The sequence below is a fragment of the Streptomyces pallidus (ex Mingjun et al. 2026) genome, assembly GCF_051550185.1.
Classification (GTDB): Bacteria; Actinomycetota; Actinomycetes; order Streptomycetales; family Streptomycetaceae; genus Streptomyces.
In genome coordinates this window covers 2,719,857-2,831,312 of sequence record NZ_CP196181.1, presented here as the reverse complement: position 1 = coordinate 2,831,312, position 111,456 = coordinate 2,719,857, and the positions used below count along the sequence as shown (strand labels likewise).

Genomic DNA, 111,456 nt, shown 5'->3' with positions numbered 1-111,456 from the left:
CCTGGACCTGCTCCGTGGAGAACGGAACCAGGCAGTACTTCTGCGTGGACTGCGCGCGCGAGAACCTCCGGGCGATCGAGGGCCGCCTCGACTCCTCCTGGTGGTGACTCCCGACCCGCTCCCGACCGCCCCCCGTCTCACTCCGCCGGTACGAACCCCGGCAGCCAGGACTCCAGTTCGCTGCGCAGCCGCACCGTCGCACCCAGCTGGCACAGCACCCCGATCGTGCTCAGCGTCACCCGGTGGATCAGCAGGTAAGCCGGCGGCAGGTTGATCTGCCGGCCCAACTGGTGCGCGGGGGAGCGGGGATCGGCTATCCGCGACGCCTGGCCGCGCAGCCACGACCGGGTGAAGGTGAACTCCTCGGCCTCGACGGGCTCGATGATCGGCTTCAGGTAGTCCAGCACCGCCTGCGGGTCCAGCTCGATGGACTCCTTCACGAACCCCTCGGCCGACAGGTGCCCGTACATCCCCTCGGCATCGTCCTCCAACGTCATCCGCAGCGAGGTGCCGATGGCCTTGGGCCAGCCCCCGGGCAGCCGGTCGACCGTGCCGAAGTCCAGTACGCCCAGGCGGGTCCGGCCGTCCGGCCCCGTCAGCAGCCGGAAGTTGCCCGGGTGCGGATCCGCGTGCAGCAGCCCGGTGCGCGCCGGCCCCGTGAACAGGAACCGGGCCAGCAACTGCCCCGCACGGTCCCGCTCTTCCTGCGTTCCGTCGGCTATCACCTCCGACAGCGGGGTCCCTTCCAGCCACTCCGTCACCAGTACCTGGTCGCCCTGGTGCACCACGTCCGGTACCACCACGTCCGGATCGCCCTCGAACGCGTCCGCATGGGTGCGCTGCGCCTCGGCCTCCAGCTCGTAGTCCAGCTCCTCCACGACCCGGTCGCGCATCTCCTGGATCAGCGGCTTGAGTTCCATGCCCGGGACCAGCGGTCCCAGCAGCCCGGCGAACCGGCCCAGTTGCCGCAGGTCCGACACCAGCGCCTCGCCGGCCCCCGGGTACTGGACCTTGACCGCCACCTGCCGGCCGTCGTGCCACACCGCCTTGTGCACCTGCCCGATCGAGGCCGCCGCCGCCGGCTTGTCCTCGAACTCCTCGAACAGGTCCCGCCAGTCGTCCCCCAGACGCTCCGCCAGCACTTGGTGCACCGTCTGCGCGGGCAGCGGCGGAGCCGCCTCCTGAAGTTTGGTCAGCGCCGCCCGGTACGGGCCGGCGAACTCCTCGGGAAGGGCCGACTCGAAGACCGAGAGCGCCTGCCCGAACTTCATGGCACCGCCCTTCAACTCTCCGAGCGTGCGGAACAGCTGCTCGGCGGTGCGCTGCTGGATCTCGCGCGCCACGATCTCCGCCGACTTGCCCCCGATCCGCTTCCCCAGCCCCCAGGTGGCCCGACCCGCGATGCCCAGCGGCAGCGCGGCCAGTTTGACGGTACGGGTGACCGCCTTCCGGGGAAGATCAGACATGCGCCCCTCCAATTCCCAGACAGCCGTGGCGCAAGCGGCGGTTCAGGGGTGCCCTCCCCGTGCCTGCGACCTCCAGGCATCCTGCCATGGCCCTTCCACGCCGTCCGGCGCGCACCGTCCGGCCCCGCCCGGGGCCGCAACCGCCCCGCCTCATGGCCGCATCTCCTCCTCCGCCGCCAGCGCGGCCGCCGCACACGGGCAGTCCGGGTGCGGTCGGACCCCGGTGCGCTCCCAGTGCAGCGCCGGCAGGGCGGCCTCCCAGCGGGAGGCGGTCGAGGCCGGCAGCTCCCCGTCGACGAACGACAGCGCATGCGCGGCCGCCAGCCCGGCCACCGCCGCGGACAGCCCCAGATCGCAGGCCGCCGCCGCCCGTCTACGGTGCGCCGAGCGCCACTGCACCAGCATCCGCGGCCAGGCCGGGTCCTGCTCGACCCGGTCCCGCTCCATACAGCCCGCGCAGGCCGTGGCCCCCGGCAGCACCAGCGGCCCGACGATCCCGGTGCCCTCCAGCACCCCCGCGTACAAGTGCGGGACGCCGGAGGCGATCCAGTCGGCCGCCACGGCCGGATCCGGCGCCCAGGCGGCGAGACCGTCCCGCGGCGCCACCACCACCAGGGCCGGCCCGGTCTCCGGACCCTCCCGCTCGGCCGCCCGCGGTGCCCGCCCCGGAGCCGAAGCGCGCACCAGCCCCGCGGCGGCCTCGGACCGCAGCCGACCGACGCTCTCGGCCCCGAGCCCGCCCGGCGCCACGTCCGCCGGCTCCACCCGCCCTCCGTCGAGCACCTCCACCCGGCCCACCCCGGCCCCCGCCAGGACCGCGGCGATCTGTGCGCCCACCCGGCCGCTGCCGCGCACCTGGATCCGTATCGCCCGCCGCGCCGCCACCCCCCGCAGGTCCCCGCCGGGCTCGCGGCGGACCAGCGAGAGCGAGCCCAGATCGGGTCCCAGCCGCTCCAGTGTCTCCGGCCGTCTGCGCACCGCCTGGGCCCGAGGACCGCCCGCCGTGGCGTCGTCGAGCAGCCCGGCCGCGGCCAGTCGGCGCACCAGCCCGTCGACCTGCCCGTCGGGCAGCCCCATGGCCGCGCCCTCCGTACGCAGCAGGTCCATGCCGCGGGTCCCGTCGATCCGGTCGATCAGCGCCCCCGTCGCCGTGTCCACCGGGCCGAGCACCACCGCATGCGCCGGCGTCACCCCGAACTGGACCGTCTGCAGGTCCCGCCACGCCCTGGCCAGCGCGGGCTTCACCTTCGGATACACGGCCTTCCCCCTCCTCGTCGGCGCACCGCCCGTGCGGACCGCCCTCGGTTTCCCGCCCTCGGATTTCCCGTCCCCGCCACAGTGCCCGCCCGCCGCAACCGACGCGCGAGTTTGTCCACAGGCACGACCTATTGGGCATATGAGATGGAGAAGGGGGGTGTATGCGGCACCCGCTGCGAATGGATCAGGTCCGAACACCGGAGCCGGGCTCCCCCGGCCGCGCCGAGCGGGTACGGTCTTGGGCGTGTCCGCCGACCCCGCGCAGCGCGCCGTCGAAGTCCGCCGGAGCGCGCGCCGCCGCAGGACCGTGTCCGCCTACCGCGAGGGCGACCGCACGGTCGTCCTCATCCCTGCCCGCATGTCCGAGGCCGAGGAGCGGCGCTGGGTGGGCGTCATGCTCGACCGGCTCGCCGCCCGGGAGACCAGGCGCACCCTCGGGGACGCGGAACTCGCCGAGCGCGCCGACCGTTTGTCCGAGCAGTACCTCGGCGCCCGCGCCCGCCCCCGCTCGGTCCGCTGGGTCACCAACCAGAACACCCGCTGGGGCTCGTGCACCCCGGCCGAGGGCAGCATCCGGCTCTCGCACCGCCTCCAGGGGATGCCCGAGTACGTGGTCGACTACGTGCTGCTGCACGAGCTGGCCCACCTCCTGGTCCCCGGCCACGGCCCGCGCTTCTGGGCGCTGCTGGAGGCCTACCCGCGCACGGAGCGGGCCCGCGGCTACCTGGAGGGCGTGGCCGCGGCCGAGCGCCTGCCCAAGGTCCCCGAGCCCCGCGACGACGGCGACTGACCCGGCGGGGCGTCCGCCGTCCGCGCCGGGTCCGCCCGGGACCCGGCGCCGTGTACCGGGTCGGTACCGAGATGTACCGGGTCGGTACCGACTTGGCCGGATGTCGTGGGATGCGGCTAGCCTGAGCGGCACGCATTTCACTGTCGGGATGGGGGACGGTCTTACGCATGGCCAGGGAATTCCAACGCGGTCACAAGGCCAAGATCAGCGATCTGACGGCGGGCACGGACCTGTACGTGGGCGTGCAGATCGCCGGGCCGGGACTCGCCTTCGACATCAGCTGCTTCGGGCTCGACGCCCACGAGCAGCTTTCGGACGACCGCTACTTCGTCTTCTACAACCAGCCGAAGTCGCCGGAGGAGTCCGTCCAGCAGCTCGGCGCGCAGGCCGGCGACACCGAGTCCTTCCGGGTGACGCTCGACCGCGTCCCGGCCCACATCCACAAGCTGTCCTTCACCGCCACCCTCGACGGCGACGGCCAGATGTCGCAGATCGGCCCCGGCTACATCCGGATCGTGGCCGGCGGCGAGGAGGTCGTCCGGTACTCGTTCACCGGCGCGGAGTTCAGCACCGAGCGCGCGCTGATGCTCGGCGACTTCTACCTCAAGGACGTGTGGCGCTTCGCCGCGGTCGGCCAGGGCTTCGACGGCGGGCTCGCCGCCCTCCTGAAGCACTTCGGCGGCGAGGTGGCCGAGGAGCAGGAGCAGCCCGCGCAGCAGGCTCCGGCCCAGCCCGCGCAGCAGGCTCCGGCGCCCGCGCCGTCCTTCGCCCCGCCGCAGGGGGCCGCGCCCGCGCCGTCCTTCGGCGCCCCGGTCCAGGCCCCGCAGCCGCCCCAGGCCCCCCAGGCCCCGGCCCCGCAGTACCAGCAGCCGGCCCCGCCCGCCCCGGTCCACTCGGCCCCCACCATGGTCGCGCCGATGGCCCCGCCGGCACCCCAAGCCCCCCAGGCCCCTCAGCCCCCGGCAACCCCCTACGGCCAACCGCCCCACCCGCCGCAGCAGCCCGGCCCCCCGTCCTACGGGCAGGTCCCGCAGCCCTCGTACGGCCAGGTCCCCGGCCAGCAGCCGCAGCCCGCCTACGGGCAGACGCCCGCCCCCTACGGCCAGCCGCAGCCCTCCTACGGCCAGGTCCCCGGCCAGCAGCCGTCCCCGTACGGCCAGATGCCCGGCCAGGGCGCCCCGCACGCCGTGCCCGCGGCGGCCGGACCCGGCCTCGGCGCAGCCCTGCAGCCGTACAAGGAGGTGCCCACCGGCGCCCGCTGGACCGCGCAGAACCAGCAGCTCATGCGGGTCGACCTGGCCATGGGCGGCCAGCCCGTCCTCGCCCGCCAGGGCAGCATGGTCCTGTACCAGGGCAAGGTCGACTTCAGCTACAAGGGGGCCGGCTTCGCCGGTCGCATCGTCGGCAACGCCACCGGCCAGGAGATGCAGCTGATGCGCTGCAGCGGCCGCGGCCAGGTCTTCCTCGCCGAGAACGGCGCGCACCTGCACGCCGTCGAGCTCCAGGGCGACGCCCTGTGCGTCTCCTCCGAGAACGTCCTCGCCTTCGACGAGTCCCTCCAGTACGAGGTGCGCCGCATCGAGGGCCACGGCATTCCCGGCGGGGCCCTGTTCACCATGCAGTTCCACGGCACCGGCACGGTGGTGGTCAAGACGCACGGCGCCCCCGTCGTCCTGCCCGTCACGCCGACCACCTTCGCGGACGCCAACGCCATCGTCGCGTGGTCCGCGGCCTCCCAGGTGATCGTTTCCAGCCAGGTCCGGCTGCGCCGCAACGCCTACCCCGGCCACAGCGGGGAGAGCGTGAACCTCCAGTTCCGCGGCGCCCCCGGCAACTTCATCGTCGTCCAGCCGTACGAGGTCTGAGGGAGCCCGTCATGAACGCAATGAACCAGCAGCTCGCGGGCTACGCCCCCACCCCCGTCACGGCCCGCATGGAGAACCACGGCCGCGCCATGCTCAAGGTCGCCATGCAGAGCGGCCAGGACCTCTTCGCCCGCACCGGATCGATGGTGGCGTACGAGGGCTTCATCCAGTACGAGCCCAACCCGCCGGCCATGCGCCAGATGGCCTCCCAGTGGCTCACCGGCGAGGGCGCCCCGCTGATGAAGTGCACCGGCGACGGACTGCTCTACCTCGCCGACTACGGTGCGGACGTCGTCGTGCTCAACCTCAACAACGACGCCCTCTCCGTCAACGGCACCAACCTGCTCGCCTTCGACGCCCACCTCCAGTGGGGCGTCGAGCGGGTCAAGGGCATGGCCAAGTTCGCCGGACAGGGCCTGTTCAACGTGCAGATCGCCGGCACCGGCTGGGTCGCCATCACCTCCCGCGGCACCCCGATCGTCGTCGACTGCGGCCGCGGCGACGACGAGACGTACGTCGACCCGGACGCGCTCGTCGCCTGGTCACCGAACCTCAAGGTGAAGGGCAAGCGCAGCTTCAAGGCCTCGTCGATGATCGGCCGGGGCAGCGGGGAGGCCTACCAGATGGCCTTCTCCGGCCAGGGCATCGTCGTCGTACAGCCCAGCGAGGACAGCACCGACCGGCTCCGGACGCGGGGCTGAGGGGGAGCGGACAGAACATGCAGAGCTCACTTTTCGGCTACGCCGAGCAGCAGTCCCAGGAGCGGTACGCCGTCCAGAACCCGCAGCTGCTGCGGGTCACCCTGGCCGGCTCCGACGACGTGCTCGCCCGCAAGGGCGCCATGGTCGCCTACCAGGGCATCGTCGACTTCGACGGCGAGTACCAGAACAGCAACCAGCGCGGTGCCCGCAGCCGCACCGGCGAGGGCCTCGACCTGATGCGCTGCTCCGGGCAGGGCACGGTCTACCTGGCCAACCTGGCCCAGTACGTGCACGTCGTGGACGTCGACCACGAGGGCCTCACGGTGGACAGCAGCTACGTCCTGGCCATGGACTCCAGCCTGCACGCCGAGGTCATCGCCGTGGACAGCCAGTACGGGATCTCCGGATCCGGCAAGTACCAGCTCAACATCACCGGCCGCGGCAAGGTCGCCCTCATGACCTCCGGTCAGCCGCTGATGATGCAGGTCACGCCCGACAAGTACGTCAACGTGGACGCCGACGCCATCGTCGCCTGGTCCACCTCGCTGCGCGTGCAGATGCAGGCCCAGACCCACTCCACCGGCGTCTGGCGCCGCCGCGGCAACACCGGCGAGGGCTGGGAACTGAGCTTCCTCGGCACCGGCTTCGCCCTGGTGCAGCCGAGCGAGGTGCTGCCGCCGCAGAACGCCCAGATCGGCCAGGGCCTCGCCGCCCAGTTCGGCGTGGGCCAGCACGGCGCCCACGCCCAGAACCAGAACAACGTCTGGAACTGACCCCGGGACCGAACGGGACCGAACGGGACGGAAAGGGGCGGCTCCTCGCGCACCGCGCGGGGAGCCGCCCCTCCGTCATGTCGTCCGTACGGGCGTCACAGGCGCGCCCGCACCGCCTCCACCAGTCGTACGACCGAGGTGTCGGCCACCGCCGGAACCTCCTCGTAAGCGAACCAGCGCAGGTCCAGCGACTCCTCGCTGATCTCCGCCACCGCATCCGCCGGGGCCAGCGCCGCGTACTGCACGTCCAGGTGCCAGTTGCACGGCGCCGGGATCGGATGCCGGTCGAGCCGCAGCGGCCCGCCGGGCAGCAGCGCCAGCCCGGAGCCGATGCCGGACTCCTCGACGGCCTCGCGCAGCGCGGCCCCCGCCAGCGTGGCGTCGCCCGGCTCGCAGTGACCACCCATCTGGAGCCACATGCCGAGCTTCTTGTGCAGCGTCAGCAGCACGCGGCCCCGCTCCGGGTCGACCACGAGCGCGCTGCCCGTCACGTGCCCCGCCTGGCAGGGCTTGTAGACCCCGTCCGGGTGCGCCGCGAGGTGCTCCAGGTAGACGTCCCGCAGCGCGGCCTGCTCGTCGTCCCGGCCCTCGTACTCCTTCAGGACGAGGACCGCGTCTTCGTGGAGGCTCACTGCTTCCCCTCGCCCTCGCCGTCGCCCTGACCGCCCTGGCCGCCCTGCTCGCGGCGCTCCGCCGCCTCGCCGAGCATCTTGTCGATCTCGGAGAAGTCCGGGTGCTCGCGGTGCACGAAGCCGTCCGGGTCGTCGAGGTCCGAGGCCGTCGGCAGCATGTCCGGGTGCGCCCACAGCCCGTCCCGGCCGTCCACACCGCGGGCGTCGGTCAGCGAGGCCCACAGCCGGGAGGCGTCCCGCAGCCGGCGCGGGCGCAGCTCCAGCCCGATCAGGGTCGCGAAGGTCTGCTCCGCCGGGCCGCCCGAGGCGCGGCGCCGCCGCATGGTCTCGCGCATGGCGTCCGCCGAGGTCAGCCGGGGCTTGGCCGCCTCGTGCACGACCGCGTCCACCCAGCCCTCGACCAGTGCGAGCGCCGTCTCCAGGCGGGCCAGGGCCGCCTTCTGCTCGGGGGTGTCCTGCGGCTGGAACATGCCGCCCTGGAGCGCCTCCTGGAGCTGCTCCGGATTGCTCGGGTCGATCTGGCCGACCACGTCCTCCAGCTTCGAGGTGTCGACCTTGATGCCGCGGGCGTAGCCCTCGACCGCGCCGAACAGGTGCGAGCGCAGCCACGGCACGTGCGCGAAGAGCCGGGCGTGGGCCGCCTCGCGCAGGGCCAGGTACAGCCGGACCTCCTCGGAGGGGACCCCGAGGTCCTTGCCGAGGCCCTCGATGTTCAGCGGCAGCAGCGCCGCCTTGCCCGCCGGGCCCAGCGGCAGGCCGATGTCGGTGGAGCCGACGACCTCGCCGGCGAGGACGCCCACGGCCTGCCCGATCTGCTGGCCGAACATCGCCCCGCCCATGGAGCGCATCATGCCGAGCAGCGGGCCCGCCATGGCCTGCATCTCCTCGGGCAGCACGCTGCCCATGGCCACGCCCACCCGCTCGGCGACCGGGTCGACGAGCTCCTTCCACACCGGGAGGGTCGCCTCGACCCACTCGGCGCGGCTCCACGCCACGGCCGTGGTGGCACCCGAGGGCAGCGAGGTGACGTCGTCCAGCCAGTGGTCGGCCAGCCGCACGGCCTCCTCCACCGCGGACTTCTCGGCGATGCCCACGCTGGTGTCCTTCACCCCGTCGGGCGTGCCCTGGGAGACGGTCCGGCGGGCGACGTCCTTGGCCATGTCCCAGTTCACGGGACCGCCCTCGTAGCTGAGCATCTGGCCGAGCTGCTGGAAGGCCGCGCCGAGGTCGGCGGGGTTCATCGAGCCGAACATCGCGGCGAACGGGTTGTCCGCGCCGCCCTGGTCGCCAGCGCCGCCGGGCAGGCCGAATCCGGCGAACCCGAACGGATTGGGGCCGCCCTGGCCGCCCTTCTTCTTGCCCTCGTCGCCGTTCTCCGGCTCCTCCGGCGGAAGGCCGAATCCGAATGGGGTGTCGCTCACGGGTTTCCTCGGCTCGTAGGGCCGCCGGCGGGGTGCCGGCGGGCAAGTGGTCCCACAACACCAACCAGCGTAGACACCGGACCCGGTTCCGGGCTCGATGCTCCGCCGACTCGTGGGCTGCGGCAGGATGGACATCACCTGGTGGGGACGCGTCACGGACACGGCCCTACTGAAGACAACCGCTGGAGACGCCTGGTGAGTTCCCCGGATCCGCAGTTTTCGGATAAGCACGGCCGCGCGCCGCACGACGACGAGGACCGCCCTGAGCACGCTGAGGGCGTTCGCCAGCCGCGTAACCAGGCCTCCGTGCGCCGGCCCAGCCCCGTGATCGCCGTCACCGGTGCCGCGTCCGGTGTCGGCGCGGCGCTCGTGCAGCGCCTGGCCGCGTCGGACGAGGTCAAGCAGGTCGTCGCGATCGACGAGCGGCGCGGCGACTGCGCCGCCGCCCAGTGGCACGTCCTGGACGTACGGGACCCCGCCATCGCGGAGAAGCTGCGCGGCGCGGACGTGGTGGTCCACCTCGCGCTGGACCTCGACCTCGAGACCGACCCCGCCGCCCGTACGGCGTACAACGTGCGGGGAACCCAGACCGTCCTGACGGCCGCCGCCGCGGCCGGGGTGCGCCGGGTCGTGCTGTGCACCTCGGCGATGGTGTACGGGGCCCTGCCGGACAACGACATCCCGCTGTCCGAGGACTCCGAGCTGCGGGCCACCGCCGAGGCCACCGGCGTCGGAGACCTGCTGGAGATCGAGCGGCTGGGCCGCCGGGCGCCGCGCGCCCACCCGGGACTGAACGTGACCGTGGTCCGCCCTGCCGTGCTGGTCGGCGGCACGGACACGGCGCTGACCCGCTACTTCGAGTCCCCGCGCCTGCTCGTGGTCGCCGGATCCCGCCCGACCTGGCAGTTCTGCCACGTCGAGGACCTGGTCAGCGCACTGGAGTACGCCGCCCTGGAGAAGGTCGAGGGCGAGCTGGCGGTGGGTTGCGAGGGCTGGCTGGAGCAGGAGGAGGTCGAGGAGCTGAGCGGCATCCGCCGCATGGAGCTGCCCTCCGCTGTGGCCCTGGGCGCGGCGGCCCGGCTGCACCGGATCGGCCTGACCCCGTCCCCGGCGGGCGACCTCGCGTACACCATGTACCCGTGGGTGGTCAGCGTCAGCGGGCTGCACGCGGCGGGCTGGCGGCCGCGCTGGACCAACGAGGAGGTGCTGGCCGAGCTGCTCCAGGAGGTCTCCGGCCGGCACACGGTCGCGGGCCGCAGGCTGGGCCGCAAGGACGCCACCGCCGCCGGCGCCGCAGGTGCGACGGTCGCGCTGCTGGGCGCCGCCGCGGTGGTCCGCCGGGCCCGCAGGCGGCGCGGCATCTGACGGGGGCCGCGGAACCACCGCGGCCGCGGATCCTGTAGGAGGCTCCATATCCCCGCCCCGTACAGCCGGTCGAATCGGCTCTACCGCGAGGGGAGAACGGTGGTGCACGATGGCTGCATGGCAGCGCACTTCGACCACCCCGGCGAGCAGGCCGCTCCGGACCCGATCCGGCTGCTCGCGATCCGCGAGACGCCGCTCTCGCTCGACGAGGTCTTCAGGGCCGTCGGCGACGACGCGGCGGGAGGCACGACGCTCTTCGTCGGCACGGTGCGCAACCACGACGGCGGCGCCGACGTCGACGCGCTCGGCTACTCCTGCCACCCGACGGCCGAGGCGGAGATGCGCCGCATAGCCGAGCGCGTGGTGGAGAAGTACCCGGTACGGGCCCTGGCGGCCGTGCACCGCATCGGGGCCCTGGCCGTCGGCGACGTGGCGGTGGTCGTGGCGGTGTCCTGCCCGCACCGCGGCGAGGCCTTCGAGGCCTGCCGGATGCTGATCGACGACCTGAAGCACGAGGTGCCGATCTGGAAGCACCAGACGTTCTCGGACGGCACCGAGGAGTGGGTCGGCGCCTGCTGACCCCCCGGCCGCGGCGCTGTCGGTGCGGGGGAGTACTGTCCCACCCGTTCGGCCGCGCAACACGCCCTCGATTTGCGTAACCCCCCCACGGGCAGGAGCGTTGAAGCCACAACGACACGCACCTTTCTACGGGGCTGGGAGGCACGTCCATGGCGTCACTGGCGTGGTTGCTGATTCCGCTGTTCGCCGCGATCGGGGCGGCGATATGGGGCGGCTGGGCCGCCCGCGACCGCACCCAGGGCGACATATCCGAGCTCGCGGGATACGCACGATTCCGCGAGGCCATGGACAAAGCCGACCCGAGCAGGGTGAAAGCGGCGGCACACTCCGGTTCCGACCCGGTCTGACGCTTCCCGGCGTCCCGCGGAACCTCCCCGCAGCGGGCCGTACGGCCCCCGCGGACCGGCCCCGGCGGCCGTCCGCCAGGCCCGTCCCGTACTGTCGATCCCATGCCACGCCGCACCGCGACGATGCTCGCCGCCACCCTCATGCTGTTCGGGCTGCTCTGCGCGGGGGTCTTCATCAAGGTCCCGTACTCGGAGATGAGCCCGGGTCCGACCTGGAACACGCTCGGCGACAACCGCGGTGAGTCCGTCATCAGCATCGGCGAGCACACCACGTACCCGACCACCGGGCACCTGAACATGACGACCGTCCGCGTCACGGGCGCGGACTACGACATGAACCTGCTCGAAGCGGTCTACGGCTGGCTGTCCGGCGACAACATCGTCGTCCCGCACGAGACGCTCTACCCCGACGGGAAGACCGAGGAGCAGTCGACGCAGGAGAACGCCGAGGAGTTCAGCCAGTCCCAGGAGAGCGCCAAGGTGGCGGCCCTGAAGCAGCTGGGCATCGACGTCCCCACCCGCGTCGTGGTGGCGTCCGTGGTCAAGGGCAGCCCGTCCGAGGGCAAGCTGCACGCCGGTGACGTGGTCAAGACGGTCGACGGCAACCCCGTCGGCGCCCCCGGGGACGTCGCGAAGCTCGTCACCAGGCACAAGGCCGGTGAGCCGGTCGAGTTCACGATCGTGCCCGCCGCCGAGGCGGCCGAGGCCCAGAAGGCGCACCGCGAGCCGGCCGCCGCGACCAAGGTGACGATCACCTCGGCGAAGGCGGAGGGCGACGGGCACGCCGTCGTCGGCATCCGGGCCGGCACCGCCCACACCTTCCCGTTCCCCATCGACATCCGGCTCGCCGACGTCGGCGGGCCGAGCGCGGGCCTGATGTTCTCGCTCGGCATCGTCGACAAGCTCACCCCGGGCGACCTGACCGGCGGGAAGTTCGTCGCGGGCACCGGCACCATCGACGACACCGGCAAGGTCGGCCCCATCGGCGGCATCCAGATGAAGACCATCGGCGCCCGCAAGGCCGGCGCCGAATTCTTCCTGACCCCCGCCGAGAACTGCGCCTCGGCCGTGAAGAACGTCCCGGACGGCCTGACCCTGATCAAGGTCGGCACCATCGGCGACGCCCGGCAGGCGCTGGAGAAGATCGGCAAGGGGGACACGGCCGGGCTGCCGCTGTGCGGCAAGCCCTGACCGTCCGCCCCGCCTCCCGGGTGGTGCGCCGCGGGGTCCTACTCGAAGGTCGCGGCGAGCGCGTCGGCGAGCCCCGGCACCAGGCTCGCGCCGGTGAGGACCTCGCTGGAGGAGTCCTTCTCGCGCAGCCGTACCGCCGACTCGCGCGACCCGTCGCGCAGCACGGCCACCGTCAGGCGCACCTCCTGGCGCTCGGGGTGCCCGGCGACCCACTTCGCGAGCTGCTTCTCGCTGAGCCCCTCGGGTACGGAGGCCTCCGCGGACGGCGGCAGCATCAGCCGCTCCACGGTCAGGGCACAGCCGACGACCGCGTCGGGCCAGGCGACGGTGCCCAGGAACTTGTCGAGGGCGGTTCCGGCGGGCAGCTCGTCCTGCTCGATCGGCGTCAGGGAGGACCGGCCGGCGTCGTCGGTGTCGACGCCGAGCTGCCGGGCGAGGCGGGGCTCCTGCCGGCGCAGCCGGGCCGTGTCGACCAGGGCGAACAGCCGGGCCGGGCGGTCCCAGCCGAGGCCGGCAGCGTACTCGTCGATCTCGAGGCAGGCGCGGGTCAGCGGGCTGGCCGCCATGGGGGTGCCGGGGGAAGGCGAAACGTTGGACATGGACAACATCCTGCCTCGTTTCCACCCGGCTACGGGAACTGGGCAAAGCCTCAGTAAGTTTCAAGAGTGGGCCCTACGATCGGGGCCCAGCTCGTGAAACGTAACCAGACTCAGCTTTCGAGGTGCGCACCTTGGCTTTCCAGATGCCGGACCGCGGCTCAGGCCCCTCGGGGCCACGGATGAGAGTCGGCCGCCCCTCCCGGCGATCCCGCACTCTCCTGATGACCTTGGGCGTGCTGGCCGTCCTGGGCATGGCGTTCGTCATGTTCGCGGGCTTCTGGACGGACTGGCTCTGGTTCCGCTCCGTGAAGTACTCCACCGTCTTCACCACCACCCTGTGGACCCGGGTCGGCCTCTTCGCCGTCTTCGGCCTGCTCATGGCGGGTGCGGTCGGGCTGAACATGTGGCTGGCCCACAGGCTCCGGCCGCCGCTCAGCGCGATGTCGATGGAGCAGCAGAGCCTCGACCGGTACCGGATGAGCATCGCGCCGTACAAGAAGTGGCTGCTGCTGGGCATCGCCGCGCTCGTCGGCATGATCGCGGGCGCCTCGGCGGCCGGCCAGTGGAAGACCTGGCTGATGTACGTGAACGGGGTGCCCTTCGGCAGGAAGGACCCCCAGTTCAAGCTGGACGTGTCCTTCTACACGTTCGACCTGCCCTGGTACCGCTTCCTGCTGGGCTTCGGCTTCGCCGCCGTCATCCTGTCGGTGATCGCCGCCGTCGTCGTCCACTACCTGTACGGCGGCCTGCGCGTGACCAGCCCGGGCGCCCGGGCCACGGCCGCGGCGACCGGGCACCTGTCCGTGCTGCTGGGCCTCTTCGTCACGCTGAAGGCCGTCGCGTACTGGCTCGACCGGTACGGCCTGGCCGTGAAGTCCAGCGACTTCAAGGCCGCCGACAACTGGACCGGCCTGCGGTACGTCGACGCGAACGCGTACCTGCCGGCCAAGACGATCCTCGTCGCCATCGCGGCGATCTGCGCCGTGCTCTTCTTCGCGACGCTGTGGCGGCGCACCTGGCAGCTGCCGGTGATCGGCTTCGGCCTGATGGTGCTCTCGGCGATCCTGATCGGCGGGCTCTACCCGGCGATCGTGCAGAAGTTCCAGGTCCAGCCCAACGAGCAGGCCAAGGAAGCGCCGTACGTCGAGAAGAACATCAAGGCCACCCGGGACGCCTACGGGATCGACGGGTCCGACGTGAAGGACTACCCCGGCGTGCCGCAGACCGACGACAAGGCGAAGCTGCGGCAGGCGGCCGGCACCACCGCCAGCATCCGCATCCTCGACCCGAACATCGTCTCCCCGGCCTTCCAGCAGCTCCAGCAGGTCAAGGGCTACTACGCCTTCCCGTCCACGCTGGCCGTGGACCGGTACAGCGCCCAGGACACCGTCATCGGCCTGCGCGAGCTGAACATCAGCGGCATCCCGAAGAACAACTGGATCAACGACCACTTCAAGTACACGCACGGCTACGGCGTGGTCGCGGCCAAGGGCACCAGCGTCGACAGCCAGGGCGCCCCCGACTTCACCCAGTCCGACCTCCCCTCGAAGGGGATGTTCGGCACGGACTTCGAGCAGCGCATCTACTACGGCGAGCGGACGACGCAGTACTCGATCGTCGGCGGACCGCAGAAGGAGCTCGACTACTCGGACGACAAGGGCGAGAAGGAGACCAGCTACCGGGGCGACTCCGGCGTCAGCCTCGACAACCCGGTGAACCGCGCCGCGTACGCGCTGGCCTTCAGCGAGCCGCAGATCCTCTACTCGGGCGCCATCGGCGACGGCTCGCGGATCCTCTACAACCGCACGCCCAAGGAGCGCGTCGAGGCCGTCGCACCCTGGCTGACCATCGACGGCGCCCCGTACCCGGCGGTCATCGACGGCCGCGTCAAGTGGATCGTCGACGCGTACACGACGACCAACGGCTACCCGTACGCCTCGCGCACCACGCTGGGCCAGAGCACCGCGGACTCGCTGACCAACAGCCAGCGCGCGGTGGTCGCCCAGGAGAACCAGGTCAACTACATCCGCAACTCGGTGAAGGCCACCGTCGACGCCTACGACGGCACGGTCAGCCTGTACCAGTGGGACGCCGAGGACCCGGTCCTGAAGACCTGGATGAAGGCGTTCCCCGGCACGGTCAAGGCCAGGAGCGAGATCTCCAAGCCGCTCATGGACCACCTGCGCTACCCGCAGGACCTGTTCAAGGTCCAGCGCGAGCTGCTGACCCGCTACCACGTCACCGACCCGCAGACCTTCCTCAGCGGCAGCGAGGCCTGGGCCGTCCCGGACGACCCGACTACCAAGGCCGGCACGGCGGTTCCGCCGTACTACCTGTCGATGAAGATGCCGGGCCAGACCGAGAAGGACCAGGTCTTCTCGCTCACGACGACGTTCACGCCGAACGAGCGGGACAACCTCAGCGCCTTCATGGCGGTCAACGCCGACCCGGGCACCCCGGACTACGGCAAGATCCGCATCCTGAAGCTGCCCACCAGCAAGCCGGTCGACGGCCCGAAGCAGGTGCAGAGCAAGTTCCAGTCGGAGCCGAAGATCGCCGAGTCGATCCGGCTGCTGCGCGGCGGCGACTCCGAGGTCGAGTACGGCAACCTGCTCGCGGTGCCGCTGGAAGGCGGGATGCTGTACGTGGAGCCGGTGTACGTGCGCAGTGCCGGCCTGAAGTACCCGCTGCTGCGCAAGGTGCTGGTGACCTACGGCGGTCAGACCGCCTTCGAGGACACCCTGGACAAGGCGCTGAACGTGGTCTTCGGGGCCGAGGCGCCGACGACGCCCGTGAACCCGCCGCCGGGCGAGGGGACCGTCACGCCGCCGACCGCCCAGGACCCGACGGTCAAGGCGGCCCTGGCGGACGCGCAGAAGGCCGTCGAGGAAGCCGACAAGGCGATGAAGGCCGGCGACTGGGCGGCCTACGGCAAGGCGCAGAGCGATCTGCAGGCGGCGCTGAAGCGGGCGATCGACGCGGAGGCGAAGCAGTCGGCCCCGAAGCCCGCGGGCTGAAACCGGTAATGGCTCGGTCCCGCGTCGTGATACTGTGGTCTCACCGACGCGGGGTGGAGCAGCTCGGTAGCTCGCTGGGCTCATAACCCAGAGGTCGCAGGTTCAAATCCTGTCCCCGCTACTGAAAACGAAGGCCCGGATCCTAGGATCCGGGCCTTCGTCATGTCCGGAATGGACACGTGGGGGCATGAGGTAGCTGAGGCGGGTGAGTTGGGGTGGGAGCGTGTTTGACTTGTCTCTCTGTGGGCATGTCGACAAAACGCTGAAGTGACCTCACAGGCTGCGACATACCAGGTGTACGCGGGTAGCAGGTGATGCGACGATGGGATATATGGGGGACAGGTCAACTCTGCTGGAGACAGGGCGGTTTGTGAGGGCGGCCGGAGCAGGGTCGGATGCAGCAGTCGAAGAGGAGGCTCAGGCCGTTAACGCGCAGACCCCACTGACCGATGTGGGTTTCGCGGAGGAGATGTTCGCCGAGGCCGACGCGGCCAGCGACACCGAGCTGGAGGCGCGGCACCGGGTCGCGGCCGACCGCGGCGACCCCGGAGCGATGAGCGTCCTCGGGGCCCTGCTGCTGCGCCGCGGCGACCTGGACGGGGCCGAGCCGTACCTGCGCGGCGCCACTGCGGAGGGGGACCGCGCCGCCGCCAACAACCTGGGCGTACTGCTGCTCCAGCGGGGCTACCCCGACGAGGCCGCCAACTGGTGGCGGGTCGCCGCCGTCGCCGGATCCGCCCCCGCGGCCCACGCCCTGGGCCGCCACTTCCGCGAGCGCGGGGACGAGCCCGCCGCCGAGTACTGGTTCCGGCAGGCGGCGGAATCCGGCCACGCGCTGGGCGCGTACGCCCTGGCCGACCTCCTGGAGCACCGCGGCGACAAGGGCATCGAGCGCTGGCTGCGGCAGGCCGCCGAGCAGGGCCACCGCGAGGCCGCCTACCGCCTGGCCCGCCACCTGCGCAAGGGTGACCCCGCCGAGGCCGAGCAGTGGTACCGGCAGGCCGCCGCCCGCGGGCACCGGCGCGCCGCCCTGCACCTGGGCACGCTGCTGGAGGCCCGCGGCGAGCTCAAGGAGGCCGGGCGCTGGTACCTGACCTCCGCCAAGCAGGGCGAGGCGCGGGCCGCCTGCGCCCTCGGCTTCCTGCTGCGCGACGCCGGGGACGAGGAGAGCGCGATCGCCTGGTGGAACCGGGCCGCGCAGGACGGCGACGGCAACGCCGCGAACGCGCTCGGCGCCCTGCACGCCGCCCGCGGGGAGACCGGGACCGCGGAGAAGTGGTACCGGGTCGCCATGGACGCGGGCGACCAGAACGGCGCGTACAACCTCGCCCTGCTCTGCGCCGCGCAGGACCGGACCGCGCAGGCCGAGCAGTTCTACCGGCGGGCGGCCTACGCCGGCCACCGCGAGGCGGCCAACGCCCTCGCCATCATGTTGCTCCAGGTCGGCGACGCGGCCGGGGCCGAGCCGTGGTTCTCCAAGGCGGCCGAGGCGGGCAGCGTGGACGCCGCGTTCAACCTCGGGATCCTCTTCGCCAGCCGCGACGACGACCGCACGGCGCTGAAGTGGTACGAGCGGGCTGCCTCGGCCGGCCACACCGATGCCGCCCTCCAGGTCGGCATCGCCCTGGTGCGCGACGGCGAGGAGCGGGCCGCCGAGCGGCACCTGCGCTGTGCGGCCGGCGGCGGCAGCGCGGAGGCGGCGTTCCGGCTGGCCGCGCTGCTGGAGTCGCTGGCCCCGCCGCCGGAGCCGCCGGCCCTGGGCGAGCCCCTCGGCGGCACGGCGCGCACCGAGAGCGAGGAGTGGTACGAGCGGGCCGCCCAGCTGGGCCATCGCCGCGCGCAGGTGCGCGTCGGGATGCTCGCCGCCGCCCGTGGCGACATGACCGTGGCGGCGCGCTGGTACCGGGAGGCGGCGGAGGCCGGCTCCCGCAACGGCGCGTTCAACCTCGGGCTGCTGCTGGCGCGTGAGGGCAACGAGCCGGAGGCCGCCCTGTGGTGGACCCGCGCGGCCGTGGCCGGGCACGGCCGCGCCGCGCTGCGGCTGGGGCTGCTCGCCGCCCGGCACGGGGACCTGGCCGAGGGGCAGAAGTGGTGCGTGCGCGCGATCGAGCTGGGGCCCGCCGAGGTCGCGGAGCGGGCCGCCCGGCTGCGCGACGCCCTCGCCGAGGAACTGTCCGTGTGACCCGGGCCCTGCCCCGTCCGTTAAGCGATTTGCATCTGCCGGGCGGCCTCGCGTAAAGTCGTGTTTACCGACGCGGGGTGGAGCAGCTCGGTAGCTCGCTGGGCTCATAACCCAGAGGTCGCAGGTTCAAATCCTGTCCCCGCTACTGAAGCCGAAGGCCCGGATCCTCAAGGATCCGGGCCTTCGGCGTTTCCGGACGCCGAAGGCGAGAAGTGGGACACGAAGGAGGGCCCGGGAGCATCGCTCCCGGGCCCTCCCGTCGTCTTCCGACTTCCGTCGTCCGCCCTCAGGCGCCCGCGCACTCCGGGCACACCCCGCGGTAGGTCACCTCGACCGCCGACACCACGAAGCCGAACCGCTCCGCGTCCGGCAGGTCGGCCAGCGGGTTGCCCGCCGGGTGCACGTCCCGGATCGCCCCGCACTGCGCGCACACCAGGTGCTGGTGGGGCTTGTGGGCGTTCGGGTCGTAGCGCTTGGCGCGCCGGTCCGTGGAAACCTCCAGGACCTCGCCGAGGGTCACGAGCTCACCGAGCGTGTTGTAGACCGTCGCCCGGGAGATCTCGGGCAGCTTGTCCACCGCGCGCGCGTGCACCTCGTCCGCCGTGAGGTGGACGTGGTCGCCGTCGAGCACCTCGGCCACGACGCGCCGCTGTGCGGTCATGCGCCATCCGCGGTCGCGAAGTCGTTCCAGCAGGTCACTCATGGACACCAGCCTAACAGCGAGGGACCGGGTGCAATTCCCGAGTCCGTACGGACTTGGATGCTTACTTGACTTAGACAAAGTCCATCGTAGGATCGAGTACGGCAAAGGCCAAGGACAGGCAGACAGGCAACGGGCCGGGTCAGGCACGGCAGCAATGACGCAGGAGGCGCACGTGACGCAGGGACCGCTCACCACGGAGGCCGGGGCTCCGGTCGCGGACAACCAGAACAGCGAGACGGCGGGCGTCGGCGGTCCGGTCCTGGTCCAGGACCAGCTGCTGCTGGAGAAGCTCGCCCACTTCAACCGCGAGCGCATACCGGAGCGCGTGGTGCACGCCCGCGGCGCCGGCGCCTACGGCACCTTCACCGTCACCGCCGACGTGACGGACTACACCCGTGCCGCGTTCCTTTCCGAGGTCGGCAAGCAGACCGAGGTCTTCCTGCGGTTCTCGACCGTGGCCGGCAACCTCGGTGCCGCCGACGCCGTGCGCGACCCCCGCGGCTGGGCGCTGAAGTTCTACACGGAAGAGGGCAACTACGACCTCGTCGGCAACAACACCCCGGTGTTCTTCATCAGGGACGCCATCAAGTTCCCCGACTTCATCCACACCCAGAAGCGCGACCCGTACACCGGCTCGACCGAGGCGGACAACGTCTGGGACTTCTGGAGCCTGTCCCCCGAGTCCACCCACCAGGTGACCTGGCTGTTCGGCGACCGCGGCATCCCGGCCTCGTACCGCCACATGAACGGCTACGGCTCGCACACCTTCCAGTGGAACAACGAGGCCGGCGAGGTCTTCTGGGTCAAGTACCACTTCAAGACCGACCAGGGGATCGAGAACCTCACCCAGGCCGAGGCCAACCGGCTGGCCGGCGAGGACCCGGACTCCCACCAGCGCGACCTGCGCGAGGCCATCGAGCGCGGCGAGTTCCCGACCTGGACCGTCCAGGTCCAGATCATGCCGGCGGCGGACGCGGCGACCTACCGCTTCAACCCGTTCGACCTCACCAAGGTGTGGCCGCACGAGGACTACCCGCCGGTCGAGATCGGCAAGCTGGAACTCAACCGCAACCCGGAGAACGTCTTCGCCGAGGTCGAGCAGAGCATCTTCAGCCCGGCCCACTTCGTGCCCGGCATCGGCCCCTCCCCGGACAAGATGCTCCAGGGCCGCCTCTTCGCCTACGGCGACGCCCACCGCTACCGCGTCGGCATCAACGCCGACCACCTGCCGGTGAACCGGCCGCACGCCACCGAGGCCCGCACCAACTCCCGTGACGGCTTCCTCTACGACGGCCGCCACAAGGGCGCGAAGAACTACGAGCCCAACTCCTTCGGCGGCCCGCACCAGATCGACCGGCCGCTGTGGCAGCCGATCCCGGTCGCCGGGGTCACCGGGGACCACGCGGCCCCGGTCCACTCCGAGGGCGACGACTTCGTCCAGGCCGGCAACCTCTACCGCCTGATGTCCGAGGACGAGAAGGGCCGTCTGGTCGAGAACCTGGCCGGCTTCATCGCCAAGGTCTCCCGTGACGACATCGTCGAGCGTGCGATCGACAACTTCCGTCGGGCGGACGGCGACTTCGGCAAGCGGCTGGAGGCCGCGGTCCAGGCCCTGCGCGGCTGAACCGACCGTCTGTCGTAGGGAGGCGGCGGGCCGGAAACCCCTTCTGGGTCCGGCCCGCCGCCGTTCGCTACGCCGCCACGGTGCTGCGCCGGGCCGGCGCCCAGCAGCGGACGATGTCGCGGACGGACACGATGCCGACGGGGCCGCCGCCCTCGACGACGATCAGGTGCCGGAAGCCGCCGTGGGCCATCGCCTCGGCGGCATCCTGCAGGGTCGTCTCCGGGGTGCAGAACACCACGTTGTTCGTGGTGTGCGCCCCCACGGACTCCCGGTCGGGGTCGTGGCCCGCGCCGATGGAGTTGAGGACGTCCCGTTCGGTCAGGATGCCGATGCCGCTGTGTTCGGGATCGAGGACGACCGCCGCGCCGACCCGGCGGCCGGACATCAGACAGGCCGCCTGGCGGATGGTGTGGGCGGGGCCGAGGGTGAGGATCACGGTGCTCATGGCGTCACGGACGAGCATGAAGAGAGCCACCTCCTGGGAGAGTCCCCCGCTTGAGAAGTCATTCACAAGTGCACAAGCGGGGGAGTCTCAGAGTCCCACGGACACGGAGGGTCATCAAGAGGGCGCACTCGGTTGTCCTGGCGCAGGGACGGCGCAGGTCCGGGCGCGCTCAGGCGCGGGGGCGCAGGTACCCGAGCATCTCCTCGTGCAGCAGGCCGTTGGAGGCCGCCGCGTTCCCGCCGTGCACGCCGTCCACCCCGTCCAGGCTGGTGAACCGTCCGCCCGCCTCCTGCACCACGGCCGCGATGGCCGCCATGTCCCACAGGTTCAACTCCGGCTCGGCGCACAGGTCGAGCGAGCCCTCCGCGACCATCATGTACGGCCAGAAGTCCCCGTAGCCGCGGGTCCGCCAGCACTGCCGGGTCAGCTCCAGGAACCCGTCGAGCCGGCCCTGCTCCTCCCAGCCGCTCAACGAGGAGTACGCGAACGAGGCGTCGCCCAGGGAGCCCACCTGCGACACCCCGATGCGCTGCGGCTCGCCGCCCAGCGCACCGCCCGCGTACGCGCCCCCGCCCTGCGCCGCCCACCAGCGCCGGCCCAGCGCGGGCGCCGAGACCACCCCGACGACGGGCCGGAACACCCCGTCGGAGCCCTCCTCCATCAGCGAGATCAGGGTCGCCCAGACGGGCACCCCGCGCACGTAGTTCTTCGTGCCGTCGATCGGGTCCACGACCCAGCGGCGCGGGCCGCCGCCCTTCAGGCCGTACTCCTCGCCCAGGATGGCGTCCGCGGGCCGCGCGGCCTCGATCCCCGCCCGGACCACTTCCTCGGCGGCCCGGTCCGCCTCGCTCACCGGGGTCATGTCCGGCTTGGTCTCGACCTTCAGGTCGAGGGCGCGGAAGCGCTCCATGGTGACGGCGTCCGCCGCGTCGGCGAGCTCCAGGGCGAGGCGCAGGTCATCTTCGTACTCGGGCATGCCCGAACAGTATCGGCAGCCGCAGGGGCGGGCGAGCGGCGTCCACGGAGCGGCCGGGCAGGCGCCCTTGACAGGATCTGGCGACCCGTCAACTCTGGCGGTGGAGTCGAGCGGGGAGGCGCGGATGCCGGCAGCCCGGGAGTCGTTGCTGGAGGCGGCGTCGGTGGCGCTCTTGGCGCGCCCCTGGCCGTCCGTGCGGATGGTCGACGTGGCGGCCGCCGCCGGGGTGTCCCGGCAGACCCTCTACAACGAGTTCGGCGGCAAGGCGGGCCTCGGCCGCGCCCTCGTGCGCCGCGAGGCCGACTGGTACCTCGACGGGGTCGACCGGGTGCTGCGCACCCCGGCCGCCAGCGGGGGCGACCGGCTCGCCTCGGTCGCGGAGTGGACCGTGCGGGCGGCCCGTGCGCGTCCCCTCGTACGGGCCCTGCTGACCGGGTCCTGGGACGGCAACCTGCCGGTGCCGCCCGGGCAGGGCTCCCGGCCCGGCGTGCCCGCGCCCGCACCCGGCGAGCTGGCCCGGGCGGTGCGGGAGCGGGCGGCGGCCGTGCTCGCGCCGGGCGACGGTGCGCAGCGGTGCGAACTGGCCGTACGGCTGGCGCTGTCGTACGTGGTGGCCCCGGCGCGGGAGCCGGGGCTCGGGGAACTGCTCGGGCTGCTGCGGCTGCTCAGTGAGCCGACCCGGACAGCTGGAGGCCGATGACCCCGAGGATGACCAGCGTGATCGAGACGATCTTGAGGGTGGACACCAGGTCGCCGAGGAAGACCATGCCGTAGATCGCGGTCCCGGCCGCGCCGATGCCGGTCCACACGGCGTACGCCGGCCCCACGTCCAGTTTCTTCAGGGCCAGCGTCAGCAGGCCGAAGCTGCCGAGCGCGAAGGAGGCGAAGGCGATCGTCGGCCACAGCCGGGTGAACCCGTGGGACAGCTTGAGGCAGACCGCGAACCCGGTCTCCAGGAGTCCGGCGACGACGACCAGCAGCCAGGCCATGGCGAATGCCTCCCCGCGTCACGTGACATCGCGTCACTCAATGCGGTTATGCATTTACCGGACCATGACCCCGGCAAACCCTGCTGAACCCCGGCAAACCCCGCCGAACGCCGCGGACCGGGCAGGGGCGGTCAGTCGCCCTCGCGCCGCTCCCGCGTCCGCAGCAGCCGCCGCAGCGAGTCCAGCCGGACCGGATCCGCATGCCCCTCCGCCACCCAGGCGTCCAGCGCGCAGTCCTGCTCGTCGTGGCTGCACGCGCGCGGGCACTCCTCCGTACCGGGCACCAGGTCCGGGAAGGCCAGGATCACCCGCGAGGGGTCCACGTGGTGCAGGCCGAACGACCGCACGCCCGGCGTGTCGATGACCCAGCCGTCACCCGACGGCAGCGGCAGCGCGAGCGCCGAGGTGGTGGTGTGCCGGCCGCGCCCGGTCACGGCGTTGACGTGGCCGGTCGCGCGCTGGCGGCCCGCGCCGACCAGCGAGTTCACCAGGGTGGTCTTGCCGACCCCCGAGTGGCCCACGAAGGCGGTGATCCGGCCGGCCAGCCGCTCGCGCACCCGTTCGGCGGCCTCGCCGGCCGCCAGTTCCTCGCGGTTGGTCACCACGTAGTCGACACCCAGCGTCGCGTAGATCTCCAGGATCTTGTCCGGGGACGTCAGGTCCGACTTGGTGAGCACCAGCAGGGGCTCCAGCCCGGCGTCGTACGCGGCGACCAGACAGCGGTCGATCATGCGCGGCCGCGGCTCGGGGTCGGCCAGCGCGGTGACGATCGCCAGCTGGTCGGCGTTGGCGACGACCACCCGCTCGTACGGGTCGTCGTCGTCCGCGGTGCGCCGCAGGACGGACCTGCGCTCCTCGATCCGCACGATCCGCGCGAGGGTGTCCTTCCTGCCGGACAGGTCACCGACGAGCCATACCCGGTCGCCGACCACCGCGGCCTTGCGGCCGAGCTCGCGCGCCTTCATGGCGATGACCGTGCGGTCCTCCACCAGGCAGGTCAGCCGGCCGCGGTCGACGGTGAGGACGAAGCCCTCCGCCGCGTCCTCGTGCTTGGGGCGCTTGCTCGTGCGGGGCCGGTTGCCCTTGGGGTTGGGGCGGGACCGGATGTCGTCCTCGTCGGTGTGCTTGCCGTACCTGCGCATGACGGACCTACGCTCCCGAGCCCGCGAGCATGTCCGTCCACATCCTCGGGAAGTCCGGCAGCGTCTTCGCGGTCGTCGCCACGTTCTCGATCTGCACGCCCTCGACCGCCAGGCCGAGCACGGCGCCCGCGGTGGCCATCCGGTGGTCGTCGTAGGTGTGGAACACGCCGCCGTGCAGCGGGCGCGGGCGGATGTGCAGGCCGTCGGCGGTCTCCGTGACCTCGCCGCCGAGCCCGTTGATCTCCGCGGTCAGGGCCGCCAACCGGTCCGTCTCGTGCAGCCGGAGGTGCGCCACCCCGCGCAGGGTGGACGGGGAGTCGGCCAGAGCGGCGACGGCCGCGATGCCGGGCGTCAGCTCGCCGACCTCGCCCAGGTCCACGTCGATGCCGTGGATCTTGCCGGTGCCCGTGAAGACCAGGCCGGCGTCGGTCAGCTCGCAGGAGCCGCCCATCTCCGTGAAGATCCGGCGCAGCTCGTCGCCGGGCTGCGTGGTGCGGCGAGGCCAGTCCGGGATGGTGACCGTGCCGCCCGTGATCAGGGCCGCCGCCAGGAACGGCTGGGCGTTCGACAGGTCCGGCTCGACCACCATGTCGCGGCCCAGCAGCGCGCTCGGCGCCACCCGCCACACGTTCGGCTCGCCACCCGCCTCCGGCGTGTCGACCCGGGCGCCGGCCGCGCGCAGCATCTCCACCGTCATCCGGATGTGCGGCATCGAGGGCAGGGTCGCGCCGACGTGCCGCACCTCCACGCCCTGGTTGAACCGCGGGGCGGCGAGCAGCAGCGCGGAGATGAACTGGGACGAGTTGCTCGCGTCGAGCTCGACCGAGCCGCCCTCCAGCGCCCCGCCGCCCTGCACGGTCAGCGGCAGCGCGCCGCGGCCGCCGTCGTCGATGCGGGCACCCAGCCCGCGCAGGGCGGTGATGACCTGGCCGAGCGGACGCTCGTAGGACCGCGGGTCGCCGTCGAAGCGGATGTCGCCGTCGGCGAGGGTGGCGACCGGCGGCAGGAAGCGCATGACCGTGCCGGCGTTGCCGACGTCCACGGTGGCCGGGCCGTGCAGGGCCGCCGGGATGATCCGCCAGGCCTCGCCGCCCGCGCCGTCGCCGGAGCTGGAGGAGACGGTCTCCTCGATGCCCACGCCCATGGCCCGCAGCGCGTCCGCCATCAGCTGCGAGTCCCGCGAGCGCAGCGGGCGGCGCACCCAGCCGGGCTCCGCGGAGAGCGCCGCGAGGACCAGGGCCCGGTTAGTGACCGACTTCGACCCGGGCACGGTGACGGTGGCGTGGACGGTGCCGTCGGCGTGCGGGGCAGGCCAGAGGGCGGGGAGCGCGGGGGTCTGGGTCATGGCCACCACTTTAGTGGCTCCGCCCGGGCGCTGATCGTGATCGAGCCGTGCCCCGCCGAGCGGTCTCAGAGGTTGAGAAGCCAGCGTGCGCCGCCGATCAGCGAGCACAGCGCGACGGCGTGGAAGAGGAACAGCCACAGCACCGGGTGCGTGTGGGTGAGGCGGCCCAACTGGTCCGCGTCGGAGTCCGGCGCCCCGCCGTGCCGGCGCTTGGCCCCCAGCTCGAACACCGGCCGCACGCCGCCCAGCAGCAGGAACCACACGGCCGCGTACGCGAACGCCGCCTGCACCTCGGCCGCGGCGAGCCAGGAGACCAGGACGAACGTGCCGCCCGCCAGCACCACCGTCAGGGCGCCGTACGCGTTGCGGATCATCACCAGCATCGTCAGCAGCAGCGCGGTGGCCGCCCACAGCAGCAGCGTGGTCCGCTGGGCCGACAGCAGCGCGGCCCCGCCGAGCCCCAGCAGCGAGGGCGCCGTGTACCCGGCGGCGGCCGTCAGGATCATCCCGAGGCCGGTCGGCTTGCCGCGGCTGACGGTGACGCCGCTGGTGTCCGAGTGCAGCCGGATCCCGTCGAGGCGCCGGCCCGTCAGCAGCGCCAGCAGGCCGTGGCCGCCCTCGTGCGCGATGGTCACGGCGTTGCGGGACACCCGCCACACCGGGTGCGGCGCCACGAGCGCCAGGGCGGCCAGGCCCGTCACGATCACCAGCCAGAGGGCCGGCGGGGTCTGTATGCCCGTGAGCCGGTCCCACAGGCCGGCCGGCGTGGTGCTGTCCATAAAGCGGCGGACTCCTTGCGGTGAGGATCGGATGACATGGCAGTGTGGCAGCCATGTGCGGACGGTATGCGGCGGGCCGCGGGCCCGAGGACCTGGCCCGGATCTTCGGCGTCGAGCGGTGGGAGCCCGAGGAGACCCTGGCCCCCGACTGGAACGTGGCGCCGACGAAGCAGGTCCACGTCGTCCTCGACCGCCCCCTCAAAGACGCCCCGAGCCCGCGTCCGGTTCGCCAGCTGCGCGTCCTGCGGTGGGGCCTCGTCCCGTCCTGGGCCGAGAACCCCGACGGCGCGGCCCGGATGATAAACGCCCGGTCCGAGACCCTCGCCGAGAAGCCGTCCTTCCGCCGCCCCTTCATGCAGCGCCGCTGCATCATCCCCGCCGACGGGTACTACGAGTGGGTCACCGGCCATGACGAGCGCCTGCTGGAGGTCGAGGGGAAACGGAAGCGGGCCCGCAAGCAGCCGTACTTCGTGCTCCCCGCCGACGGCTCCGTCTTCGCCATGGCCGGCATCTACGAGTTCTGGCGCGACCGCACCCTGCCCGACGCCCACCCGCAGGCCTGGTGGGCGACATGCTCGGTGATCACCGCCGAGGCCGAGACCGCACCGCTGGCCGCCGCCCCCGCCGACGGGCCGCGCTCGCTCGCCGAGATCCACCCCCGGATGCCGCTGATGCTCACCCCGGACCGCTGGGACGCCTGGCTGGACCCGGCGAACACCGACGTCGACGGCTCGCTGCAGGAGCTGCTCGCCCCGCCGCCCGGCGGGCTGATGCGCGCCTTCCCGGTCTCCACCGCCGTCAGCAGCGTGCGCAACAACGGGCCGGAGCTGCTGGCGGAACTGGACGCGCCGGAAGAGGGCACCCTCTTCTAGCCCCCTCCCAGCCCTCCCACCTCCCGCCTCCTCGCCCCCGCGCCGGGCAGGATGGGGGCATGACCACGCGCACCCGCACCGAGAGCGTCCCCACCCCGGCGGGCGAGGCCCGCATCACCTGGCACCCCGCACCCGGGGCCCGGCTCGTCCTGGCCCTCGGTCACGGGGCGGGCGGCGGCATCGAGGCGCGCGACCTGCAGGCGCTGGCCGCCGCCCTGCCCGCCCGCGGGATCACCGTGGCCCTGGTCGAGCAACCCTGGAGGGTCGCCGGAAAGAAGGTCGCGGCCGCGCCCAAGGTGCTCGACGAGGGCTGGCACGCGCTGTGGCCGGCGCTGGAGCGGCCCGGGCTGCCCGTGGTGGCGGGCGGGCGCAGCGCCGGGGCCCGGGTGGCCTGCCGGACCGGCGCCGCACTCGGCGCGGCCGGGGTGCTGGCGCTGGCCTTCCCGCTGCACCCGCCGGGCAAGCCCGAGAAGTCCCGGGCCGAGGAGCTGACCGGGGCCGGGCTGCCCACGCTGGTCGTCCAGGGCGCCCGGGACCCGTTCGGGCGGCCGGAGGAGTTCCCGCCGCCGGCCGGGCCGGAACCGTACGAGCTGGCCGAGGTGGCACAAGGGGACCACGGCTTCGCCGTGCCGAAGAAGGCGGAGCAGACGCAGGACGAGGCCCTCGCCGTGATCACGCGGGCCGTGGCCGGCTGGCTGGAAGCGCTGCCCCGCCGGTCCGCCCGATCAGGCGCCGCCGCACCCCCCGCCCGTACGACCTGACACAGAGCCCGACCCCGCGCGCCCCGCCGGGAATGCGCGGCCCGACCCTTCTGTTGTGCGGGATGTCGGAACGCACAGGATCTCGTCGGAGGAGAGGGAGCCGCATGACCCAGGTCATCAGCCAGGACCGTCCGCAGGCTGCTGGGCTGGAATGGACGGTCCTCCCCGCGCCCAAGCGCAGCCCGCTCCGGGCGGCGGAGGGCCGGGAAGGTCGACTATTCTCCGATTCGAGCGGGTCCGCTTTCGGAGCCGCCGCGCAGTCGGAGGAGGTGGGTCCTGTCGCTGGGACCGAGGAGGGCCACGTGGAGGAGACGACCGCCGGGCGCAACGCGCGCTTCGAGCGGGACGCCCTCGGTTACCTCGACCAGATGTACTCGGCCGCGCTGCGCATGACGCGCAATCCGGCCGACGCCGAGGACCTGGTCCAGGAGACGTACGCCAAGGCGTACGCGTCCTTCCACCAGTTCCGTGAGGGCACCAACCTCAAGGCGTGGCTCTACCGCATTCTGACCAACACCTTCATCAACTCCTACCGCAAGAAGCAGCGCGAGCCGCAGCGCAGTGCGGCGGAGGAGATCGAGGACTGGCAGCTGGCGCGCGCCGAGTCGCACATGTCGACGGGACTGCGCTCGGCCGAGTCGCAGGCGCTCGACCACCTGCCCGATTCCGATGTGAAGGAAGCGCTTCAGGCCATTCCGGAGGAGTTCCGCATCGCGGTCTATCTCGCCGACGTAGAGGGCTTTGCGTACAAGGAGATCGCGGACATCATGGGTACACCCATCGGTACGGTCATGTCGCGACTGCACCGTGGCCGCCGTCAACTCCGCGGACTGCTGGAGGACTACGCCCGCGAGCGCGGGCTGGTCCCGGCGGGCGCGGGAGAGTCGAACGACCTGAAAGGCTCGGGCTCATGAGCTGCGGAGAGCCGCACGAGACGGAGTGCTCGGAGGTACTTGACCACCTCTACGAGTTCCTGGACCACGAGATGCCGGACAGCGACTGCACGAAGTTCGAGACGCACTTCGGCGAGTGCAACCCCTGCCTGGAGAAGTACGGCCTGGAGCAGGCCGTGAAGAAGCTGGTGAAGCGCTGCTGCGGATCGGACGACGTGCCGAGCGACCTGCGCTCCAAGGTGATGGGGCGGATCGAGCTGATCCGCTCGGGGCAGGCGGTGCCCGACCACGACGTCACCGCGGACCCCGCCGCCGGCTGACGACGCCGACGACCGAAGGCGACCCCGCCCCCGGAAGGCCCCTCCGTTCACCCGAAGGCGCCAATCCCGGGGGCGTCCGTCTGTCTCCGGCGGGTACCCCGCCAGGGTTCCGGCCAGGTGGGACGTGACAGAGTTGATCCTGCCCCACCTGGGTAACCCATGGGTAATGAGCGGCCGTCCGAGTGGGCATGGTTGGATGCGAGTAGGAGCGTCCGTGAGGGTGTCCGCAAGGCTGCAAGTCGTTCCCCAGCCACCGCTGGGGGTGCCCCCAAGCAGGCGGGAATCGTGAGGATCTTCGGGAAGGTACGGCATAGGCCCTCCGCCTCGTGGCGGCAGGCCACCGACCGCGCGTTCACGCTGATCGGCGACGGCCGGTACGAGGACGCGGGTGCACTGCTGACCAGGGCCGCCGATCTGGAGCCCTGGCTGTCGGAGTCCTGGTTCAACCTGGCCCTGCTGCACAAGTTCCGGCACGACTGGGAGCAGGCGCGGGCCGCCGGGCTGCGGGCCGTGGCCCTGCTGGACCGCGGGACCGGAGCCCCGGACTGGTGGAACGTCGGCATCGCCGCGACCGCCCTGCAGGACTGGCCGCTGGCCCGGCGGGCCTGGCAGGCGTACGGGCTGAAGGTGCCCGGGGACCCGCACGGCAAGGGCGGCGAACCCGTCGGCATGGAGCTCGGCAGCGCCGCCGTCCGGCTGTCCCCGGAGGGCGAGGCCGAGGTGGTCTGGGGCCGGCGGCTGGACCCGGCCCGCATCGAGGTGCTGTCCATCCCGCTGCCCTCGTCCGGCCGGCGCTGGGGCGAGGTCGTGCTGCACGACGGGGTCCCCAACGGCGAGCGGGTCACCGCGGCCGGCCCCGCCTACCCCGTCTTCGACGAGATCGAGCTGTGGGCGCCGTCCCCGGTACCGACCTGGGTGGTGCTGCTGGAGGCGGCCACCGAGACCGACCGCGACGCCCTGGAACAGCTCGCCTCGGACGCGGGCTTCGCCGCCGAGGACTGGTCCTCCTCGGTGCGGCTGCTGTGCCGGACCTGTTCGGAGAGCGTGATGCCGAGCGGCGAGGGCGACGGCGAGCACCTGGACCCCCATGACCACAGCGAACCCGGCCACCCCGGCCCGCTCGGGCACCGCACGGCCGGCTCCGGCTCGCTGTGGGTCCCCGAACGCGAATGCGGGATCGCCGCACCGGCCGGCCTGGTGCGCGGGCTGCTCGACGGCTGGGTCGCGGACAGCCCGGACACCCGTGAGTGGCGGGATCTCGAAGAAGTCTGCTGACCGGGCACCGTAGGCTGTACCGGCACATCGGAACGGGTGGACTTACGGAAGGCGTACGTCGGAACATGGCGCAGCAGGAGAACGAGGTCATCGCGGTGGACGACGACGGTTACGTCGTGGACACCGAGGACTGTGAGGCGCGCGAGCTCGCCCACCGCGAGCGCGGTACCGCCCGCCCGATCACGGTCGTCGGCAACCCGGTGCTGCACAGCGAGTGCAAGGACGTCACCGAGTTCGGCGACGAGCTGGCGCAGCTGATCGACGACATGTTCGCCAGCCAGCGGGCCGCGGAGGGCGTCGGCCTGGCCGCGAACCAGATCGGCGTCGACGCCAAGGTCTTCGTCTACGACTGCCCGGACGACGAGGGCGTCCGCCACACCGGTGTCGTGGTCAACCCGAAGCTCGTGGAGCTGCCGGCCGCCGCCCGCGTGCTCGACGACTCCAACGAGGGCTGCCTGTCGGTCCCCACCGCGTACGCCTCGCTGGCCCGCCCCGACTACGCCGAGGTCACCGGCCAGGACGCCCAGGGCAACCCGATCAAGGTGCGGGGCACCGGCTACTTCGCCCGCTGCCTGCAGCACGAGACCGACCACCTGTACGGCTACCTGTACATCGACCGGCTCTCCAAGCGGGACCGCAAGGACGCCCTGCGCCAGATGGCCGAGGGCACCCCCCGGTACGAGACCGTCCCGAACGACTGACGCGCGCCCCACACGCCCGAGGGGCCCGCCCCGGATCGGATCCGGAGCGGGCCCCTCGGCGTTCGGCCGGTACGGGTCAGAAGTCCTCGTCCAGGTCGACCGTGCCCTCGACGGCGACCTGGTAGGCCGACGGACGGCGCTCGAAGAAGTTCGTCAGCTCCTGGACGCCCTGCAGCTCCATGAAGGAGAACGGGTTCTGCGAGCCGTACACCGGGGGGAAGCCCAGGCGGACCAGGCGCTGGTCGGCGACGCACTCCAGGTACTCGCGCATCGACTCGGTGTTCATGCCCGGCAGGCCGTCACCGCACAGGTCGCGGCCGAACTGCAGCTCCGCCTCGACGGCTTCCCTCAGCATGTCCGTGACCTGCTGCTGGAGCTCGTCGTCGAAGAGGTCGGGCTCCTCCTTGCGGACCGTGTCCACGACCTCGAACGCGAAGTTCATGTGCATGGTCTCGTCGCGGAACACCCAGTTGGTGCCGGTGGCCAGGCCGTGCAGCAGACCGCGCGACCGGAACCAGTACACGTAGGCGAAGGCACCGTAGAAGAACAGGCCCTCGATGCACGCGGCGAAGCAGATCAGGTTCAGCAGGAAGCGGCGGCGGTCGGCCTTCGTCTCCAGCCGCTCGATCTTCTCGACCGAGTCCATCCACTTGAAGCAGAACTGGGCCTTCTCGCGGATGGAGGGGATGTTCTCCACCGCGGCGAACGCGGCCGCCCGGTCGTCCGGGTCGGGCAGGTAGGTGTCGAGCAGCGTCAGGTAGAACTGGACGTGCACGGCCTCCTCGAACAGCTGGCGCGACAGGTACAGGCGCGCCTCCGGGGAGTTGATGTGCTTGTACAGCGTCAGGACCAGGTTGTTCGCCACGATCGAGTCGCCCGTCGCGAAGAACGCCACCAGCCGGCCGATCATGTGCTGCTCGGCGGGCGTCAGCTTCGCCAGGTCGGCGACGTCCGAGTGGAGGTCGACCTCCTCCACCGTCCACGTGTTCTTGATCGCGTCCCGGTAGCGCTCGTAGAAGTCCGGGTAGCGCATCGGGCGGAGCGTCAGCTCGAAGCCCGGGTCCAGGAGGTTCTTGTCGGTGGAGCTCATTACTGGCAGGCCTCGCAGGACTCGGGGTTCTCAAGGGAGCAGGCCAGCGCCTCGGCGTCGAGGGCCTGCGGGAGGGGCGTGGCGGTCGCCGGGACGGCGGCCGGGACGGCGGTGCCGGACGCGGCGCGCGCGATCCTCGTCGCGGGGCGCGAGCGCAGGTAGTACGTGGTCTTCAGGCCCTGCTTCCAGGCGTACGCGTACATCGACGACAGCTTGCCGATGGTCGGCGTCTCCATGAACAGGTTCAGCGACTGCGACTGGTCCAGGTACGGCGTACGGGCCGCCGCCATGTCGATCAGGCCGCGCTGCGGGATCTCCCACGCCGTGCGGTACAGCTCGCGGACCTCGGCCGGGATCCAGCTGAAGCCCTGGACCGAGCCGGAGGAGTCGCGCAGCGCCTCCCGGGTCTGGGCGTCCCACACGCCGAGCTTCTTCAGGTCCTCCACCAGGTAGCCGTTGACCTGGAGGAACTCGCCCGACAGCGTCTCGCGCTTGAACAGGTTGGACACCTGCGGCTCGATGCACTCGTACACGCCGGCGATCGAGGCGATCGTCGCGGTCGGCGCGATGGCCAGCAGCAGCGAGTTGCGCATGCCGGTCGTCGCGATCCGGGCGCGCAGCGCGTCCCAGCGCTCCGGCCAGGTGAGCTCGACACCGTAGTGGTCGGGGTGCAGCACGCCCTGGGCGGTACGGGTCTGCTCCCAGGCCGGGAGGGTGCCGTGCTTCTCGGCGAGGTCGGCGGAGGCCTCGTAGGCCGCCAGCATGATCCGCTCGGCGATCTTCGTGGAGAGGGCCTTGGCCGCGGCGGAGTCGAAGGGCAGGCGCAGCTTGAAGAAGACGTCCTGGAGGCCCATGGCGCCCAGACCCACCGGGCGCCACTTGGCGTTGGAGCGGCCGGCCTCCTCGGTCGGGTAGAAGTTGATGTCCACGACCCGGTCGAGGAAGGTCACGGCGGTGCGGACGGTCTCGTCCAGGCGCTCCCAGTCCATCTCGCCCGTCTCGGCGAGGACGAACGCGCCGAGGTTGACCGAGCCGAGGTTGCAGACGGCCGTCTCGCCGTCGTTGGTGACCTCGATGATCTCGGTGCACAGGTTGGAGGAGTGGACGACCGTGCCCGGCAGGGCGGTCTGGTTCGCGGTCCGGTTGGAGGCGTCCTTGAAGGTCATCCAGCCCTGGCCGGTCTGCGCGAGGGTGCGCATCATGCGGCCGTACAGCTCGCGGGCCGGCATGGTCTTCTTGGCCAGGCCCGCCTGCTCGGCCTTGACGTAGGCGGCGTCGAACTCGTCGCCGTACAGGTCCACCAGCTCGGGCACGTCGGCCGGGGAGAACAGCGACCACTCGCCGTCGGCGTTCACGCGGCGCATGAACTCGTCCGGGATCCAGTGCGCCAGGTTCAGGTTGTGCGTACGCCGGGCGTCCTCACCGGTGTTGTCGCGCAGCTCCAGGAACTCCTCGATGTCCGCGTGCCAGGTCTCCAGGTAGACGGCGGCGGCACCCTTGCGGCGGCCGCCCTGGTTCACGGCGGCGACGGAGGCGTCGAGGGTCTTCAGGAACGGGACGATGCCGTTGGAGTGGCCGTTGGTGCCGCGGATCAGCGAACCGCGGGCGCGGATGCGGGAGTACGACAGGCCGATGCCGCCGGCGTGCTTCGACAGGCGCGCGACCTGGTGGTAGCGGTCGTAGATCGAGTCGAGCTCGTCCAGCGGGGAGTCCAGCAGGTAGCAGGAGGACATCTGCGGGTGCCGGGTGCCGGAGTTGAAGAGCGTGGGGGAGGACGGCAGGTAGTCCAGGCGGCTCATCAGCCGGTACAGGGAGGCGACTTCCTCGACCGCCTCGATGCCGTCGTTCTCGGCGAGGCCGCAGGCCACGCGCAGCATGAAGTGCTGCGGGGTCTCGATGACCTGGCGGGTGATCGGGTGGCGCAGCAGGTAGCGGCTGTGCAGGGTGCGCAGGCCGAAGAAGCCGAAGCGGTCGTCGGCGCCCTCGCCGAGGGTGTGCTCGACCAGCGCGTCGAGGCGGGCCGCGTGCAGCCGGACGAACTCGGCGGTGCGGTCGGCGATCAGGCCCTCGCGGTGGCCGACCTCGACCGAGGCGGAGAAGGAGGTGGCGCCCTGGCCCGCGGCCTCCTCGGCGACGGCGATCGTCAGCAGGCGGGCGGCGAGCCGGGAGTAGGCCGGGTCCTCGGAGATCAGACCGGCCGCGGCCTCGGTGGCCAGCCCGCGCAGCTCGGCCTCGTCGGCGGCCGCGCTGCGGCCGCGCAGGGCGGCGGCGGCGACCCGGCCGGGGTCGGTGTCGGGAAGGTCGGCGGTCAGCTCGGTGAGGGTGCGCAGCAGCGCGGCCCCGGGGCCCCCCTCAGTTCCGTTGTCGGACGGGTCGGACTCGGCGCGCGGTGCGGAAGGCGCGATGGTCACGGGGGGAGCTCTCCCTCGCTCGGCTCCGGGACGGCGGCGGTGCGGGCGCGAGCGGGCGCGCGCGGGCAAGGGCCCGTCAGGGCAGCACCGCGCGGCGTCCACCGGCCCTACCGCGGGGCCCGGACGTGGTCGGCACCCGGTTCGGTCGAGCCGGGCGCACTGTCGGCAGGTCGTCGGACTTCGGTGACACCGATGGGTGTACTTCATACCGTTGCGGGACAGTTCCGGATTCGCACCGGATTCCCCTGCGGCGACAGCGAGGATGAGCATACATGTGGGGGGAGGTTTCTGTGTGACCCCCTAGATGTTGTGTCCGCCCCTTTGCTGAGCGTGGCCTCACAGCTCCAGTCGGTAGGTGAGCAGGGTCAGTGCGGGGATCGGGGACCAGTCCAGTTCCGGGGTGCGGACGAAGCCCAGGCGGGCGTAGATCCGCTGGGCGCCGCGCATCGCAGGCTGGGTGGACAGGGTCAGCGCGGTGACCCCGTCGAGGGCCCGGGCCCGCCCGATGCACGCCCGTACGAGGGCCTCTCCGACGCCCGCGCCGCGCGCCTCGGGCGCCACGGCCAGCATCCGGAACTCGGCCTCGTGCGGCCCGGCGACGTCGGCGAGGGGGCTCCCGGGCGGGGCGAAGGTCACCCCGCCGAGCACCTCCCCGCCCCGGACGGCGACGAGCACCTCGCCGTGGCCGGCCCGGCCGGCCACGTCGCGCAGGACGTTCAGGTAGCTGTCGTCCTCGTTCCGGTCGAGCAGCCCGTCGCCGGTGTAGGCCTGCCCGGTGATCTCTCCCAGTCGTTCGTACTCGGCGGTCGCGGCGACGCGGATGTCGATGTCCATGCCGCCGAGTGTGCCGGACGGGGGCGGGCGCCCGGCGCTATCGTCGGAAGCAGCACCGTCGAGGAAGGCGAGCGAGGCATGACCGTGATGACCGAACGTCCCCAGATCCTGACTGAAGAGTTCGAAACCCTCGCCCGGATAGCCGCCCGCGAGATCGAGGGGTTGAGGCTGGAGTTCATCGGCGGGAAGCTGGGGGTCAAGGCGATGCCGGATGGGGACCACGGGATGATCATCCAGTGGCTGCTGAGGGTCTGCATGCAGCACCGACCTGAACTCTTCCTGCACAACCAGGGCATCAAGGTCGATCGATATCGTGCTGGGCGGGCCATTCCGGATGGCGTGCTGGCGCCCAGCCAGGCGTTCGTGGGGCAGGGTGACTGGTGTGACCCAGACCCTGTCCTGATGGTTGTCGAAGTGACCTCGTGGGACTCTGACACCGACCGCCGGGACCGTCGGGAGAAGCCCCGCGCCTATGCGGAGGCCGGCATTCCCGTCTACTTGCTGATCGATCGGGCCAAGTGCGAGATGTCCGTCCACAGCGAGCCCAGCGGGCCACGATACGAGAACGTGCGCACAGTGCCGTTTGGCAAGGAGATCGAGCTGCCCGACCCCGTTGGCATCACGCTCCAGACCGATCCCCTCAAGGACTGGGTGCGCTGACCCCGCGGTATGAGAAGGGCCCTGCCGGCGATCCGGTGGGCCCTTCTCGCGCAAGCGCATCGCTCAGCAGCAGCGGAAGCCCGAGCGGGGGTCCGCCTCGCGGGCGTCCGTACGGGCGCGTTCGAAGGCGCGGCGGGTCATGACCTCGGCGCCCGGGTCGTGGGAGCGGGCGTGCGCGACGTACCGGTCGTACGCCGCCTCGCCCGAGAACTCCCGCAGGTAGAACCGCGCCTTCGCCAGCGCGCCGCGCACCGCGCCGCCGCTCACGCCACGGGCTCCTTCGTGCGGCCGCCGCCCGAGTCGAGGCCGGCGGCGGCGAGTTCGGCCCGTTCCTGCGGGGTGGCGAGGAGCCCGGCCGGAGCGATGATCCTCGACTCGGTCCACGGGACCTCGGTCAGCCGGACCGATTCGGGGCTGCGGACGGCGCGGACGCAGGTGCGGGCCGCGTCCAGCAGCACGATGACGATCAGGACCGCGAACAGCGCGGACAGGACGCCGTCGACGGTGGCGTTGAGGACCACCGTGTGCATCTCGTCCATGTTCTTCGCGGGTGCGAGCACCTTGCCGGCGTCGATGCCGTCCTGGTACTTGTCGCGCTGGGCGAAGAAGCCGACCTTCACGTCGTCCGAGAAGACCTTCTGCCAGCTGGCGGTGAGGGTGACGGCCACGTCCCAGGCGAGCGGCACACCGGTCACCCAGGCCCACCTGAGCCGACCGGACTTGACCAGCAGGGTCGTGCAGACGGCCAGGGCCACCGCGGCGAGCAGCTGGTTCGCGATGCCGAACAGCGGGAAGAGCTGGTTGATGCCGCCCAGCGGGTCCTTGACGCCGACCCACAGGAAGTATCCCCAGGCGCCGACGACGAGCGCGCTGGTCAGCCAGACGCCGGGCTTCCAGCTGATGTCCTTGAAGGACTTGTGCACGTTGCCGAGGGTGTCCTGGAGCATGAACCGGCCGACGCGGGTGCCCGCGTCCAGCGTGGTCAGGATGAACAGGGCCTCGAACATGATGGCGAAGTGGTACCAGAAGGCCTTCATGCCGGCGCCGCCGAGGACGGCCGAGAAGATCTCCGACATTCCGAGTGCGAAGGTCGGCGCGCCGCCCGTGCGGGACAGCAGGGTGGCCTCCTCGACGTCCTTCGCGGCCTGGGCGAGGAATTCGGGCGAGACGCTGAACCCGAGGTTCGTGACCGCCTCGGAGGCGGTCTGGACCGTGGTCCCGACGACTCCGCCGGGGGAGTTGACGGCGAAGAACAGACCGGGCTCGACGATGCAGGCGCAGATCATCGCCATGACGGCGACGAACGACTCGGTCAGCATGGAGCCGTAGCCGATGACCCGGACCTGGGTCTCCTTCTGGATCATCTTCGGGGTGGTGCCCGAGGAGACCAGGGAGTGGAAGCCGGACAGCGCGCCGCAGGCGATGGTGATGAAGACGAAGGGGAACATCGACCCGGCGAAGACCGGGCCGTCCCCGCGGGCGGCGAAGTCGGTGATCGAGGGCATCCGCAGGGTCGGCATGGCGATGACCACGCCGAGGGCGAGCATCGCGATCGTGCCGATCTTCATGAAGGTGGAGAGGTAGTCGCGGGGCGCGAGCAGCATCCACACCGGCAGCACCGAGGCGATGAAGCCGTACGCGACCATCCAGATGATCAGCGTTTCCTTCTCCAGGGTGAAGGTGTCCGCCAGCGAGGACTCGGCGACCCAGCCGCCCGCGACGATCGCGAGCAGCAGCAGGGCGACGCCGATGACGGAGACCTCGGTGACCCGGCCCGGCCTCAGCACGCGCAGGTAGAAGCCCATGAAGAGGGCGATCGGGATGGTCATGCCGATGGAGAAGACGCCCCAGGGCGAGTGCGCCAGCGCGTTGACGATGACCAGGGCCAGCACCGCCAGCAGGATGATCATGATGGCGAACACGGCGACGAGGGCGGCGGCTCCGCCCACGGGGCCGATCTCGTCCCGGGCCATCTGGCCGAGCGAGCGGCCGTCGCGCCGGGTGGAGAAGAAGAGGGTGACCATGTCCTGGACGGCCCCCGCGAAGATCACGCCGGCGACGATCCAGATGGTGCCGGGCAGGTAGCCCATCTGCGCGGCGAGCACGGGGCCGACGAGCGGTCCGGCGCCCGCGACGGCGGCGAAGTGGTGGCCGAAGAGCACCCGGCGGTCGGTCGGGTGGAAGTCGACACCGTTGTCGAGGCGTTCGGCGGGGGTGGCCCGGGTCTTGTCGACCCGCAGGACCCGGTCCGCGATGAAGCGCGCGTAGAAGCGGTAGCCGATGGCGTACGAGCCGAGCGCGGCGGCGAGCAGCCAGGCGGCGGAGACCTCTTCGCCGCGGGAGAGTGCGAGCACGGCCCAGCCGATGGCCCCGACGAGGGCGACGAGCACCCAGACGGCGACCGACTTCGGGGTCATGCGGCCTGCTGCGGAGGGCGAGTCCGGTGCCGTGCCCGAACTCGCCGCGCTCCGTTGGGTGTCTGTTGCTTCCGGTTCCGGCATGACCCTCGTCCCCTCGTTGATCATCTGCGCAAGCGCAGGGAATCTACGGGGGCCCGACCGGTGAACGTAAGCCCCCGTCCGTATAGCGGAACGAGAGTCAACTACGGATCATAGGGCGGGGCGCTGGAGTCGGGCGACGAATTTGTAACGATCTCCGCGGTACACCGACCGCACCCACTCGACCGGCTCCCCGTCGGCGTCGAGGGAGTGCCGGGAGAGCATCAGCATCGGCAGGCCGACGTCCGTGCCGAGGAGCCCGGCCTCGCGCGGGGTGGCCAGGGAGGTCTCGATGGTCTCCTCGGCCTCGGCGAGCCGTACCCCGTACACCTCGGCGAGGGCGGTGTAGAGCGAGGTGTACTTGGCCAGCGAGCGGCGCAGCGCGGGGAAGCGCTTGGCCGACAGGTGGGTGGTCTCGATGGCCATCGGCTCGCCGCTGGCGAGGCGCAGCCGCTCGATGCGCAGGACGCGCCCGCCCGTGGCGATCTTGAGCAGTCCGGCGAGGGTGTCGTCGGCGGTCACGTAGCCGATGTCCAGGAGCTGCGAGGTGGGCTCCAGGCCCTGCGCCCGCATGTCCTCCGTGTAGGAGGAGAGTTGCAGCGGCTGGGAGACCTTGGGCTTCGCCACGAAGGTGCCCTTGCCCTGGATGCGCTCCAGCCGGCCCTCGACGACGAGTTCCTGCAGGGCCTGGCGCACGGTGGTGCGGGAGGTGTCGAACTCGGCCGCGAGGGTGCGCTCGGGCGGGACGGGCGTGCCGGGCGGCAGTGTTTCCGTCATGTCGAGCAAGTGCCGCTTGAGTCGGTAGTACTTGGGCACGCGTGCGGTGCGAGTGGCCGCTCCGCCCTCCGGCTCGGTGCTCGCCCCTTCGGTGGCCATCGCCGCCCGCCTTCCCGACTCCAGTTTCGCTGCCGTCACCGGCTCCTCCGATATGTGCGGTCACATGGTGACACGGGTGAGGGGACGGGCCTTCGTCCTCCCCCAGGTGTCGGTCCGGTAACGGACGCGGCACCCAATCATTAGACCCTTGACACCCCTAAAGGTCTAGGCCAAGCTCCGGTTACTGGTCTACACCAATATGGATCAGATCCCGGCCCCACGGGCAGTACTTGTGCAGTACTCGGTGCATCACCGCGGCGGGCGAGGGAAGTTGCAGGCAGCATCCCTGAGGAGGGTGGCGTGAAGCGCAAGCTCATCGCGGCGGTCGGTGTCGCGGGCATGATGGCCGGTGTCGCGGCGTGCGGCAACGGGGGCGGCGACGACAAGGGAACGGCCGACGCGGGCGGCGCCAAGGAGATCACCGTCTGGGTGATGGACGGATCCGCACCCAAGGCCTGGATCGACGAGGTCAACAAGGAGTTCTCGGCCAAACACCCCGGTGTGACGGTCAAGGTCGAGGTCCAGGCCTGGAAGGGCATCCAGGAGAAGGTCACCACCGCCCTCTCCGAGAACACCCCGCCGGACGTCCTGGAGCTCGGCAACACCCAGACCGCCGGCTACGCGGTCACCGGCGGCCTCGCCGACCTGAGCAAGGAGAAGGGCAAGCTCGGCGCCGACGCCTGGCAGAAGAGCATGCTCTCCTCCGCCGAGTACGAGGGCAAGCTCTACTCCGCCCCGTGGTACGCGGCCAACCGCGTCGTCGTCTACGACAAGAAGGCCTTCGAGAAGGCCGGCGTCACCCCGCCGAAGACCCGCGACGAGTGGATCGCCGGCCTGGACAAGCTCAAGGCCGCCGACCCCGCCACGCAGCCGATCTACCTCCCCGGCCAGAGCTGGTACGTGCTCGCCGGTCTGATCTGGGACGAGGGCGGCGACCTCGCCGTCAAGGACGGCGGCAAGTGGAAGGGCGGGCTCGGCACCCCGCAGGCCGCCTCCGCGATGGACTTCTACAAGAAGCTCCAGTCCTACTCCACCGCCCCGAAGGACAAGGACGAGGCCACCCCGCAGCAGTCCACCGACATCGTCCCCAAGGGCGGCGTCGCGTCCTGGATCGGTCTCGGCTGGGAGGCCGGCGGCGCGGAGAAGGCCCTGAAGGAGGCGGGCAAGGAGGCCGACTTCGGCTACTTCCCGATCCCCGGCAAGACGGCTGACAAGCCGGGCACCGTCTTCCTCGGCGGCTCGAACCTCGCCGTCGCCGAGCGCTCCAAGAACAAGGAGCTCGCCAAGGAGTGGCTGGCCCTGGCCACCGGCAAGGACCAGATGACGAAGTACGCCGCCGAGGTCAAGGGCGCGCTGCTGCCGAACCAGGCCGCCGCCAACTTCGCCCCGGCCGCGGGCTCCTTCGCCGAGGCCATGGCCAAGGGCGGCGTCAACGGCAAGATCACCCCGGTCACCCCGGGCTGGGCGAACGTCGAGACCGAGCCCAACCCGATCAAGGAGTTCATGACCAAGGTCCTCAAGGGCGAGGACGCCGCCAAGGCGGGCGCCGACGCGGACAAGGACATCGCGAGCCGCATCAACAAGTAACACCCGCACCGCACCTGCACCGGGGGGTGCGGCGGGCGCCGGCTGCGCCCGCCGTACCCCCGGTCGCACGGACAGACGCACGCGACGCCCGCCCGCGGCCGACCCGGGTGCGACGGACGCCGGTCGCCACAGCCAACCGCGAGGAAACCAAGACATGACCGTGCACTCCCAGGGAGCGGCGACCGCTCCACAGGACGCACCCCACGAGTCCGGCGGGCCGCACACGTCGGGGGCACCACGGCGGCCGCAACCCACCGGGGCCGGGCGCAAGGCCCCGTCTCCTCGCGCGGCCAGGCCCGCGCCGCCCGCGGGATGGCTGCCGTACCTGCTGGTCGCGCCGGCGGTGCTCAGCATGGCCGCGCTGCTCCTGTACCCGCTGGCCAAGAACGTCGTCCTGTCCTTCCAGAAGGTCGACAGGATCGAGTTCATCCAGCGCAGGGCGCCCTTCAACGGCGTAGAGAACTACACCCAGCTGCTGGGCGACGGGCACTTCTGGACCGTCGTCGTGCGCACCTTCGCCTTCACCGCCGCCAACGTCGCGCTCATCATGGCGATCGGCAGCCTCCTCGGCCTGCTGCTCAACCGGCTGGGGAAGCGGATGCGCCTGGTCCTGTCGATGGCCCTGGTGATGGCCTGGGCGATGCCGATCGTCGCCTCCGTGACCGTCTTCCAGTGGCTGTTCGACGAGCAGTTCGGCGTCATGAACTGGGTCATGCGCACGCTCGGCTTCTCCGGGTACGAGCAGCACAACTGGTTCGAGACCGGCTGGTCCACCCTCGTGATCGTCACGATCCTGGTGGTCTGGGGCTCCGTCCCCTTCGTCGCCCTCAACATGTACGCCGGCCTGACCACCGTCGGCGCCGAGCTGTACGAGGCCGCGCGGATGGACGGCGCGAACGGCTGGCAGACGTTCTGGCAGGTCGTCTTCCCCAACCTCAGGCCGTTCTTCCTGATCACCACCTTCCTCGAGGTGATCTGGGTGTTCAAGGCCTTCACCCAGGTGTACGCGATGAACCGCGGCGGCCCCGACCGGGCCTCGGAGACCCTGCCCGTCTTCGCCTTCGTCGAGGGCCAGAGCCAGGGCCACTACGCGCTCGCGGCAGCGATATCCGTCCTGACGATCGTGATGCTCGTGGTCGTCATGTCCTTCTACTTCCGCCTGATCCTGAAGCAGGAGGAGGAGCAGTGAGCACCACCACCGCCCCGAAGCCCGCGCCGCGGCTGCGCACCCGCCGCCCGGTCCGCCCGGGAGCCGTCGCGAAGAACGTCGGCGCCCTGGTCCTGGCCGTGGTCTTCGTCTTCCCCGTCTACTGGATGTTCTCCTCGGCCCTCAAGCCGTCCGGCGAGATCCTCACCAAGGACCCCGTCTTCGTCTTCACCCCGACGTACCACAACTTCGCCAAGGCCACCGGCGTCGAGCTGTTCTGGACGTACGTGCGCAACAGCCTGCTGGTCACCGTCGGGGCCGTGCTGCTGGCGCTGCTCGTGGCGCTCGCCGCGAGCTTCGCGATCGCCCGCATGAGGTTCAGGGGCCGCAAGGGCCTCGTCCTCGGCGTGATGATGGCGCAGATGGCCCCCTGGGAGGTCATGGTCATCGCGATGTACATGATCGCCCGCGACGCCGAGATGCTGAACAGCCTCGCCCTGCTGACGGCGATCTACTTCGTGATGGTCCTGCCCTTCACCATCTGGACCCTGCGCGGCTTCATCGCCGCCGTCCCGGTGACGCTGGAGGAGGCCGCCCAGATCGACGGCTGCACCCGCGGCCAGGCCTTCCGCAAGGTGATCCTCCCGCTGCTGGCGCCGGGCCTGATGTCCACCTCGCTCTTCGGCTTCATCACCGCCTGGAACGAGTTCGCCATGGTCCTGATCCTCAACAAGGACAAGGCGGCGCAGACCCTGCCGCTGTGGCTGACCCAGTTCCAGACCGCCTTCGGCAACGACTGGGGCGCCACCATGGCCGCGTCCTCGCTCTTCGCGGTCCCGGTCCTGGTCATCTTCGTCTTCCTCCAGCGCAAGGCCGTCGGCGGCATGACCTCCGGCGCCGTGAAGGGATAACGACCCATGACCGTCCTTGCGCACCGCACCGACACCCTCACCCGCGACGCGCTCGCCGTCCTCCAGCCGGGCTTCGAGGGCACCACAGCCCCCGCCTGGCTGCTGCGCCGGGTCGCCGAGGGCCTCACCTCGGTCGGGCTGTTCGGCCGCAACGTCGCCTCGCCGGAGCAGCTCGCCGCGCTCACCGCGCAGCTGCGGGCCGAGCGGGACGACGTGCTCGTCGCCATCGACGAGGAGGGCGGCGACGTCACCCGCCTGGAGGTCCGCGGCGGCTCCTCCTTCCCCGGCAACCTGGCCCTGGGCGCCGTCGACGACACCGACCTGACCCGGGGCGTCGCCCGCGAGCTGGGCCGACGCCTCGCCGACTGCGGGGTCAACCTCAACTGGGCCCCGTCCGCCGACGTCAACTCCAACCCCGACAACCCGGTCATCGGCGTCCGGTCCTTCGGCGCCGACACCGCCCTCGCCGCCCGGCACACCGCCGCGTACGTCGAGGGCCTCCAGGCCGCCGGCGTCGCCGCCTGCACCAAGCACTTCCCGGGCCACGGCGACACCAGCGTCGACTCGCACCACGCGCTGCCGCGCATCGACGTCGACCTGGAGACCCTGGCCGTCCGCGAGCTGGTCCCGTTCCGGGCCGCCATCGAGGCCGGCACCAAGGCCGTGATGAGCGCCCACATCCTGGTGCCGGCCCTCGACCCCACCCGGCCGGCCACCCTGAGCCCGCAGGTCCTGACCGGGCTGCTGCGCAAGGAGCTGGGCTACGAGGGCCTGATCGTCACCGACGGCATGGAGATGAACGCCATCGCCGGGACGTACGGCATCGAGCGCGGCTCCGTCCTCGCCGTCGCCGCCGGCGCCGACGCGATCTGCGTGGGCGGTGGCCTCGCCGACGAGGCCACCGTGCTCCGCCTCCGCGACGCCCTGGTCGCCGCCGTGCACGAGGGCGCGCTCCCCGAGGAGCGGCTCGCCGACGCGGCCGCCCGGGTCCGGGCGCTGGCCGAGTGGACCCGCTCGGTCCGCCCCGCCCCCGCCGTGCCGGGCGCGCCGGAGGGGGGCGCGCCCGGCATCGGCCTGGAGGCGGCCCGGCGGGCGCTGCTCGTCTCCGGCGGCGGTCGCGGGCCGGTCCCGGACCCGTACGTCGCCACGCTCGCGCCCGTCGCCAACATCGCGGTGGGTGACGAGACCCCCTGGGGCGTGGCCGCCGAGCTGGCCGCGCTGGTGCCGGGGACCGGGGCGGGCGTCTACCAGGAGGGCTCCGCGGCCGGCGACGTCCTGGCCGCGGCCGGCGGCCGCACCGTGGTCGCCGTCGTCCGTGACGCGCACCGGCACCCCTGGATGGCCGAGGTCCTCGACGCGCTGGTGGCCGCCCGGCCCGAGACGGTCGTGGTCGAGATGGGGTTGCCGCGGGCCGAGCCGCGCGGCGCCCTGTACATCGCCACGCACGGGGCCGCCCGGGTGTGCGGGCGCGCGGCGGCGGAGGTCATCGCGCGCGGATAGCCGCCGGGCCGCCCGCCCCGCCGCCCCGCCGCCCCGCCCGCCGGTCCGCCGGTGCGTGGGGCGCCGGCGGACCGGCGGCGCCGGAGACGGCGGAAGGCCGGGCCCCGTGGAGGGGGCCCGGCCTTCCGTCCGTGCGGATCGTTCGTCCTGTGCTCTACAGGCCCTGCCAGACGGGCTTGTTGGCGTAGGTGTGGCGGAAGTAGTCCGCGAGCTTCAGCTCGGAGGCGGCGGCCTCGTCCACGACGACGGTCGCGTGCCGGTGCAGCTGCAGCGCGGAGGCCGGGACCAGCGCGGACAGCGGGCCCTCGACGGTCTGCGCCACGGCCTCGGCCTTGCCCTCGCCGGTGGCGAGGAGGACCAGGTGGCGGGCGTCGAGGATGGTGCCGATGCCCTGGGTGATGACGTGGTGCGGCACCTGCCCCAGGTCGTCGTCGAAGAAGCGCGCGTTGTCCACGCGGGTCTGCTCCGTGAGCGTCTTGATGCGGGTGCGGGAGGAGAGCGAGGAGCACGGCTCGTTGAAGCCGATGTGCCCGTCGGTGCCTATGCCCAGCAGCTGGAGGTCGACGCCGCCCGCCCCGGCGAGGGCGCGGTCGTACTCCTCGCACGCGGCGACCAGGTCCCCGGCGGAGCCGTCGGGGCCCATGAAGGACTCCTCGGACAGGCCGAGGGGCTCGACGACCTCGCGGAGCACGGTGGCCCGGTAGGACTCCGGGTGCCCGGCCGGCAGGCCGACGTACTCGTCGAGCTGGCAGACGCGGGCCCGGGCGACGTCGACCTCGCCGGCCCGCACCTTGGCCGTGAGGGCCGCGTAGACGGGCAGCGGGGTAGAGCCCGTCGCCACGCCGAGCAGGGCGTCGGGCTTGCGGCGCAGCAGCGCGGCGATGGCCTCCGCGATGAGCTCTCCGCCTGCCTTGGCGTCCGGGACGATGACAACTTCCACGCGGGGCCTGCCGATCTGGAGTACGGGTATGTGGTATAGACCAATCTAGCAGAGCCGGGGCGGCTCAGGCCGTGGATTCCGCCCGGAATCCATGGTGGTCCCGATCCCCGCGCCCGGCCTCCCGGCGCCCCGCCCGCACCCTCAGAGCAGGGCCAGTTGGAGTCCTCCGGTCGCGTTCAGGTGCTGGCCGGTGACCCAGCGGGAGTCCGGCGAGGCCAGGAAGGCCACCACGTCGGCGACCTCCTCCGCCGTGCCCAGCCGGTGGAAGACCGACCGGGAGGAGGCGTGCGCCCGCGCCGCGGGGTCCGCGAGCCAGGCCGCGTTCAGGTCGGTGTCGGTGATGCCCGGGCCCACCGAGTTCACGGTGATCCCGCGCGGGGCCAGCTCGGCGGCGAGGGACCGGGTCAGCGCATTGACCGCGCCCTTCGCCGCGATCGTGGCCAGGATCGCCGGCAGGGCGATGTCCGGCGTGCCGGTCACGTTGACGATCCGGCCGCCGTCCCGCAGTCGGGCCAGCCCGTGCCGGATCACGAAGAACGGCGCCTTGGCGTTGAGGGCCTGCACCCGGTCGTAGGTCTCCTCGTCCGTCTCCGCGATGCCCGCGAAGGCCGGGGCGCCCGCGTTGTTGACCAGGACGTCCACCTCGGCGGTGTGCAGCGGGTGGGCCTCGTACGCCGCCCACAGCGCCTCGGCGTCGCCCGGCACCCCGAGCTCCGCGCGGATCGCGAACGCCCGCCCGCCGGCGGCGGTGATCGCCGCCACCGTCTCCCCGGCCGCCGCGTCGTTCTGCCCGTAGTGCACCGCGACCAGCGCCCCGTCGCGTGCGAGTCGCTGCGCGATCGCCCGTCCGATGCCCCGGCTGCCGCCCGTGACCAGTGCCGTCCTGCCGCTGAGCACGCCCATGACGCGCCCCCCTTCACATTTACTAGTGGTCGCTACAGAAATGGACCGTACCAGATTCCGTAACGGCCGCTATAGAATCTGGGCATGGTGACCGGACAGCGCGGCCGGCCGCGCTCCTTCGACCGCGGCGCCGCCCTCGACAAGGCGATGCTCGCCTTCTGGGAGAACGGCTACGAGGCGACGTCGATCTCCGACCTGACCGCCTCGCTCGGGATCAGCGCGCCCAGCCTGTACGCGGCCTTCGGGGACAAGCGCAAGCTCTTCGACGAGGTCGTGGTCGTCTACGGCGGCCGGTACGGGGACTTCGCGAGCGCCGCCCTGGCCGAGGAGCCCACGGCCCGCGCCGCCATGGAGCGCATCCTGCGCGAGGCCGCCGAGGTGTACACCGACCCGGCGCACCCGCCGGGCTGCCTGGTGATCAGCGCGGCCGTCAACACCACCTCGCAGGAGGTGGCGGAGGCCCTGCGGGAGCGGCGCGCGGCCCACATGGCGGCGTTCGAGAGCCGGGTCCGGGCCGACGTCGCGGCCGGCGTGCTGCCCGCGGACACGGACCCGCGTGCGCTGGCCCGGTACGCGGTGTCGGTGCTCCAGGGGATGTCGCAGCAGGCGCGTGACGGGGCGAGCCGGGAGGAGCTGGAGGCGGTCGCGGAGCTCGCGGTGCGCGCCTGGCCGCACTGAAGGATTCGGGGGGCGATTCCTCTGGGCCACGGTGCCGGGGCGGGACCCTCAACCCGCCCGGCACCGTAGCCCGGAGTACTTACGGCCGGCGGGTGTGCGGTTCCCGGCGGCCGGTTGAGAGGTTGCCTGCGCGGTCAGGGCAGAGCGCGTGGCCCACCTCTATCCGTCCTCCTGTGCGGGGAGGGCGGAAGCTTACGTCAATTGTGGACTAGACCATTCTGTTCTGTCCATCCAATGTCGGGCACCGGAAACCCGTGACTTCCTCCAACAGTACGCGGAGTGAGCCCTTCCTGGATACTCCCGGGTAGTGGCCGTGGGGAAAGTCATGGCCCGAGCCCGAGGTACGCTCGCCAGGTGCCCTCCATGAACGACCTCGTACGCCAGCACACCGCTCTCGGTGAAACCGACCTGGAGTGGCTCCACCTGCTGGTCTCGGAGTGGCAGCTGCTCTCCGACCTCTCCTTCGCCGACCTGGTGCTGTGGGTGCCCACCCTCGACGGCACCCGGTACGTCTCGGTCGCCCAGATGCGCCCCAACACCGGCCCCACCTCGTACCAGGACGACATGGTCGGCCACCTGGTACCGCGCGGCCGGCGCCCCCTGCTCGACGCCGCCCTCGACGAGGGCCGGATCGTGCGCGAGGGCGACCCCGAGTGGCGCGAGGAGGTGCCCGTCCGCGTCGAGTCCATCCCGGTGCGCCGCGAGGGCCGGGTGCTCGGCGTCATCGCGCGCAACACCAACCTGCTCACCGTGCGTACACCGAGCCGGCTGGAGCTCACCTACCTCCAGTCCGCCTCCGACCTGGCGCAGATGATCGCGGCCGGGGCCTTCCCGTTCCCCGGGCAGCAGGTCGACATGGACGCCTCCCCGCGCGTCGGGGACGGGCTGATGCGGCTCGACGCCGACGGGGTCGTCACGTACGCGTCCCCCAACGCGCTGTCCGCGTACCACCGCCTCGGCCTCGCCTCCGACCTGGTCGGGCAGCACCTGGGCACCATCACCGCCGAACTCGCCCCGTCCCGCGGCCCGGTGGACGAGGCGCTGGTCAAGCTCGCCAGCGGCTGGGCCCCGCGCGAGACCGAGATCGAGGGCAACGGCGGGGTCATCCAGCTGCGGGCCATCCCGCTCAAGCCCAAGGGCACCCGGATCGGCTCCCTGGTCCTGTGCCGCGACGTCACCGAGCTGCGACGTCGCGAACGCGAACTGATCACCAAGGACGCGACCATCCGGGAGATCCACCACCGGGTGAAGAACAACCTCCAGACCGTGGCCGCACTGTTGCGGCTGCAGGCCCGACGGATGGATTCGGAGCCCGGCCGCGACGCGCTCAACGAGGCCGTGCGCCGCGTCGGTTCGATCGCGATCGTGCACGAGACCCTGTCCCAGAACCTCGACGAGCGGGTGGAGTTCGACGAGATCGCCGACCGCGTGATCGCGATGGTCGCCGAGATCTCGCCGGGCAAGGTGGACTGCCGGCGCATCGGCCGGTTCGGGATCCTGGACGCGGAGGTGGCCACGCCGCTGTCGATGGTGCTGACCGAGATCCTCCAGAACGCCCTGGAGCACGCCTTCAGCCAGGGGGAGGGCGGCACGGTGCAGGTCACCGCCGTCCGCAGCGGCTCCGGCCGGACCGACGGCCGGCTGCTCATCACGATCCTCGACGACGGCTCCGGTCTGCCCGAGGGCTTCGACCCGCAGAAGGCCGGCAACCTCGGCCTGCAGATCGTCCGCACCCTCGTCGAGGGCGAGCTCGGCGGCACGTTCGACATGGTCCGGGCGGAGCCGCGCGGTACCAAGGTCGTCCTCGACGTCCCCGTCAGCCCGCAGAAGTAGCACGGGGGCCCGTCACGCAGCGTGACGGGCCGTGCCGGGGAGCCGGTCGCGGCCGGTGTGCCGGGCGGACGCGCTCCGGACAGCACTGAGCCCCGGAGGAAACGTCCAGCGGCGGCTGGGGGAGTTCCCGTCCGGGGCTCAAGAGCACGTTGCTGAGCGCTATCAGGTGTTACTACGCGCTGCGGCTCGAGGCTCGAAAGTCGATGTCAGGCGCTGGCGTTGCGCGCCCGGTTGCGAGCGGCGCGGCGCTTCATGGCGCGGCGCTCGTCCTCGCTGAGACCGCCCCAGACGCCGGAGTCCTGGCCGGACTCGAGCGCCCACTGCAGGCACTGCTCCATGACGGGGCAACGGCGGCAGACGGCCTTGGCTTCCTCGATCTGCAGCAGCGCAGGACCGGTGTTGCCGATGGGGAAGAAGAGTTCCGGGTCTTCCTCGCGGCAAACGGCGTTGTGACGCCAGTCCATGGCTGCTCCATCTCCTTGTATTGCGGGCAGGTTGCTTGTGAATGTGAACGCTTTCACGAATCCCCCCGTGAGGGAAGGGCGACCGCCCAGGGGTGGCGGGTGGTCATCTGGAGACTCGTGGAGGGGTTCTGGCGGTCTTCTTGAGAGCCGGGTTCTGCGGGCTGTCCCGATCGCCATGAAGAGATTCGCAAACCTCGGACGGGGATACAACCCCTTCCGGAAAGTTTTTTTTGATTCGTCGGTGTCTACTAGGTCACAGCCCTACATCCTGAGGGTGGATCGGCGCGTAAACGTTCGACTGAAAGGACTTTGGGGTCTTCTACTCACACAATCACACGCAGTGCACGGCGAACGCCTGTGAACTGAACGCTGGTCCGCAATCCGAGATGGTCTCCGTCCATCTGGAACGGGAGCGGCACCTTCGAATGCAAGGTGAAGTCGGTCAGATCGTGCAGAGTCACGGCGTGCTTGCCGTGCGGCCCGCGCTCAGGAGTCGAGGTCAGGAGCTGTGTGGCGTAGCGAGCGACGGCCGGAGTTGACAAACGGCTGAGCGCCAGCACGTCAAGTGCGGTGTCGAACGAGGCCTCCGGGGACGCGTACAGGGGCCGATTGCCCAGGTAGGTCCACGGCGAGGTGTTGCAGACTATGGACAGCACCAGGTCCGTCACCGGATCCGCGCCCGGGCGCTCCAGCGTCACCGTGCCGCGCCGCCGGTTCGGCTCCTCCCAGAACTGGCGCATCAGCTGTCGTACGTAGAGGGCGTGCGTCGAACGCTTGCCGCGCTCCCGCTGCTGCTCGACCCGGCCCACCACACCCGCGTCGAAGCCGAAGCCCGCGCAGAAGGTGAACCAGCGCGCCGGGACCGACGCGTCCTCCGTGCCCGGCGCGCCCGCCGCCAGCCCCAGGCCCACCGTGCGCTCGCGGTGCTCGCGCAGCGCGTCCAGCAGGGCGCCCGTCGCCTCCACGGCGTCGTTGGGCAGGCCGAGCGCGCGGGCGAACACGTTCGTCGAGCCGCCCGGGACCACCGCCAGCCGCGGCAGCCGCTCCGGATCGGGTCCGTCGTGCAACAGTCCGTTGACCACCTCGTTGACGGTGCCGTCGCCGCCCAGCGCCACCACGAGGTCCAGGCCGTTCTCGGCGGCCCGCCGGCCGAGGTCCCGTGCGTGCCCCCGGTACTCGGTGGTCACCGCCTCCAGCTTCATCTCGCTGGCCAGGGCGTGGATCAGGACGTCGCGCGTGCGCGCACTGGTGGTCGTCGCTGCTGGGTTGGCCACGAGGAGTGCACGCATGACCGCCAGCCTACCGACCCGTTCACACCGGTCCGATACTGCCCGCCCGCCGACGCAGGCCGAGGGCCCGCCCCCGCCGCAGGCCCGGCCGCGCGGCTACCCTGCAGGGGTGAGTACGAAGCCCACCCCCGCCCCGGACCAGCCGACCGCCCCGCTGCCCGGCCGGCTCACCGCAGCCGCCGCGCTCACCGCCGTAGAAGGCCTGGCGCTCGCCGGCCTCGGCATCTACATGCTGTTCGTCGGCATCGCCGGCGACGCCGACTCCGCGCAGCAGGCGGAGACCGGCGGCCTGACGCTGATCGCGCTCGCCGCGCTGCCGCTGATCGCCGCCCGCGGGCTGCGCATGGCCCGGCGCTGGAGCCGCGGGCCCGCACTGATCACGCAGCTGATGGCGCTGCCGGTGGCCTGGACCCTGTACACCACCGGCGGCGCGATGATCGCCGCCGCCGCGGTGCTGGCCGTGACCGCCGTGGCGGTGGTGGCCCTCCTGGTGAACCCGACGGCGACCGAAGCCCTCGGAATCGGCCACACCCCTTCCTAGGCTAGGGTCCCGGTTCGCCCTCGGGTCGGGTCGGGGCGGGGCGGCTACTCCTCCACCAGGAGCTTCTCGCGGAGCTGGGCCAGCGTGCGGGCCAGCAGGCGGGAGACGTGCATCTGGGAGATGCCGACCTCCTGCGCGATCTGCGACTGCGTCATGTTGCCGAAGAACCGAAGCAGCAGGATCCGCTTCTCCCGCGGCGGCAGCCCCTCCAGCAGCGGCTTGAGCGACTCGCGGTACTCGACGCCCTCCAGCGCCTCGTCCTCCGCGCCGAGGGTGTCCGCGACCGCCGGCGACTCGTCGTCGGTGTCCGGGACGTCCAGCGAGAGCGTGCTGTAGGCATTGGCCGATTCCAGCCCCTCCAGCACCTCCTCCTCCGAGATCCCCAGCCGCTCGGCCAGCTCGTGGACCGTGGGGGAGCGGCCGTGCTGCTGGGACAGCTCGGCCGTGGCCGTGGTCAGCGAGAGCCGCAGCTCCTGGAGGCGCCGGGGGACCCGCACCGCCCAGCCCTTGTCGCGGAAGTGCCGCTTGATCTCCCCGACCACCGTCGGCGTGGCGTACGTGGAGAACTCCACCCCGCGGTCCGGGTCGAACCGGTCCACCGACTTGATCAGGCCGATCGTCGCGACCTGGGTCAGGTCGTCGAGCGGCTCCCCGCGGTTGCGGAACCGCCGGGCCAGGTGCTCGACCAGCGGCAGGTGCATCCGGACGAGCCGGTTGCGCAGCTCGGCCTTCTCCGGCGAACCGTCGGGCAGCGCCCGCAGCTCGACGAACAGGGCCCGGGCCCCGCTGCGGTCACGCGGGTCCGGCAGCGGCGGCAGCGCCGCGTCCGCGTCCGCGTCCGTGTCCGCGGCCGCGGACGGGCCGACGGCCGATCCCACGGCCACGGGTGGCCGTGACGCCTGTGGTTCTTCGTGCTGGTTTTCGCTCATGGGGCCCGCCCGTCGCTCCGCCGAGTCCAAAAAGCCGTGTTCCGCATCCGCGTCGGCCGGGTGTGGCCGGGCGCGCTGCTGCTCCGGGATGGCGCCGTCGGCCTCGGGCCGTACCCGGGGCCGGTCCCCGCCCCGCACCGGGGCCTCCCCGCCGCTCACGCCGGGCCTGGACCCGCGCCGCGCTGTTTGTAGAGGCTGATGCTCACCGTGTTGTCCTCCTCCACCGTGGACTCGACCTTGCCGGCCAGCGCCGACAGGACGGTCCAGGCGAACGTGTCGCGCTCGGGCGCGCGGCCGTCCGTGGTGGGCGCCGAGACGGTCACCTCCAGCGAGTCGTCGACCAGCCGGAACACGCAGCTCAGGACGGACCCGGGCACGGCCTGCTGAAGCAGGATCGCGCAGGCCTCGTCCACCGCGATCCGGAGATCCTCGATCTCGTCGAGGGTGAAGTCCAAACGTGCTGCGAGACCGGCCGTGGCCGTGCGCAGCACCGACAGGTAGGCACCCGCAGCGGGCAGCCGGACTTCCACGAAGTCCTGGGTCCCGGGCTCGCCTGCAATCTGGGACACCCTCACCTCCAAGGTGGTACGAGCTCTCTTCGCCGGTGACGCTACCGCGATCCGGGCGATCGTGTCGCGGCACCCCTCATGGAACCCGATCAGGACACCCGCGCCTACGGCCGGTGACAGATGGTATGCCTACGGGCACGCACAGTGGCTAGGGGTCTGCGGGTCCAAATCCGGGGAACCGGCGGAGGTTTGACCTACCCCCGGCTCAGACGATCGAACCGTCGACGAAACACCACCGCCAGGTCTCGCCCGGCTCGAAGCTGCGCATCACCGGATGGCCGGTGGTCCGGTAGTGCGCGGTCGCGTGCCGGTGCGGTGAGGAGTCGCAGCACGCCACGTAGCCGCACCACAGGCACATCCGCAGCTGCACCGGGTGGCTGCCGAGCACCAGACATTCGGGGCAGGTCTGGGCACTCGGCACGGGCTCGGGGCGCGGCAGTTCGGGAAGGTGGGTGCACTCGCTCATGATGGCCAGCGTACTGACGTACGGGCGCCGCAGGACGCAGCCCGATCAGCCGCGACGAACGAGGGTGGGTTGCCGATGGAGGTTTTGCCGCTGGTGGCGCTGGTCGCGGTCAGTGCCGCCGTCGCGGGCATCGCGCGCCGGACGCCGGTGCCCGCGCCGCTGCTGCTCGTCGCGGTGGGGCTCGGCGCCTCGTACGTGCCCGGGGTGCCCGCGTACGTCCTCGACCCCCACATCGTGCTGCCGCTGCTGCTGCCGCCGCTGCTGTACACGGCCGCGGTGGACAGCTCGTACCTCGACCTGCGGGCCAACGCACGGCCGATCGCACTGCTGTCCGTCGGGTACGTGCTCTTCGCGACGCTCGCGGTCGGGTACGCGGTGTACCTCGCGGTGCCGGGGCTGTCGCTGCCGGTGGCGCTGGTGCTCGGCGCGGTGGTCGCCCCGCCCGACGCCGTCGCCGCGACCGCCATCGCCCGGCGCCTCGGGCTGCCCAACCGGATCACGACCATCCTGCAGGGGGAGTCCCTCGTCAACGACGCGACCGCGATCACCGCCTACAAGGTGGCGCTGGCCGCCGCGGTCGGCACGGCCGCCGGCTGGGCCGGCGGCATCGCGGAGTTCCTGCTGGCCTCGGTGGGCGGCGTCGGCATGGGCCTGGCGCTGATGGTCCCGATCCACCAGCTGCGCACGCGGCTGCGCGAGCCGCTGCTGCAGAACACCCTGTCGCTGCTGATCCCGTTCGTGGCGTACGCGGCGGCCGAGCGGGTGCACGCCTCGGGCGTCCTCGCGGTGGTCGTGGTGGCGCTGTACCTCGGGCACCACAACTGGCAGGTCGACTTCGCGACCCGGCTCCAGGAGGAGGCGGTGTGGAAGATGGTCGCCTTCATCCTGGAGTCGGTGGTCTTCGCACTCATCGGGCTCCAGCTGCCGGTCGTCCTGCGCGGGCTGGTGGAGTACGAGGGCGGCGAGGCCGTCTGGTACGCGGTCCTGGTCTTCCTGGTGGTGGTGGTCTCCCGGTTCGTGTGGGTGTTCCCGGCCACCTTCGTGCCGCGGTGGTTCTCGGAGCGGATCCGGGAGCGGGAGCCGGACACCACGTGGAAGGCGCCCGTGGTGGTGGGCTGGGCCGGGATGCGGGGCGTGGTCTCGCTGGCGATCGCCTTCTCGGTGCCCATCGACGTGCCGCACCGCGACCTGATCCTCTTCCTCACCTTCACCACGGTCATCGCCACCCTGGTGGTGCAGGGGCTGACCCTGCCGCCGCTGATCCGGCTGCTGCGGCTGCCGCCCCGCGACGTCACGGCGCAGACGCTCGCCGAGGCGCAGGCCCAGAGCCAGGCCTCCCGGGCGGCGGAGGAGCGGCTCGACGAGCTGCTGTCCGAGCCGGAGAACGCGTTGCCGCCGCCGCTGGCGGAGCGGCTGCGCACGGTGCTGGAGCGGCGGCGCAATGCAGTGTGGGAGCGCCTCGGCGAGGTCAACCCGCTCACGGGGGAGTCGGCGGACGACATCTACCGGCGGCTCTCGCGGGAGATGATCGAATCCGAGCGGGAGGTGTTCGTGTCCCTGCGGGACCTGCGGCGGATCGACGACGAGATGCTGCGGGCGCTGCTGCGCCGGCTGGACCTGGAGGAGGCGGCGGCGTACCGCGAGGAGGCCTCCTAGGAAGGCGGCCCCTCCTACGAGAGGGGGGACGGCTCGGGATCCGCGGGCCGGCCGGTGACGACCGCGGCGACCGAGCTTCCCGCGGGGAAGGCGCCGGCCGCCGTCAGCTCGGCCAGCGCCCACAGCAGCTTGGCCACGTAGATCCGCTCGACCGGGAGGCCGTGGCGGTCCTCGAAGTCCGCGGCGAAGGCCTCCAGGACTGCCGGGACACGGGCGTAGCCGCCGTGGTCGAAGCCCTCGGCCAGGCTCCAGTCGCCGGCCGGCCCGCCGAAGGCCCGCTGCTGGAGGGAACGTATCTCCGCGGCCAGGAACCCGCCGGCCAGGACGGGCACCCCGAGCGCCCGCTGCCCGGGGGCGAGGCCCGCCGCCAGCCCGGCCAGGGTCCCGCCCGTGCCGCAGGCCACGGCCACCACGTCGCAGGCGCCGTGCAGCTCACGGCCCAGCTCGGCGCACCCCTGCAGGGCGAGCGCATTGCTGCCGCCCTCGGGCACGGGGTACGCCCCGGCGGCCCCGGCCCCGGCGATCAGCTCCCGGGCCGCCCCGGGCTCGCCCTTGCGCCGGTAGGCGGACCGGGTCACGAAGTGCAGCCGCATCCCGTCGGCGGCGCAGCGGGCGAGGGAGGCGTTGAGCGGGCGCCCGGCCAGCTCTTCGCCGCGCACGATGCCGGTGGTGGCGATCCCGAGCAGCCGTCCGGCCGCGGCGGTGGCCCGCAGGTGGTTCGAGTACGCCCCGCCGAAGGTCACCAGGCCCGGGTACCCGCCGGCGACGGCGGCCCGGAGGTTGGGCGCGAGCTTGCGCCACTTGTTGCCGGGCAGCTCCGGGTGGACGAGGTCGTCCCGCTTGAGCAGCAGCCGCACCCCGTGCCGCTCGAACCGGTCGTCCCGGACCTCCGTCAGCGGCGACGGGGGCCGGGCCTGCAGCAGCGCTCGGGGGTCGGGGTCCAGGGGGTGTTCCACCCGCCCATTGTGCGCTGCCCGTGCCGCACCCCCGCACGTCACGGCCCTGCCGGCGGGCTACTTCAGGCGTTCCGCCACACGGCCGCGGAACGAGGCCATCGTGAAGCCCTTCGGGTCGATCTTGCCGGGGCGCCACTCCAGGTGGCCGATCACCGAGCGCGCGGTCCAGCCGTGAACCCGGCACACGGCGGCCGCCGCCCGGGCCATCGCGTCGAGCTGGACGGCCGGCCAGGGGTCCTCGCCGTCGCCGAGGTTCTCGCACTCGAATCCGTAGAAGTAGCGGTTGCCGTCGGTGTTGGTCTGGTTGTCTGGCGGCAGCCGCTTCTCGGCGATGACGGCCGCCAGGACGTCGGCGTCGCCCGCACCGGCGTGGTTGGCCCGGCCGTAGCCGACGAGGTGGACCCGGCCGTCCTTGGTGATCACGCCGTGGCAGAGGGGGCCGGGCAGGTCCTCGTCGCCGGTGCGGCAGAGCTCGACGGTGTACGCGGTGCCCCGGGTCACGGTGTGGTGGATCATCACCCCGTGCACCGGGCCCCAGGGCCCCTTGTGGTTGCGGTTGTGCGTGCGCCAGGCACCGACCTCGACGACGGTCAGTCCCTCGTTGCGCAGTGCGTTGATGAACCGGTCCGCTGACATGGGTGCGGCCATGGCCGCCTCCTTTGCGGGTCCGTTGCGGTCACCTTGCGTGGCCGCCTCGTTGCACCCGGTGTAACCGAGGAGGTCCTTCGGTGGCTAGGGCGTTCGCACAGCGAGCGAGCCGATCCGGACACTCGCCCCGACCGGCCCGCCCGTCACGGTCGTTACTCCGAGGCCAGCCACATGTCCGGGCCGAAGACCTCGTAGTGGACGTCCGCGGCCCGCACGCCCTTGGCGAGCAGCTGCTCGCGCACCCCGCGCATGAAGGGCAGCGGACCGCACAGGTAGACCTGGGTCCCCGGTTCGACCGGTACGTCGGTCAGGTCCATGCGGCCCTCGCCGTCACCGGGCTCGGCGTCGGCCTCGTACCAGAACCGGGCGGTGGCGTCGGCCAGCTTGAGCGCCAGCGCCCGGTGGTCGGCGCGCAGCGCGTGGTCGGCGGGGGAGCGGTCGGCGTGCAGGACGGTGACCGGGGCGGCGTGCCCGGTCTCGGCCAGGTGCTCCAGCATCGACAGCATCGGGGTGCAGCCGATTCCCGCGGAGGCGAGCAGCACGGGGGCACCGGAGTCCTGGAGGACCAGGTCGCCGTACGGGGCCGACACGCGCAGGGCGGCGCCGACCGGCACCCGGTGGTGCAGGTGGTTCGAGACCTCGCCGTCGGGGCCGAGGGCGGAGGGGCCGTGGATCCGCTTGACGGTGATCGTGCGCACCGGGGAGGCGGGCGCGCCGGTCAGGCTGTACTGGCGGATCTGGCGGGCGCCGTCGGGGAGTTCGACCTGGACGGAGACGTACTGGCCGGGCTTGAAGTCCGGTGCCGGCGCGCCGTCGGCGGGGGTGAGGTGGAAGGTGGTGCAGTCCGCGGTCTCCGCCACGCGGTCGGTGACCGTCCAGGAGCGCCAGACGTCGCCGGCGAGGACCTGCTGCTCGGCGTAGAGCCGCTCCTCGATGGTGATGAGGGCGTTCGCCATCAGCCAGTAGACCTCGGTCCAGGCATCGGCGACCTCGGGGGTGACGGCCTCGCCGAGGATGTCGGCGATCGCCTCGAAGAGGTACTGGTGGACGACCGGGTACTGCTCGCGGGTGACGCCGAGGGAGGCGTGCTTGTGCGCGATCCGGTTCAGCATGACGTCGGGGCGGGCTTCGGGCCGCTCGACGAGGTGGGTCGCGAAGGCGGCGATGGAGCCGGCGAGGGCCTGCTTCTGCAGGCCGGCGTTCTGGTTGCCGCGGTTGAACAGGTCCCGCAGCAGCTCGGGGTGGGCCGCGAAGAGCTTCGCGTAGAACAGCTCCGTGATGTCGCCGATGGCGGCGCCCACGGCGGGCAGGGTGGCGCGTACGGTCTCTGCCGACTTCGCGGAAAGCATCAGAAGGTCCTCGCCTCGGTGTTCAGTGGTGCGTTTAATTGGTATGTCAGATGCAAGTTTTTGTGTGCACGTACGGACGGGTCCTGGGGTGGGTGTCCGTTCGGGCCGTCGCCCGGGATCACGCTAGGCCCCCGCCCGGCCGACCCGAACCGGCCATCCGGCCCCCCGGTCAGGGACCTTCGGCCCGACCTGCCGCCCCGCTGCCCGAAATGCCCAGGAGTAGGGGGCCGGTGGGCGCTGCGACCAGGTCGTTCACCGTCAGCGGGTCCAGCGTCGCGAAGAACGCCTCCTGGGCCCGGCGCAGCGCCCCGCGCAGGATGCAGGCGCCGCGCAGCGGGCAGGGCGTGCTGCCCTCGCACTCCACGACGTCGCCGGCGCCCTCCAGTTCGCGGACCACCCCGCCCACCGAGGCGGCCCGCCCGGCCGCGGTGAGGGCGAGCCCGCCGCCCCGACCGCGCCGCGCCTCGACCAGGCCGAGGTGTTGCAGGCGGGCGACGACCTTGGTCGTGTGGGTGTACGGGACCTCCATCGACGCCGCCACGTCGCGCGTGGTGGGGAGGTCCTCCTCGGCGACGGCCAGCCGCATCAGGGTGCGCAGGGCGAGGTCGGTGAATCGGGTCAGCCGCATGGCTCCACCGTAGAAAACTTGCATCTTGGATTCAAGTTAGGGTCCCTTGTGACCGGTGGCCGGAAAGCGGCTGGGGCGGGCGGGGTCCATGAGGAGAGGGGTAACTCCAGAGGGTGCCCAGCGCCCGGACGGCGCAGTCCACCCGTTTGTGTAATGGTCCCACCACGCGGCGTGCTGAAAGGCTTCTCCTGTAGATCCGTGCAGTGATCGAAAGGGATGCACATGTCGGTCCAGGCAGGTTCCGAACCCGAGGTCCGGACTCCCCAGCAGAGTCTCGCGACGTCGGCCGCACGGAACTTGGCAACCACGACCAAGTCCGCACCGCAGATGCAGGAGATCACCTCCCGGTGGCTCCTGAAGATGCTCCCGTGGGTGCCCGTCCAGGGCGGCACGTACCGGGTGAACCGCCGGCTCAGCTACACCGTCGGCGACGGCCGCGTCGAGTTCGTCCAGACCGGGTCCCGGGTCCAGGTCATCCCCGCCGAGCTCGGCGAGCTCCCGCTGCTGCGCACCTACGAGGACCCGGACGTGCTCGCCGAGCTCGCCCAGCGGTGCCGCCAGATCGACTTCGCGGCCGGTGAGGAGCTGACCTCCTTCGGCAGCCCCTCCGACCAGGTGTTCCTCCTCGCCCACGGCCGGATCGACCAGATCGGCCCCGGCCCCTACGGCGAGGACGCGGTCCTGCGGACCGTCGCCGACGGGGCCTACTTCGGCGAGGACTCCCTCCTCGACGACGACGCCATCTGGGAGTACACCGCGCGCGCCACCACCCCCGGCACCGCCCTCGTCCTGTCGCGCCAGGACTTCCGGCTGCTCGCGGACCGCGCCGAATCGCTGCGCCGGCACGTGGAGTCCGTCCGGGCCGAGCCCGAGCGGCACACCAACACCCACGGCGAGGCCGCCATCGACCTCTCCGCCGGACACCGCGGCGAGACCGCCCTCCCCGGCACCTTCGTCGACTACGAGACCCGGCCGCGCGAGTACGAACTCTCCCTCGCGCAAACGGTCCTGCGGGTCCACACACGCGTCGCCGACCTCTACAACCACCCGATGAACCAGACCGAGCAGCAGCTGCGGCTCACGGTCGAGGCGCTGCGCGAGCGCCAAGAGCACGAGATGATCAACAACCGGGAGTTCGGCCTCCTCCACAACGCCGACCACGGCCAGCGCATCCAGCCGCACGCCGGCGCGCCCACCCCGGACGACATGGACCAGCTGCTCAGCATGCGGCGCGGCTCGAAGCTCTTCCTCGCCCACCCCCGTGCCATCGCCGCCTTCGGCCGCGAGTGCAACGAGCGCGGCCTGTACCCGGAGACCGTCGACGTCGAGGGGACCCGGATCGCCACGTGGCGCGGCGTGCCGATCTTCCCGTGCGACAAGATCCCGATCAGTGACACCCGGACGACGTCCGTCCTCTGCCTGCGCACCGGTGAGGACGAGTCCGGCGTGATCGGCCTGCACCAGCCCGGCATCCCGGACGAGATCGAGCCGAGCACCTCGGTGCGGTTCATGGGCATCAACGAGCAGGCGATCATCTCCTACCTGGTCACGACCTACTTCTCCGCGGCCGTGCTGGTGCCGGACGCGTTGGGCGTCCTGGAGAACGTCGAGATCGCCCGCCGGCGCTGAGCGGCCGGGCCGGACGACACCAGGGATCGGGGGCATCGATGGGTACCACTGAGGCGATCACCACGAGCGAGGGGCAGGAGGCCGCGGCCCTGCTGGAACGGGCACGAAGGGCGGTCGATCCGGAACTGCGCCGGGCACTGGAGGGCCTGCCCGGCCCCATGCGCCGGGTGGCCATGTACCACTTCGGCTGGGAGCACGCGGACGGCACCCCGGCAGCGGGCAGCGCGGGCAAGGCCATCCGGCCCGCCCTGGTGCTGGCCGCCGCCCGCGCCCTGCGCCGCGACGGGGACGGGCAGGACGGCCGGGCCGGCGGCGTGCCCGAGGGCGTGGTGCGGGCGGCGGCGGCCGTGGAACTGGCGCACAACTTCACACTGCTGCACGACGACGTCATCGACGAGGACGTGGCGCGGCGGGGGCGGGCCACGGCCTGGACCGTGTTCGGGGTGCCGGACGCGGTCATCACCGGGGACGCGATGGCCGCCCTCGCGCAGCGGCTGCTGGCGCAGGACCCGCACCCCGCGTCGGGGGCCGCCTCCGCCCGGCTCGCGTCCTGCGTGATCGAGCTGTGCGCGGGCCAGCAGGCCGACTGCGCCTTCGAACAGCGGGCGCACGTCCCGCTCGACGAGTGCCTGGACATGGCCACGGCCAAGACCGGCGCGCTGCTGGGCTGCGCCTGTGCGCTCGGCGCGCTGTACGCCGGCGCCGAGCCGGACGAGGTCGAGGCGCTGGACGCCTTCGGGCGGGAGGCCGGCCTGGCCTTCCAGCTGATCGACGACCTGCTCGGCATCTGGGGGGATCCCGGACACACGGGCAAGCCCGCCGGGGCGGACCTGATCGCCCGCAAGAAGTCCCTCCCGGTGGTCGCCGCCCTCACCTCGGGCACCGCGGCGGGCGAGGAACTGGCCGCCCTGTACGCGGGTCCCATGACCGGGGACGACGTCCGGCGCGCCGCGGACGCCGTGGAGCGGGCCGGCGGGCGCGACTGGGCGCAGGCCCATGCCGCGGACCGGATGGGCCGGGCGGTGCAGCAGCTGTCCCGGGCGGTCCCGGACCTCGGGGCGGCGGGCGGGCTGCTGGCGCTGGCGGAGTTCGTCACGCGCCGCACCCGGTGAGCCGGTGGTGCCGCCGCACCCGGTGAGCCGGTGGTGCCGCCGCACCCGGTGAACCGGGCGCACCCGGCGGGGGAGTAGCGGAGAACGAGCGGTGCGCAAGCCCCGTTCCGGCACTGCACGGTGCCGGAACGGGGCTTTCGGCCGTCGTGGTCCAACTCTAGGATCGCTCCCGGTTGTTGAACACGTGAGCGAAGGGTGTGACCAGTGGTGCTGGAGATACGCCGGGCGGGCCGGTCGGACCGGGACGCGGTGGCACGGCTGCTCGACGAGGCGTTCCGCGAGGACCCGGTGAGCAGCTGGGTCTTCCCCGATCCGGAGCACCGGGCCGCCGTGCACGGCGCCTTCCTCGGGGTCTTCGTCGACGTGGCGCTGGAGGAGGGCCGGATCGACTACGCCGCGGACGGCTCGGCGGCCGCCCTGTGGCTGAGGGTCCCGGCCGGCGAGCCGCAGGACGGGGCCGCCGAGGACGACGTCCCGGCCCGGATGCGCGCGGCGGCCGACCCGGACAACGAGCGCTGCGAGCTGGTCGGCAGGCTGACGGGCGCGGTGCACCCGACGGCCGAGGAGCACGAGTACCTGCTGATGATCGCGGTCGCCCCCGGGTGGCAGGGCCGGGGGCTGGGGACCGGGCTGATGCGGCCCGTCCTGGACCGCTGCGACCGGGAGGGCGTGCCCGCGTACCTGGAGGCGAGCAGCGAGCGGAGCATGCGGCTGTACGAGCGGCTCGGCTGGGAGTTCACGGGCGAGGCGGTGCAGCTGCCGGACGGGCCGCTGATGTGGCCGATGTGGCGCAAGCCGCAGCCGACGACCGCAGCCTGACCACTGCGGGCCGCGCCACCTACGCACCGGGCCTCAAGGCCGGCATGACCAGCCCGTACGCCCACCTCGACCAGTACGTGGTCTCCCGGTCCCTCGTCACCCCGCCCGACCCGGCGGTGAAGCTGACCAGCGGCGACGCCGTGGCCCGGGTGCGCGAGCTGAAGGCGGAGCCGGGCCTCGGCATCTGGCTGTGCGGCGGCGCCGACCTGGCCGGGCAGCTGGTCGAGGAGATCGACGAGTTCGTCGTCAAGACCTACCCGGTGTTCCTGGGCTCCGGCATGCCGATGTCCCGCGCCGGCTTCGGGCTGCGGGAGCTGGAGCAGACCGGCTTCATGGCCTGCGGCGGCGGCCAGACGATCACCACCTACGCGCGCAGGCGCTGAACCCGCCGAACGCACGGAACCGGCCTACCGTGGAGGTATGGCCGGTGAACAGCAACAGTCCGAGCGCCACCCGCCGCACCTGCCGCACGGGCACGAGGTGGTCGCCCCGCACGCCGGGCACGAGCAGCGCTCGTGCCCGGCGTGCGGGCTCCCCGTCGACACGCTCGTCAGGCGGCGCAAGGCGCTCGGGATCTTCATCCCGGAGTGGGTGCCGGGCCCCTGCCGGAACCCGGACTGCCGGGAGTACGCGCCCGGGGCGGGCGAGCTGCCCTAGCCCCGGGCGGGAACGGGGCGCCACCGTCCCGGGAGGCTCCCGCGCGGATCCGGGCGGATCCGCGCGGGACCGGGAAGCGGGCCCCGTCCGGGTGCGGTCGCCGGCCGGGTGTCAGCTCTTGGTGCCCAGGCCCGAGGCGGCGAAGCCGTTGGCCCACAGCTGGTTGACGCGGGCGCGCTCGGCGCTGTTCGGGTTGGCGTTGGTGCACGAGGTGCCCGGGCCGCCGCCCGACATCAGCTCGGAGCAGGGGCCGGAGTAGTGGTCGGGCAGGCCCAGCACGTGGCCGGTCTCGTGCGCCGTCACGCGGGTGGAGTTGTACTGCTGGTTCTGCCGGTAGTCCAGGAAGATGTAGCCGCGGCCGTGCCCGTCGGTGCTCGCGTACGAGCCGCGCGAGTCGTTGCCCTCGTAGTACGCGAAGTTCCCGCCGGAGGAGACCTCCTGGAGCCTCACGTTCGACACCGAGCCGTTCCATATCTGGGTGGAGCGGGCGATCTGGGAGCGGAAGCTCGGCGCGTTGCGGGTGTTGTACGTGACCGTCACCACCAGGGCGCCCGGGTTCGCGGCGCGCTGCTCGGCCACCGAGCGCTGCACCGCCTCGAAGAACGCCTTGTTGGCGGCCTGGTTCTCCTGTGAGCGCTCGTACGCGGCGTAGGACTCGGTGCTGCCGGCCGGGGCGGAGGCGGCGCTGGCGGTGGGGGCGAAACCACCGAGGGCGGCGGCGAGGGCCAGACCGACGGCGGCGGCGGGCAGGCTCTTGCGGGGCATACGGGAGTGGCGCATGTGGGGGGCTCCTACTCAATCCGGTGCGGGGGGTGGGTCGTTCGGTACCGGAGTCTGCGGGAGCCTGAGGGGCCGGCGGATGATGTCAGCCAGCGATAACGCGGTGTTATCGGGAGGGTGACGGCAAGCCAACATCCTTGAGAATGGCGTGATTCGATGGGGTGTCAGTGGCTGGTGAAGTGTGCAGGCGCCGACCTACCCTCGGGACATGGAGCTCGAGGTGAGGCATCTGCGCGCGCTGTGCGCCATCGCCGACGCCGGCAGCCTGCACAAGGCGGCGCGGCAGCTCGGCGTGAGCCAGCCCTCCTTGACGACCCAGCTGCGCCGTATCGAACGCGCCCTGGACGGCGAGCTGTTCCTGCGCGAACGGACCGGATGCCGACCCACCCCTTTCGGTCGGACCGTGCTCGGCCGGGCCCGCCCGCTCGTCGACGGCATGGCCGCCCTCGTCGCCGAAGCCCGGGCGGCGGCCCGCGGGCCGCGGCTGCGGATCGGTTCGACGGCCAGCCGCGCCCTGCCCGGCTGGCTGCGCCGACTGCACCGGCGGTGGCCCGACACCGAGACCTCGCTGGTCGTCGACGGCTCCCCGCACGCCCTGCTGCGGATGGTGGCCGCGGACCAGCTCGACGTGGCGTTCGTCCACGAGGTGGAGGGCAGCCCGCTCAGGGTGCCGCCCGGCCTGGAGGTGCGCGTCCTGATGGAGCGGGAGCCGCAGTTCGTGGCGATGTCCCTGGACCATCCGGCGGCCGCCCGCCCGGTGGTCGAGCTACAGGACCTCGCCGAGGACCGGTGGACCGTGGACCCCTCGGTGGACGGCGAATGGGACGGCCTGCGGCGGGTGTTCGCCGAGGCAGGGGTCGACCCGCCCGTCCTGCACGCCGACTACCACACCGCGGCCTCGCTGATCGTCTCCGGCGAGGCCGTCGCACCGTGCCAGCCCACCTCCGGGCCGCGCACCGACATGGCGATCCGGCCGCTGGCCGGCGACCCCCTGGCCGTCCGGCTGCTGCTCGCGGCCCGGCCCGGCGAGTACGCCGAGGCCTACGAGGACCTCCGCGCCGCCTACCGCGAGGCCGCCCTGAGCGCCCCGCCGTACCGCGCCTGGCTGCACCACCACGCGAGCCCCCTGCTGGCCGCTTCGTAGCCCGCGGCCGCGCCCGGCCCCTCCCCGCAGGCCCCGCCCCGCAGCCCCGCCCCGCAAGCCCGCCCCCGTACCGACGCCGCGGACCGGCGCCGGGCGCTTCGGCATGCCGGGGGCCGCGCCCTTGACTTCGACGGACCGCGATATATCGTGTTGTTCAGAAGACGCGATATGTTGCGTGCGCGTCCTTACCGAGGAGGAGCGACGCCATGGCAGAGCAGAAGACCTGGTCGGTGGGTGAACCGCGGAAGTTCGCCTTCGACGAGCCGGTGACCGAGCTGCGCGTCCGCCTCGTCGGCGGCACGGTCAACGTCGTCGCCGACGAGGGGCCGGCGCGCCTGGAGGCGACCGCGGTCGACGGCCCGCCCCTGTTCGTGGTCCAGGAGGGCGGCACCCTCACCCTCTCCTACGAGGACCTGCCCTGGAACGGCTCGCAGGGCTTCAAGAAGTGGTTCGAGTCCAAGCCCTGGAAGGCCTGGACCGGCTCCAACGAGGAGGGCCGCAAGGCCTGGGAGCGCAGCGCCACCGTCACCCTCACCGTCCCCGCCGCCACCCGGGTGCGCGTGGCCGCCGTCAGCGCCGCCGCCGTGGTCTCCGGCATCCGCGGCGGCACCGACATCCACGGCGTCTCCGGGGACTCCACCCTGGTCGGGCTGTCCGGCCGGGTCTGCGCGCACACCGTCTCCGGCAACGTCGAGGCCCAGTCCGTCACCGGGGAGCTCGGCTTCCGCTCGGTCTCCGGCGAGCTGACCGTGGTCGACGGCGCGGGCCTGACCGTACGGGCGGACTCGGTCAGCGGCGACATGCTGATCGACCTGGAGGCGGACCCCGCGGCGCCCGCCGGCGTGGACATCGCCCTGAACTCCGTCTCCGGCCAGCTGGCGATCCGCCTGCCGCACCCGACCGACGCGCGGGTCGAGGCCAACACCGCCACCGGCGGCGTCTCCAACGCCTTCGAGGACCTGCGGGTCTCCGGCCAGATGAGCGCCAAGCGGATCACCGGGACCCTGGGCGCGGGCACCGGGAGCCTGCGCGCCACCACCGTCTCCGGTTCGATCGCCCTGCTGCGCCGGCCGCCCGCCGACGCCCCGGCCACCCCGCTCGTGCTCGACAAGAAGGTGCTCTGACATGCCGCCCGTCTTCGCCCACGGACGTCTCCGCCTCTACCTGCTCAAGCTCCTGGACGAGGCCCCGCGCCACGGCTACGAGGTGATCCGCCTGCTGGAGGAGCGCTTCCAGGGCCTGTACGCGCCCTCCGCGGGCACGGTGTACCCGCGCCTGGCCAAGCTGGAGGCCGAGGGGCTGGTCACGCACGCCACCGAGGGCGGGCGGAAGGTGTACTCCATCACCGACGCCGGTCGCGCCGAACTGGCCGACCGCGGCGGGGAACTCGCCGACCTGGAGCTGGAGATCCGCGACTCGGTCTCCGAACTGGCCGCCGAGATCCGCGACGACGTACGCGGGGCGGCCGGCGCCCTGCGGCGCGAGATGCAGGCGGCGGCCTCCGCCTCGGCCACCCGGGTGGAGGACGAGTCCTGGGCGGCGGCCAAGGAGGAGCTGCGCCGGGCGAGACAGGAGTGGAAGGAGCAGGCGCGCCGGGCGAAGGACGAGAGCCGCCGGGCCCGTGAAGAGGCCCAGCAGGCCCGCCGCCAGGCCAAGGAGGCGCAGGAGCGGGCCCGCGAGGAGGTCATGCGGATCGCGAGCCAGCTCCAGGAGCAGTTCGCCAAGTCCGGCGGGGTCCTCGGCAGCCTGGCCGGGAGCTGGCTGGGCACCGGCGCGGGCGGCGCGTCCGGCCCCTCCGCCGCCACGGCGGACACCGCCGCCACGGCGGACACCTCCACCGCGGACGCCGGCCCGCAGCCGCGCTGGGCCGAGGACCTCGCGCCCACCGGCGACCCGGCCCGCGACATGGACCGGCTCCTGGACCGCTTCCGCGACGACGTCCGCGACGCGGCCCGCGACCACGGCGTCACCCGGGACCAGCTGGCCGAGGCCCGGACCCATCTGGCTGCCGCGGCCGACCGCATCGCGTCCGTCCTGAAGCCGTCCCGCTAGAACCCGCGGTGCGAACGCGCGTGCCCCATCCCCGACGGGGGGAGGGGGTGCGCGTGCGTGCGGGCCGGGCGCTCACGGCGCGCCCGGCCCCCGCTCAGGCGGCCGGACCCGCCTCGGCCACCGCGTAGGTGACGCCGTGGTCGGCCAGCACCTCGGCCGTCGTACCCGGCCGGGAGAGCAGGGCGAGCAGCAGGTGCAGGTCGGTGATGTGGTTCTCGCGGCGGCCGAGCGCGATGCGCAGGGACTGTTCGAGGGTCTTCTTGGCGCCCTCGCCGAAGGGGACGTGACGCCTCGCCGGCCCGGGGCGGCCGAAGGCCGAGCGCAGCGAGGCCCCCAGGGTCCGCCGCCGCGGTGCGGCAGAGGCCAGTGCACCCGCCCCGTGGACCTCCTCGACGCGGGAGACGACCTCGGCGAGGTCGATCCCGAGGCCGGCGAGGGCTTCCTCGTCGGCCCGGGTCATGCCGCCCCGGCGCCGGGCCGCGGCCAGGTCCGCGGTGACGGCGGCCCGGTCGACGCCGAGGGGGTCCAGTGCGCCCTGCTCCAGCAGCGCCCGGAGCAGGTGCTCCTCGGTGACGGTGGTGTCCCCGGACCGCCGGGCCTCGGTCACGGCGCCGGTCACGGCGTCCCGGGCGTCCCGTGTGAAACGTTCGAACATCAGTCCCTCCCGTGCTTCTTGTGCACGGCCTGCCGGCTGACGCCCAGCTCGGCCGCGATCTCCTGCCAGGACCACCCCTGTGCGCGGGCACTGCGCACCTGCACGGCTTCCAGCTGCTCCAGCAGCCGCCGGAGCGCGGCGACGGCGCGCAGGCCCACCCGGGGGTCGCGGTCGCCGGCTCGCTCGGCGAGATCGGTAGCTTCCGTCATGCATGTCAATGTAGGTTGACACCCCTGGGGTGTCAACCTACATTGACAAAAACGGGAGGTCGGCGCGGCTACACGGTCAGGACGACCTTGCCGAAGAGGTCGCCCGAGGCGAGCTTTTCGAAGCCCTCGCGGGCCCGGTCCAGCGGCAGCACCTCGTCGATCACCGGCCGCAGTCCGGTCGCCGCGCAGAACGACAGCAGGTCCTCCAGCTCGTCCTTGGAGCCCATCGTGGAGCCGACCACCTTGAGCTCCAGGAAGAAGATCCGGGTCAGCTCGGCGTGGGGCGGGCGGTCGCCGCTGGTGGCGCCGGAGATGACGAGGGTGCCGCCCGGGCGCAGGGACTTGACCGAGTGCGACCAGGTGGCCGCGCCGACCGTCTCGATCACCGCGTCCACCCGCTGCGGCAGCCGCGCGCCCGGCTCGAAGGCCTCCACGGCGCCCAGCTCCACGGCCCGCTCGCGCTTGGCCTCGTCCCGGCTGGTCGCGAAGACCCGCAGGCCCGCCGCCTTGCCGAGGGCGATGGCCGCGGTGGCGACCCCGCCGCCCGCGCCCTGGACCAGGACCGAGTCGCCGGGCCGGACGCCCGCGTTGGTGAAGAGCATCCGGTACGCCGTCAGCCAGGCCGTGGGCAGGCAGGCGGCCTCCTCGAAGGACAGTTCGGCGGGCTTGCGCAGCACGTTCCAGGCGGGGACGGTGACCTGCTCGGCGAAGGTGCCCTGGTAGTGCTCGGTCAGGATGGACCGGGGCTCGTCCGGGCCGACGCCGTGGCCGCTCTGGCCGATCACGGAGTGCAGGACGACCTCGTTGCCGTCCTGGTCGATGCCGGCGGCGTCGCAGCCGAGGATCATCGGGAGCTTGTCCTCGGCGAGGCCGACCCCGCGCAGCGACCAGAGGTCGTGGTGGTTGAGGGAGGCGGCCTTGACGTTCACGGTCACCCAGCCGGGGCGGGCCTCCGGGGCCGGGCGCTCGCCCAGCTCAAGGCCGCTCAGCGGCTGGTCACGGTCGATTCGGGCGGCGTAGGCAGCGAACATGCGGCGACGCTACCGCCCGGTAGCCGGGTCGGCCACCCCTGGCGCGCCTTGGGTCGGTGAGGTCTTCGTCGCACCCGCCGGCTCCGGGAGAGGTGCGGGCCTCAGGTCGGACCCGGGAACCGAAGTGGCGTCGCCCCGCGTCCGGGATGGTGGTGAAAAGTGGGTGCTTGGATCATGAACGGAACTGTCCGTCATGCACTCAACTACGCGCTGTACCTGCGGTCTTGTGTCGCGGAGAGTGCTAAGTGGAATGACGAGATCAAGCCTGGGGGAGGGGTAGTATTCAGGCCGGGCGGCGGCTCGTCATGAGCCTGTCATCCAGGCCGCCCTCCTCTTCCGAGGCGTGCCTCGCACGACTCGCCGACGCGGCGCGACCCCTCCCGGTTCGGGGGCGGGGAGGGTGCGCCCGCGGGTGGGCCCGCACGTGAAGGGGCCCGACCGGATCGCTCCGGCCGGGCCCCTTCACGCACAGCGGTACCGTCAGCCCAGGCGGGCCACGCCGTCGGCCTTGGCCGCGGCTGCGACCGCGGCCGCCACCGCGTCCGCGACCCGCTCGTCGAACGGCGACGGGATCACGTAGTCGGCGGCGAGCTCGTCACCCACGACACCGGCGATGGCGTCGGCGGCGGCGATCTTCATGCCCTCGGTGATCCGGGCGGCGCGGACCTTGAGGGCGCCCGCGAAGATGCCCGGGAAGGCCAGCACGTTGTTGATCTGGTTCGGGAAGTCCGAGCGGCCCGTGGCCACGACCGCCGCGTACTTGTGCGCGACGTCCGGGTGGACCTCCGGGTTCGGGTTGGCCATGGCGAAGACGAAGGAGTCCTTCGCCATCGAGGCCACCGCCTCCTCGGGCACCGTGCCGCCCGAGACGCCGATGAACACGTCCGCGCCGGCCAGGGCCTGCTCCAGCGAGCCGGTGATCCCGGACCGGTTGGTCAGGCCCGCGATCTCGGCCTTGACGTCCGTCAGGTCGCCGCGGTCGGCGGACACGACGCCCTTGCGGTCGGTGACGCACACGTCACCGATGCCCGCGTCCACGAGGATCTTGGCGATGGCGATGCCCGCCGCGCCGGCACCCGAGATCACGGCGCGCAGGTCGCCGAGCGTGCGCCCGGTGAGCTTGGCGGCGTTGCGCAGGGCGGCCAGGGTCACGATGGCCGTGCCGTGCTGGTCGTCGTGGAAGATCGGGATGTCGAGCGCCTCCTGGAGGCGGCGCTCGATCTCGAAGCAGCGCGGCGCCGAGATGTCCTCCAGGTTCACCCCCCCGAAGGAGGGCGCGAGGCGGACGACGGTGTCCACGATCTCGTCGGTGTCCTTGGTGGCGAGCGCGATCGGAACCGCGTCCACACCACCGAACTGCTTGAAGAGGATGGCCTTGCCTTCCATCACCGGAAGGGAGGCCTCGGGCCCGATGTCGCCGAGTCCGAGCACGGCCGTGCCGTCGGTGACGACGGCGACCACGTTGGACTTCCAGGTGTATTCGTTGACGAGCTCGGGCTGCTCCGCGATCGCGGTGCAGACCTTCGCCACGCCGGGCGTGTAGGCGAGGGACAGGTCGTCCTTGTTCTGGACCGGCACCGTGGCCTGGATGGCCATCTTGCCGCCCCGGTGCAGTGCGAACACCGCGTCGGGGTTGTTGTCCGTATCGCTGTCGCTGCGAGGATTGACGATCTCCGCTGCCACTGTTCTAGACCCCTTAAGTCTTCTGTCGTTGAGGGTGGCCACTCCTGGTTAAGGGGTGGGCGGGCACCGCGTACGTACTCCGCATCGACGGTTGGCCCGTCTCCGCGGAGGGGAGGCACGTACGCGCGGGGCGCGCCGCACGCGCGCCCTGAGCCCCGGATGAGGGGTGTAAGGATCCGTTGTACCCGAAGAACGCTCACCCAGACGAGTCGCTTCCCTCGGGACCGGAGGGCTCTTGTCCCGATTTCGGCGAAAGGTCCAAACGGGTCTGTCCAATAGGCGAGACGAGCCGTAAATAATCCAGTAAAAAGACCAGGTCACAGCTGTTTCTTCGGTCCATCGACGCGCTTCCCGCAGGCAAGTTGGACACTCCGGGACACCTGTTATCCGATTTTGACCTGACGAACTGCCTGAATGCGTCAGTCCGAATGGCAAGATGCGGATTCACACGAGGTCGCGACACTCGAAGGTGCGTGCCCGACCGCTCTCGCTTGCTCTTCACCAGTCAGCCGGAGGAACCAGCTCATGACCGCAAGCACCACCCGTCGTACGACCGCCGCCCGGTCCCGGATTGCCGCGGTCGGCGCGATCGCGGTCGCCGGCGCCCTGATCCTGACCGGTTGCGGCGACCAGACCGACAAGGCCTCCACGGCCCCGTCGGGCCAGGCCGCGAACAGCTCCGCCCCGCTCTTCGCCAAGCTCCCGAAGAAGATCCAGGACGCTGGCGTGATCAAGGTCGGTACGGACGCGACCTACGCCCCGATGGAGTTCACCGAGGGCGGCAAGATCGTCGGTGTCGACCCCGACGTCGCTGCGGCGCTGGCGAAGCAGCTGGGCGTGCAGTTCAAGTTCGAGTCCGGCACCTTCGACACCCTGATCGGCAGCATGCAGACCGGCCGCAGCGACGTGGTCATGTCCTCGCTGAGCGACACCAAGAAGCGCCAGGAGGGCCTGGACGACAAGGGCAACAAGACCGGTGCGGGCGTCGACTTCGTCGACTACTTCTCCTCCTCCACCGCCCTGCTGGTGAAGAAGGGCAACCCGGAGGGCCTGAAGACCCTCGCCGACCTGTGCGGCAAGAAGGTCGCCGTCCAGCGCGGCACCACCTACGAGCAGGCCGCCAAGGACCTGGCCGAGAAGTGCAAGGCGGACGGCAAGGGCGAGCTCTCCATCGAGTCCTTCCCGACCGACGCCGAGGCCCAGACCCGTGTGAAGGCCGGCGGCGCCGCCGCCGACCTGAACGACTCCCCGGTCGCCGCGTACATCGCGAAGACCGCGGGCGGCGGCAACGACTTCGAGGCGGTCCCGGACCCGTCCGACGCCGGCCTCTTCGGCATCGCCGTGGACAAGAAGAACACCCAGCTGCGCGACGCGCTGAAGGAAGCGCTGGACGCGATCATCAAGGACGGCACCTACAAGGCCGCCCTGGACAAGTGGAACGCGGGCTCCGGCGCCGTGACCGAGGCCAAGGTCAACGCCGGCCAGTGACCCCGCGGAGTACTCCCCTCGTACTTCGTCTTCCTTGCACCATCGAAGGGCAGTCACTGTGACTGACAAGCTCCACAAGGCCTCCGGCCCGGCGGACAACCCGCCGGCCGGGGCCGTCCCCCACGAGGCGATCCGCGCCATCCCGGTGCGCCACTACGGCCGGTGGATCAGCGCCGTGGTCGTCCTCGCACTCGCCGCAGCGCTCGTCTACGCCTTCTCCCAGGGCAACGTGCGCTGGGCCACCGTGCCCGAGAAGCTGTTCGACCCCACGATCATCAAGGGTGTCGGCAACACCATCTGGATCAGCGTCACCTCGATGGCGCTGGGTCTGGTCCTCGGTGTCGTCTTCGCGGTGATGCGGCTCTCGAAGAACCCCGTGACCAGCACGATCGCCTGGTTCTACATCTGGTTCTTCCGCGGTACCCCGGTGTACGTCCAGCTCCTCATCTGGTTCAACCTCGCCCTGATCTTCCCGATCCTGAACCTCGGGTTCTACAAGGACGAGATGACCCAGGTCATGACGCCGTTCCTGGCCGCCCTGCTGGGCCTCGGCCTGAACGAGGGCGCGTACATGGCGGAGATCGTCCGCGCCGGCATCCAGTCCGTCGACGAGGGCCAGACCGAGGCCTCGCACGCCCTGGGCATGACCCAGACGCAGACCATGCGCCGCGTGGTCCTCCCGCAGGCCATGCGCGTGATCGTCCCGCCGACGGGCAACGAGTTCATCAACATGCTCAAGACCTCGTCGCTGGTCGTGGCCGTGCAGTACTTCGACCTGCTGCGGGCCGCCCAGGACATCGCGTCCACCTCGTTCGCGGTGATGGAGATGTTCTTCGTCGCGTCCATCTGGTACCTGGCGCTGACCAGCGTCTTCTCGATCGGCCAGTACTACCTGGAGCGGCACTACGCCCGCGGTGCGCTGCGCACCCTGCCGCCCACGCCGTGGCAGAAGCTCAAGGCGAACATCTCCCGCTTCTCGAACCGCAAGGCGGTGGCCTGATGACGACTGCCATGGTGAAGGCCGAGGGCGTCCACAAGTCCTACGGCGCGGCGCACATCCTCAAGGGCATCGACCTGGAGGTCGCCCCGCGTGAGGTGTTCTGCCTGATCGGCCCCTCGGGCTCGGGCAAGTCGACCTTCCTCCGGTGCATCAACCACCTGGAGAAGGTCAACGGCGGCAAGCTCTACGTCGACGGCCAGCTCGTCGGCTACCGCCAGAAGGGCGACAAGCTCTACGAGCTGAAGGACAGCGAGGTCGCGGCCCAGCGCCGGGACATCGGCATGGTCTTCCAGCGCTTCAACCTCTTCCCGCACATGACGGCCATCGAGAACGTCATGGAAGCGCCGGTGATGGTCAAGCGCGAGTCCAAGGCGGTGGCCCGCGAGCGCGCCATCAAGCTGCTCGACCGGGTCGGCCTCGGCGACAAGGGCGGGAACTACCCCTCGCAGCTCTCCGGCGGCCAGCAGCAGCGCGTGGCGATCGCCCGTGCGCTGGCCATGGAGCCGAAGCTGATGCTGTTCGACGAGCCCACCTCGGCGCTCGACCCCGAGCTCGTCGGCGACGTCCTCGACGTCATGCGGGACCTGGCCGAGTCGGGCATGACCATGGTCGTGGTCACGCACGAGATGGGCTTCGCCCGCGAGGTCGGCGACAACCTCGTCTTCATGGACGGCGGCGTCGTGGTCGAGTCCGGCCACCCGCGCGAGGTCCTGGGCAACCCGCAGCACGACCGGACGAAGGCGTTCCTGTCCAAGGTGCTCTGAGCCGGCCGGGCCGGCGCCCGACACCCCGGGAGGGGCGGTACGGATCCCGTACCGCCCCTCCCGCGTTCCGCAGGTCCTCGCTCCCCTCCGAGGACTCCTGCCTCAGACCGGGGACCAGGGAGCCGGAGGGGGAGCACCAGGCCGCGCGTCCCGGGCGGCGCGGTCGGCCCCGTTGATCCGCGGGGTCGAGGCGTCGGGCATGTGGTCGGCGTTCCCGAAGACCCCGCCCCCGCGCACCAACGGGGCGAGCTGCCCGTAGAGGGTCGCGAGCTGCGGCTGTGCAGCCGGTGCAGCGCGGTGGCCGTCAAGCACGGCGTCGTACGCCCGTGCTCGTCGCGCCCGGGAACCGCTTGAGGACGCGGTCCGTAATACTTCCCGTACGGCACGCCAGATCCAGCACCCGGGGGGTGGGGCCGACGAACGCCTCCAGCATGTCCGGCATCACGCGGAACCGCTCCTCGCGGTCCGGCGCGTACGCCTCCCGCTGACGGTCCCGGGTGTCCTGCCGGGCCTGCCAGTCGGTCGCCGTACGCGTCATCGCGAACCCCTCCACCCGTAATACCCTCGAATACGTAGCAGCTGTTACCCGGACCCTCGTCTGCATCCGTAAGGACTACAAGTGGAACTGGCCCATTACTCGGACTTCGCCGTGCGCCTGGTCAACACCGAGGAGCCGGCCCGCAACAAGGACGCCCTCACCTCGGTCGACGCCGTGCGCGCCCTCTTCGGCGCCAGCACGCAGATGGCCCGCCGGGTCACCGACACCGACGTGACCCGCTTCCGCAACGTCCGCGGCCGGCTGCGGGCCGTCTTCGAGGCCGCCGACGGCGGCGACCACGTCCTCGCGGTCGACCTGCTCAACTCCCTGCTCATGGAGTTCCCGGTCAGCCCCCAGGTCTCCGGCCACGAGACCCTGGACGAGGACGGCACCCCCAAGTGGCACATCCACCTCGCCGACCACCCCTCGAACGCCTCCGCGGGCTACGCCGCCATCGCCTCCTTCGGCCTGGCGTTCCACCTCACCGAGCACGGCCCCGACCGCCTCGGCCTGTGCCAGGCGCCGCCCTGCCGCAACGCCTACCTGGACACCTCCACCAACCGCTCCCGGCGCTACTGCTCCGACCGCTGCGCCACCCGGGCGAACGTCGCCGCCTACCGCGCCCGCAAGCGGCTGGAGGCCGAGGCGTCCGCCCGCAGCGGCCGCAGCGCCGAGGCCGCCCAGGACAGCCGCGCCCTCAGCGAGCTCTGATCCTCCGGGCGCGGCCGGAACCGCAGCACCGCCGTCGCCAGCACCAGGTCCTCGGGCACCGCCCCGTAGTCGGTGCTGTCGCCGGTCGTGTTGAACGGGTTGTCCCCGAGCACCCACCAGCCGCCCGGCCGCCGCTCCACCGCCCGCTTCACCACCAGCAGGTCCTGCTGGAACGGGTGGCGCAGCACCACCACGTCACCCGGCCGCACGACCGCCCCGTACCGCACCACCAGCCGGTCGCCGTGCAGCAGCGTCGGCGCCATCGACGGCCCCGTCACCTCCAGCACCTCGAACCGGGAACCGCCCCTACCCGCCGTCCTGCCCGCCATCCGCGACCTCCTCGCCCGCTCGTTCCTCACCGGGCATGCTGCCGCACCCCGCCGTACGTTCGCTCACCACGGCACGACCCGCCCTGGACTTTTGTCCTAAGCCCATGGGGCCGCTCGCGAAATCCGCTGTGCCACGGAGTAATCTCCCCCTTGAGAAGACGATCACGAGGAGGAAGAATCTCCATGCTTTCCCGCCTCTTCGCCCCCAAGGCGAAGGTCTCCGCCCACTGCGACCTGCCGTGCGGCGTGTACGACCCTGCCCAGGCCCGCATCGAGGCCGAGTCGGTCAAGGCCGTCCAGGAGAAGTACCAGGCCAACGAGGACGCCGACTTCCGCGCCCGCGCCATCACCATCAAGGAGCAGCGCGCCGAGCTCGCCAAGCACCACGTCTCGGTGCTGTGGAGCGACTACTTCAAGCCGCCGCACTTCGAGAAGTACCCGCAGCTGCACACCCTGGTCAACGACACCCTGAAGGCCCTCTCGGCCGCCAAGGCGTCCAACGACCCGGCGACCGGCCAGAAGGCCCTCGACCTCATCGCCGAGATCGACCGCATCTTCTGGGAGACCAAGGCCGCCTGAGGCGCGCCTCCCCCCATGACGCCGGAGGGGCCCGACCGTCACCGGTCGGGCCCCTCCGCCGCAGCGGGCCCCGCGCGCTCGCGCCGCAGGTCCCGCCGGTCTCACTCGTCCTCGTCGTCCTCGTCGTCCAGCCGCGCCAGCCACGTGGCCAGCCGCTCCACCGGGACCTCGAAGTCCGGGTTCAGGTCGACGAACGTACGCAGCTGCTCGGCCAGCCACTCGAAAGTGACCTCCTCCTCGCCGCGCCGCTTCTCCAGCTCCTCGATGCCGCGATCGGTGAAGTACAAGTCGGGCTCCGTGCCGTGATGAAGATGTGCATGCGGATGTTTCCCGCCAGGATAATCCGCATAACCGGCGAGACCTCCCCTCCGACCGGCCCCGGCGCTAGCCTGGAGTGCCTTTCCAATCGCGAGAGGGGCGGGGGATGCCAGACGCGCGCACCGACGGCACCGCACGCGCCTACGAACTCCTCGAACCCCTGGTCCAGGCCGCGACCGTACGCGTCCACGCCGCCCCCGACGGGTATGCACCCCCCGGGACCGGCCCCACCTGGGGGAGCGGCTTCTTCATCGCCCCCGGCTGGGTCCTGACCTGCGCGCACGTCGTCGGCGAAGGGGGTGCTGCGGTGCGTCTCGCGGGACGTGAGCTCGGCATCACCTTCTCCTCCGGCCCCCGCACCACCGGGACCGTCACCGGCCGCGTCGAATGCGTCCTGCCGGAACGGCTCGAAGAGCGCCGGCCCGCCCGCCGCGCCCTGTGGGACCTCCCCGACCTGGCCCTCGTCCGCGTCCTCGCCCCCGTCTCCCACGCCTGCGTACGCCTCACCGACCGCGCCCGGCCGCGCCTCGACGAGGTCGCCTACTTCGGCTGCACCGAGGACCTCGGCACCCCCGAGATCACCGGCCGCACCACCCGGCTGCGCGGAACCGCGGGCGGCGGCGCCGCCCTGCGCCTCGGCGACGACGACGAGATCGAACCCGGCATGTCCGGAGGCCCCGTCGTGGACCTCGCCCACGGCGAGGTCGTCGGCGTCGTCAAGGCCCGCCGGCACACCGGCGGCGGCGGACTCGCCGTCTCCGTCATCCAGCTGCGCACCCTGCCCCTGGCCGCCACCGGCCAGGTCGGCCTCTACCGCCGGGTCATGCAGGCCCACGACCTCTACCACTACGACCAGCACCTCAGCGACCTCGACACCCGCCGCACCTGGACCGACCTGCACGGCGAACTCGGCGCCCTCGGCGCCGCCCGGGCCGCCACCGCCGGCCCCGCCCCACTCCCCGGCTCCGGCGCCCCGTACACCGCGGCGGGCCGGCTGACCCCCGCCGAGCGCACCACCCTGTGCGGGCTGCTCGCCGAACTGCCGCCGCCCCCGTCCTCCGAGGCGGTCCGCGCCCTCGTCGAGGCCGCCCGCGGCGAGGAACCCGACCCCGCCCTGCCCGCCCCGCTCAGCTGGCGCGACGGCCTCGGCATGCTCCACGACCCGCCCGGCGGCGCCGGCGAGGCCGCCGCCATGCTGCGGTACGCCACCGACGTCAGCGTCGCCGACTTCCGCGAGCCGCCCGCCCCCGGCGCCGACGAGGAACTGTGGGACTGGGTCCGCGCCACCGCCGAACGGCTCTGGCGGCCCCTGCGCCGGGAACTCGGCGAACGCCGCGACCAGGGCCTCGCCGAACGGCAACGCCGCCGCCGTGCCCGCGCCGCGTACGGCGCCCCGGGCCCCCAGCAGCACGGCCGGCCCGGCGACCCCCTGCCCCAGGGGCCCTCCGTACTGCTGGAGGCCTGGGCCCACGGGTGGGAGGACGTCTACGACTGGCGCGTCTCCGTCCTCGCCGGCCCCGCCCACCCCGGCCGGGTCACCCCCGTCGGCTCCGGCGTCCGCGCCACCCGGGCCGGGCTGCCGGAGGCGGTGCGCGACGCCCTCGCCGAGGCCTTCCGCCGCTGCGACACCCACGAGGCCGCCGCCGTCCTCGAAGTCGCCGTGGCCCCCGAACTGTTCGGACTGCCGGTGGACACCTGGGTGCTGACCGGGCGGGTCCCGCTCGGCGTCCAGCGGCCCGTCGTGCTGCGCCACCCCGCCGGAGGCGACGGCGCGCACCCCGCCGACGCCGACGCCGCCCACCGCAGGGCCGACCGCTGGGCGCGCGTCCAGGCGGGGCCGCTGCTGGACGAACGGGCCGACTGCGCCCGCGGTCGGCCCCGCAGCCCGTCCCCGGCCTGGCTGGACGGACTCGCGGACAACACCGTGCCGGTGCACTGCCGGACCGCCGACGCGGAACCCACCCGCGGATCCCTGTACGCGGTCCGCGACGCCGGGTACGGGGTGGCGGTCACCCGGCGGCCCCCGGCCGACCCGGGGGAGTCCTGCGCACCGTTCCACCGCGGACTGCGCGAGGAACTGACCGAGGCCGGGCGGGGCGCACCGCTGCCGGTGCGGCTGCAGGCGCTGCGGGCCCGCGCCCACGGGGCGGACCCCGACGCCTACTGGGCGAACGGGATGGCCCTCGTCTGGGACGACCCGGCCCGCGCCCTGCCCGAGGAAGAGCCGCTGCAGGGGGACCTGTGACGGGCGGGAGGGGACCCGCGGGAGGGGACCCGGGAGGGGACGGACGTGAACGAGGAATGGCTCATCTACCGTGGGGTCGGCGAACCCCACGACGGCATCGACACCCTGCCCGACCCACCACCCTGGCGGGACTTCGACGGCGGGCCGGTCGGCGAACCCCCGTTACCGGCCGCCACCGCCGACGGCAGCGTCGCGCGCCGGCTCGGCGCGCACCGGCAGGCCGCCGAACTCCACCGGCCCGAGCCGGAGGAGCTGGAGGCCATCAACGCGGCCCTCTACCTGCGCCGGCCGCTGCTCGTGACCGGCTACCCCGGCACCGGCAAGTCCACCCTCGCCCACGCCGTCGCCCACGAACTCAAACTCGGCCGGGTGCTGCGCTGGCCCGTGGTCTCCCGGACCGTGCTCCAGGAGGGCCTGTACCGCTACGACGCCATCGGCCGGCTCCAGGACGTGCAGATCGCCGCCAGCGGCGGCAGCCCCGGCGGCGCGCCCGGCATCGGCAAGTACATCCGGCTCGGCCCGCTCGGCACCGCCCTGCTGCCCGGCCGGCGGCCCCGCGTCCTCCTCGTCGACGAACTCGACAAGAGCGACATCGACCTGCCCAACGACCTCCTCAACGTCCTGGAGGAGGGCGAGTTCTCCCTGCCCGAACTGGAACGCGTCGCCGACAGCGAGCCCGAGGTGCAGGTCCTCACCGACGACGGGGCCAAGGTGACCGTCCGCGACGGCCGCGTCCGCTGCCGGGCCTTCCCCTTCATCATCCTCACCAGCAACGGCGAACGGGACTTCCCCGCCGCCCTGCTGCGCCGCTGCATCCAGCTCAAACTCGGCCAGCCCGGCGAGAAACGCCTCGCCACCATGGTCCGCGCCCACCTCGGCGAGGACGCCGCCCGGCTCGGCGCCGACCTGATCCGCGAGTTCCTCAGCCGCTCCCAGTCCGAACTCGTCGCCGCCGACCAGCTCCTGAACGCCATCTACCTCACCCACTACGCCTCCCCGCCCACCCGGGAGGACCTCGCCGACCTGCTCATCCAACGCCTCGACCGCCCGAGGTGACGCCCGTGCCGACCCCTCCAGCCCCCGCCGGACGCCCCGCCGGACCTCCCGCCGGCCCCCCCGCCCCGGCCGGGCGGCACGCCCCCGCGCCCCCCGAGATCCGCGACCTGGCCGGCCTGCTGCGCGCCGCCGGACTCGACCCCTCCGCCGAGGAGCTCGCCGACGCGCTCTGGCTCGCCGGCCGGATCGGCCCGCCCGCCCCCGCCGCCGCCCCCGCCCGCGCCGCCCGCCCCCCGCGCCGGCCCGCACCGCGCGACCAGCCGCCGCCCGAGGAGGGCCCCCCGCCCGCCGTCCACCCGCCCGAGGACCCGGTCCGGCTCTACGCCGCCCGCATGCGCGGCGCCGCCGCCGAGGACCCCGCCGCCTTGCCCGGCGGAGCCGGCGTGCCCGTACGCGTCCCCGGCGCCGCCGCACTGCCCCGGATCCTGGAGATACAGCGCGCGCTGCGCTCCCTCCAGCGGCACCGCCCGCCCGGTCCGCCCACCCGGCTCGTCCTCGACGAACCCGCCACCGCCGAGGCCAGCGCCCGCGCCCTCGGCCTCGTCATCCCCGTCCTGCGGCCCGAGAGCCGCCGCGAGGCCACCGTCCGGCTCGTGATGGACACCTCGCCCTCCATGGCCGTGTGGCAGGACATGTTCGAGGAACTGCGCGGCGTCTGCGAACGCCTCGGCGCCTTCCGCGACGTACAGGTCCACTACCTGCACCGGCTCGCCGACGGCCGCGCCGCCCTCGGCCAGGCCTCCGCCCCCGGCACCCGGCTGCGCTCCGGCGACCAGCTCCGCGACCCCAGCGGACGCTCCCTCACCATGGTCGTCTCCGACTGCGCCGGGCCCCTGTGGCGGGAGGGCGAAGCCCAGCGGGTCCTGCACCGCTGGGCCGAATGCACCCCCTGCGTCGTCGTCCAGCCGCTGCCCCAACGGCTGTGGAACCGCAGCTGGCTGCCGACCGAGCGGGGCACCCTCACCCGCGTCGAGGGCGGCGCCGGCAAACTCAGGTTCCGGCCCGACCGGCCCGCCCGCCCCGGCCGGCTCCGCGGCGGCCTCACCGTCCCCGTCCTCCCGCCGAACGCCACCGCGCTCGGCGCCTGGGCCCGCCTCGTCGCCGGCTTCGGCACCGGGCCCGTACCGGCCGAGGTGGGACGCGTCCTCGCCGACCACCCCGCCGCGCCCCTCCCGCCGCCGCGGGCCGTGCGGCCGCCCCGCGAACTCGTGCGCCGCTTCTACTCCTCCGCCTCGCCGCGCGCCGTACAGCTCGCCGTCTACCTGTCCGCCGCCCCGCTCACCCTGCCCGTGATGCGGCTCGTCCAGCGCACCATGCTGCCCGACTCCGAACCCTCCGACCTGGCGGAAGTGCTGCTCAGCGGGCTGCTGCGGCGCGGCCCGGCGCCGGGGGAGTGGTACGAGTTCACCCCCGGCGTCCAGGACGTCCTGCTCGGGCCGCTCGGCCGAGACGAGGCCGCCCTCGTCCTCAAGCACTGCTCGGAGTACGTCCTCGCGCACTTCGGGCGCGGGGTCCGCAACTTCCCCGCGCTCGCCGCCTCCCAGCTCACCGGGGAACCCGTGGTCGAGGAGGGCGGCGACGAGCGGGTCCCCGCCGCGCCGCTCCCGCAGGCCTTCGCCGAGGTCTCCGCCCGCGTCGTACGCCGCTACCTGCCCGGACCCGCCCAGCAGGACACCGCCGGCCCGGAACCCGCCGCGCCCCCGCCCGGACGGGGCTGGGCCGTGCGCACGGCCCGCGACCGGCTCGCCGCCCAGGACCGGCTGGGGGGCGACGGCGCCCAGCGCGGACTGTACGAGGCCGTCGCCGTGCTGCGCCGCGCGCTGGCCGCCCCCGCCGGCCCCGACGACCCGGCCGGCGAGGCCGAGTGCGAGCTGGCCGGGGCCCTGCTGCGCCTGTGGGCCCGGCAGCGGGACCCGGAACTGCTGGCCGAGGCCGAGCAGGCCGTGGGCGCACTGCACACCGCCCCCGCCAGGGCGCTGCGCGGCCGGGTGCTGTACGAGCGGGCGCGGGCGGCGCCGGCCGAGCGGCCGGACGCGGAACTGCTGACCGCGGAGCTGCTGGCCGCCGCCGAACGGGAGTTCGCGGCCGCGGCCGCCGCCCCGGACGGCGACGCGCGGCTGCGGCTGGACTGCACGGTGCGGCAGGCCCGGGCCCTGGTCGCGCTGGGCGAGCTCCGCGACGACCCGATACCCCTGCTCCAGGCCCGGGCCGTGCTGGAGGCCCTGGCCGGCTCCGGGGCCGGGCCGGGGACCGGGGCCGACCCGGGCGTGCTGCGGCCGGCCCTGGGGCGGGTGCTGCTGGCCCTGCTGCCCCGCACCCCCGACCCGGTGGAACGCACCGCGCTGGCCGAGCAGGCCGCCGGACACCTGGCATCGGGGCTGCCGGAGACGGCCGGGGGAGCGGGGGCGGACGCCCTGCCGGGACGCGGCCCGGCCGCCGGAGCGGACCCGGGCGGCGCGGGGCCGGCGGGGCCGGCGCCGGGACCCTCCCGGGACGCAGTCGGAGCGGGTGCCGCGGTCGCGGGGACCGCCGGGCCTGCCGGGACGGGGGCCGGGCCCTCCGGGGCCGAGGTGCCCGTACGTGCCAGCGGGCGGCCCGTGGCGGCCGGATCCGGGCCGGGGACGGCCGAGTCCGATGGGTCGGCTCCCGGGCCGGGCCGGGACCGGGCGCGCACCGCGCGGCTGCGGGTGGACCTGGCCACGGCCCTGCGCTACCTGCCCGCCCGGCTGGAGGAGGCGTCCGGCCAGCTGGCCCGGGCGCTGGCCGAGGCCGACGGCGACCCGGAGCTCCGGCTCGCCGCGCTGGTGTGCCTGGCCCGCGTGCACCGGGCCCGGTCCGCGCGGGACGCGGACCCGACGGCGCTGGAGGACGCGGCCGACGCGTACGGGCGGGCCCGCCGGCTGATCCCCCGTGACGCGGAGGCCTACGCGGAGCTGCTGCCCGAGTGGGGCGACGTACTCCTGGAGCGGGCCCGGGCCGCGGGCGGACGGCGGTTCACCTCGGCGGCCGTACGGGTGCTGCGCGACAGCCGGGCCGCGGTCCCGCAGTCCGACGCCCGCTCCGCGCACCGGCTGGTGCGGCTCGCGGCGGGGCTGCGGCTGCGGCACGGCTACGAGGGCGACGTGGTGGACCTGCGGGAGGCCGAGTACCTGCTGGAGCTGGCCGTCCGGCACAGCCGCAGCCCGCTGGAGCAGGCCCGCGCCTGGCGGGAGCACGGCGACGTCCAGCAGGAGATCCACGCCCACACCCGGGCCCTGGACCGCCTCGACCGGGCCGCCGACTCCTACCGGCGGGCCTGGCGGGCGGCCCTGGAGGCCGACCGCGCGGACCGCCGGGAGGTGGCCGTCGAGATCGCCGCCAGAGTCCAGGAGCTGCGCGGCGGGGTGCTGGAGCGGCTGGCCCGGCCCCGGGCCGCGCTCGACGCCTACCGGTCCGCCCTGGAGCTGTGGCGGGGGCTCGGGGAGGCGGCCGCGGACCGCCGGGAGGCGCTGGCCTCCCGGGTCCGCACCCTGGAGGCCGGGCTGTGAAGCCGGCGCCCGGGGCGTGAAGGGCCCGCCCGCGGGAACCTTTCAACGGGCGGGCCATCGGACAACGCAACACGCGACACCGCACGCGATTCGATACGGCGACTCAACGGGGGGACGGGCAGCCCATGGTGATCCGGCATCAGGCATCGCGCACGGAAGCGGCGGCGCGCACGGAAGGGGAAAGGGACACCGGTACGCACACCGACACGGAGACGGAGACGGAGACGGAAACGGAGGCGGAAACGGAGGCGGACGGCGGCCCGGGCCGCGGCGCGCACGCCCTCGGCGGCGTCCCGGCCGGAGAGCCGGGAGCGGCCCCGGGAGCGGGCGCCGACCGGCCGACGGCCTGCGCGCCCCGCCTCCCCGACCTGTCCGGATACGACCTGGCCGCACTGCGCGGGATCGACCACCCCGTGCTGGCCCGGGTCATCGAGGGCATGGTGGAACGGGTGACCCACCCCGCCGAGATCCTCAACGCCTTCGACTCCGGCGTCAACTGAGCGGCCGCTCACGCACCGCATCCCCAAGGCCACGCAGCGCACCCACAGTTGACCCGTTTCCGCCGTTAGCCGGTGCCGAACCCCGGGCAGGGATTGGACCGTCCGCCGGGGCAGGCGGCCGGGCGAGGAGGTGCAGGCGATGGGGCACACGGACAGGAGCGGCGGGTCCGCGCTGCCCGCGCACCGGGCCCACGCCCCCTGGCCCTACGCCCGGCTCGACGTCCCCGCGCTCCGCGCGGCCGGCCACCGCCCGCACCCCGTGAGGCAGTTCGTGCTGAAGACCCGCAGCCGCTGCAATCTCGCCTGCACCTACTGCTACGTGTACGAGATGGCCGACCGGAGCTGGCGCGGCCGACCCGCCGCCATGTCCCCCGAAACCACCGCCCGCGCCGCCGCCCGCATCGCCGAGCACGCCGCCGCACACCGCCTGAACCGCGTCGACCTCGTCCTGCACGGCGGCGAACCGCTGCTCACCGCCCCCGCCGAGCTGGCCGCCCCCGTCGACGCCGTACGGGCGGCCCTGCACGCGGCCTCCCCGCGCACCAGGGTCACCGCCACCGTCCAGACCAACGGCACCCTGCTCACCCGCGGCCGGCTCAGCGCGCTCGCCGCCGCCGGGATCCGCATCGGCGTCAGCCTGGACGGGGGGCTGCCCGAGCACAACAGCCGCCGCGTGGACCACGCCGGGCGGCCCGGGTTCGGCGCGGCCGCCCGCGGGCTGCGGCTGCTCGCCCGACACCCCGAGAGCTACGCCGGCGTGCTGTGCGTGATCGACCCCGCCCAGGACCCGGTGCGGACGTACGAGTCCCTGCTCGCCTTCGCCCCGCCGAGCATCGGCCTGCTGCTGCCCCTCGCCAACTGGAGCACCCCGCCGCCCGGTCACCGCCCGGGCAGCACCCCGTACGCCGACTGGCTGATCGCCGTGTTCGAACGCTGGTGGCACGACGGGGCGCTGCGGACCCGGATCCGGATGTTCGAGGAGATCATCGCCCTGCTGCTCGGCCTGCCCGCCGCCACCGAGACCCTCGGCCTCGCCCCCGCCGCCACCGCCGTGATCGAGACCGACGGCACCCTGGAGCAGGCCGACTCGCTCAAATCCGCGTACGAGGGCGCGGCCGCCACCGGAATGGCGCTGCGGACCCACAGCTTCGACGACCTGCTCGACCACCCGGGACTGGCCGCCCGCCAGCTCGGGGCGGCAGCCCTCGCCGACCCCTGCCGGGCCTGCGAGCTGGTCGCCGTATGCGGCGGCGGCCACTACCCGCACCGCTACCGCGCCGGCGAGGGCTTCCGGCAGCCGTCCGTCTACTGCGAGGACCTCCAGACCGTCATCCGGCACGTCGCCGCCGCCCTCCACCGGGCCGCCGACCGCGCCGCCGTCCCCCGGGCGGCCGCCTCATGACCGACTCCCTCACCGCCTTCACCGTCGCCCGGCCCGTCCTGCGCGCCCTCGCCTCCACCGAACCCTCCGCCGAGGGCACCCGCCTCGTCCGCGCCGTCCGCCACTCCAAACGGCTCGTCCTGCTGCGCGCCGTGCTCGACGCCGCCCCCGGCGGACGCTCCGGCGAGGCCGCGGACCACTGGGCCCTGCTGGAGGAGGCCGAGCGGCACGACCCCGACGCCGTGCACGACGTCCTGCACTACCCGGCCACCGGCGTCTGGGCCGAGGAGACCCTCCGCCGGCTGCACGCCCCGCAGGGGCCCGCCGCCGACCTCGGCCACCTCGGCGCCCTCGCCGTCGCCGCGGCCCTGCGCGCCGGCATCGACTTCAAGGCCACCCTGAAGCCCGTCGGCGGCCGCCTCGCGCTGCCCACCCTCGGCCTGCTCCACCCGGCCCGGCCCGGCCCGCTGGCCCTCACCGAACGCTCCTGGGACCCCGACGACCCCGCCGCCCTGCCCCTGCACACCCTGCCCGGCGGCCGGACCGCCCTCGACGACCTCGACCCGTACCGGGCCCCCGGGCAGGCCCGCCCCGCGCCCGTCCGCGCCGCCCGCCGCCTCACCCCCAAGGGCCACAAGCGCTGGGACACCCAGTGGACCGGCGCCCTCACCCTGCTGGAGCGGTACGACACCGCCCGCGCCGGCGAGACCGGCCTGCTGCTGCGCTCCGTCGTCCCGCTCGGCGGCGGCTCCCGCTCCAGCGGCGCCACCCTGCCCGCGGCCGCCGGCTCCGTCCTCGCCCGCAGCCAGGCCCCGCCCGCCCTGGCCGCCACGCTCGTCCACGAGGTCCAGCACGGCAAGCTGACCGCCCTCGCCGACGTCCTCACCCTGCACACCGCCGACGCCACGCCCCGGCACTGGGCCCCCTGGCGCGCCGACCCCCGCCCGCTGGAAGGGCTCCTGCACGGCGCCTACGCCCACCTGGCCCTGGCCGGCTACTGGCAGCGCGCCGCCCTCTACGGAGCCCGCGGCGCCTGGGCCCAGCACGCCCGCATCCGCGCCCAGGTCGCCGCCGTCCTCCCCGTGCTCCGCGCGCACCCGCGACTCACCGCGACCGGCCGGGAGTTCACCGAGGCCATGGCCGCGGCCGAGCGGGCCATGGACGAGCTGCCGCCGCCCGGCGACCAGCACGCCGTCGCCCGCCGCGCCGTCGACCGGGCCCGCCGCGCCTGGTACGCGGAACATCCCGAACTCGCCCCGTCCGAACAGGGCTGACGGACCGTCCGCTGCGATACCGTGGCACCCCCGCCCACAGCCCGGATCCACCCCGTCCACCGCCCGGATTCCAGGGAGACGGCCGCATGACCACCGGTATTCGGCAGGAACGCGACCCGGCCCCCGCGCGGCCGCAGCGCTTCCTCATCAGCTTCGCCGGCTTCAACCGCCCCTGGGCCGTGTGGATCGCCCACCGGCTGGAGGAACACGGCCACCGCGTCGCCCTGCAACGCTGGGACCCGCAGTCCGCGGGCGGACTCACCCAGGCCCTCGACGACCTGGCCCGCAGCGGCAGCCGCGTCCTGCTCGTCCTCAGCGAGCGGTACTTCTCCGTCGGCACCCACACCGACGACGAGTGGAACACCGCCCTGCGCGCGGTCACCGACAGCCACCCCGGACGGTTCGCCGCCGTCAGCCTCACCGACGCCCTGCTGCCCAGCGCCGTCGCCACCCTGGAGACGACCGACCTGTGGGGCCTCGACGCGTACGAGGCCGAGTACCGCGTGCTGCGCCGCCTGGACCTGCCCACCGACCGCGTCGGCACCGAGACCGGCCGCCGCGGCCCCCGCTTCCCCAACGACCCCCCGGAGATCTGGGGCCGCGTCCCGCGCCGCAACCCCCGCTTCACCGGCCGCAACGACGTCATCGGCAACCTGCGCTCCGCCCTCAGCGAGGCACCCCCCGGCGCCTCCACCGTCACCCTGCTCGGTCTGTCCGGCGTCGGCAAGACACAGGTCGCCACCGAATACGCCTACCGCTTCGCCTCCGAGTACGACGTCGTGTGGTGGGTCCCCGCCGAGGACCGGCCCACCCTGCGCGAGCGGCTCGCGGAACTGGCCCCCGAGATGGGCCTGCCACGCGGCGCCGGCAGCTACGGCGAGCAGATCCGGTCCGTCCTGGAGGCGCTGCGGCGCGGCTCCCCGTACAACCGCTGGCTGGTCGTCTTCGACGGCTGCGACAACCCCGACGACCTCACCGACCTGCTGCCCTCCGGCGCCGGCGACGTCATCATCACCTCCCGCAACCGCGAGTGGGCCTCCCGGCACACCAGTCTCGTCGAGGTCCCGCTCTACGCCCGGCCCGAGTCGGTCACCTTCATCCGCCGCCGGGCCCGCCGGCTCACCGGCGCGGAGGCCGACCAGCTCGCCGAGGCCCTGGAGGACTACCCGCTCGCCCTCGACCAGACCGCCGGCTGGCTCGCCGACTCCCCGCTGACGGTCGACGACTACCTCGCGCTGCTGCGCCGCCGCCTCGACTCCCACGAGGCCGTCACCGTCTCCGACGACTACCCGCTGCCCTTCCCCACCGCGCTCGCGATACTGCTCAACAACGTCCGGGAGAACTTCCCCGACGCCCTCGCCCTGCTCCGGCTGTTCGTGTTCTTCGCACCCGGCCCGGTGCCGCTGCGGCTGCTGCGCGAGTTCCCCGTCGACGACGTGCCCGAGCAGCTCGCCGGGCTCATCAACGACCAGATCCGCTGGAACGCCGCCCTCAACAAGCTGGTGCAGTTCTCCGTCGTCCGACTGGAGTACTCCGACCTGTCCGTGGAGGAGGGCGGCGGCGGCCTGGAGACCGTACAGCTGCACCGCATGGTGCACGGCATCGTCCGCGAGAACCTCTCCGAGGAGGAGGCCGGACCGCTCGCCCGCGCCGTCCGCCAGGTCCTCGCCGCCGCCGACCCGGGCCGGCCCTCCGACTCCCGGCTGTGGCCCCGCTTCGCCGAGCTGATCCCGCACCTGGAGGCCGCCGGCGTGCTGACCAGCAGCAACCCGCGGATCCAGGGCTTCCTGCTGAACTGCCTGCGCTACCTGATCCTCGCCGGCGAGTACCGCACCTGCCTGCGCCTGGCCGAGCAGACCGACGCCGTCTGGCGGGCGATGCTCGGCGACGACCACGACCAGGTCCGCGAACTCAGCTACCACTACGGCGGCGCCCTGCGCATGCTCGGCCACTTCAAACAGGCCGAGGCCCTCGCCAAGGCGGTCGCCGACCGGCTCCTCGCCGAACGCGGCGACCGCGACCTGGAGACCCTGCGCGCCACCAGCACCTACGCGGGCGTCCTGCTCGGCACCGCCAAGTTCGAACAGGCCCGGGAGCTGCTGGAACACGCCTTCGCCCGGTACCGCGAGCTCCTCGGCGAGGACGACTCCACCACCCTGAACGCCGAGAACAACGTCGCCGTCGCGCTGCGCCTGCTGGGCCGCTACCAGGAGGCGTACGAGACCGACCTCGACACCCTGCGCCGCCGCGAACGGGTCCTGCGCGTCCGGCACATCGCCACCCTCTCCTCCGGGATCGGCTGCGCCATGGGACTGCGCCTGATGGGCCGCTACCGCGAGGCCCTCGCCCGGCAGGAACAGGGCCTCAAGCTCAACTCCCAGGTACTCGGCACCAACCACCCGCAGACCCTGCGCGCCGAGCACAACCTCGGCATGTGCCTGCGCCGCTCCGGGGACATCCCCGGCGCCGGCGCCCGGCTGCGCAGCGTCCTGGAGCGCTCCACGCGGGTGTTCGGCGCGGAGTTCCCCTGGACGCTGATGGTCGCCTCCGACTACGCCACCTACCTGCGCGAGTACGGGGACATCGGCGAGGCCCGCCGGATCTCCGAGGAGGTCGTGCGCGGCTACCAGACGCAGCTCGGCCTCGCGCACCCGTACAGCATCGGCACGGTCGGCAACCTCGCCCTCGTGCTGCGGGCCCAGGGCGAGCGCCGCGAGGCGCTGAACCTCGCCGAGCAGGCCCTGGTCGGCATGCGCGGCGCCGTCGGCGAGCGGCACCCCTGGGCGCTGGGCTGTGCCCTGAACGCCACCGGGCACCGCAACATCACCGGGCACCTCCAGGAGGCGCTTGACCTCGGCCGGGAGACGCTGCGCAACTGCGAGCAGGTGCTCGGCCCCGACCACCCGATGACGCTGAGCGCACAGATCGCCCTGGCCGCGGACCTGCGGTCGGTACGGGAGGACGCGGAGGCGGCCAAACACGAGGACGCGGGCCTGAAGGCGCTGACCCGCACCCTCGGCCCGCAGCACGTCCACACCGTCTCGGCCCGCCAGCGGATGCGCCCGTACTGGGACTTCGAGCCCCAGCCGTAAGCCGTAGGAGCTAGACCAGCCAGCCAGCCAGCCAGCCAGCCAGCCCTGCCGGACGGCGCGCACGCCCGCCTCGAAGCGCTGCGCGCCCCCAGGCGTTCCGTCAGGCCGACGTCGGGGCTGGCCGCCCGCAGGCGGCCGGGCTGCTCGTACGAGGGCCGCCGCACATGCCGAAGGCCCGGCCCCCGTGACGGGGGCCGGGCCTTCCTGCGTCAGACCGCAGCGGGGACTAGGCCTCGAAGACCTCGTTGAGCAGCTGCTGCTGCTCGGCCTGGTGCCGCTTGGCGGAACCCACGGCCGGGGACGAGCCGTGCGGGCGCGAGACGCGGCGCAGGCGCTCGCCGGCCGGGATGTCCGCACCGACCGCCAGGTCGAGGTGGTCGATCAGGTTGAGCGCGATGAACGGCCACGCACCCTGGTTCGCCGGCTCCTCCTGGGCCCAGATGTACTTCGCCGCGTTCGGGAACTTGGCGATCTCGGCCTGGAGCTCCGCACCCGGCAGCGGGTACAGGCGCTCGATGCGGATGATGGCGGTGTCGGTGATGCCGCGCTTCTCCCGCTCGGCCTCCAGGTCGTAGTAGACCTTGCCCGCGCAGAACACGACCTTGCGGACCGCGTTCGGGTCGACGGTCGAGTCGCCGATGACCGGGCGGAACGCGCCGCTCGTGAACTCCTCCGCCTTCGACGCCGCGGCCTTCAGGCGCAGCATCGACTTCGGGGTGAAGACGATCAGCGGCTTGTGGTGCGGGTTGTGGACCTGCCAGCGCAGCAGGTGGAAGTAGTTCGACGGGAGCGTCGGCATCGCGACCGTCATGTTGTTCTGGGCGCACAGCTGGAGGAACCGCTCCGGGCGGGCCGAGGAGTGGTCCGGGCCCTGGCCCTCGTAGCCGTGGGGGAGCAGCAGGGTGACGCCGGAGGTCTGGCCCCACTTCTGCTCCGCCGAGGAGATGAACTCGTCGACGACGGTCTGCGCGCCGTTGACGAAGTCACCGAACTGGGCCTCCCACAGCACCAGCGCGTCCGGGCGGGCCAGCGAGTAGCCGTACTCGAAGCCCATCGCCGCGTACTCCGACAGCAGCGAGTCGTACACGTTGAAGCGGGCCTGGTCGTCCGCCAGGTGCTGCAGCGGGGTGTAGTCCTCGCCCGTCGCACGGTCGATCAGGACGGCGTGGCGCTGGCCGAAGGTACCGCGGCGGGAGTCCTGGCCGGAGAGCCGGACCGGGGTGCCCTCCATCAGCAGCGAGCCGAAGGCGAGGGTCTCGCCCATGCCCCAGTCGATGGTGCCGTCGTCGATCATCGCCGCGCGGCGCTGGAGCTGCGGCAGCAGACGCGGGTGGACCGTGTGGGTCTCGGGGATGTTGACCTGGGACTCGGCGATCCGCTTGACGACCTCGAACGAGACCGAGGTGTTCACGGCGACCGGGAACTCGGCCTGGTCCACCGGGGCGGGAGTGCCGATCGCGGGCTGCGTGGCGGCCTCGCGGACCTCCGCGAAGACCTTCTCCAGCTGGCCCTGGAAGTCCTGCAGGGCCTGTTCGGCCTCTTCCAGGGTGATGTCGCCACGACCGATGAGGGACTCGGTGTACAGCTTGCGCACCGAGCGCTTCTTGTCGATCAGGTCGTACATCAGCGGCTGCGTGAACGCCGGGTTGTCGGACTCGTTGTGGCCGCGGCGGCGGTAGCAGATGAGGTCGATGACCACGTCCTTGTTGAACGCCTGGCGGAACTCGAAGGCGAGCCGCGCGACGCGGACCACGGCCTCCGGGTCGTCGCCGTTCACGTGGAAGATCGGCGCCTCGATCATGCGGGCCACGTCGGTCGCGTACATGGAGGAACGCGAGGACTCCGGGGCGGCGGTGAAGCCGACCTGGTTGTTGATGACGACGTGGACGGTACCGCCGGTGCGGTAGCCGCGCAGCTGCGACATGTTCAGGGTCTCGGCGACGACGCCCTGGCCTGCGAAGGCCGCGTCACCGTGCAGGGCGACCGGCAGGACGGTGAAGTCCGTGCCGCCCTTGTTGATGATGTCCTGCTTGGCGCGGGCGACACCCTCCAGGACCGGGTCGACGGCCTCCAGGTGGGACGGGTTCGCGACCAGCGAGACCTTGATCTGCTCGCCGTCGAGGCCGGTGAAGGTGCCCTCGGCGCCCAGGTGGTACTTGACGTCGCCGGAGCCGTGCATCGACTTCGGGTCGAGGTTGCCCTCGAACTCGCGGAAGATCTGGGCGTACGACTTGCCGACGATGTTCGCGAGGACGTTCAGGCGGCCGCGGTGGGCCATGCCGATGACGACCTCTTCGAGGCGGGCCTCGGCCGCGGAGTCGATGACCGCGTCGAGCAGCGGGATGACGGACTCGCCGCCCTCCAGGGAGAAGCGCTTCTGGCCGACGTACTTCGTCTGCAGGAAGGTCTCGAAGGCCTCGGCGGCGTTCAGGCGGCGCAGGATGCGCAGCTGCTCCTCGCGCTCCGGCTTGGAGTGCGGGCGCTCGATGCGGTCCTGGATCCAGCGGCGCTGCTTCGGGTCCTGGATGTGCATGAACTCGACGCCGGTGGTGCGGCAGTACGAGTCGCGCAGCACGCCGAGGATGTCGCGCAGCTTCATCATCGACTTGCCGGCGAAGCCGCCGACGGCGAACTCGCGCTCCAGGTCCCACAGGGTGAGGCCGTGCTCGGTGATGTCGAGGTCGGGGTGCTTGCGCTGCTTGTACTCCAGCGGGTCGGTGTCGGCCATGACGTGGCCGCGGACCCGGTAGGAGTGGATCAGCTCGAAGACGCGGGCGGCCTTGGTGACGTCGTCGTCGTGGCTGGCGTCGATGTCGCGCATCCAGCGGACCGGCTCGTACGGGATCCGCAGCGACTCGAAGACGCGGTCGTAGAAGCCGTCCTCGCCGAGGAGGAGGTTCGCGACGATGCGCAGGAACTCGCCGGAGGCGGCGCCCTGGATGACCCGGTGGTCGTACGTCGAGGTCAGGGTCATGACCTTGGAGACGCCCAGCTTGTTCAGGGTGTCCTGCGAGGTGCCCTGGAACTCGGCCGGGTAGTCCATGGAGCCGACGCCCATGATGACCGACTGGCCGGGCATCAGACGCGGCACGGAGTGGACGGTGCCCAGGCCGCCCGGGTTCGTCAGGGAGACCGTGACGCCGGTGAAGTCGTCCATCGTCAGCTTGCCGACGCGGGCGCGGCGGACGATGTCCTCGTAGGCCTGCCAGAACTCGAAGAAGCTGAGGGTCTCGGCCTTCTTGATGCCGGCGACGACGAGCTGGCGGTCGCCGTTCGGCTTGACCAGGTCGATCGCGAGGCCGAAGTTGACGTGCTCCGGCTTGACCAGGGTCGGCTTGCCGTCCTTCTCCGCGAAGGAGTAGTTCATCGACGGCATGGCCTTGATGGCCTGCACCATCGCGTAGCCGATCAGGTGCGTGAAGGAGATCTTCCCGCCCCGGGCGCGCTTCAGGTGGTTGTTGATGACGATGCGGTTGTCGAACAGCAGCTTCACCGGGACGGCGCGGACCGAGGTGGCCGTCGGCACGTCGAGGGAGGCGTTCATGTTCTTCGCGACCGCCGCGGCCGGGCCGCGGAGCGTCACCAGCTCGGGGCCCGCGGGGGCCTCGGTGGCGGGCGCGGCCTTCTGGGCGGCGACGGGAGCGGCGGCGGCCGGAGCGGCGGCCGAGGCCTGGGAGGTGACAGTCACAGCAGGGGCACCAGAGGGAGTGGCAGGAGCAGGGGCAGGAGCTGACACGGGCGAAGAGGTCGGCGCGGCGACCGCCGCCCCCGTGGCGGCGGCGTCGGAGACCTTCGGGGTTTGGGTGGCGACGGTGGCGGCCTGTGCGGAGGCGCCGTCCGTCGGGGTCTTCACCGGCTCGTCGGCCTTGGCGGGAGCGCTCACGCCCCCCGGCTTGTAGTCGGCGAAGAAGTCCCACCAGGCCCGGTCGACCGAATTCGGGTCCTGGAGGTACTGCTGGTAGATCTCGTCGACGAGCCACTCATTGGCGCCGAAGCCTGAGGCAGGGGTCTTCCCGCCCTCAGCTGCTTCGGTCGTGGTGCTCGGGTTACTCGGGGACTGTGGCGACACGGCGGCAACCGCCCTCTTCCGCTTCACAAGGTATGGACAGCGGGAATAAAGGCTACGCCTCCCGGGCGGGGAGATGCAGACCGGGCAGGACTTACGTCATGTAGGTCACACCGAACGGCGGGTTTCGCCGCTCTGAATGGCGGGAAACCAACGGGGTTCGGGTATGCAGTAGCCGGGTTGCGACCCCCTGGCTTCGCACCCCTGACGGACCTCGTGCACGTGTGGCCGAGATCATGTCCTTCCCAGTCGAACCCTACGTCAATGCGACGCCGGAGGGCTGCCCGGAAGTGTGACGAGGATCCGGCAGCCGCGTGACGATTCGGCCACGCGGATCCGGCCGCCGTGCAGCTCCACCGCCCAGCGGGCGATCGCCAGGCCCAGCCCGGTGCCCCCGTCGCCGCCGTTGGCGCTGCCCCGGTTGAACCGCTCGAAGACCCGGTGCCGCTCGGCCTCGGGGATCCCGGGGCCCTCGTCCACCACCTCCAGCGCCAGGCTGCCGGGGGCGTCGCCGGCCCGGGCGCGGACCGTGACCCGGCCGAGGGCGGGGCTGTGCTTGACCGCGTTGTCGATCAGGTTCGCCACCACCTGGTGCAGGCGCTCGGCGTCGGCGTACGCGGTCAGCCCGGACGGGAAGACGTCCAGATGCAGGTGCACGTCGTTGCGGGTGTGCCCGCCGGAGCCCGAGGCCAGCCCCGGCCGGCCCGCGGCCGCCAGCCCGGACTCCTTGAGCACCCCCGACAGGTACGGCCACACCTCGAAGCGGCGGGCCTTCAGCGGGACCACCCCGTTGTCCACCCGGGACAGGTCCAGCAGCGTCTCCACCAGCCGGCCCAGCCGCTCGGTCTGCTTCAGCATCGTCCGCATGGTCTCCGGATCGGCCTCCGAGACCCCGTCGACCACGTTCTCCAGCACCGCGCGCAGCGCGGCGATGGGGGTGCGCAGCTCGTGCGAGACGTTGGCGACCAGCTCCCTGCGGTGCCGGTCCACGGCCTCCAGGTCGTCCGCCATCAGGTTGATGGTGGAGGCCAGGTCGCCGAGCTCGTCGCGGCGGCCGGCCCCGCGGACCCGGCGGGTGAAGTCCCCGTGGGAGATCGCCCGGGCCACCCGGGTCATGTCGTCCAGCGGTGCCGTCAGGCTGTGCGCCACGAACTGGGTGATCAGCATCGACGCGATCACCGAGAACACCGTGATGAAGCGGAGCTCGGTGTCGGTGCGCAGGGCCACCAGCAGCAGCCCGGTGGTGATGAACACCGAGACCACGACCAGCGTGCCCAGCTTGGTCTTGATGGAGAACGGCGAGAAGGGGCGGAGCCCCCCCTCGGGGCGCCCGCCGCTCACGCCTGCGCCGGGGTCTCCAGGGCGTATCCCACGCCGTGGACGGTACGGATCCGCTCCGCCCCGATCTTCCGGCGCAGGGCCTTGATGTGGCTGTCGACCGTACGGGTGCCGGAGGCGTCGGCCCAGTCCCACACCTCGGCCAGGAGCTGCTCCCGGGAGAGCACCGCCCGGGGGGTGCCGGCCAGGCAGACGAGCAGGTCGAACTCGGTCGGGGTCAGGTGGACGTCCTCCGCCTGCACCCGGACCCGGCGCTGCGCGTGGTCGATCTCCAGGTCCCCCAGCCGCAGCGTGGCCCCGCGGGGGGCGTGCGCGGCCAGCGTCGCGCGTTCCACGCGGCGCAGCAGGACGTGGACCCGGGCCGCCAGCTCGCGCATGGAGAACGGCTTGGTCATGTAGTCGTCGGCCCCGACCCCGAGCCCGACCAGCATGTCGGTCTCGTCGTCGCGCGCGGTGAGCATCAGCACCGGGACCGGCCGCTGGGCCTGGACCCGGCGGCACACCTCCAGGCCGTCGAAGCCCGGCAGCATGACGTCGAGGACCAGCAGCTCGGGCTGCCAGCTCTCGGCCGCCGCCACGGCGGCCGGCCCGTCGAAGGCGGCCTGCACCTGGAAGCCCTCGGCGCGCAGCCGGGCCGTGATGGCGTCGGCGATGGTGCGGTCGTCCTCGACCACGAGCACGCGCCGCTGAGCGCCGGGGGTGGCCGCGGCGCCGCCGGTGTGGGTGGTGTGTGTCTGTTCCATGTCCCGCCCCTGGAGATCCGCGTGATAGGGGTGCAGCGTAGAGGAGCCACCGGCCTGCGGCTATGCGGGGTTCGGACAGCGAAACCGGCGGAGGTGTTGATTCCGATTGCGGTCGGAATGGGGATATGGGCCGCCATGCCGGGTGCCGCGGAGGCCTCCCGGAAGACCCTTCGAAGCCGGCAGGAAGTCGGCCGGAAGCCTCCTGGAATCCGCCCTGGATCCGCCCTGGATCCGCCCGGAATCCGCCCCGAGTCCGCCTCGGCTCTGCCCGGAGTCCGCCTCGGGGCGCCCGCGCAGGGGTGCCCGGTGGAAACCCGCGCCGGTTCTCTCGGGGGGTCCTGTCGGAGCGTCCGCGGCCGGGGTCAGCTGCCCTCGAACGAGGGCAGCGCCGACAGTACGTCCGCCAGGCCCGGCGGGATCGCCCCGTCCCGGGCGGTGACCTCGCGGCCGCCGTGCACGAAGGCGTACGTGAACCCGTCGTAGACCGTCGGCCCGCCCGTCGGGACCCGGGGCAGGCGGGGGAAGTCCGCGGCCGCGAGCGCCGCCCGCAGCCTCGCGAGCCCGTCCGCCGACAGCTTCCCGGAGCCGGTCCGCCGGCCCTCGCCGTCCAGGCGGGTCCACGAGCCGTCGTCCGTGACCAGCAGGCCCGTCGTCCGCCCGGCGAAGCCGCCGCTGCGGGTGACCGCGACCAGGCGCCCGGCTGCCGTGGACGGGCCGGCGGAGGCTGCCGTGGACGGGCCGGTCGGGCCGGCGGAGGCTGCCGTGGACGGGCCGGTCGGGCCGCCCGGCGTCGCGGGGACGACCGGCTCCGAGGGAGCCGGGCCCGCCGGGGTCGGGGCGTTCGAGGCGGCCGGAGGACCGGGGGCGGGGGGTTGTGCCCCGGCCGCGCCGCATCCGGTCAGCGCCACCGCACCCAGCAGCGCCGTCGCCACCGCTCGTACCGTGCGCACACCCCACCTCCGCAGGATCTCGGGCCGACACCGAGTATGGAGGCCGCCCCACCCGCACGGAAGCACCCGGAGGACGACATCCGCACCGCCGCCCGGCTGCGCCGGCTGCCGCCGCTCCTCGCGCTCCTCCTCGGCCTGTGGGGCGCGGGCCGGGGCGGCAGCATGTGGCGCGACGAGTCCGTGACCTGGCAGGTGGCGCACCGCCCGCTCGGCGGGCTGGTCGAGCTGCTCGGGCAGGTGGACGCCGTACACGGGCTGTACTACCTGCTCCTGCACGGCGTGTTCCTGGCCGCGGACGCCCTCCCCGGCACCGGCGCGGCCGCCGGCCCCGACCCGTCGCCCGCCGGGCTGTGGCTGCTGCGGCTGCCGTCGGTCGCCGCCACCGCCCTCGCCGCCGCCGGGGTCGCCGCGGTCGGCCGCCGGCTCGCGGGCGAGCGGGCCGGGCTGCTCGCCGGCGCCGTGTACGCCGTGCTGCCGCCGGTGCAGATGTACGCCCAGGAAGGCCGCTCGTACGCCCTGGTCGCGGCGGCCGTGGTGTGGGCGACGTACCTGATGCTGCGCGAGCGGTGGGCCGCGTACGCCGTCGTGCTGCTCCTCGGCTGCTGGCTGCACCCGTTCGCCGTGCTCGCGCTGCCGGCCCACGCCGTCACCGCCCGGCGCTCACCCGGCTGGCGGCGCAGCGCCGCCGTCGTCGTCGTCCTGCTGCTCCCGCTGGCCCGGCTCGGCGCCCGGCAGGTCGAGCAGCAGCTGGGCTGGCTCGGCCGGCCCGGCTGGGCGGACTGGGCCGCGTACGCGGTGGTCGCGGCCGCGATGTGGCTGCTGACGCGGGGGAAGGCGGTGCCGCGGGAGCTGGTGCGGGTCGCCGTACCGCTCGCGCTGCTGCCGCCCGGGCTGCTGATCGCCGTCTCGCTGGTGCACCCGCTGTACGTCGACCGGTACGTGCTCTACGCGCTGACCGGGCTCGCCCTGGCGGCCGGGGCCCGCCTCGCGGCCGTGCACCGGTGGCGCGCGGCCGTGCCGTGGCTGCTGGTGGCCGCCGTGCTGGTGCCCTTCGGGTGGTGGTCGGTGTGGCTGCGCACCCCCGAGAGCCGCAAGGACGACGCCCTCGCCGTGGCGGCCGCGGTCCGGGAACGGGCCCGGCCCGGGGACGCGGTGCTGTTCCTGCCCGCCCGCCGGCGGGAGTGGCTGCTGTCCTCGCCCGCCGTGTACCGGGAGCTGTGGGACCTGGCCCTGGACCGCTCCCCGGCCGCCTCGGCCAGCCTGTGGGGCACCGAGCTGCCCTCGGCGGGGATCCGGGCCCGGCTGGTGGACGACTCCCCGCGGGTGATCGCGCTGATGGACCCTGCGGGGCAGCCGCTCGACCCGTACCCGCGGGAGGCCGTCAAACGGCAGACGCTGGTCTCGCACTACGACCTCTGCTCGGTGGACCGGGTGCGCGGGGCCCGGATCGCGGTCTGGGCCCGCCCGGGCGGATGCCCCTGAGGCGGCCGGGGCAGGATGGGTGCCGTCACGTCGCACGAGGCTCCGGGGGACCCACCGCATGACCGAGCACACCCAGTCGCACACCGACACGGACACCGGCCCGGGCACGGGCACGGGCGCAGCAGCGGGGGCGGGTGGGCCGGTCGGGCCCCTCGTCGGGGCGGACTGGCTCGCCGCCCGCCTCGGCACGCCCGGCCTGGTCGTCCTCGACGCGTCCGTCGGCGCCCACCGCGGCGCCGGCCGGCGCATCCCGGGCGCCCGCCCCTTCGACCTCGACGGCGCCCTGTCCGACCACGACGCCCCCGCCCCGCACACCATGCCCGGCGCGGACGCGTTCGCCGCGGCCGCGCGCGACCTCGGTATCGACGACACCAGCACCGTCGTCGTCTACGACGGCGCCGGTGTCTACTCCAGCGCCCGCGCCTGGTGGATGCTGCGCGCCATGGGCTTCGACCGGGCCGCCGTCCTCGACGGCGGCCTGCCGGCCTGGACCGCCGCCGGGCTGCCCGTCGAGGAGACCGGGCCCGCGTACGAGGGCCCGCGCGGCTCCTTCACGGCCCGCCCCCGCGCCGGGCTGCTGGTGGACGGCGACGCCGTGGCCGCCGCCCTGGCCGACCCGGACGCGGCCGTCCTCGACGCCCGGACGCGGGAGCGCTTCGCCGGCACCGCCCCGGAGCCGAGGCCGGGGCTGCGCGGGGGCCACATGCCGGGGGCGGTCAACCTGCCGTTCGGGGAGCTGCTGGGGGAAGGCGGCCTGATGCGGCCCGCCGGCGAACTCAGGGACGCCTTCGAGGCGTTGACGGGGGGCCGCGAGCGGCTGTACTTCAGCTGCGGGTCGGGGGTGACGGCCTGCGTCCTCGCCCTCGGAGCGGTCCTCGCCGGGTACCCGTCCGCATCCCTCGCCGTGTACGACGGCTCGTGGACGGACTGGGCCGCGAGCCCGGAGCGGCCCGCCGTGACGGGCCGTCGGGCGGAGCTGATCCCGGGCGACACCTCGGAGCGGCGATTCAGCGGACCGACCACCGGGGACGAGCGGAGCATCCTCACCGACGTCCTGGAGGCGCAGCGCGCCACCCTGGAACTGAAGTGCGCGGGGCTGGGCGCGGAGCTGGCCCTGCGGCCGGTCGAGCCGTCCACGCTCTCGCTGCTCGGGCTCGTCCGGCACCTCGCCGACGTGGAGCGGCGCTGGTTCCGGCAGGTCCTGGCCGGTCAGGAGGCGCCGGCCCGGTTCTCCTCGGCGGCGGACCCGGACGGTGACTTCGACTTCGCCGGGGCGGGCCGCCCCGGCCCCGGTACCGCCGGGGCCGCGAAGGAGGCGTGGGAGGCCTGGCGCGCCGAGGTGGCGTTCGCCCGGGCGTTCACCGCTGCCGCGCCCGACCTCGACGCGGAGGGCGAGGACGGCTGGCGCGGGCGGGTGTCCCTGCGCTGGGTGCTGGTCCACATGATCGAGGAGTACGCCCGCCACAACGGCCACGCGGACCTGCTGCGCGAGCGGATCGACGGCTCGGTCGGCGTCTGACGCTGCCACCGCGGGCGCGCGGCGCAGGGCGCGGACGCGGGGTGAGGGGCGGGGGCCGCGGGCCCGCGGATCCGGGGGACAACCCCACCCCGGATCCGGGTACCGGCACCATCGGCCCGCCGTGGCCGCACCTGGCAGGGTCGGGGCATGGCCTTCCACCGCGTTCCGTCCCGGTCCGTCCGCGCGGCGCTCGTCGCCTCGGCCGGTGCCCTGCTCCTGTCCGCATGCGTGTTCGACGAGCGGCTGACGACCCTCTCGGACGACGCCGAGGTCACCGGGGAGGTCACCGCGGTCGAGGTGCCGGACGCCCGCAGCGGCTCCGTGGAGGTGGTCCCGGGCAGCGGCCCCGGAGTCCGCATCCACCGCACGGTCCGCTACCGCGGCGGCACGGAGCCGGTGCCGGGGCGGCAGCTGTCGCAGGGCCGCCTCGTCCTCACCGACGGCTGCTCCGGCTCCGGCCCCTGTTCCACCGACTGGCGGCTGGAGGTCCCGGCCGGCGCGACGGTCAAGCTGGCCGGCAGCAGCGGCCGTCTCACCGTCACCGGCGTGGCCGCCGCCGACCTCACGACCTCCTCCGGCGACGTCCGGGCCGAGGGCGTCACGGGTCCGCTGCGGGTCCGCACCACCTCGGGCTCGGTCACCGCGACCGGCCTGACCGGGGCGAGCGCCGATGCCGTGGCCTCCTCGGGCGACGTCCTCCTGGAGTTCGCGAAGGGGCCGGGTTCGGTGTCGGCGGAGACCACCTCGGGCGACGTCACCCTGCGCCTGCCCGCGGCCCCCTACCGGGTCGAGGCGGCCACCGACTCGGGCCGCAAGGAGGTCTCCGTCCCCACGGATCCGGCCGCCGCGGCCCGGCTCGCGACCCGTACGTCCTCCGGCGACATCCGCATCTCCGCGGCGTAGCCCGGCCCCAGGGCGGGTTCAGGAGATCCACATGAGCACGGCGTGCCCGTCGCGGGCGGCGGCCCCGAAGAACCGCGCCAGGTCCCGGTAGGCGGCGGCCACCCACTCCAGCGGCTCGCCGCGCTCCCAGACGACGACCGGGTAGACGTGCGCCGCGGCCAGGTCCTGCGGGGTGGCGCCCGCTCGAACTCGGCGGGGGCGAGGCGTACGTACTCTCCGATCATGCTCATGCCCCCATGCTGGACCGGGCCACTGACATCGCCGTCCGTTTTCGGCGGCGCCCCTGCCCGGTCGGTTCGTTCGAGGCCCGGCAGGTCACGGGACCGCGGGGGTGGCGCTTCGTGTCGCTGCCCGGCGGGGACCCTGCCGTGTGCTCCCGCGCCGCAGCGGCCGGGAAGGAGTAGCCGGCTCAGGCGGTCCCGGGCCCGTGACCCGACCCCTTCTCCGGGCGTGTTCGCCGGAGGCGAACGGTAGTTGGGGAACACCGGGAGGCGCACATGCATTGAGTCGGCATAGCTCAACTTCACTGCCGAAGGGAAGATCATGGCTTCGACGTCCGTAAAGCTCACCCTGCCCGTGTTGCCGCTCGACGACGAGGTCGTGCTGCCCGGCATGGTCGTTCCCCTGGACCTGACCGACGCCGAGGTGCGCGGCGCCGTCGAGGCGGCCCAGGCCGCGGTCCGCAGCGGGAAGCCCCGGGTGCTGCTCGTGCCGCGCATCGACGGGAAGTACGCGGGCACCGGTGTGCTGGGGACGGTCGAGCAGGTGGGCCGGCTCTCCGACGGCGATCCCGGCGCGCTCATCCGCGGCGTCGGCCGCGTCCGCATCGGCGCCGGGACCACCGGCCCCGGCGCCGCGCTGTGGGTCGAGGGGGAGAGCATCGACGAGCGGCTCGCCGACCCGCTGCCCGGATCGGTCACCGAGCTCGTCAAGGAGTACAAGGCCCTCGCCACCAGCTGGCTCAAGAAGCGCGGCGCCTGGCAGGTCGTGGACCGCATCCAGCAGATCGACGGCGTCTCCGCCCTCGCCGACAACTCCGGCTACTCGCCCTTCCTGACGGTGGCCCAGAAGGTCGAGCTGCTGGAGACCGCCGACCCCGTCGCCCGCCTCAAGCTCGCCATCACCTGGCTGCGCGAGCACCTCGCCGAGCAGGACGTCGCCGAGTCCATCGCCAAGGACGTCCAGGACGGGGTCGACAAGCAGCAGCGGGAGTTCCTGCTGCGGCGTCAGCTGGAGGCCGTCCGCAAGGAACTGCGCGAGCTGAACGGGGAGAAGGAGGGAGAGGCCTCCGACGACTACCGCAGCCGCGTCGAGGCCGCCGACCTCCCCGAGAAGGTGCGGGAGGCCGCGCTCAAGGAGGTCGACAAGCTGGAGCGGTCCAGCGACCAGTCCCCGGAGGGCTCCTGGATCCGCACCTGGCTCGACACCGTCCTCGAACTGCCCTGGAACGAGCGGACCGAGGACGCCTACGACATCACCGGCGCCCGCGCCGTCCTCGACGCCGAGCACGCCGGGCTGGACGACGTGAAGGACCGCATCACCGAGTACCTCGCCGTCCGCAAGCGCCGCACCGACCGCGGCATGGGCGTCATCGGCGGCCGCCGCGGCGGGGCCGTCCTCGCCCTCGTCGGCCCGCCCGGCGTCGGCAAGACCTCCCTCGGCGAGTCCGTCGCGCACGCCATGGGACGCACGTTCGTCCGCGTCGCGCTCGGCGGCGTACGGGACGAGGCCGAGATCCGCGGCCACCGGCGCACGTACGTCGGCGCGCTGCCCGGCCGCATCGTCCGCGCCATCAAGGAGGCCGGGTCCATGAACCCGGTCGTGCTCCTCGACGAGATCGACAAGGTCGGCTCCGACTTCCGCGGCGACCCGGCGGCCGCCCTGCTGGAGGTCCTGGACCCGGCGCAGAACCACACCTTCCGCGACCACTACCTGGAGGTGGAGCTCGACCTGAGCGACGTCGTCTTCCTGGCGACCGCGAACGTACTGGAGGCCATCCCCGAGGCGCTCGCCGACCGGATGGAGCTCGTCCGCCTCGACGGGTACACGGAGGACGAGAAGGTCGTCATCGCCCGCGACCACCTGCTGCCGCGCCAGCTGGAGCGCGCCGGCCTCGGCGCGGACGAGGTCGTCCTGGAGGAGGAGGCCCTGCGCAGGCTGGCGGGCGAGTACACCCGCGAGGCGGGCGTGCGCACCCTGGAGCGGTCCCTCGCCCGGCTGCTGCGCAAGGTCGCCGCCCAGCACGAACTGGGGGAGCGCGCGCTGCCTCTGCGCATCGGCGCCGACGACCTGCGCGCGCTCATCGGCCGGCCGCACCACGTGCCGGAGTCCGCCCAGGACCCGACCGAGCGGCGCACGGCCGTCCCCGGGGTCGCGACCGGCCTCGCGGTGACCGGAGCGGGCGGCGACGTGCTCTTCGTCGAAGCCTCCCTCGCCGACCCGGAGACCGGCGCGGCGGGGCTCACCCTGACCGGTCAGCTCGGCGACGTGATGAAGGAGTCGGCGCAGATCGCGCTGAGCTTCCTACGCTCCCACGGCGCGGAGCTGGAGCTGCCGGTCGCCGACCTGAAGGACCGGGGCGTGCACATCCACTTCCCGGCGGGCGCCGTCCCCAAGGACGGGCCGAGCGCCGGCATCACGATGACGACCGCGCTGGCCTCGCTGCTCTCCGGCCGGCAGGTCCGCACGGACGTGGCGATGACCGGCGAGGTCTCCCTCACCGGGCGGGTGCTCCCGATCGGCGGCGTCAAGCAGAAGCTGCTCGCGGCGCACCGGGCCGGCCTGACCACCGTCATCATCCCCAAGCGGAACGAGGCCGACCTGGACGACGTCCCGAGCGAGGTGCTGGAGCGGCTGGAGGTACACCCGGTGACGGACGTGCGCCAGGTGCTGGAGCTGGCGCTCTCCGAGGCCCGGACGGCTCCCGTCAGCGCGGCCGCCTGACCCGCCCGCAGGGCCCGAACTCCTCCGCGCCGACCGGCCCGAACACCTCCGCCCGGCCCGGGACCCCGCTCCGGCGGGGCCCCGGGCCGGCGCCGCACCCTCTGCGAAATACTGGAGGTGATCGGCACAAGGGGTGCCTGACACACGGACGGGAGCGGCACGTGCACGGCAGCGAAGACCAGGAGTTCCTTGCGCTGGAGCGGGAGCTTTCCGTCTTCCTCCGGCGGGCCCGCGCCTCCTCCGGGGAGATGGCCCGCGCCCTGCACCCCGAGCTGGAGCCCGCCGCGTACGGACTGCTGGTGCGGCTGGAGGCCGCCGGCCGCCAGCGGGCCACCGACCTCGCCGCCTACTTCGGCGTCGGCAAGGCCACCATGAGCCGGCAGCTGCGCGCCCTGGAGGTGCTCGGCCTCATCGCCCGCGAGCCCGACCCCGCAGACGGCCGGGCCTTCCTCGTCGGGCTCACCGACGAGGGCCGCGAGCGGTTCCTGCGGGTCCGCGGCGCCCGGCGCGAGCAGTACATGCGCAAGCTCGCCGACTGGGACCGCGGCGAGGTCGCGGAACTGGCCCGGCTCCTCAACCAGCTCAACCAGGGCGAGGAGTAGGCGAGGAGCGGACAGGGGCGGACTGGGCGGACCGGGGCGGGCGAGGATCCGGCGCGGAGGAGCGGGGCCGCCGGCCGAAGGGGCTACAGCTCGGCGAACACCGCCGACGCGTCGTCGTGGCGCTTGCCGCGGGCGGCCGGGCGCTCCGGGTCCGTCTCCAGCGCCCGTACCCGGCCGATCAGGCCCTGCGCCCCCTCCTTGCGCAGCACCGCCATGCACTGCGCCCAGTCGCCCTCGTCGAAGGTGTCCGTCCACCGGCTCGCCCCGTCGGTGAGCGCGGCCACCGCCCGCACCTCCCCGCGCGGGCTGCGCCCGGTCACCGCCCGGGCCGCCACCGCGGGGTCCGCGGCCGCCGTGAAGAAGCCGCCCTCCGCATTGCGCAGCGCGTCCGCCGACGCCCGGGTGCGCAGCGCCTCGCGAGGGAGCCGGTCCAGCCGGTCGTCGAGCACCGGGGTCACCCCGCCGTCCGGCGCCTCCAGGAGGAGGACGGAGTCCGAGAGGACGAGGTGCTCCACGTACGCCTCGTCCCAGCGGACGACCACCACGGTCGCCTGCGGCGTACGCACGTGAGAAAGGTCACATGCCCCGCGATGGGCGTCGGCCGTGTCGCGGATGGACTCCGCCAAGATCCACTTCAGTGGCATGTCCCGCCGCGATCCGGACAGTTCGGTCAATCGACCCCCGAGTCGGGCCGTGAACCACGGCACTCCGTGGGTGCAGCCGACCTCGCCGGGCGGCGGGGTGACCCCGTCCAGTGCGACCAGGACTCCGCCGCCCGCGGCGGGCGTCGCGGCTGATAGCCAGTCCTCGTTGGGGCGTTCCGGGTTGCCGGGGGCCGTGGCGAGGTCGATGCGCATACGGACATTCTGCCCGCGGGGTCGCCGCCGGCGCCCACGACGGCCGTGAAAGTCCGTACCAAAGCGCGGAGGCGTGCGGCGGCCGCCGGTCCGGGCCTCCGCCCGGGGCCCGGGCGCCCCCGGGGACATGTGGGCGCGCATATTGCCAAAGCCCCCATCGATCTTTCAACCACCCGGCCGCGGAGTCGCTCCGCGGCCGGTTTGCCGAGTTGGTTGCCAACTCTTCCGTGATGTTCACTCGTTCGAGTGGCCGGGTGGGCGATGTGAGGCTCTCTCCCCATCACACTGCGAAGGTCTGAGGCGGTACTGAGGGGACAGGGGGCGTTTACTTGTTGACCGGCCGTTACCTCGGCCACACGAGTAGACGAGCACGAGCACACGTACAGGATTGCGAGCACCGGTGCAGAAGAAGCGGTCTCGGAAGAACGGCACCGCCACCGACGGACCAGCCCCCGCAGGACGCCGCGTCCACGTACGCAGCAGGCTGGTCGTCGGCGTAGCCGTCGCCGGTCTCACCGTCCTCGCGGCCGGCGCCCCCGCCGTGGTCACGGCGACCCGCGAGCTGAACGACTCCCAGCAGCTGGTCACCCTCGCCGAACAGACCCAGCACACCCTTACCCTGACGCACCTGCTCGGTGACGAGCGCGACGCCGTCGTCGAGTACGTGGCCAAGGGCCGCCCCGGCGCCCAGGCCAAGAACCCCGTCCAGGAGCGCACCGCCCTGACCGACCGGCAGATCGCCGAGGTCCGGGCCGAGGCCGACGAGCCCCTCGCCAAGTCCCTCGCCCGCGTCCAGGCCGTCCGCGCCGAGGCCGTCGACGGCAAGGGCAGCGCCCTCGCCGCCCACCAGGCCTACGCCGGCGTCATCGCCGAGCTCCTCGCCCCGGGCGACCGGCTCGCCGAGCAGACCCCGCCGCGCGCCGAGGCCGCCCTCGTCACCACCCGCCCGCTGTCCCCCCTCGGCCAGGCCGTCGAACAGGCCTCCGCCACCCGCGGACTGCTCCTCGCCGCGCTCGCCGTCCCCCGCGCCGACCAGGCCCCGAACACGGCCGTCGCCGACGAACTCTCAGCCGCCGCCCAGCGGGCGCGCGTACGCGAGCAGGCCGCCCTCGACGACTTCACGCGCGCCGCCCGCCCCGAGGTGCGCCAGACCCTCGCCGCCACCGTCACCGGCCCCGAGGTCAAGACCGCGGACGACTACCTCAAGCGGCTCACCGAGCGGTCCACGCTCTCCACGGCCGACCGCAAGCTCGACGCCGCCGCCGTCGGCTCCGCCCTGACCGCCCGCATCGACCGCATGCGGTCGGTGGAGGCCACCCTCGCCGGGCAGCGGGCCACCGCCCTCGGCACCCTGCGCGACGACGACGTGAGCCGGCTGGAGATGCTCGTCGCCGGCCTCGGCGTGCTCTTCCTCGTCACCGTCGGCGTATGCACCGGCGTCGCCCGCTCGCTGACCCGGCCGCTGTCGGTCCTCCGGCGCGGCGCGGCCCGGCTGGCCACGCCCGAGGGCTCGGTGGAACCGGTCCGGTTCACCGGCCGCAACGACGAGTTCGCCGAGGTCGTACGCCACCTCAACGCCGTCCGGGACCAGACGGTCTCCCTGCACACCAAGATCGCCGGGCTGGACGCCGACCGGAAGCGGCTCATCGGCCGCAACGACGCCCTGTCCACGGCCCGCGACGCGCTGGAATCCGAGCTGACCGCGCTCCGCGAGACCATCGAGGAACACCGGCGCGTCATGTCGACCACCTCGGTCTCGCTGTCTCTGCGCACCCTCGGCCTCGTCGAGCGCCAGCTCGCGGTCATCGAGGAGCTGGAGGCCAAGGAGCAGGACCCGGACCGCCTGGAGACCCTCTTCAAGCTGGACCACCTGGCGACCGTGATGCGCCGCCACAACGAGAACCTGCTGGTCCTCGCCGGGCAGGAGCACGGGCAGGGCGCCGGCGCCCCGGTGCCGCTCGTCGACGTCATGCGGGCCGCGGTCAGCGAGATCGAACGCTACGAGCGGGTCGACCTCGCCGTGCCGCCCTCGTTCACCCTGGTCGCGGGACACGCCGCAGACGACGTCTCGCACGTCCTCGCCGAACTGCTGGAGAACGCGACGACGTTCTCCCCGCCCGGAGCCAAGGTCAGGGTGTCCGCGCAGCACCTGGACAACGGCGACGTGGTGCTGTCCGTCGTGGACGAGGGCATCGGCGTCACCCCGGACCGGCTGGACGCGCTGAACTCCCGCCTCGCCACCCCCGAGGCCTACGACCAGGAGTCCGAGGCGGAGCACGGCCTCGGCCTCGGCCTGTACGTGGCCGGCCGCCTCGCGGCCCGGCACGGCGTCGGCGCCGAGCTGCGGGCCCCGCGGTCCGGCGGCATCGAGGGCCTGGTCGTCATCCCGGCGGCCCTGCTCCCGGACGGCCCGCCGACCAGCCCGGTGCACACCTTCGCCACGCCGGGCCTGCCGCGGTTCCAGCTGCCGGGCGTGGTCGCCGAGGCCAACGAGAACACCCTGCCGCCCCGGCTCCGGCCCGCCCCGGAGCCGGCGGACCCGGACTTCGCCCCGGCCGCGGCCGTGGACTTCGCCCCGGCCGCCGATGCGGACCTCGCCGCGCCGGCGCCCGCGGACGCGGTCGCGACCCCGCTCTTCGACGCGGTGGCCTCCGAGACCCCGGGCTTCGACGCACCGGCCTCCCCCACCGCGGCCGGTGACGACGCCCCGGCCGGTGCGACCGGCCTCGACGCCGGGACGCTGTCCGGGACGGCACCCGAGCCCGCCGGTTCCGGCGGAGGCACCACCCCGGACGGGGAGCTGCTGCCCCCGGCGGAGCAGGTGTCCACCGCACGGACCCCCGGCGCCGCGCAGACCCCCGACGCTGGCGCCGAGACCGACGCCGACGCGGACGCCGACGCGGACCCGGTGCAGGACACGGCCCCGGCGGCCGCGGCCACCCCGGTGCCGCTGCACGAGCGGGCCGCGCGGGAGGAACCGACGGCGGCCGAGCAGGTGTTCACCGCACCGACCCCGGCCGACCGGGACCCGGGCGACGAACTCCTCGCGCGGGTCGTCCCCGACGCGGAACCGGGCGCCTTCGAGGTGCCCGACCACGCCGGCCCGGCGGCCTCGGACGCGCCGGACGCCACCGCGCAGCCGGTCGGCGTACACGAGACGAGCCCCACGATGCCCGGGCAGGCCGCCACGCCCGCCGCACCCGACGCGGAACGGCTGCCCCCGGCCGACCACGTCCTCACCGCGCAGGGCGACGCACCGGCCGAGCCCCACGGGCACGCACCCGCCGAGGCCGACCGGGTCCCCCGCCAGGGGAGCCGCGCCGACCACGACGGGCCCCGGGAAGCCGTCACGGCCAAGGGCCTGCCCAAGCGCACCCCCCGCACCCTGGGCGGCCGGGCCTTCCCCGGCTCCGGCCCGGGATTCGCGGCGGGCCCGGGCCCGGCCCCGGTCCCCGGTTCCGGCCCGGGCGCCGGCACCGCACCCCCCGCGCCGCGCCGCGTCGACGCGGAGGAACTGCGCCGCCGGCTCGGCGGGTTCTACCAGGGGACGCGGGACGGACGGCGCGTCGTCGCCGCCGAGCTCGCACAGGACACCGACCAGGGGGACACCGCACAGGAGGCACGCACATGACCGCGCCCAGTACGTACGGACTGAGCACCCAGGCCCGCAACCTGCAGTGGCTGCTCACCGACCTGGTCGAGGAGGTGCCCGGCGTCAACTCCGTCGCCGTCGTGTCCTCGGACGGGCTCCTGCTGCTGTCCTCCGACCCCGGGGGCGCGGCCGCGACCGCCGCTCCCGGGCAGGGCCAGGTCCCCGCCCAGGGCCCCGGCCGGCCCAAGGGCCCGCGGGGCGCCTCCGCCGACCTCGCCACCATCGTGTCCGGGCTCGGCAGCCTCACCACCGGAGCCGCGGCCCTCATGGAGTACGGCGAGGTCAAGCAGACCATGGTGGCGATGGAGAACGGCTCCGTCTTCGTCATGGCCATCAGCGACGGCTCGCTCCTCGGCGTCCACGCCACGCCCGACTGCGACATGGGCGTCGTCGCCTACCACATGGCCCTGTTCGTCGGCCGCGCCGGACACGTCCTGACCCCCGAAGTCCGCAGCGAGCTGCGCCAGTCCATGGAGAACACCCCGTGAGAAGCACGGCCTCCGACCGGCTGCCGATACGCGGAGCCGACCGTCGTCCCGCGCGCGTCCGCCCGTACTCCCTCACGGGCGGCCGCACCCGTTTCACGCAGGTCCTGCACGTCGAGACCTTCGTCGCGGCCCTGGACACCCGGGCGTCCGAACCGCAGCAGCCCGCCGACGGCGACGACCGGATGCCGGAGATGCCCGCCATCGTCGAGGTCTGCCGCCGGATGCGCACGATCGCCGAGATAGCGGCTCTGCTGAAGCTGCCGCTCGGCGTGGTCCGCGTCCTGGTCAGCGACCTCGCCGACCAGGGAAGGGTCCGCGTCTACGGAACCGGGCACGGCCCCGGCCGCCCCGACCGCGCACTGCTCGAAAGGGTGCTCAGTGGCCTTCGCCGTCTGTGAAACCGCCGTCGACGACGAGCCCGTCCAGCCCTGGCAGTACGACCGCTCCCGGTCCCCCGCCGCCGTCAAGGTGCTGGTCGCCGGCGGCTTCGGGGTGGGCAAGACCACCTTCGTCTCGTCGGTCTCCGAGATCACCCCGCTGCGCACCGAGGCGGTGATGACCGAGGCCAGCATCCCCACCGACGACCTGTCGGCGGTGCCGGAGAAGAGCACCACCACCGTCGCCATGGACTTCGGCCGCATCACCCTCGCCGACGACCTCGTGCTGTACGTGTACGGGACGCCCGGCCAGGAGCGGTTCTGGTTCATGTGGGACGACCTGGTCCGCGGCGCCATCGGCGGCATCGTCATGGCCGACACCCGCCGGCTGCGGGACTGCTTCCCCGCCCTCGACTACTTCGAGAGCTGCGGGCTGCCGTACGCCGTCGCCGTCAACCACTTCGAGGGCTCGCAGTCGTACGAGCCCGAGGACGTCCGCGAGGCGCTGACCATCCCGTCCCGCGTACCCGTGCTGATCATGGACGCCCGGCGCCGGGAGACCGTCGTCGAATCGCTGCTCACGCTCGTCGGCCACGCCCTCGACGAGACGCCCGAGTAGCGGGTCCGGGGGTACGGCCGACCCGCCCCACTCCCGTGCACCCACCCGCCCGCACCCCCGCACCCCCGAAGTACCCCGAAACGAGAACGTGAGATGCGCAAGATACTCGTCGTGGGCGCCGGCCAGTCCGGCCTCCAGCTCGCCATCGGCCTCCAGGGGAAGGGGTACGAGGTCACGCTCATGTCCAACCGGACCGCGGACGAGATACGCACCGGGCGGATCATGTCGACACAGGTCATGTTCGACACGGCGCTCCAGCACGAACGCGACCTCGGGCTGGCCTACTGGGAGCGGCACACCCCGCGCATCGAGGGCGTCGGCGTCACGGTCGCCGGCCCCGGCGGCGGCCGCGCCGTGGACTGGCTCGGCCGGCTCAAGGCGTACGCGCAGTCGGTGGACCAGCGGGTGAAGATGGCCGGCTGGCTCGACACCTTCGTGCAGCGGGGCGGACAGCTGGTCGTCCACGGCGCGTCCGTCGCCGACCTGGACTACTTCTCCCGCACCTACGACCTGGTGCTGGTCGCGGCGGGCAAGGGCGAGCTCGTGTCGATGTTCGGCCGGGACGCGGCCCGCTCCCCGTACGGCACGCCGCAGCGCGCGCTGGCCGTCTCGTACGTGCACGGGCTCCAGCCGCGCCCCGAGCACCCCGGCACGGAGGCCGTGCGCTGCAACCTGGTCCCCGGCGTCGGCGAACTGTTCGTCATGCCCGCGCTGACCACGTCGGGACGGGCCGACATCCTGTTCTGGGAAGGCCTGCCGGGCGGGCCGCTGGACGTGTTCCGCGGGGTCAACGACCCGGCGGAACACCTGAAGCTCACCCTGGACCTGATGGAGCGGTACACCCCCTGGGAGTACGCGCGGGCGACCAAGGTCGAGCTGACGGACGCGGGCGGCACGCTCGCCGGCCGGTACGCACCCGTCGTCCGCAACCCGGTCGGACGGCTGCCGGGCGGCGGTGCGGTGCTCGGCGTGGCCGACGTCGTCGTCGCGAACGACCCGATCACCGGGCAGGGATCCAACTCCGCCGCGAAGTGCGCGGCCTCGTACCTGTCGTCGATCCTGATGCACGGCGACAAGCCGTTCGACGAGGCCTGGATGAAGGCGACGTTCGACAAGTACTGGTTCGCGACGGGCAAGCCGGTGACCCGGTGGACGAACGCGATGCTCGCCCCGCCGCCGGGGCACGTCCTGGACCTCATCGGGGCGGCCGGGCGGTTCCAGCCGGTGGCGGACCGCTTCGCCAACGGCTTCGACAACCCGGCCGACTTCGAGGCGTTCTTCTACGACGCCCAGGACGCGGCCGACTACCTGGCCGAGGTGGAGGGAGCCGCGGGTCCCCCCGCGGACGCCTCCTCCCCGGCAGCGGACGGAGCCTCGGCCGACGAGTAACCGGCGTCGCCGCCCGGCGCGGAGGCCGAGGCGGCGGCAGCGGCGGTCGCGAGCAGGGCCGGCGGGTTGTAGGCGGTGAGCGGAACCCCGTCCGGGTCCGGGCGGACCGCCCCGAGCAGCGGGTTCGCCGCGATGGGCGACACCTTGACGGCGGCTCCGGGACGCGGGGCCTGGATCACCTTCCCGTCACCGACGTACAGGGCCACGTGGGTGGCGGTGGGGAAGTACACCACCAGGTCCCCCGGCCGCAGCCGGTCCAGCGGCACCCTCGGCAGCTGCGCCCACTGCTCCTGGCTGGTGCGGGGGATCGCCCGGCCGGCGTGCGCCCAGGCCTGCGAGGTGAGCCCGGAGCAGTCGAAGGCCCCCGGCCCCTCCGCCCCCCACACGTACGGTTTGCCGATCTGTGCGGTGGCGTAGGCGAGGGCCGTGCTGCCGGCCTCCGTCGGGGTACGCGTACGGGCCGCGGCGGGCGCGCCCAGCCGGCCCGAGGCCAGCAGCTCCCGCTGGGCGGAGGCGGTGTCCGCGGCCTCGCGCGCCCCGACCCGGGCGAGCTCGTCCGCGGAGAGCTCCGAGAGCATCCGC

General features: G+C 73.1%; 100 protein-coding genes, 2 tRNA genes, 3 pseudogenes and 1 riboswitch (2 of these 106 running past the window's edge). Of the genes and pseudogenes, 61 read left to right on the top strand and 44 right to left on the bottom strand.

The window, feature by feature from the left end; translation table 11 throughout:
- Positions 1 to 107, top strand: partial view of a hypothetical protein gene (locus ACSHWO_RS12095; protein ID WP_385849120.1) — the 3' portion only. Its footprint begins 100 nt before the window's first position; 107 of the gene's 207 nt are visible here — the last part of the coding sequence; the start codon falls outside the window, past its left edge; the stop codon is at positions 105 to 107.
- 30 nt (positions 108 to 137) lie between these two features.
- Here ACSHWO_RS12095 and ACSHWO_RS12090 read toward each other — a convergent pair whose 3' ends face one another.
- Together ACSHWO_RS12090 and ACSHWO_RS12085 are read right to left on the bottom strand one after the other, a co-directional pair.
- Positions 138 to 1,466 (bottom strand): ABC1 kinase family protein, encoded by a 1,329-nt coding sequence (locus tag ACSHWO_RS12090; protein WP_438311733.1) that lies wholly within the window; start codon positions 1,464 to 1,466, stop codon positions 138 to 140.
- 150 nt (positions 1,467 to 1,616) lie between these two features.
- Positions 1,617 to 2,723, bottom strand: a complete 1,107-nt coding sequence (locus ACSHWO_RS12085) for a ThiF family adenylyltransferase (RefSeq protein WP_361089141.1) — start codon at positions 2,721 to 2,723, stop codon at positions 1,617 to 1,619.
- A gap of 139 nt (positions 2,724 to 2,862) precedes the next feature.
- Here ACSHWO_RS12085 and ACSHWO_RS12080 point away from each other — a divergent pair, with 139 nt between their 5' ends.
- From ACSHWO_RS12080 to ACSHWO_RS12065, 4 genes are all read left to right on the top strand, one after another.
- Entirely contained in the window at positions 2,863 to 3,513 is a 651-nt protein-coding gene (locus ACSHWO_RS12080) for a M48 metallopeptidase family protein (RefSeq protein WP_438311730.1), read from the top strand.
- 167 nt (positions 3,514 to 3,680) lie between these two features.
- Positions 3,681 to 5,378 carry a TerD family protein gene (locus ACSHWO_RS12075; RefSeq protein ID WP_438311728.1) on the top strand — a complete coding sequence of 566 codons (1,698 nt, stop codon included), beginning with the start codon at positions 3,681 to 3,683 and terminating at the stop codon, positions 5,376 to 5,378.
- A 20-nt stretch (positions 5,379 to 5,398) separates the two neighbouring features.
- On the top strand, positions 5,399 to 6,079 hold the full coding sequence (locus tag ACSHWO_RS12070; protein WP_385849122.1) for an AIM24 family protein: 681 nt from the start codon (positions 5,399 to 5,401) through the stop codon (positions 6,077 to 6,079).
- A gap of 17 nt (positions 6,080 to 6,096) precedes the next feature.
- Positions 6,097 to 6,852 (top strand): AIM24 family protein, encoded by a 756-nt coding sequence (locus tag ACSHWO_RS12065; RefSeq protein ID WP_361089135.1) that lies wholly within the window; start codon positions 6,097 to 6,099, stop codon positions 6,850 to 6,852.
- A 95-nt stretch (positions 6,853 to 6,947) separates the two neighbouring features.
- On the opposite strand, the gene ACSHWO_RS12060 is transcribed toward ACSHWO_RS12065, so the two are convergent.
- Both ACSHWO_RS12060 and ACSHWO_RS12055 read right to left on the bottom strand, forming a co-directional pair.
- Positions 6,948 to 7,484 (bottom strand): NUDIX hydrolase, encoded by a 537-nt coding sequence (locus ACSHWO_RS12060; protein ID WP_385849115.1) that lies wholly within the window; start codon positions 7,482 to 7,484, stop codon positions 6,948 to 6,950.
- Positions 7,481 to 8,905, bottom strand: a complete 1,425-nt coding sequence (locus ACSHWO_RS12055; RefSeq protein ID WP_385849114.1) for a zinc-dependent metalloprotease — start codon at positions 8,903 to 8,905, stop codon at positions 7,481 to 7,483. Before ACSHWO_RS12055 ends, ACSHWO_RS12060 begins: the two co-directional genes overlap by 4 nt.
- Before the next feature lie 195 nt (positions 8,906 to 9,100).
- Here ACSHWO_RS12055 and ACSHWO_RS12050 point away from each other — a divergent pair, with 195 nt between their 5' ends.
- The 4 genes from ACSHWO_RS12050 to ACSHWO_RS12035 all read left to right on the top strand — a co-directional run bounded on the left by ACSHWO_RS12050 (position 9,101) and on the right by ACSHWO_RS12035 (position 12,387).
- Positions 9,101 to 10,270: an SDR family oxidoreductase gene (locus ACSHWO_RS12050; RefSeq protein WP_385849113.1), complete on the top strand. Its 1,170-nt coding sequence runs from the start codon at positions 9,101 to 9,103 to the stop codon at positions 10,268 to 10,270.
- Positions 10,271 to 10,387: 117 nt separating this feature from the next.
- Complete coding sequence (locus ACSHWO_RS12045) at positions 10,388 to 10,849, top strand: molybdenum cofactor biosynthesis protein MoaE (RefSeq protein WP_361089127.1); 462 nt, start codon at positions 10,388 to 10,390, stop codon at positions 10,847 to 10,849.
- Between the two features lie 149 nt (positions 10,850 to 10,998).
- Entirely contained in the window at positions 10,999 to 11,196 is a 198-nt protein-coding gene (locus ACSHWO_RS12040; protein WP_361089125.1) for a hypothetical protein, read from the top strand.
- 102 nt (positions 11,197 to 11,298) lie between these two features.
- The gene (locus tag ACSHWO_RS12035; protein WP_438311723.1) at positions 11,299 to 12,387 is read left to right on the top strand and encodes a YlbL family protein; all 1,089 of its coding nucleotides are present in this window, start codon (positions 11,299 to 11,301) and stop codon (positions 12,385 to 12,387) included.
- 38 nt (positions 12,388 to 12,425) lie between these two features.
- On the opposite strand, the gene ACSHWO_RS12030 is transcribed toward ACSHWO_RS12035, so the two are convergent.
- The gene (locus ACSHWO_RS12030; protein ID WP_361089120.1) at positions 12,426 to 12,995 is read right to left on the bottom strand and encodes a PPA1309 family protein; all 570 of its coding nucleotides are present in this window, start codon (positions 12,993 to 12,995) and stop codon (positions 12,426 to 12,428) included.
- Between the two features lie 134 nt (positions 12,996 to 13,129).
- Here ACSHWO_RS12030 and ACSHWO_RS12025 point away from each other — a divergent pair, with 134 nt between their 5' ends.
- The 4 genes from ACSHWO_RS12025 to ACSHWO_RS12010 all read left to right on the top strand — a co-directional run bounded on the left by ACSHWO_RS12025 (position 13,130) and on the right by ACSHWO_RS12010 (position 18,330).
- Positions 13,130 to 16,003, top strand: a complete 2,874-nt coding sequence (locus tag ACSHWO_RS12025; protein ID WP_385849121.1) for a UPF0182 family membrane protein — start codon at positions 13,130 to 13,132, stop codon at positions 16,001 to 16,003.
- A gap of 47 nt (positions 16,004 to 16,050) precedes the next feature.
- A tRNA-Met gene (locus tag ACSHWO_RS12020) sits at positions 16,051 to 16,124 on the top strand.
- A 201-nt stretch (positions 16,125 to 16,325) separates the two neighbouring features.
- Entirely contained in the window at positions 16,326 to 18,185 is a 1,860-nt protein-coding gene (locus tag ACSHWO_RS12015) for a tetratricopeptide repeat protein (protein ID WP_385849110.1), read from the top strand.
- Between the two features lie 71 nt (positions 18,186 to 18,256).
- Positions 18,257 to 18,330 (top strand) — tRNA-Met (locus tag ACSHWO_RS12010).
- A gap of 141 nt (positions 18,331 to 18,471) precedes the next feature.
- Here the strand turns inward: ACSHWO_RS12010 and ACSHWO_RS12005 are convergent.
- A complete protein-coding gene (locus tag ACSHWO_RS12005) occupies positions 18,472 to 18,888 on the bottom strand; it encodes a Fur family transcriptional regulator (RefSeq protein ID WP_438311721.1) in 417 nt (138 codons plus the stop codon).
- A 172-nt stretch (positions 18,889 to 19,060) separates the two neighbouring features.
- Here ACSHWO_RS12005 and ACSHWO_RS12000 point away from each other — a divergent pair, with 172 nt between their 5' ends.
- On the top strand, positions 19,061 to 20,512 hold the full coding sequence (locus ACSHWO_RS12000; protein ID WP_438311720.1) for a catalase: 1,452 nt from the start codon (positions 19,061 to 19,063) through the stop codon (positions 20,510 to 20,512).
- Positions 20,513 to 20,579: 67 nt separating this feature from the next.
- Here ACSHWO_RS12000 and ACSHWO_RS11995 read toward each other — a convergent pair whose 3' ends face one another.
- Positions 20,580 to 20,975, bottom strand: a complete 396-nt coding sequence (locus tag ACSHWO_RS11995) for a CBS domain-containing protein (RefSeq protein WP_361089112.1) — start codon at positions 20,973 to 20,975, stop codon at positions 20,580 to 20,582.
- Between the two features lie 151 nt (positions 20,976 to 21,126).
- Positions 21,127 to 21,933: a histidinol-phosphatase gene (hisN, locus tag ACSHWO_RS11990; protein ID WP_385849107.1), complete on the bottom strand. Its 807-nt coding sequence runs from the start codon at positions 21,931 to 21,933 to the stop codon at positions 21,127 to 21,129.
- 124 nt (positions 21,934 to 22,057) lie between these two features.
- Here hisN and ACSHWO_RS11985 point away from each other — a divergent pair, with 124 nt between their 5' ends.
- Positions 22,058 to 22,633 carry a TetR/AcrR family transcriptional regulator gene (locus ACSHWO_RS11985; protein ID WP_385849106.1) on the top strand — a complete coding sequence of 192 codons (576 nt, stop codon included), beginning with the start codon at positions 22,058 to 22,060 and terminating at the stop codon, positions 22,631 to 22,633.
- On the opposite strand, the gene ACSHWO_RS11980 is transcribed toward ACSHWO_RS11985, so the two are convergent.
- From ACSHWO_RS11980 to ACSHWO_RS11965, 4 genes are all read right to left on the bottom strand, one after another.
- A complete protein-coding gene (locus ACSHWO_RS11980) occupies positions 22,599 to 22,922 on the bottom strand; it encodes a DMT family transporter (protein WP_361089106.1) in 324 nt (107 codons plus the stop codon). The two genes, ACSHWO_RS11985 and ACSHWO_RS11980, sit on opposite strands and share 35 nt — an antisense overlap.
- 131 nt (positions 22,923 to 23,053) lie before the next feature.
- The gene (rsgA, locus tag ACSHWO_RS11975; RefSeq protein ID WP_438311716.1) at positions 23,054 to 24,064 is read right to left on the bottom strand and encodes a ribosome small subunit-dependent GTPase A; all 1,011 of its coding nucleotides are present in this window, start codon (positions 24,062 to 24,064) and stop codon (positions 23,054 to 23,056) included.
- Positions 24,065 to 24,071: 7 nt separating this feature from the next.
- Positions 24,072 to 25,409: a 3-phosphoshikimate 1-carboxyvinyltransferase gene (aroA, locus tag ACSHWO_RS11970; RefSeq protein ID WP_361089102.1), complete on the bottom strand. Its 1,338-nt coding sequence runs from the start codon at positions 25,407 to 25,409 to the stop codon at positions 24,072 to 24,074.
- Between the two features lie 65 nt (positions 25,410 to 25,474).
- The gene (locus ACSHWO_RS11965) at positions 25,475 to 26,188 is read right to left on the bottom strand and encodes a M50 family metallopeptidase (RefSeq protein ID WP_385849105.1); all 714 of its coding nucleotides are present in this window, start codon (positions 26,186 to 26,188) and stop codon (positions 25,475 to 25,477) included.
- A 53-nt stretch (positions 26,189 to 26,241) separates the two neighbouring features.
- Between ACSHWO_RS11965 and ACSHWO_RS11960 the strand changes: the two genes are divergently transcribed.
- The 6 genes from ACSHWO_RS11960 to def all read left to right on the top strand — a co-directional run bounded on the left by ACSHWO_RS11960 (position 26,242) and on the right by def (position 31,010).
- A complete protein-coding gene (locus ACSHWO_RS11960) occupies positions 26,242 to 27,060 on the top strand; it encodes an SOS response-associated peptidase (protein WP_438311713.1) in 819 nt (272 codons plus the stop codon).
- 59 nt (positions 27,061 to 27,119) lie between these two features.
- The gene (locus ACSHWO_RS11955) at positions 27,120 to 27,821 is read left to right on the top strand and encodes an alpha/beta hydrolase family protein (RefSeq protein ID WP_438311710.1); all 702 of its coding nucleotides are present in this window, start codon (positions 27,120 to 27,122) and stop codon (positions 27,819 to 27,821) included.
- Positions 27,822 to 28,090: 269 nt separating this feature from the next.
- A complete protein-coding gene (locus ACSHWO_RS11950; RefSeq protein ID WP_361089324.1) occupies positions 28,091 to 28,735 on the top strand; it encodes a sigma-70 family RNA polymerase sigma factor in 645 nt (214 codons plus the stop codon).
- Complete coding sequence (gene rsrA / locus ACSHWO_RS11945; protein WP_179172862.1) at positions 28,732 to 29,034, top strand: mycothiol system anti-sigma-R factor; 303 nt, start codon at positions 28,732 to 28,734, stop codon at positions 29,032 to 29,034. The genes ACSHWO_RS11950 and rsrA overlap by 4 nt, the downstream gene beginning before the upstream one ends.
- A 285-nt stretch (positions 29,035 to 29,319) precedes the next feature.
- Positions 29,320 to 30,309 (top strand): tetratricopeptide repeat protein, encoded by a 990-nt coding sequence (locus ACSHWO_RS11940; RefSeq protein WP_361089094.1) that lies wholly within the window; start codon positions 29,320 to 29,322, stop codon positions 30,307 to 30,309.
- Positions 30,310 to 30,374: 65 nt separating this feature from the next.
- Complete coding sequence (gene def / locus ACSHWO_RS11935) at positions 30,375 to 31,010, top strand: peptide deformylase (RefSeq protein WP_361089092.1); 636 nt, start codon at positions 30,375 to 30,377, stop codon at positions 31,008 to 31,010.
- 76 nt (positions 31,011 to 31,086) lie between these two features.
- Here def and ACSHWO_RS11930 read toward each other — a convergent pair whose 3' ends face one another.
- From ACSHWO_RS11930 to ACSHWO_RS11920, 3 genes are all read right to left on the bottom strand, one after another.
- Positions 31,087 to 32,100 carry a ribonucleotide-diphosphate reductase subunit beta gene (locus tag ACSHWO_RS11930; protein WP_385849102.1) on the bottom strand — a complete coding sequence of 338 codons (1,014 nt, stop codon included), beginning with the start codon at positions 32,098 to 32,100 and terminating at the stop codon, positions 31,087 to 31,089.
- Positions 32,100 to 34,511, bottom strand: a complete 2,412-nt coding sequence (locus ACSHWO_RS11925; RefSeq protein ID WP_385849099.1) for a ribonucleoside-diphosphate reductase subunit alpha — start codon at positions 34,509 to 34,511, stop codon at positions 32,100 to 32,102. The genes ACSHWO_RS11930 and ACSHWO_RS11925 overlap by 1 nt, the downstream gene beginning before the upstream one ends.
- Before the next feature lie 147 nt (positions 34,512 to 34,658).
- Positions 34,659 to 34,781, bottom strand: a riboswitch (cobalamin riboswitch).
- Positions 34,782 to 34,847: 66 nt separating this feature from the next.
- The gene (locus ACSHWO_RS11920; RefSeq protein WP_438311706.1) at positions 34,848 to 35,345 is read right to left on the bottom strand and encodes a GNAT family N-acetyltransferase; all 498 of its coding nucleotides are present in this window, start codon (positions 35,343 to 35,345) and stop codon (positions 34,848 to 34,850) included.
- A 78-nt stretch (positions 35,346 to 35,423) separates the two neighbouring features.
- On the opposite strand from ACSHWO_RS11920, the gene ACSHWO_RS11915 reads away from it, so the two are divergent.
- Positions 35,424 to 36,005, top strand: coding sequence for a Uma2 family endonuclease (locus ACSHWO_RS11915; RefSeq protein ID WP_438311703.1), 582 nt, complete (start codon positions 35,424 to 35,426; stop codon positions 36,003 to 36,005).
- A gap of 63 nt (positions 36,006 to 36,068) precedes the next feature.
- Here ACSHWO_RS11915 and ACSHWO_RS11910 read toward each other — a convergent pair whose 3' ends face one another.
- From ACSHWO_RS11910 to ACSHWO_RS11900, 3 genes are all read right to left on the bottom strand, one after another.
- On the bottom strand, positions 36,069 to 36,272 hold the full coding sequence (locus tag ACSHWO_RS11910) for a YbdD/YjiX family protein (RefSeq protein WP_438311701.1): 204 nt from the start codon (positions 36,270 to 36,272) through the stop codon (positions 36,069 to 36,071).
- Positions 36,269 to 38,422: a carbon starvation CstA family protein gene (locus ACSHWO_RS11905; protein WP_438311699.1), complete on the bottom strand. Its 2,154-nt coding sequence runs from the start codon at positions 38,420 to 38,422 to the stop codon at positions 36,269 to 36,271. The genes ACSHWO_RS11910 and ACSHWO_RS11905 overlap by 4 nt, the downstream gene beginning before the upstream one ends.
- A 192-nt stretch (positions 38,423 to 38,614) precedes the next feature.
- The gene (locus ACSHWO_RS11900; protein WP_385849086.1) at positions 38,615 to 39,379 is read right to left on the bottom strand and encodes a GntR family transcriptional regulator; all 765 of its coding nucleotides are present in this window, start codon (positions 39,377 to 39,379) and stop codon (positions 38,615 to 38,617) included.
- A gap of 300 nt (positions 39,380 to 39,679) precedes the next feature.
- Between ACSHWO_RS11900 and ACSHWO_RS11895 the strand changes: the two genes are divergently transcribed.
- The 4 genes from ACSHWO_RS11895 to ACSHWO_RS11880 all read left to right on the top strand — a co-directional run bounded on the left by ACSHWO_RS11895 (position 39,680) and on the right by ACSHWO_RS11880 (position 44,524).
- Positions 39,680 to 40,966, top strand: coding sequence for an extracellular solute-binding protein (locus ACSHWO_RS11895; protein WP_361089082.1), 1,287 nt, complete (start codon positions 39,680 to 39,682; stop codon positions 40,964 to 40,966).
- Positions 40,967 to 41,120: 154 nt separating this feature from the next.
- Positions 41,121 to 42,155: a carbohydrate ABC transporter permease gene (locus ACSHWO_RS11890; protein WP_438311697.1), complete on the top strand. Its 1,035-nt coding sequence runs from the start codon at positions 41,121 to 41,123 to the stop codon at positions 42,153 to 42,155.
- Between the two features lie 32 nt (positions 42,156 to 42,187).
- Positions 42,188 to 43,024, top strand: coding sequence for a carbohydrate ABC transporter permease (locus ACSHWO_RS11885; protein WP_361089320.1), 837 nt, complete (start codon positions 42,188 to 42,190; stop codon positions 43,022 to 43,024).
- Positions 43,025 to 43,030: 6 nt separating this feature from the next.
- Positions 43,031 to 44,524: a glycoside hydrolase family 3 protein gene (locus tag ACSHWO_RS11880; protein WP_438311695.1), complete on the top strand. Its 1,494-nt coding sequence runs from the start codon at positions 43,031 to 43,033 to the stop codon at positions 44,522 to 44,524.
- 154 nt (positions 44,525 to 44,678) lie between these two features.
- Here the strand turns inward: ACSHWO_RS11880 and nagB are convergent, their stop codons facing one another.
- Positions 44,679 to 45,464, bottom strand: a complete 786-nt coding sequence (gene nagB / locus ACSHWO_RS11875) for a glucosamine-6-phosphate deaminase (protein WP_438311693.1) — start codon at positions 45,462 to 45,464, stop codon at positions 44,679 to 44,681.
- A 141-nt stretch (positions 45,465 to 45,605) separates the two neighbouring features.
- Complete coding sequence (locus ACSHWO_RS11870) at positions 45,606 to 46,367, bottom strand: SDR family oxidoreductase (protein WP_361089074.1); 762 nt, start codon at positions 46,365 to 46,367, stop codon at positions 45,606 to 45,608.
- 84 nt (positions 46,368 to 46,451) lie between these two features.
- Here ACSHWO_RS11870 and ACSHWO_RS11865 point away from each other — a divergent pair, with 84 nt between their 5' ends.
- Together ACSHWO_RS11865 and ACSHWO_RS11860 are read left to right on the top strand one after the other, a co-directional pair.
- Positions 46,452 to 47,045, top strand: a complete 594-nt coding sequence (locus tag ACSHWO_RS11865) for a TetR/AcrR family transcriptional regulator (RefSeq protein WP_438311691.1) — start codon at positions 46,452 to 46,454, stop codon at positions 47,043 to 47,045.
- 363 nt (positions 47,046 to 47,408) lie between these two features.
- Positions 47,409 to 48,878 carry a sensor histidine kinase gene (locus ACSHWO_RS11860; RefSeq protein WP_361089318.1) on the top strand — a complete coding sequence of 490 codons (1,470 nt, stop codon included), beginning with the start codon at positions 47,409 to 47,411 and terminating at the stop codon, positions 48,876 to 48,878.
- A gap of 206 nt (positions 48,879 to 49,084) precedes the next feature.
- Here ACSHWO_RS11860 and ACSHWO_RS11855 read toward each other — a convergent pair whose 3' ends face one another.
- Both ACSHWO_RS11855 and ACSHWO_RS11850 read right to left on the bottom strand, forming a co-directional pair.
- On the bottom strand, positions 49,085 to 49,342 hold the full coding sequence (locus ACSHWO_RS11855) for a WhiB family transcriptional regulator (protein WP_003953983.1): 258 nt from the start codon (positions 49,340 to 49,342) through the stop codon (positions 49,085 to 49,087).
- Between the two features lie 323 nt (positions 49,343 to 49,665).
- Positions 49,666 to 50,631 (bottom strand): diacylglycerol/lipid kinase family protein, encoded by a 966-nt coding sequence (locus tag ACSHWO_RS11850; protein WP_438311687.1) that lies wholly within the window; start codon positions 50,629 to 50,631, stop codon positions 49,666 to 49,668.
- Positions 50,632 to 50,740: 109 nt separating this feature from the next.
- On the opposite strand from ACSHWO_RS11850, the gene ACSHWO_RS11845 reads away from it, so the two are divergent.
- Entirely contained in the window at positions 50,741 to 51,172 is a 432-nt protein-coding gene (locus ACSHWO_RS11845; RefSeq protein WP_438311685.1) for a hypothetical protein, read from the top strand.
- Positions 51,173 to 51,216: 44 nt separating this feature from the next.
- On the opposite strand, the gene ACSHWO_RS11840 is transcribed toward ACSHWO_RS11845, so the two are convergent.
- The 3 genes from ACSHWO_RS11840 to ACSHWO_RS11830 all read right to left on the bottom strand — a co-directional run bounded on the left by ACSHWO_RS11840 (position 51,217) and on the right by ACSHWO_RS11830 (position 53,136).
- On the bottom strand, positions 51,217 to 52,260 hold the full coding sequence (locus ACSHWO_RS11840) for an RNA polymerase sigma factor SigF (RefSeq protein WP_438311683.1): 1,044 nt from the start codon (positions 52,258 to 52,260) through the stop codon (positions 51,217 to 51,219).
- Positions 52,257 to 52,670, bottom strand: coding sequence for an anti-sigma regulatory factor (locus tag ACSHWO_RS11835; RefSeq protein WP_361089064.1), 414 nt, complete (start codon positions 52,668 to 52,670; stop codon positions 52,257 to 52,259). The genes ACSHWO_RS11840 and ACSHWO_RS11835 overlap by 4 nt, the downstream gene beginning before the upstream one ends.
- 205 nt (positions 52,671 to 52,875) lie before the next feature.
- A complete protein-coding gene (locus ACSHWO_RS11830; RefSeq protein ID WP_361089062.1) occupies positions 52,876 to 53,136 on the bottom strand; it encodes a UBP-type zinc finger domain-containing protein in 261 nt (86 codons plus the stop codon).
- 75 nt (positions 53,137 to 53,211) lie between these two features.
- Between ACSHWO_RS11830 and ACSHWO_RS11825 the strand changes: the two genes are divergently transcribed.
- Entirely contained in the window at positions 53,212 to 54,792 is a 1,581-nt protein-coding gene (locus ACSHWO_RS11825) for a Na+/H+ antiporter (protein WP_361089060.1), read from the top strand.
- Between the two features lie 14 nt (positions 54,793 to 54,806).
- On the opposite strand, the gene ACSHWO_RS11820 is transcribed toward ACSHWO_RS11825, so the two are convergent.
- The 4 genes from ACSHWO_RS11820 to ACSHWO_RS11805 form a co-directional block, all read right to left on the bottom strand.
- Complete coding sequence (locus ACSHWO_RS11820) at positions 54,807 to 55,748, bottom strand: 1-aminocyclopropane-1-carboxylate deaminase/D-cysteine desulfhydrase (RefSeq protein ID WP_385831678.1); 942 nt, start codon at positions 55,746 to 55,748, stop codon at positions 54,807 to 54,809.
- A 57-nt stretch (positions 55,749 to 55,805) separates the two neighbouring features.
- Complete coding sequence (locus tag ACSHWO_RS11815; RefSeq protein WP_438311680.1) at positions 55,806 to 56,396, bottom strand: N-acetylmuramoyl-L-alanine amidase; 591 nt, start codon at positions 56,394 to 56,396, stop codon at positions 55,806 to 55,808.
- Between the two features lie 152 nt (positions 56,397 to 56,548).
- A complete protein-coding gene (locus tag ACSHWO_RS11810; protein ID WP_438311678.1) occupies positions 56,549 to 57,745 on the bottom strand; it encodes a globin domain-containing protein in 1,197 nt (398 codons plus the stop codon).
- Between the two features lie 169 nt (positions 57,746 to 57,914).
- Positions 57,915 to 58,373, bottom strand: a complete 459-nt coding sequence (locus tag ACSHWO_RS11805) for an RrF2 family transcriptional regulator (RefSeq protein WP_438311675.1) — start codon at positions 58,371 to 58,373, stop codon at positions 57,915 to 57,917.
- Between the two features lie 222 nt (positions 58,374 to 58,595).
- On the opposite strand from ACSHWO_RS11805, the gene ACSHWO_RS11800 reads away from it, so the two are divergent.
- The 5 genes from ACSHWO_RS11800 to ACSHWO_RS11780 all read left to right on the top strand — a co-directional run bounded on the left by ACSHWO_RS11800 (position 58,596) and on the right by ACSHWO_RS11780 (position 62,590).
- A complete protein-coding gene (locus ACSHWO_RS11800) occupies positions 58,596 to 60,002 on the top strand; it encodes a family 2B encapsulin nanocompartment shell protein (protein WP_385831596.1) in 1,407 nt (468 codons plus the stop codon).
- A 38-nt stretch (positions 60,003 to 60,040) separates the two neighbouring features.
- Complete coding sequence (locus ACSHWO_RS11795; RefSeq protein WP_438311672.1) at positions 60,041 to 61,114, top strand: family 2 encapsulin nanocompartment cargo protein polyprenyl transferase; 1,074 nt, start codon at positions 60,041 to 60,043, stop codon at positions 61,112 to 61,114.
- Positions 61,115 to 61,318: 204 nt separating this feature from the next.
- On the top strand, positions 61,319 to 61,933 hold the full coding sequence (locus ACSHWO_RS11790) for a GNAT family N-acetyltransferase (RefSeq protein ID WP_361089032.1): 615 nt from the start codon (positions 61,319 to 61,321) through the stop codon (positions 61,931 to 61,933).
- Positions 61,900 to 62,316: a dihydrofolate reductase family protein gene (locus tag ACSHWO_RS11785; RefSeq protein WP_438311670.1), complete on the top strand. Its 417-nt coding sequence runs from the start codon at positions 61,900 to 61,902 to the stop codon at positions 62,314 to 62,316. The genes ACSHWO_RS11790 and ACSHWO_RS11785 overlap by 34 nt, the downstream gene beginning before the upstream one ends.
- A 37-nt stretch (positions 62,317 to 62,353) precedes the next feature.
- Positions 62,354 to 62,590 carry a hypothetical protein gene (locus ACSHWO_RS11780; protein ID WP_361089028.1) on the top strand — a complete coding sequence of 79 codons (237 nt, stop codon included), beginning with the start codon at positions 62,354 to 62,356 and terminating at the stop codon, positions 62,588 to 62,590.
- A 111-nt stretch (positions 62,591 to 62,701) separates the two neighbouring features.
- Here the strand turns inward: ACSHWO_RS11780 and snpA are convergent, their stop codons facing one another.
- Complete coding sequence (gene snpA / locus ACSHWO_RS11775; RefSeq protein ID WP_361089026.1) at positions 62,702 to 63,370, bottom strand: snapalysin; 669 nt, start codon at positions 63,368 to 63,370, stop codon at positions 62,702 to 62,704.
- A 208-nt stretch (positions 63,371 to 63,578) separates the two neighbouring features.
- Here snpA and ACSHWO_RS11770 point away from each other — a divergent pair, with 208 nt between their 5' ends.
- From ACSHWO_RS11770 to ACSHWO_RS11760, 3 genes are all read left to right on the top strand, one after another.
- Positions 63,579 to 64,514 carry a LysR substrate-binding domain-containing protein gene (locus tag ACSHWO_RS11770; RefSeq protein WP_438311668.1) on the top strand — a complete coding sequence of 312 codons (936 nt, stop codon included), beginning with the start codon at positions 63,579 to 63,581 and terminating at the stop codon, positions 64,512 to 64,514.
- Between the two features lie 206 nt (positions 64,515 to 64,720).
- Positions 64,721 to 65,638, top strand: a complete 918-nt coding sequence (locus tag ACSHWO_RS11765) for a DUF4097 family beta strand repeat-containing protein (RefSeq protein WP_438311666.1) — start codon at positions 64,721 to 64,723, stop codon at positions 65,636 to 65,638.
- Position 65,639: 1 nt separating this feature from the next.
- On the top strand, positions 65,640 to 66,566 hold the full coding sequence (locus tag ACSHWO_RS11760) for a helix-turn-helix transcriptional regulator (protein WP_438311664.1): 927 nt from the start codon (positions 65,640 to 65,642) through the stop codon (positions 66,564 to 66,566).
- Positions 66,567 to 66,660: 94 nt separating this feature from the next.
- Here ACSHWO_RS11760 and ACSHWO_RS11755 read toward each other — a convergent pair whose 3' ends face one another.
- The 4 genes from ACSHWO_RS11755 to ACSHWO_RS11740 form a co-directional block, all read right to left on the bottom strand.
- Entirely contained in the window at positions 66,661 to 67,221 is a 561-nt protein-coding gene (locus tag ACSHWO_RS11755) for a Clp protease N-terminal domain-containing protein (protein WP_438311662.1), read from the bottom strand.
- Positions 67,221 to 67,430 (bottom strand): helix-turn-helix domain-containing protein, encoded by a 210-nt coding sequence (locus ACSHWO_RS11750; protein WP_361089016.1) that lies wholly within the window; start codon positions 67,428 to 67,430, stop codon positions 67,221 to 67,223. Before ACSHWO_RS11750 ends, ACSHWO_RS11755 begins: the two co-directional genes overlap by 1 nt.
- Before the next feature lie 68 nt (positions 67,431 to 67,498).
- Entirely contained in the window at positions 67,499 to 68,461 is a 963-nt protein-coding gene (locus ACSHWO_RS11745) for a zinc-binding dehydrogenase (RefSeq protein WP_438311659.1), read from the bottom strand.
- A 480-nt stretch (positions 68,462 to 68,941) separates the two neighbouring features.
- Complete coding sequence (locus ACSHWO_RS11740; RefSeq protein ID WP_361089012.1) at positions 68,942 to 70,144, bottom strand: NAD(P)-dependent malic enzyme; 1,203 nt, start codon at positions 70,142 to 70,144, stop codon at positions 68,942 to 68,944.
- A 525-nt stretch (positions 70,145 to 70,669) separates the two neighbouring features.
- Here ACSHWO_RS11740 and ACSHWO_RS11735 point away from each other — a divergent pair.
- Genes ACSHWO_RS11735 through ACSHWO_RS11725 form a run of 3 tightly spaced genes read left to right on the top strand, consistent with a single transcriptional unit; the run spans position 70,670 to position 73,396 of the window.
- Positions 70,670 to 71,632 (top strand): ABC transporter substrate-binding protein, encoded by a 963-nt coding sequence (locus ACSHWO_RS11735; RefSeq protein ID WP_361089010.1) that lies wholly within the window; start codon positions 70,670 to 70,672, stop codon positions 71,630 to 71,632.
- Positions 71,633 to 71,690: 58 nt separating this feature from the next.
- Positions 71,691 to 72,632 (top strand): amino acid ABC transporter permease, encoded by a 942-nt coding sequence (locus ACSHWO_RS11730; RefSeq protein ID WP_361089008.1) that lies wholly within the window; start codon positions 71,691 to 71,693, stop codon positions 72,630 to 72,632.
- On the top strand, positions 72,632 to 73,396 hold the full coding sequence (locus ACSHWO_RS11725; RefSeq protein WP_361089006.1) for an amino acid ABC transporter ATP-binding protein: 765 nt from the start codon (positions 72,632 to 72,634) through the stop codon (positions 73,394 to 73,396). Before ACSHWO_RS11730 ends, ACSHWO_RS11725 begins: the two co-directional genes overlap by 1 nt.
- Positions 73,397 to 73,540: 144 nt before the next feature.
- Here the strand turns inward: ACSHWO_RS11725 and ACSHWO_RS11720 are convergent.
- Positions 73,541 to 73,934 (bottom strand): annotated as a pseudogene (locus tag ACSHWO_RS11720) (SAM-dependent methyltransferase); the annotation flags it as partial.
- Between the two features lie 81 nt (positions 73,935 to 74,015).
- Here ACSHWO_RS11720 and ACSHWO_RS11715 point away from each other — a divergent pair.
- On the top strand, positions 74,016 to 74,645 hold the full coding sequence (locus tag ACSHWO_RS11715) for a CGNR zinc finger domain-containing protein (protein WP_361089004.1): 630 nt from the start codon (positions 74,016 to 74,018) through the stop codon (positions 74,643 to 74,645).
- Here ACSHWO_RS11715 and sodX read toward each other — a convergent pair.
- Positions 74,549 to 74,974 (bottom strand): nickel-type superoxide dismutase maturation protease, encoded by a 426-nt coding sequence (sodX, locus tag ACSHWO_RS11710; protein WP_361089002.1) that lies wholly within the window; start codon positions 74,972 to 74,974, stop codon positions 74,549 to 74,551. The genes ACSHWO_RS11715 and sodX overlap by 97 nt on opposite strands.
- 183 nt (positions 74,975 to 75,157) lie before the next feature.
- Between sodX and sodN the strand changes: the two genes are divergently transcribed.
- Positions 75,158 to 75,553, top strand: coding sequence for a superoxide dismutase, Ni (sodN, locus tag ACSHWO_RS11705; RefSeq protein WP_048475438.1), 396 nt, complete (start codon positions 75,158 to 75,160; stop codon positions 75,551 to 75,553).
- A gap of 101 nt (positions 75,554 to 75,654) precedes the next feature.
- On the opposite strand, the gene ACSHWO_RS11700 is transcribed toward sodN, so the two are convergent.
- Entirely contained in the window at positions 75,655 to 75,840 is a 186-nt protein-coding gene (locus ACSHWO_RS11700; protein ID WP_010061466.1) for a DUF6104 family protein, read from the bottom strand.
- 137 nt (positions 75,841 to 75,977) lie between these two features.
- Here ACSHWO_RS11700 and ACSHWO_RS11695 point away from each other — a divergent pair, with 137 nt between their 5' ends.
- The 7 genes from ACSHWO_RS11695 (at position 75,978) to fxsT (ending at position 88,946) form a co-directional block, all read left to right on the top strand.
- Positions 75,978 to 78,116, top strand: a complete 2,139-nt coding sequence (locus ACSHWO_RS11695) for a trypsin-like peptidase domain-containing protein (protein ID WP_385831342.1) — start codon at positions 75,978 to 75,980, stop codon at positions 78,114 to 78,116.
- A gap of 45 nt (positions 78,117 to 78,161) precedes the next feature.
- Positions 78,162 to 79,172: an AAA family ATPase gene (locus tag ACSHWO_RS11690; protein WP_385831328.1), complete on the top strand. Its 1,011-nt coding sequence runs from the start codon at positions 78,162 to 78,164 to the stop codon at positions 79,170 to 79,172.
- 5 nt (positions 79,173 to 79,177) lie between these two features.
- On the top strand, positions 79,178 to 82,699 hold the full coding sequence (locus ACSHWO_RS11685) for an SAV_2336 N-terminal domain-related protein (RefSeq protein WP_438311650.1): 3,522 nt from the start codon (positions 79,178 to 79,180) through the stop codon (positions 82,697 to 82,699).
- Positions 82,700 to 82,824: 125 nt separating this feature from the next.
- Positions 82,825 to 83,199: an FxSxx-COOH cyclophane-containing RiPP peptide gene (fxsA, locus tag ACSHWO_RS11680; RefSeq protein ID WP_438311648.1), complete on the top strand. Its 375-nt coding sequence runs from the start codon at positions 82,825 to 82,827 to the stop codon at positions 83,197 to 83,199.
- Between the two features lie 139 nt (positions 83,200 to 83,338).
- Complete coding sequence (locus ACSHWO_RS11675; protein WP_361088992.1) at positions 83,339 to 84,601, top strand: FxsB family cyclophane-forming radical SAM/SPASM peptide maturase; 1,263 nt, start codon at positions 83,339 to 83,341, stop codon at positions 84,599 to 84,601.
- Positions 84,598 to 85,854, top strand: a complete 1,257-nt coding sequence (locus ACSHWO_RS11670; RefSeq protein WP_438311645.1) for an HEXXH motif domain-containing protein — start codon at positions 84,598 to 84,600, stop codon at positions 85,852 to 85,854. Before ACSHWO_RS11675 ends, ACSHWO_RS11670 begins: the two co-directional genes overlap by 4 nt.
- Before the next feature lie 86 nt (positions 85,855 to 85,940).
- Positions 85,941 to 88,946, top strand: a complete 3,006-nt coding sequence (gene fxsT, locus ACSHWO_RS11665) for an FxSxx-COOH system tetratricopeptide repeat protein (RefSeq protein ID WP_385831199.1) — start codon at positions 85,941 to 85,943, stop codon at positions 88,944 to 88,946.
- 226 nt (positions 88,947 to 89,172) lie between these two features.
- On the opposite strand, the gene ACSHWO_RS11660 is transcribed toward fxsT, so the two are convergent.
- The 4 genes from ACSHWO_RS11660 to ACSHWO_RS11645 all read right to left on the bottom strand — a co-directional run bounded on the left by ACSHWO_RS11660 (position 89,173) and on the right by ACSHWO_RS11645 (position 96,043).
- Positions 89,173 to 93,015 carry a multifunctional oxoglutarate decarboxylase/oxoglutarate dehydrogenase thiamine pyrophosphate-binding subunit/dihydrolipoyllysine-residue succinyltransferase subunit gene (locus ACSHWO_RS11660; protein WP_438311643.1) on the bottom strand — a complete coding sequence of 1,281 codons (3,843 nt, stop codon included), beginning with the start codon at positions 93,013 to 93,015 and terminating at the stop codon, positions 89,173 to 89,175.
- A gap of 258 nt (positions 93,016 to 93,273) precedes the next feature.
- On the bottom strand, positions 93,274 to 94,353 hold the full coding sequence (locus ACSHWO_RS11655; protein ID WP_438311641.1) for a HAMP domain-containing sensor histidine kinase: 1,080 nt from the start codon (positions 94,351 to 94,353) through the stop codon (positions 93,274 to 93,276).
- On the bottom strand, positions 94,350 to 95,093 hold the full coding sequence (locus ACSHWO_RS11650; protein ID WP_361088982.1) for a response regulator transcription factor: 744 nt from the start codon (positions 95,091 to 95,093) through the stop codon (positions 94,350 to 94,352). The genes ACSHWO_RS11655 and ACSHWO_RS11650 overlap by 4 nt, the downstream gene beginning before the upstream one ends.
- Before the next feature lie 362 nt (positions 95,094 to 95,455).
- Positions 95,456 to 96,043 (bottom strand): hypothetical protein, encoded by a 588-nt coding sequence (locus ACSHWO_RS11645; RefSeq protein ID WP_438311639.1) that lies wholly within the window; start codon positions 96,041 to 96,043, stop codon positions 95,456 to 95,458.
- A gap of 36 nt (positions 96,044 to 96,079) precedes the next feature.
- On the opposite strand from ACSHWO_RS11645, the gene ACSHWO_RS11640 reads away from it, so the two are divergent.
- The 4 genes and pseudogenes from ACSHWO_RS11640 (at position 96,080) to ACSHWO_RS11625 (ending at position 99,947) form a co-directional block, all read left to right on the top strand.
- Positions 96,080 to 97,525: a glycosyltransferase family 39 protein gene (locus ACSHWO_RS11640; protein WP_438311637.1), complete on the top strand. Its 1,446-nt coding sequence runs from the start codon at positions 96,080 to 96,082 to the stop codon at positions 97,523 to 97,525.
- Positions 97,526 to 97,583: 58 nt separating this feature from the next.
- Positions 97,584 to 98,489: pseudogene (locus ACSHWO_RS11635) on the top strand (sulfurtransferase); the annotation flags it as partial.
- Between the two features lie 12 nt (positions 98,490 to 98,501).
- On the top strand, positions 98,502 to 99,044 hold the full coding sequence (locus ACSHWO_RS11630) for a DinB family protein (protein WP_385831856.1): 543 nt from the start codon (positions 98,502 to 98,504) through the stop codon (positions 99,042 to 99,044).
- Between the two features lie 147 nt (positions 99,045 to 99,191).
- Positions 99,192 to 99,947, top strand: a complete 756-nt coding sequence (locus tag ACSHWO_RS11625) for a DUF4097 family beta strand repeat-containing protein (RefSeq protein WP_438311635.1) — start codon at positions 99,192 to 99,194, stop codon at positions 99,945 to 99,947.
- Between the two features lie 18 nt (positions 99,948 to 99,965).
- Here the strand turns inward: ACSHWO_RS11625 and ACSHWO_RS11620 are convergent.
- Positions 99,966 to 100,127, bottom strand: a pseudogene (locus tag ACSHWO_RS11620) (DUF1877 family protein); the annotation flags it as partial.
- Positions 100,128 to 100,490: 363 nt separating this feature from the next.
- Here ACSHWO_RS11620 and lon point away from each other — a divergent pair.
- Both lon and ACSHWO_RS11610 read left to right on the top strand, forming a co-directional pair.
- Positions 100,491 to 102,890 carry an endopeptidase La gene (gene lon, locus ACSHWO_RS11615; RefSeq protein ID WP_385831093.1) on the top strand — a complete coding sequence of 800 codons (2,400 nt, stop codon included), beginning with the start codon at positions 100,491 to 100,493 and terminating at the stop codon, positions 102,888 to 102,890.
- A gap of 137 nt (positions 102,891 to 103,027) precedes the next feature.
- The gene (locus ACSHWO_RS11610; protein ID WP_385831849.1) at positions 103,028 to 103,492 is read left to right on the top strand and encodes a MarR family winged helix-turn-helix transcriptional regulator; all 465 of its coding nucleotides are present in this window, start codon (positions 103,028 to 103,030) and stop codon (positions 103,490 to 103,492) included.
- Positions 103,493 to 103,575: 83 nt separating this feature from the next.
- Here ACSHWO_RS11610 and ACSHWO_RS11605 read toward each other — a convergent pair whose 3' ends face one another.
- Positions 103,576 to 104,349: a protein phosphatase 2C domain-containing protein gene (locus tag ACSHWO_RS11605; protein WP_438311633.1), complete on the bottom strand. Its 774-nt coding sequence runs from the start codon at positions 104,347 to 104,349 to the stop codon at positions 103,576 to 103,578.
- A gap of 400 nt (positions 104,350 to 104,749) precedes the next feature.
- Between ACSHWO_RS11605 and ACSHWO_RS11600 the strand changes: the two genes are divergently transcribed.
- The 5 genes from ACSHWO_RS11600 to ACSHWO_RS11580 all read left to right on the top strand — a co-directional run bounded on the left by ACSHWO_RS11600 (position 104,750) and on the right by ACSHWO_RS11580 (position 110,874).
- Positions 104,750 to 107,980, top strand: coding sequence for a nitrate- and nitrite sensing domain-containing protein (locus ACSHWO_RS11600; RefSeq protein WP_438311631.1), 3,231 nt, complete (start codon positions 104,750 to 104,752; stop codon positions 107,978 to 107,980).
- Positions 107,977 to 108,489, top strand: a complete 513-nt coding sequence (locus ACSHWO_RS11595; RefSeq protein ID WP_361088964.1) for a roadblock/LC7 domain-containing protein — start codon at positions 107,977 to 107,979, stop codon at positions 108,487 to 108,489. Before ACSHWO_RS11600 ends, ACSHWO_RS11595 begins: the two co-directional genes overlap by 4 nt.
- The gene (locus ACSHWO_RS11590; protein ID WP_385831037.1) at positions 108,486 to 108,887 is read left to right on the top strand and encodes a DUF742 domain-containing protein; all 402 of its coding nucleotides are present in this window, start codon (positions 108,486 to 108,488) and stop codon (positions 108,885 to 108,887) included. Before ACSHWO_RS11595 ends, ACSHWO_RS11590 begins: the two co-directional genes overlap by 4 nt.
- Positions 108,868 to 109,485: a GTP-binding protein gene (locus ACSHWO_RS11585; protein WP_361088960.1), complete on the top strand. Its 618-nt coding sequence runs from the start codon at positions 108,868 to 108,870 to the stop codon at positions 109,483 to 109,485. The genes ACSHWO_RS11590 and ACSHWO_RS11585 overlap by 20 nt, the downstream gene beginning before the upstream one ends.
- A 93-nt stretch (positions 109,486 to 109,578) precedes the next feature.
- Positions 109,579 to 110,874 carry a styrene monooxygenase/indole monooxygenase family protein gene (locus ACSHWO_RS11580; RefSeq protein WP_438311627.1) on the top strand — a complete coding sequence of 432 codons (1,296 nt, stop codon included), beginning with the start codon at positions 109,579 to 109,581 and terminating at the stop codon, positions 110,872 to 110,874.
- Here ACSHWO_RS11580 and ACSHWO_RS11575 read toward each other — a convergent pair.
- Positions 110,790 to 111,456: the 3' portion of an NlpC/P60 family protein gene (locus ACSHWO_RS11575; protein ID WP_438311625.1), read on the bottom strand. It continues 1,130 nt past the right edge of the window; the window shows 667 of its 1,797 coding nt (coding positions 1,131–1,797); its start codon lies off the right edge, out of view; the stop codon is at positions 110,790 to 110,792. The genes ACSHWO_RS11580 and ACSHWO_RS11575 overlap by 85 nt on opposite strands.

What these genes read in the sequence shown, in the direction of transcription:
- ACSHWO_RS11795 (WP_438311672.1), top strand. Translation starts at nt 60,041, where the DNA reads ATGGGTACCACTGAGGCGATCACCACGAGCGAGGGGCAGGAGGCCGCG.
- ACSHWO_RS11625 (WP_438311635.1), top strand. Translation starts at nt 99,192, where the DNA reads ATGGCCTTCCACCGCGTTCCGTCCCGGTCCGTCCGCGCGGCGCTCGTC.
- ACSHWO_RS11850 (WP_438311687.1), bottom strand. Translation starts at nt 50,631, where the DNA reads ATGCGTGCACTCCTCGTGGCCAACCCAGCAGCGACGACCACCAGTGCG.
- ACSHWO_RS11810 (WP_438311678.1), bottom strand. Translation starts at nt 57,745, where the DNA reads ATGCTTTCCGCGAAGTCGGCAGAGACCGTACGCGCCACCCTGCCCGCC.
- fxsA (WP_438311648.1), top strand. Translation starts at nt 82,825, where the DNA reads ATGGTGATCCGGCATCAGGCATCGCGCACGGAAGCGGCGGCGCGCACG.
- ACSHWO_RS11815 (WP_438311680.1), bottom strand. Translation starts at nt 56,396, where the DNA reads ATGGCCGCACCCATGTCAGCGGACCGGTTCATCAACGCACTGCGCAAC.
- sodX (WP_361089002.1), bottom strand. Translation starts at nt 74,974, where the DNA reads ATGGCGGGCAGGACGGCGGGTAGGGGCGGTTCCCGGTTCGAGGTGCTG.
- ACSHWO_RS11725 (WP_361089006.1), top strand. Translation starts at nt 72,632, where the DNA reads ATGACGACTGCCATGGTGAAGGCCGAGGGCGTCCACAAGTCCTACGGC.
- ACSHWO_RS11985 (WP_385849106.1), top strand. Translation starts at nt 22,058, where the DNA reads ATGCCGGCAGCCCGGGAGTCGTTGCTGGAGGCGGCGTCGGTGGCGCTC.
- ACSHWO_RS11870 (WP_361089074.1), bottom strand. Translation starts at nt 46,367, where the DNA reads ATGGGCGTGCTCAGCGGCAGGACGGCACTGGTCACGGGCGGCAGCCGG.
- ACSHWO_RS11695 (WP_385831342.1), top strand. Translation starts at nt 75,978, where the DNA reads ATGCCAGACGCGCGCACCGACGGCACCGCACGCGCCTACGAACTCCTC.
- ACSHWO_RS11605 (WP_438311633.1), bottom strand. Translation starts at nt 104,349, where the DNA reads ATGCGCATCGACCTCGCCACGGCCCCCGGCAACCCGGAACGCCCCAAC.
- ACSHWO_RS12040 (WP_361089125.1), top strand. Translation starts at nt 10,999, where the DNA reads ATGGCGTCACTGGCGTGGTTGCTGATTCCGCTGTTCGCCGCGATCGGG.
- fxsT (WP_385831199.1), top strand. Translation starts at nt 85,941, where the DNA reads ATGACCACCGGTATTCGGCAGGAACGCGACCCGGCCCCCGCGCGGCCG.
- ACSHWO_RS11640 (WP_438311637.1), top strand. Translation starts at nt 96,080, where the DNA reads ATGGAGGCCGCCCCACCCGCACGGAAGCACCCGGAGGACGACATCCGC.
- ACSHWO_RS11980 (WP_361089106.1), bottom strand. Translation starts at nt 22,922, where the DNA reads ATGGCCTGGCTGCTGGTCGTCGTCGCCGGACTCCTGGAGACCGGGTTC.
- rsrA (WP_179172862.1), top strand. Translation starts at nt 28,732, where the DNA reads ATGAGCTGCGGAGAGCCGCACGAGACGGAGTGCTCGGAGGTACTTGAC.
- ACSHWO_RS11800 (WP_385831596.1), top strand. Translation starts at nt 58,596, where the DNA reads ATGTCGGTCCAGGCAGGTTCCGAACCCGAGGTCCGGACTCCCCAGCAG.
- ACSHWO_RS11955 (WP_438311710.1), top strand. Translation starts at nt 27,120, where the DNA reads ATGACCACGCGCACCCGCACCGAGAGCGTCCCCACCCCGGCGGGCGAG.
- ACSHWO_RS12080 (WP_438311730.1), top strand. Translation starts at nt 2,863, where the DNA reads ATGAGATGGAGAAGGGGGGTGTATGCGGCACCCGCTGCGAATGGATCA.
- hisN (WP_385849107.1), bottom strand. Translation starts at nt 21,933, where the DNA reads ATGCCCGAGTACGAAGATGACCTGCGCCTCGCCCTGGAGCTCGCCGAC.
- ACSHWO_RS11760 (WP_438311664.1), top strand. Translation starts at nt 65,640, where the DNA reads ATGCCGCCCGTCTTCGCCCACGGACGTCTCCGCCTCTACCTGCTCAAG.
- ACSHWO_RS11855 (WP_003953983.1), bottom strand. Translation starts at nt 49,342, where the DNA reads ATGGACTGGCGTCACAACGCCGTTTGCCGCGAGGAAGACCCGGAACTC.
- ACSHWO_RS11915 (WP_438311703.1), top strand. Translation starts at nt 35,424, where the DNA reads ATGACCGTGATGACCGAACGTCCCCAGATCCTGACTGAAGAGTTCGAA.
- ACSHWO_RS11780 (WP_361089028.1), top strand. Translation starts at nt 62,354, where the DNA reads ATGGCCGGTGAACAGCAACAGTCCGAGCGCCACCCGCCGCACCTGCCG.
- ACSHWO_RS11755 (WP_438311662.1), bottom strand. Translation starts at nt 67,221, where the DNA reads ATGTTCGAACGTTTCACACGGGACGCCCGGGACGCCGTGACCGGCGCC.
- ACSHWO_RS11745 (WP_438311659.1), bottom strand. Translation starts at nt 68,461, where the DNA reads ATGTTCGCTGCCTACGCCGCCCGAATCGACCGTGACCAGCCGCTGAGC.
- ACSHWO_RS11750 (WP_361089016.1), bottom strand. Translation starts at nt 67,430, where the DNA reads ATGACGGAAGCTACCGATCTCGCCGAGCGAGCCGGCGACCGCGACCCC.
- ACSHWO_RS12090 (WP_438311733.1), bottom strand. Translation starts at nt 1,466, where the DNA reads ATGTCTGATCTTCCCCGGAAGGCGGTCACCCGTACCGTCAAACTGGCC.
- lon (WP_385831093.1), top strand. Translation starts at nt 100,491, where the DNA reads ATGGCTTCGACGTCCGTAAAGCTCACCCTGCCCGTGTTGCCGCTCGAC.
- ACSHWO_RS12065 (WP_361089135.1), top strand. Translation starts at nt 6,097, where the DNA reads ATGCAGAGCTCACTTTTCGGCTACGCCGAGCAGCAGTCCCAGGAGCGG.
- aroA (WP_361089102.1), bottom strand. Translation starts at nt 25,409, where the DNA reads ATGACCCAGACCCCCGCGCTCCCCGCCCTCTGGCCTGCCCCGCACGCC.
- ACSHWO_RS11900 (WP_385849086.1), bottom strand. Translation starts at nt 39,379, where the DNA reads ATGGCCACCGAAGGGGCGAGCACCGAGCCGGAGGGCGGAGCGGCCACT.
- ACSHWO_RS11580 (WP_438311627.1), top strand. Translation starts at nt 109,579, where the DNA reads ATGCGCAAGATACTCGTCGTGGGCGCCGGCCAGTCCGGCCTCCAGCTC.
- ACSHWO_RS11920 (WP_438311706.1), bottom strand. Translation starts at nt 35,345, where the DNA reads ATGGACATCGACATCCGCGTCGCCGCGACCGCCGAGTACGAACGACTG.
- ACSHWO_RS12045 (WP_361089127.1), top strand. Translation starts at nt 10,388, where the DNA reads ATGGCAGCGCACTTCGACCACCCCGGCGAGCAGGCCGCTCCGGACCCG.
- ACSHWO_RS11650 (WP_361088982.1), bottom strand. Translation starts at nt 95,093, where the DNA reads ATGGAACAGACACACACCACCCACACCGGCGGCGCCGCGGCCACCCCC.
- ACSHWO_RS11825 (WP_361089060.1), top strand. Translation starts at nt 53,212, where the DNA reads ATGGAGGTTTTGCCGCTGGTGGCGCTGGTCGCGGTCAGTGCCGCCGTC.
- ACSHWO_RS11670 (WP_438311645.1), top strand. Translation starts at nt 84,598, where the DNA reads ATGACCGACTCCCTCACCGCCTTCACCGTCGCCCGGCCCGTCCTGCGC.
- ACSHWO_RS11735 (WP_361089010.1), top strand. Translation starts at nt 70,670, where the DNA reads ATGACCGCAAGCACCACCCGTCGTACGACCGCCGCCCGGTCCCGGATT.
- ACSHWO_RS11995 (WP_361089112.1), bottom strand. Translation starts at nt 20,975, where the DNA reads ATGCTCGTCCGTGACGCCATGAGCACCGTGATCCTCACCCTCGGCCCC.
- ACSHWO_RS12030 (WP_361089120.1), bottom strand. Translation starts at nt 12,995, where the DNA reads ATGTTGTCCATGTCCAACGTTTCGCCTTCCCCCGGCACCCCCATGGCG.
- ACSHWO_RS11890 (WP_438311697.1), top strand. Translation starts at nt 41,121, where the DNA reads ATGACCGTGCACTCCCAGGGAGCGGCGACCGCTCCACAGGACGCACCC.
- ACSHWO_RS11965 (WP_385849105.1), bottom strand. Translation starts at nt 26,188, where the DNA reads ATGGACAGCACCACGCCGGCCGGCCTGTGGGACCGGCTCACGGGCATA.
- ACSHWO_RS12070 (WP_385849122.1), top strand. Translation starts at nt 5,399, where the DNA reads ATGAACCAGCAGCTCGCGGGCTACGCCCCCACCCCCGTCACGGCCCGC.
- ACSHWO_RS12035 (WP_438311723.1), top strand. Translation starts at nt 11,299, where the DNA reads ATGCCACGCCGCACCGCGACGATGCTCGCCGCCACCCTCATGCTGTTC.
- ACSHWO_RS11805 (WP_438311675.1), bottom strand. Translation starts at nt 58,373, where the DNA reads ATGCGGCTGACCCGATTCACCGACCTCGCCCTGCGCACCCTGATGCGG.
- ACSHWO_RS12025 (WP_385849121.1), top strand. Translation starts at nt 13,130, where the DNA reads ATGCCGGACCGCGGCTCAGGCCCCTCGGGGCCACGGATGAGAGTCGGC.
- ACSHWO_RS11860 (WP_361089318.1), top strand. Translation starts at nt 47,409, where the DNA reads ATGAACGACCTCGTACGCCAGCACACCGCTCTCGGTGAAACCGACCTG.
- ACSHWO_RS11880 (WP_438311695.1), top strand. Translation starts at nt 43,031, where the DNA reads ATGACCGTCCTTGCGCACCGCACCGACACCCTCACCCGCGACGCGCTC.
- ACSHWO_RS11675 (WP_361088992.1), top strand. Translation starts at nt 83,339, where the DNA reads ATGGGGCACACGGACAGGAGCGGCGGGTCCGCGCTGCCCGCGCACCGG.
- ACSHWO_RS11930 (WP_385849102.1), bottom strand. Translation starts at nt 32,100, where the DNA reads ATGAGCTCCACCGACAAGAACCTCCTGGACCCGGGCTTCGAGCTGACG.
- ACSHWO_RS11770 (WP_438311668.1), top strand. Translation starts at nt 63,579, where the DNA reads ATGGAGCTCGAGGTGAGGCATCTGCGCGCGCTGTGCGCCATCGCCGAC.
- sodN (WP_048475438.1), top strand. Translation starts at nt 75,158, where the DNA reads ATGCTTTCCCGCCTCTTCGCCCCCAAGGCGAAGGTCTCCGCCCACTGC.
- ACSHWO_RS12015 (WP_385849110.1), top strand. Translation starts at nt 16,326, where the DNA reads ATGGGATATATGGGGGACAGGTCAACTCTGCTGGAGACAGGGCGGTTT.
- ACSHWO_RS11595 (WP_361088964.1), top strand. Translation starts at nt 107,977, where the DNA reads ATGACCGCGCCCAGTACGTACGGACTGAGCACCCAGGCCCGCAACCTG.
- ACSHWO_RS11905 (WP_438311699.1), bottom strand. Translation starts at nt 38,422, where the DNA reads ATGACCCCGAAGTCGGTCGCCGTCTGGGTGCTCGTCGCCCTCGTCGGG.
- snpA (WP_361089026.1), bottom strand. Translation starts at nt 63,370, where the DNA reads ATGCGCCACTCCCGTATGCCCCGCAAGAGCCTGCCCGCCGCCGCCGTC.
- rsgA (WP_438311716.1), bottom strand. Translation starts at nt 24,064, where the DNA reads ATGCGCAGGTACGGCAAGCACACCGACGAGGACGACATCCGGTCCCGC.
- ACSHWO_RS11830 (WP_361089062.1), bottom strand. Translation starts at nt 53,136, where the DNA reads ATGAGCGAGTGCACCCACCTTCCCGAACTGCCGCGCCCCGAGCCCGTG.
- def (WP_361089092.1), top strand. Translation starts at nt 30,375, where the DNA reads ATGGCGCAGCAGGAGAACGAGGTCATCGCGGTGGACGACGACGGTTAC.
- ACSHWO_RS12075 (WP_438311728.1), top strand. Translation starts at nt 3,681, where the DNA reads ATGGCCAGGGAATTCCAACGCGGTCACAAGGCCAAGATCAGCGATCTG.
- ACSHWO_RS11765 (WP_438311666.1), top strand. Translation starts at nt 64,721, where the DNA reads ATGGCAGAGCAGAAGACCTGGTCGGTGGGTGAACCGCGGAAGTTCGCC.
- ACSHWO_RS11865 (WP_438311691.1), top strand. Translation starts at nt 46,452, where the DNA reads ATGGTGACCGGACAGCGCGGCCGGCCGCGCTCCTTCGACCGCGGCGCC.
- ACSHWO_RS11960 (WP_438311713.1), top strand. Translation starts at nt 26,242, where the DNA reads ATGTGCGGACGGTATGCGGCGGGCCGCGGGCCCGAGGACCTGGCCCGG.
- ACSHWO_RS12005 (WP_438311721.1), bottom strand. Translation starts at nt 18,888, where the DNA reads ATGAGTGACCTGCTGGAACGACTTCGCGACCGCGGATGGCGCATGACC.